Genomic DNA, 115,343 nt, shown 5'->3' with positions numbered 1-115,343 from the left:
ACCCGCTTTGCTCGAACATCTGCAAGGCCACTCGACGCTGCTACTCGGCCAGTCCGGCATGGGCAAATCGACGTTGGTGAACCTGCTGATTCCGGATGCCGAGGTCGCCACACGCGAGATCTCGACCGCGTTGAACAGCGGGCGGCATACTACGACCTTCACGCGGCTCTACCCTTTGCCGGGTGGCGACGGCGGTGCGTTGATCGATTCGCCGGGCTTCCAGGAATTCGGCCTGCATCATCTGACCGAAGGTCGGCTCGAACGCGCGTTTCCCGAGTTCCGGCCGCTGCTGCCGAACTGCCGCTTCTACAACTGCCATCACTTGCAGGAGCCGGGCTGCGCGATTCTCGAAGCGGTCGCCGACGGCCAAATCCGGTGCGAACGGCACGCCCTGTATGCGCAACTGGTGCACGAAGCCAGCCAGATCGTGCGCTAAGGCGCGTCGCGGCCAACTCATGGACTCACGATGAAATTGATGCGCGCGCCGAATCTGATCATCGGACAGCATTGGGTCAATGTGCTGCAGACGGCGGGCATCGCTTGCGAGTTGCATAACCGTTATCTGAACGGCGCGCTCGGCGATATTCCGGCGGATCAGTGCGCGCCGGAGCTATGGCTCGTCGATGAACGCGATGAGGTGATGGCGCGGCGGTTGATCGATGCGGCTTCGCATGGACCGGCGGCGGGCTCGCCGTCGTGGCAATGCCGCCAGTGCGGGGAGACGCTCGAGGCACAGTTCACGGTGTGCTGGCAGTGCGGGACGGCGCGGGATCCGCTGGATGGGTGAAGCGGGTGGGCGCGGTGCGCGTGACAGGCGGTGAAGCCGCTATGGCGTTGCGTTAGTTACGCGCTGATTCAAGCGAACCGCTTCAGGCGAGCCAGACCGCAATCGTCAGCATCAGCAGCAAGATCATCCACAGCACCACCGCGCGCCACACGAGACCGACCGCCGATTGCAGCGTGCGCGGCGTGCAGTCGTCGCCCACCTGCATCGGGCCACCGTCGCCCGTGGCGAGCGCGTCAAGGCTCGACGGTTCAGCGAGCGGCCCACTCAGACGTGCGCCGAGCGCCCCACTGCCCGCAGCCAGCAACACGCCGTCGTTCGCATCCGGCCACTGACGCGCGTGGTTGCGCCATGCATAAATCGCGTCTTCGAAATTACCGACAATCGCAAAACCTAGCGACGTGAGCCGCGCCGGCACCCAGTCGATCACGAAAAAAGCGCGCTGCGCGAAACTCGAAAACGCCACGGTGCGATCGTCGACCGGACGCGCCCATGCACGCGCCAGATACTCGGCGATCCGATACAGCACCGCGCCCGCCGGCCCGACCGGAATCAGGAACCAGAAGAACACACCAAACACATGCCGATGCGAGGCGACCACGGCGTGAATCAGCGTATGACGCACGATCTCGCTGACGGGCATGTCGACGGTGTCGAGCCCTGTCCATTCGTGCAGGATTTCACGCGCGCGCGGCACATCGTCGTTATTCAACGCGAGGTGGATATCGGTGAAGTAATGGCTGAACTGCCGGAAGCCGAGCGTGAAGTACAACACCGCGACGTTCCACAGGAACGCCAGCGCAAAGTGAATGTGATAAAGCACGTAGTAGACGAGCGCGACGGCCAGCGTCCACGGCACCACAACCACGAGCCACGCGAGCAGGCCATGCTTGGGCTTGCCGGCATCGAATCCGTGCGCCGCCGACTCCGCATGGTATTGAAGCAACGCGGACACCGGATTGTTCGGCGATAGCGCGCGTACCTGTTCAATGATCAGAGCCAGCAATACGGAGAAAAAAGTCATGCGATGCGCCGTGCTTTTCGAGTTTTTACGATTGTTTTATAACGATAGCACAGGGCCGGATGCGACTGAGCGCAGACGTTGACAAACACCCAACAACTGCACAAACCGGCGCAGCTCACGCCGCGAGAAAGCGATAGAAGTTGCGCAGCATCGCCGCTGTCGCGCCCCAGATGAAATAATGGCCGCCCAATTCGTCGCTATCTTCGGCTTCCGCCGAAACGGCGCGCGGATAGGGCATCGCGAAGAAGCGGCGCTCGCCGCCTTCGTAACGAAACACGCGCTCCTCATGATGCGCGGGGTTCATCAGGAAAGCGAGCGGCACTTCGAAGACTTCGGCTACTTCGAATGCATCCGCTTTCAACGTGAAGGGCGGATGCACGAGACCGATGACGGGCGTCACGCGAAACCCGGTGCCCGTCAGATAGTCGGGCAACGCACCAAGAATTTCAACGCGCGACGGATCGAGACCGACTTCTTCCTGCGCCTCGCGCAATGCCGTAGCGGTCGCATCCGCGTCGAACGGTTCGTGACGGCCGCCGGGAAAGCTCACCTGCCCGGCGTGGTCGTTCAGATGGTCGGCACGTTGGGTCAGCAGCACGGTGAGGCCGTTGTCGCGCACGACCAGCGGCACCAACACGGCGGCAACGCGCGGATCGACGTGCTTATCGCGCCAGGGCGCTTCGATAATCGGTTCTGGCGTCCAGTCAAGACGCTGCTTGAAACGCCCACGCAGACCATCGGGCGTCAGGCGCCCGGCAAGCACCGGTGGCAGATTGGCACCCGTCGCTTCGACAGGCAGAGTTTCAGGCTCAAAGGCGGGGCGGATCAACGGGTCTCTCGGAATGAGCGGATAGTGAACATGCCGCTATTTTGACCTGGCAAACAAAAAAGCACCCGCGAGGGGTGCTTTTTCTTACAGCTTTTACGCTTCCGGAGCAGCGCGGTCTTTCTTCGCGACCAGCTTTTCCTTGATTCGAGCCGACTTGCCCGAACGGTCGCGCAGGTAGTACAGCTTCGCGCGACGCACATCGCCACGACGCTTCACGACGATGCTTGCCAGCAGCGGCGAGTACGTCTGGAACGTACGCTCGACGCCTTCGCCCGACGAAATCTTGCGGACGATGAACGACGAATTCAGACCACGGTTACGCTTGGCGATCACGACGCCTTCGTAAGCCTGAACACGCTTACGCGTACCTTCAACCACGTTCACGCTGACGATCACCGTATCGCCGGGGGCGAATTCGGGGATGGTCTTCTCGCCGAGGGCGCGGCCGATTTCTTCCTGCTCGAGTATTGCAATCAGATTCATCACTGACTCCTAAGTCCATCTTGTCGGCGTTCGTACCTGCCGCGCGCTGGTTTTACCTGTTGCGCCTGGCTACGGCCCCGATAGAGGATGGGTTCACATCTGGCGCCGTACACGCATGTGCGGCACCGCCTATGTCCGCTCGAAAGACCAAGGCTTTACGCCTTCGACACTTCCTTCGCGAGACTTGTAAGCCATGCCTCGTCGGCACGGCTCAACATCTTGTTTTTTCTGGCCTTCACGATCAGATCGGGCCGCTTGTTCAACGTATTGCGCAAAGCCTCACGCCGGCGCCACGCTTCGATTTCCGCATGATGGCCGCCGAGCAGCACATCGGGTACACGCACGCCGTTGTATTCCTCCGGTCGCGTGTAATGCGGACAATCCAGCAGCACGTCAACGAAACTGTCCTGTACCGCCGATTGCGAATCGTTCAGCACGCCGGGCAACTGACGCACTACGGCATCCATCAACGCCATGGCCGGCAATTCGCCGCCGGACAGCACGAAGTCGCCGAGACTGACTTCTTCGTCGACGACACGGTCGAGCAAGCGCTGATCGATCGCTTCATAGCGCCCGCACAACAGGATCAGACCGGGTTCGGCCGCGAACTGCATGACACGATCGTGATTCAGTGTGGCGCCTTGCGGCGACATCATCACGACGCGCGACGCGCCGATGCCCTGCTCCGCCTGCGCCGCTTTCGCCGCGCCGATCGCGTCTTCCAGGGGCTTGGCCAGCATGACCATGCCGGGGCCGCCGCCGTAGGGGCGATCGTCGATTGTGCGGTAGTTGTCCGTGGTGAAATCGCGGGGATTCCACGTACGCAACCCGTAGCGCTCCTGCTTCGCCGCACGGCTGGTGATACCCCAGTCGGTCAGCGCAAGAAACATGTCAGGAAAGAGCGTCACGACATCGAACTGCATCGCTCTCTCCAGTCAGCGAATTATTTAGTAATCGGCTTCCCAGTCGACGATGATCTGCTTCGCCGCCTGATCCACCGTTTTGACAAAGACGCCGACGAACGGGATCAAGCGCTCGCCGGTGACCGGCTTACCGTTTTTGTCGGTATCCGGGTATTCGATGCGCAACACCGAGTGCGCACCGTTGTCGATCATGTCTGCAACCTTGCCGAGGTTGACCCCGGCAACATTCACCACATCCAGGCCGAGCAGGTCGACCCAGTAGAATTCGTCGGCTTCGAGAGCCGGAAATTCGCTGCGGCTGATATAAACGCGCGTGCCGCGCAGCGCCAATGCCACATCGCGATCAGTTACACCGCCCAGATGGGCAACGACACTGTCGCTATGCGTTTTTGCCTGCAATGACGGCGCCGACTTGCGCTCGTGGCCTTTCATCAGCCACCAGCGCTTCGCGCTTAGCAACGCGTCTCCGCCACGCCCGGCATCCGCATGAGCGGCTACCTTGACCCAGCCTTTGAGGCCGTAAGCGTCGACGATTGCACCGACCTCGACCGCGTCGGCCGGCCAGCTTTCCACCGTTTCCGCTCGCATTTCTGCTGCGCCGGAAGCGGCGTTTGCAACTTTGGCTTTCGCCTTGCCTTCGGCAGCCTCGACCGGTTTGCGGACGAATGCACCGAACGGCGCCTGACCAGACGTCTTCGCGCGCGGGGCTGTTACTTTTGCCTTTGCGCGACCTGAACCGCCGGAATCACGCTCAGACATAAGAACACCTCGAAGAGAACCTCGCTGCCACCTTCGACGCCTGCTTCAGCAAAACTCGCGCATCGGACTGCTCACGCAAGCTGCGCGAGCCGCCGGCCGAACCGACGACGATACACATGCAAGCTGCCATTAAGCAGCCGGCTGCGCCTTTTGCGCTTCTTTCACGAGACGCTCGACGGTCGGCGACAGTTGTGCGCCAACGCCTTGCCAGTACGTCAGGCGGTCTTGAGCGATACGCAGCGACTCACCCTTCGTAGCGACCGGGTTGTAGAAGCCAACGCGCTCGATGAAGCGGCCGTCACGACGGTTACGCGAATCGGTTGCGACGATGTTGTAGAACGGGCGCTTCTTGGAGCCGCCACGAGCCAAGCGGATGATGACCATATTAGAATCCTTGAAAACCGGGGTGCGGAACGACTGAAACACGCGATTATAGCGGGAAACCGACGCCATAACAAACACTTACCGGGACAAACTGAGCGGCCGGGTTGCGCCGGACACACAGGCGGGGGGCCCGGACCACGCCGAAACGCCCGAATTACCTGACGGAACGCCCGTGAAACTCCTGCCGCCGCCTGCGTTTTTTTCCGCTTCATTTGCCGCTTCATTCGCCGCTTTTTGGCGATGCGCCGGCTTTTCGGTACTTGCGGGCTTGTCGAGCGCCTTCCGTGTTCAGACCCTGCGAGCCGGTGCAACGTTGCTGCTCGCCGCCGCGGCCCTGCCGGCGCTGGCTGCACTGCCGGTCGAGCGCATCAAACTGCCGCCGGGCTTCCATATCGAGGTTCTGTCGGACGCGGTACCCAGCGCTCGGGCCATGGTGCTCTCGCCGAAAGGCATTCTTTATATAGGCAGCCTCGACGGCCACGTCTACGCGCTCGAATTGCAGAATGGGCGTGTGACGGCTCGCCACGTAATCGCCTCCGGATTGGAAACGCCAGCGGGCGTGGCGTGGCAGGGTGGCGCGCTATATGTATCCGCAGTGTCGAAAATTCTACGCTTCGACGCGATCGATGCCCATCTGAACGATCCGCCCAAACCGGTTGTCATCACCGACACACTGCCGACAGAAACCCACCACGGTTGGAAATTCATCGCTTTCGGGCCGGACGGCAAACTGTACGTGCCGCAAGGCGCGCCCTGCAATGTCTGTCTGAAAGACCGCGACCGCTTCGGGCTGATCGGCCGCATGGAGCCGGACGGCAGCCATTATGAGGTCGTGGCGCGCGGCATTCGCAACACGGTCGGCTTCGCGTGGCACCCGGTGACGCACGAACTCTGGTTCACCGACAACGGCCGCGACCTGATGGGCGACGACGTACCGGACGACAAACTCAATCGCGCGCCGCGCGCCGGCATGGATTTCGGCTTTCCGTACTGCCATGGCGGCGACACGCCCGACCCCGAGTTCGGCAAAGATCATCCGTGCAGCGCCTTCACGCCGCCGGTTGTCAAACTCGGCGCCCATGTCGCCTCGCTCGGCATGCGCTTTTACAACGGCCCGATGTTCCCGGCCGCCTATCGGGACACTATTTTCATCGCCGAACACGGTTCGTGGAATCGCAGCAAAAAGGTCGGTTACCGCGTCGTGCGGGTGATCACCAACCCTGACGGCAGCAACGCGCGCCAGGAAGTCTTTGCCGAAGGCTGGCTCCAACCGGGCGAAACGGTATGGGGCCGCCCAGCCGACGTCCAACCGCTGCCTGATGGCTCGCTCCTGATCAGCGACGACTACGCCGGCGCGGTCTACCGCGTGACCTACTCAGCGCCGTAGCTACTCATCGCCGCAGCCTTAGCCGTAAGCGCGCCGCGGGCGTAGAATGCGCGTCGATCCGCGCCCACCTGCGCCCTGCTCCTTTCGACCGCTCGTCACTTTGCCCTCGCCTACATGTCCACCGTTGCTTCGACTTCCTCGCATTTCAGATCCAAGACGCTTACCGCCGCGCTGGCATTCTTCTTCGGGAGCCTCGGCGCTCACCGCTTCTATCTGTATGGCATGCGCGACATTTACGGCTGGGCTCATCTGCTCGGCACGCTGATCGGCATTCCGGGCGCCATGCTGGTGGTGGCAAGCGAGCGTGCCTCGATGCTCGGTTGGGTACTCGCGTTTTTCGGCGCCGTTTCGCTGCTCTCCGCGTTTCTGGCTGCGATCGTCTACGGTCTGCGTCCGGATGAAAAATGGGATGCTCAGTTCAACCCGCAAAACCAGCGCAAAAGCCGCTCGGGATGGACCGTCATTTTCATCGTGATCTTTTCGCTGCTGATCGGTGCGTTCCTGCTGATGACGGGCCTTGCGATCTCGTTCCAGACTTACTTCGAAGGTCAGGTCCAGGCCGCCAAAGCCCTGTCGCAATGAGCTGCCGCGCGCCGCGCTAAAAAAGCCTCAACTGCGGATTGTCGCTTGGCGGCGGCTCAGCACGCGCCGGCTCGACCCGGCGAAAGTGCGACATATCGAGAATGCCGCGATCGCGCCGGTTTAATCCGAGCCGACGCGTGGCCTTCTGGAAGCGCTGCTTCAGCAGGTCTGCCCACAACCCTTCTCCCTTCATACGCGTGGAGAAGTTCGAGTCGTAGTCTTTCCCGCCCCGCATATCGCGCACGCGACTCATCACCCGGTCGGCGCGATCGGGAAAATGCGCCGCGAGCCAATCCTTGAATAGCGGCGCAACTTCCCATGGCAAACGCAGCACGATGTAGCTCGCATTGCATGCGCCGGCCTCTGCGCAGGCTTCCAGCACGCGCTCCATGTCCGGCTCGGTGACGAACGGAATCACCGGCGCGATGCTCACGCCAACCGGAATACCCGCCTCGCTCAAGGTACGGATCGTGCGCAATCGACGCGACGGCGTAGCCGCGCGCGGCTCAAGCGTGCGCGCGATTTCCGCGTCCAGCGTGGTGATCGTGACGGCCGCCATAAACTGCCCGCGCGCCGCCATGGGCGCAAGCAGATCGATATCGCGCTCGATCAGCGATGATTTGGTGATCGCCGCGAACGGATGGCCCCGCTCGCTGAGCACTTCGACCACCCGCCGAGTCAGCCGCAAATCGCGCTCGACGGGTTGCCACGCGTCGGTGTTGACGCCCAGCGCGATGGGCTCGGGCACATAGGACTTCTTCGACAACTCGCGCTCGAGCAATTCCGGCGCATTGATCTTCGCGTAGATACGGCTTTCGAAGTCGAGACCGGGCGACAGCCCCAGATAACTATGCGTAGGCCGCGCGAAGCAGTAGATACAGCCATGTTCGCAGCCCCGATACGGGTTCAGTGACACACCGAACGGAATATCTGGCGACGCATTACGCGTGAGAATGGTTTTGGCCCGCTCCTCGAAAACCTGCGTGCGCAAGACTTTCGGCTCACCGTCTTCCTCAGGCGACGAAAGCCAGCCGTCGTCCACCACTTCGCGCTGGTCGACTTCGTAACGGCCTTGCAAGTTCGTCACCGCGCCGCGCCCCTTGCGAGGCGTGGGCGGAGCAATCGGAAATTCGTTAGCGGAGTGAGTATCGGAATCGGTCACGGCTGGAGCACGTAAAAAAACAGCACAAAACACCTGTATAAATATACAGTATCTACGCCGTTTGTCGAGTCCAGCCGCGCGGCTCCCGCGCGAGCTAATCGCCAACCGCGATCGTCAGCGTTTCCTTGATCTCTTCCATCACCACGTAGCTTTTCGACTGCACCGCGCCGGGCAGTTGCAAGAGGATATCCCCCAGCAGCTTGCGGTAGTCGGCCATTTCGCCGATGCGCGCCTTGATCAAATAGTCGAAGTCGCCGGAAACGAGGTGGCACTCCAGCACCTCGGGGATCTTCTGCACCTCGCGGCGGAACTGGTCGAACATGTTGCCGCTTTTGTGATCGAGCGTGATCTCGACGAACACCAGCAGCGCCGCGCCCAGCTCAGCCGGGTTCACCCGCGCGTGATAGCCGGTGATCACGCCGTCGCGCTCCATCCGCTTGACGCGCTCGATGCAAGGCGTAACCGACAGCCCCACCTGTTCGGCAAGGTCTTTCATCGCCATCCGGCCGTCCTGCTGCAGGAGCCGCAGGATCTTGTGATCGAGTTTGTCGAGGGACCGGACCGGTTGACGCTGTGTACGCATAGTGTTTTTGCTGAAAATCTTGAAAATACAATAACAAAACCTGCCTGACTGTTAATAGTATAGCGGTTATCACTGGGCGAACTGCGTTACACCTCGTTAATCGAACGAATTCCAACGAATCGACGAGCGCGCCGCCCTCAGACCTTTCTCTGGAGCAGCTATGCGAGTCGTCGTTTTGGGCAGTGGCGTCGTCGGGGTGACGAGCGCTTATTACCTGGCGCGTGCCGGTCACGAAGTCACGGTGATCGACCGCGAGGCCGGCCCGGCACTCGAAACCAGCTTTGCCAACGCCGGCCAGATCTCGCCGGGCTACGCGTCGCCATGGGCGGCGCCGGGCGTGCCGCTGAAGGCCGTCAAGTGGATGTTCCAGAAACACGCGCCGCTGGCGATCCGCCTCGACGGCACGCAATTCCAGTTGCAATGGATGTGGCAGATGCTGCAGAACTGCACCTCGGCGCGTTATGCGGTGAACAAGGGCCGCATGGTCCGCCTCGCCGAATACAGCCGCGATTGTCTGCAAGCGCTGCGCGCTGAAACCGGCATCCAGTACGAAGGCCGCACCGGTGGCACGCTGCAGGTGTTCCGCACGCAACAGCAGTTCGACGGCGCCGCGAAAGACATCGCCGTGCTGCAGGAAGCCAACGTGCCGTATGAACTGCTGTCGCCGGCCGAACTCGCGCAAGCCGAACCGGCGCTCGCCGCGGTCTCGCACAGGCTGACGGGCGGTCTGCGCCTGCCGGGCGACGAAACCGGCGACTGCCAGATGTTCACCACGCGCCTCGCCGCGCTGGCCGAGCAACTGGGCGTCAAGTTCCGCTACAACACGCCGATCGACGCACTCGCTATGGCGGGCGACCGCATTGCCGGTGTGCAATTCGGCGATGAACTGGTGCGCGCGGATTCGTTTGTCGTCGCGCTCGGTTCGTACTCGACAAAATTCCTGTCCGGCCTCGTGAAGATTCCGGTTTACCCGCTCAAGGGCTATTCGATCACCGCGCCGATCGTCAACGAAGCGTCCGCGCCGATTTCGACCGTGCTCGACGAAACCTACAAGATCGCGATCACGCGCTTCGACGACCGGATTCGCGTCGGCGGCATGGCGGAGATCGTCGGCTTCGACAAATCGTTGCGTCAGGCGCGCCGCGAAACACTGGAACTGTGCGTGAACGATCTGTTCCCGGGCGGCGGCGATACGTCGAAGGCTACCTTCTGGACCGGCCTGCGTCCGATGACGCCGGACGGCACGCCGATCGTCGGCCGCACGCCCGTGCCGAACCTGTTCCTGAACACAGGCCACGGCACGCTGGGCTGGACGATGTCGTGCGGCTCGGGCCAACTGCTGGCCGACGTCATGTCGGGCAAGCAACCCGTGATCAAGGCGGACGATCTGTCGGTGCATCGCTATCTCGGCGAGACCGGCGGTGCGCATCGCCCGGCTTATGCGTAAGATGCTTGTGCGTAAGAATTAACGCTTTAACGCTTCGCAGGTCGTTACGCCGGTTCGTCGTCGCAGGCAAACCGGCCTGACAAAAACAAACGGCGCCACATAGGGCGCCGTTTGTTTTTTTACGCACGAGCCTTCGCTACATAGCTCGAGCGAAGAAGTGCAACATCAGAACTGATCGTCCGACAACGCCAGCACGCCCTCCCCACCCTTCGCGCTGACAATCGATGCTTCCAGCGCCGAAGCCGGCGGCAGCACATGCTCGGCGTAAAACTGCGCGGTCGCGATCTTCGCGCCGTAGAACGACGGGTCGTCGGCCTGCTTTTCAGCCGCCACGAGCAACGCACGCGCCATCTGCCAACCGCCCAGCACAACGCCCGCCAGCTTCAGATATGGCACGCTGCCGGCGAACACCGCGTTCGGATCGTTCTTCGTGTTGGCGACAACAAAATCGACCACCGCGCTCAGCGAGCGATGACCCTGCGCGAGATACGTCTTCATCGATTCGAACGCAGCGCCTTGTTGCGCGCCGAGCGCCTCGATCGTTTCCGCCACACCGGCCAGCAGCGACTTCGCGACCTTGCCGCCGTCGCGCACAGTCTTGCGGCCGATCAGGTCGTTGGCCTGAATCGCGGTCGTGCCTTCGTAGATCGGCAGAATGCGCGCGTCGCGGTAATACTGCGCAGCGCCGGTTTCTTCGATGAAACCCATGCCGCCGTGCACCTGCACGCCGAGGCTCGTTACGTCGATCGACAGTTCCGTGCTCCAGCCCTTCACGATCGGCACCAGGTATTCGTAGATCGCCTGATGCTCGGCGCGCAATGCTGCGTCGGGATGACGATGCGCGATGTCGCTGTGCCCCGCGGCGACATACGCCAACGCGCGCGACGCTTCCGTGAGGCCACGCATCGTTGCGAGCATGCGGCGCACGTCTGGGTGCTGAATGATTGCCACCGATTGCTTCGCCGAGCCATCCACCGGACGGCTTTGCACGCGATCCTTCGCATAGGCGACGGCCTTCTGATACGCGCGATCCGACATGGCAACACCCTGCATACCCACCGCGAAACGCGCCGCGTTCATCATGATGAACATGTATTCGAGGCCGCGATTTTCTTCGCCAATCAGATGACCAATCGCGCCGCCGTGGTCGCCGAATTGCAACACTGCGGTCGGGCTCGCCTTGATGCCGAGCTTGTGCTCGATCGAGACGCAATGCACGTCGTTGCGCTCGCCGAGCGAGCCGTCTTCATTGACGAGAAACTTCGGCACGATGAAGAGCGAAATGCCCTTCACGCCTTCCGGTGCATTCGGCGTGCGCGCCAGCACGAGATGGGCGATGTTCTTCGCCATGTCGTGCTCGCCCCACGTGATGAAAATCTTGGTGCCGAACACTTTGAACGAACCGTCACCTTGCGGCTCTGCACGCGTGCGCACCAGCGCGAGATCGGAGCCGGCTTGCGGCTCGGTCAGATTCATCGTGCCGGTCCACTCGCCGGAAATCAGCTTGGGCACGTAGGTTTGTTTCTGTGCTTCGGTGCCGGCGGTCAGCAGCGCTTCGATCGCGCCGTCAGTCAAGAGCGGGCACAGTGCGAACGACAGGTTCGACGCGTTGAGCATTTCGACGCACGGTGTGGCGATCAACTTGGGCAGGCCCTGGCCTTCGTAGTCGACCGGATGTTGCACGCCTTGCCAGCCACCTTCGGAGAACTGACGGAACGCGTCCTTGAAACCGGGCGTTGCGGTGACCACGCCATCTTTCCAGCTGCTCGGATTGCGATCGCCTTCGACATTCAGCGGCGCCAGCACTTCGCCGCACAGTTTCGCCGACTCTTCGAGCACGGCCTGTGCCGTGTCGAGGTTTGCGTCTTCGAAGTCCGGCAGCGTCGCGATGTCTTCGAGACCGGCCAGTTCTTTCATCACGAACAGCATGTCCTTGATGGGCGCCGTATAGCTCATGTCAGTTCTCCTCCTGCCTTTTTTGATAAAAAAAGGGCGCCGGACTTGATAGGTCCCGCGCCCTTTCGCGTGCTGCCAGACGCCTTTTTACGGCGCTTCGGCGCTTAGCCGAGCTCGCTGACGAGTTCCGGCACGAGCGTGAACAGATCGCCCACCAGACCATAATCGGCGACGCTGAAAATCGGCGCTTCCGGGTCTTTGTTGATTGCGACGATGACCTTCGAGTCCTTCATCCCGGCCAGATGCTGGATCGCACCCGAGATGCCGACCGCCACGTACAGTTGCGGCGCGACAATCTTGCCGGTCTGGCCGACCTGATAGTCGTTCGGCACGAAGCCCGCGTCGACTGCCGCGCGCGAGGCGCCCAGTGCGGCGTTCAGCTTGTCCGCCAGCGGTTCCAGAACCTTGGTGTAGTTCTCGCCGTTGCCCAGACCGCGGCCACCCGAGACGATGATCTTCGCCGAGGTCAGCTCCGGACGGTCCAGCTTCGTCACTTCACGGCTCACGAATTGCGACAGACCGCTGTCGGCTGCCGCTTCGATCTTCTCGACCGTTGCGCTGCCACCTTCTGCTGCGACCGGGTCGAAGCCCGTCGTGCGGACCGTGATGACCTTGATCGGGTCAGCCGATTGCACCGTTGCGATCGCGTTGCCTGCGTAGATCGGACGCTCGAACGTGTCGGCGCTGTCCACAGCGGTGATGTCGCTGATCTGAGCGACGTCGAGCTTCGCGGCGATACGCGGCGCAATGTTCTTGCCGTATGCGGTTGCCGGCGCCAGGATGTGCGTGTAGTCCTTCGCAATGTTCAGCACCGTCGCTTCGACGTTTTCTGCGAGGCCCGCTGCGAGTTGCGGCGCGTCGGCCAGCAGCACTTTGCTAACACCTGCAATCTTCGCTGCCGCATCCACTGCGGCTTGCGCGTTCTGACCCGCCACCAGCACGTGAATATCGCCACCGATCTTCTGTGCAGCCGCAATCGTGTTCAACGTCGCGGCCTTGATCGACGCGTTATCGTGTTCAGCTATTACCAGATTCGTCATTTCGTCCGTCTCCTGTGTCGGCCAGAGTTTGCGCTTTAGCGCTTACTCTGGTCCCATGTCCTTAGAGCACCTTGGCTTCGGTCTTCAGCTTCTCGACCAGCGTCTTCACGTCCGGCACCTTCACACCGGCGGAGCGCTTCGGCGGCTCGACAACCTTCAGCGTCTTCAGGCGCGGCGTGACGTCGACACCCAGGTCTTCCGGCTTGACGACTTCCAGCGGCTTCTTCTTCGCCTTCATGATGTTCGGCAGCGTCACATAGCGCGGCTCGTTCAGGCGCAGGTCGGTCGTGATCACAGCCGGCAGCGTCAGCGACAGTGTTTCGGCACCGCCGTCCACTTCGCGCGACACCGTTGCCTTGCCGTCAGCGACGACAACCTTCGAGGCGAACGTGGCTTGCGGCAGATTCGCCAGCGCAGCCAGCATCTGGCCGGTCTGGTTCGAATCGTCGTCGATCGCCTGCTTGCCGAGGATGACCAGTTGCGGCTGTTCCTTGTCGACCAGCGCCTTCAGCAGTTTGGCAACTGCCAGCGGCTGCAGGTCTTCGTTCGATTCGATCAGGATGGCGCGATCCGCGCCGATCGCCAGCGCCGTGCGCAGCGTTTCCTGCGATTGCGTGACGCCTGCCGACACGGCGATCACTTCAGTCGCCACGCCCGCTTCCCGCAGACGAACGGCTTCTTCAACCGCGATTTCGTCGAACGGATTCATCGACATCTTCACGTTCGCGATGTCGACGCCCGTGCCGTCCGACTTCACTCGAACTTTCACGTTGTAATCGACCACTCTCTTGACTGGCACCAGGATTTTCATGCACACGCTCCAAAGTTACGAATACGTCAACCCAACGAACATTATAACGACTGCCCTTTCGCAGCAGCCGTGTCGCGGGCGCTCTAGCAGGAGGATATCGCTCCTCAGTGGCGTGACGGCAATATCGAACGATCGTTCTATTTTAATCTCGAAAAAACCCGGGCGACAACCCCGGGTTAAGACTTACGACTCTAATTTTGCATTGCCGTCGTGACTTGTTATGCCTGCAGTCGGGAAAAACGGCCAAAAGTCCGGCCCTCAAATCACCAGGCGGTAATCACCGACCCGCCGAACTTGCTCTCGACGAACTGCTTCACCTCCGGCGAATGATACGCTGCGACCAACTTCGCAACCCACGGCTTGTTCTTGTCAGCTTCGCGGATTGCGATGATGTTCACGTACGGACCCTTCGGGTCTTCGATTGCAATGGCGTCCTGCTTGGGCTTCAAGCCCGCTTCCATCGCAAAGTTCGTATTGATCGCGGCGGCGTCCACATCGCCCAGCGAACGCGGGATTTGCGCGGCATCGAGTTCGACGATCTTCAGCTTCTTCGGGTTGTCGACGATGTCGAGCGGTGTTGCCTTGAGACCCGCGTCCGCGCGCAGCTTCAACAGACCCTGCTTTTGCAGCAACAGGAGCGCACGGCCGCCATTGGTCGGATCGTTCGGCACCGCGATCTTCGCGCCCGGCTGCAATTCAGCCAGCGTCTTCACTTTCTTCGAGTAGATGCCCATCGGGTACGTGACCGTATCGGCGATGCGGATCAGCTTGTAGCCGCGGTCCTTCACCTGAGCCTGCAAGTACGGGTCGTGCTGGTAGCTGTTTGCGTCGAGGTCGCCGCCGGCGAGCGCCGCGTTCGGCTGCACGTAGTCGGAGAATTCGACGATCTTGATGTTCAGACCGTTCTTTGCCGCAACCGTCTTCACGACTTCCATGATCTGTGCGTGCGGGCCGCCGGTAACACCGACCTTGATGGCGTCTTCAGCGTGAGCCGCCGTGGCGGCGGCGAACAGCGATGCGGCGCCAAGCGAGGCGGCCAGCTTGAGAATGAAACGACGTTGCATGATGGACCTTTTTTCGATTCTGCTTGGCGGGTTCCGATGACCCTTGTTTATTTATGGCTCAACCGACGCACGAGCCAATCCCCGAACGACTGCACCAGTTGCACGAAGACGATCAGAATCACGACGACCGTCACCATCACTTCCGGCAGGAAACGCTGATACCCGTAGCGAATGCCCAGATCCCCGAGCCCACCGCCGCCGATCGCACCGGCCATCGCCGAATAACCGACCAGCGACACGAAGGTAATCGTCAATCCGGCGACCACGCCCGGCAGCGATTCCGGTAACAGCACCTTGAAGACGATCTGACTCGTGGTTGCGCCCATTGCCTGCGCCGCTTCGATCAGACCGCGATCGACTTCGCGCAGCGCGGTTTCGACCAGACGCGCGATAAACGGCGCCGCGGCGATCGTCAGCGGCACCACGGCCGCAGCCGTGCCGATCGACGAACCCACCACGAGGCGCGTGAACGGAATCACCGCGACCAGCAAGATGATGAACGGCGTCGAGCGCACGGCATTGACGATCACGCCCATCACACGATTCACGGCGATGTTCTGCAGCACACCTTGACGATCCGTGAGATACAGCAGCACGCCGAGCGGCAGCCCAACCGCCGCGCCGACCAGTCCGGAGATGCCCACCATCACGAGCGTTTCCCAGAACGACTGGACGAACATATCGAACATTTCACTCAACATACGACAGCTCCTCGACCACCACACCCTGTTCGCGCAGATACGTCAGCGCCTCTGCCACCTTCGCCGGTTCGCCGCCCGCGAGCACCGCGAGCGAGCCGAATGCCTGCCCCTGAATCTCGTCGATCTGGCCGTGCAGGATATTGAAGTCGAGTTCGTAGCGGCGAATCGTTTCCGACAGGATCGGCTGATCGACACCCGAGCCGGTGAACGCGAGGCGCAGCAAATGGCCACGGCCGGTCTTCAGGCGTTCAGCCACGCGCGCCTTCATTGCGGGCGGCAGTTCCTGCGCGATCACGTCGCCGATCAGCGCGCGCGTGACCTCATGATGCGGTTGCAGGAACACGTCGATAACCTTGCCCTCTTCGACCACACGGCCCGCGTCCAGCACCGCGACGCGGTCGCAGACCTGCTTGATCACGTCCATCTGGTGCGTGATCAGCACGATGGTCAGGTTCAGTTCGCGATTGATGCGCTTGAGCAGTTCGAGAATCGCGCGTGTGGTTTCGGGATCGAGCGCGGAAGTTGCCTCATCGGAGAGCAGGACCTTCGGCTTGCTCGCCAACGCACGGGCGATGCCGACGCGCTGCTTCTGCCCGCCGCTGATCTGCGCCGGATAACGATCTTTCTGCGCCGACAGGCCGACCAGTTCGAGCAGCGGCAGCACGTTCGCCTCGATTTCATCGCGCTTCATGCCGGCGAGTTCGAGCGGCAACGCCACGTTTTCATACACCGTGCGCGACGACAGCAAATTGAAGTGCTGGAAGATCATGCCGATTTCGCGACGCGCCTCGCGCAATTGCGCGGCGGGCAGCGTCGTCAGATCGCGGCCGTCGACGACGATGTTGCCTTCGCTCGGGCGCGTCAGCAGGTTGAGGGTGCGCACGAGCGTACTCTTGCCCGCGCCGCTGCGGCCGATGATGCCGAACACTTCGCCCGCCGGAATCGACAGATTGACGTTGTGCAGCGCCTCGACCCAGCCCCGGGGCCCGGCGAACCGCTGAGAGATATTGCGTATTTCGATCATGGAAAAACGAAACGGCGGAGTTTGCCAACGAGCGCCGTGCACTCCCGACAAGCGGCCGCCGTTGCTTTTATTAGGATTTGAGCCCGCAATTCTACCGCAGCACTGTCATTCCCTTTAATAATCAATTTCGATCTTTTCATAACCACAGAGCATTAGAGGCGCGCCCGGCGCCAGATGCTCGCGCGTGCGCGCCCGCTGCGACTATGATCGGGCGATTCAGAATCAGGACACGTAGAGGACAAACGGCAGATATGGAAACCACTCGACCCGGCAATGTCCATCCCGCAGCGGCCGCGCCTGTGGCCGCACCGAAAGGCGGCGGCACCGCGCTACGCTCGACAGTCACGACGAGCGACGGCGTCGAACTGCCGTTGTATCGCTGGTCCGCCACGGCGCCATTGCGCGGCACGGTCGCGCTGGTGCACGGGCTAGCGGAGCACGCGGGGCGTTACGCGGCGCTGGCGGATCGGCTGAATCCGGTCGGCCTTGAACTCGTCGCCATCGATTTGCGCGGACACGGGCACGCGCCGGGCAAACGCGTGTGGGTGGAACGCTTCGACGACTATCTGCTCGACGCTCGGGCCTTGCTCGACGAAGCGGCTACAAGCTGCGCCCCGCTGTTTCTGATGGGCCACAGCATGGGCGGCGCGGTCGCGGCGCTGTACGCGATCGAACGGTTGGAGACGAGCGGGCGCCGGCTGAGCGGCCTGATCCTGTCGAGCCCCGCGCTCGCGCCAGGCCGTGACGTGCCGCGCTGGATGCTCAAGATGAGCCAGGTGATCAGCCGCATCTGGCCGACCTTCCCGGCGATGAAAATCGACGCGGCTTTGCTGTCGCGGCTTCAACCCGTGGTGAACGCCAATCGCAACGACCCGCTGGTTCATCACGGCGCAATCCCGGCGCGTACCGGCGCGGAGTTGTTACTGGCGATGGCGCGCATCGAACGCGACCGCGCGGGGCTGCGCGTACCGCTGCTGGTGTATCACGGCACCGCTGACAAGCTCACCGAACCCGAAGGCAGCCGCGATTTCGGCGCGCATGCGGGTTCGCCGGACAAGACGCTCACAATGCACGAAGACAGCTATCACGAGACGATGAACGATCTCGACCGGGATCGGGTGATCGGCGCTTTGATCGACTGGATCGAGAAGCGGCTGCCCAAGCCTGAGTATCGGACGTCGGACGGCATGCAGTCGAAGCCCAGGCTTTGACACTCCCGGGCGCCAAACCGGCCCACGCAGCAAACGGTCGGGTCAGGTTAGCGCTTCCAGTCGGGCGGGCGTTTGTCGATAAACGCCTGCACGCCTTCGAGCGCGGAGTCGTCCATCATGTTGCAGGCCATGGTCTGGCCGGCTAGCTGATATGCCGCTTCGATGCCCATTTCGAGCTGGCGATAGAACAGGCCTTTGCCGGCGCTCACTGCTTCGACGGGTTTCGCGCAGATGCTTTTCGCGAGACGCGCGACCTCCGCATCAAGTGCGTCCGCCGGAACCACGCGATTCACGACGCCTTGCTGTTTCGCCTGCGCGGCGTCGATGAAATCGCCGGTGAGCAGCATTTCGAGCGCCGCCTTACGCGACAGATTGCGCGACAGCGCCACCGAAGGCGTCGCGCAGAAGAGACCGAGGTTGACACCCGAGACAGCAAAGCGCGCGGTATCGGCGGCGACGGCCAGATCGCACATTGCGACCAACTGACAGCCGGCCGCCGTGGCGATGCCGTGCACGCGTGCGATCACCGGTTGCGGCAAGCGCTGGATCGTCAACATCAGTTTCGTGCAGCGCGCGAACAAGGCCTGGTAGTACGCCAGCGACGGCGCCGCGCGCATTTCCTTCAGATCGTGCCCCGCGCAGAAAGCGCGGCCGGCGCCGGCGATCACCACCACCCGCGCATTGGACCCGGCCAGCGCCGTGAGCGTGGACTGCAACGCGTCGAGCAGCGCTTCGGAGAGCGCGTTGAAGGCGTCGGGCCGGTTCATCGTCAAGCGGACGACGCCCGGCACGCCGTAAGCGTCGTGTTCGATTTCGACCAGCGAAGCACTGCGCACCTCGGCATTCATCGCTCGCTCCTCGTTGAATTCGTGCGGTTCGCGGCGTTCGCGCTACGCTCGCAACGCCTCGGCTCAGATCCCGGCCAGCGAGCGCACGTGCGCGACCACGCTGCGCCCGAGCGCCGACAGGTTGTACCCGCCTTCGAGACAGCTGACGATCCGCCCACGCGCATAGCGCTTCGCGATCTCGCGGACCTGGTCGGTGATCCAGGCATAGTCGTCTTCGACGAGACCCATATTGCCGAGATCGTCCTCTCGATGCGCGTCGAAGCCGGCCGAAATGAAGATCATCTCCGGCTTGAAATCATGCAGGCGCGGCAGCCACAGCATGTCCACCGCCTCACGCACCGCCATGCCTTTCGAGCGCGCCGGCATCGGCACGTTGCACATGTTGGGCGCCTGATTGTCGGCGCCGGTGAACGGATAGAACGGATGCTGGAAGATGCTGCACATCAGCACACGCGCATCGCCTGAAAAGGCCGCTTCGGTGCCGTTGCCGTGATGAACGTCGAAGTCGACGATCGCCACGCGCTGCATGCCGTGCACTTCGAGCGCATTTCGCGCGGCGATCGCCACATTGTTGAAAAAGCAGAAGCCCATTGCGCGTGCCGGCTCCGCATGGTGGCCCGGCGGGCGCACGCTGCAAAACGCATTGTCGTAGCGGCCTTCGATCACGGCGTCGGTCGCGGCCACCGCGGCGCCCGCCGCGCGCAACGCGGCCTGCAAGGTGTGCGGGTTCATCGACGTGTCGGGATCGATTTCCGCGAGACCCTCAGCGGGCGAACGGCTGCGGATGTAATCGACGTGGGCCTGCGTATGCACGCGCAACAGCGCGGCTTCGTCGGCGAGCGGCGGCGATTCGCGCTCGATTAGCGAGTCGATGCGGCTTGCGATCAATTGATCTTCGATTGCGTGCAGGCGCGCCGGGCATTCGGGATGCCATTGCCCCATATCGTGCAGCAAACAATCGGCGTGGGAATAAAAGCCTGTTGCCATGATTCTCGTCTGCGGCGCGGCGCTTTCACAGCGCGCGCGGCGTGTCTCCGTCCATGGGCGCGCGCACCAGGCGCGCCAACATTTGCCAAGTTACCACACGATGCGACTGTGACGCGCTGGGCACAGATTTGCGGAAGGCGTCGGGTATACTGCCTCGATCCGTTTTCCCCTGTCTCTTTCGCACTGCGCCCCCTAGCTCACTATGACCGTCAAGCTTGCTCTGTCTGCACGAAACCGGCTACGCACGAAGACCGTAGCCGCCGCACTGTCTGTCGCATCGTGCATGTTCATGGCAACCAGTCCGGCGACGGCGCAAAGCGCCACAAAGAAGCCGCCGCTGCTGCTCGCGCAAAGCCAACCGCAACCGTCGGTGCCGCAAGGGCAAACCTTCGAAGAAGAAATCATCCCGCAGCGCTATGCGAACAATCCGAACGTGGACGCGTTCATCAGCGACATGTCCGCACGCTACGATTTCGACGAAGCCGCACTGCACGCGCTCTTCGCGCGTGTGAGCTATTCGGCCACGGCGGTCAAGCTCGTCACGCCGTCACCCTCGCCGACGATCAAGAACTGGCGCGTGTATCAGTCGCGCTTTCTCGACCAGGTGCGTATCAACGCCGGCGTGCGTTTCTGGCGCGCCAACCAGGCCACCCTGCAGCGCGCCTATGAAGAGTTCGGCGTGCCGCCGGAGGTGATTGTCGGCATCATTGGCGTGGAGACGATCTACGGGCGCTTCATGGGCAACTTCCGTGTGCTCGACGCGCTGACCACGCTCACCTTCGATTATCCGAATACCGCCAATCGCGCGGATCGCCAGGCGACCTTCCGCAAGAATCTTGAAGACTACCTGGTGTGGACGCGCGATTCGCAAATCGATCCGACTACCGTGCTCGGCTCCTATACCGGCGCGATCGGGATTCCGCAGTTCCTGCCGAGCAGCATCGTGCAATACGCGGTGAGCTACGACGGCAACAAGCAGATCGATCTGCGCACGAGCCAGGCGGATGCGATCGGCAGCGTGGCGAATTATCTGCGCCAGAACGGCTGGGAAAACGGCCGGCCGGTGGTGTGGAAGATCGGCACGGACGCCGGCAGCCTGGGCGTAGCGCAAGCGGCCGCCGACGGCAAGCCGGAGCCGCATTGGCCGCTGGACCAATTGCTCCGTGCCGGACTGTTGCTGAACGAGCCGGGAGTCGATATCGCATCGGAAGCCGGCACGCCGGTGACGGTCGTGGATCTGCCATCGCCAGGGCGCGGGACCGAGTACATGCTGGGGTTGAAGAACTTCTATGTGCTGACGCGCTATAACCGCAGTTTCTTCTATGCACTCGCGGTTTATCAATTGGGCCAGCGGATCAAGGCGCAGATGGAAGCGAGCAACGCAACGAACGCCAGCGACAATGCCTCGGCACCGAACGCGGCTTCGAAATAAGCTGAGTGGCAGGTGCCAGACACTCGCTGCGTCACGAACGGGTAGTGAGCGACACAAAAAAAGCGCCGGTTATAAAACCGGCGCTTTTTATTGGCCAACTCAGTTTGAGGGCCACCCGATGTGCCGCAGCGCAACTATGCCGGGAACACGCCCGTCGACAGATACCGATCACCCCGATCGCAGACGATAAACACGATCGTCGCATTCTCGACCTGGCGCGCGACGCGCAGCGCCACCTCGCAGGCCCCACCCGACGAGATGCCGGCGAAGATCCCTTCCACCGAAGCCATGCGCCGCGCCATCGCTTCCGCTGCGGACTGGCCCACATTCTCGACGCGATCTACGCGGCTACGATCGAAAATCTTCGGCAGATAGGCTTCCGGCCACTTGCGAATGCCCGGAATACGCGAGCCCTCTTCCGGTTGCGCGCCGATGATTTCAATGGCCTGATTCTGTTCCTTCAGATAGGTGGACACGCCCATGATCGTGCCGGTCGTGCCCATCGACGAGACGAAGTGCGTGATGCGCCCTTCGGTGTCGCGCCAGATTTCCGGGCCGGTGCCTTCGACGTGCGATGCCGGATTGTCCGGGTTCGCGAACTGGTCGAGGATGATGCCCTTGCCTTCGCGCTGCATCTGTTCAGCGAGATCGCGCGCGTATTCCATGCCGCCCGTCACCGGCGTCAGCACAATTTGCGCGCCATAGGCGGCCATGCTCTGACGGCGCTCCACCGACAGGTCTTCCGGCATGATCAGCACCATCTTGTAGCCGCGGATCGCCGCCGCCATCGCCAACGCAATACCTGTGTTGCCGCTGGTCGATTCGATCAGCGTGTCGCCCGGCTTGATGCGCCCGCGTGCTTCCGCCTTCTTGATCATCGACAGCGCCGGACGGTCCTTCACCGAGCCCGCAGGATTGTTGCCCTCGAGCTTCGCAAGGATCACGTTATTGCGGCTGCGGATCTCGTCATCAGGAAGCCGGACGAGTTGCACGAGCGGCGTATTGCCGATCGTGTCTTCAATCGTTTTGTATGCCATATCGGTTCTGGGGCTGTCGATGCGCGGAGTCTTCAATCCATCGATTCTAAACCACCGTGCGCGCGGCTGCCGTGCGGCCCTTCTGCCCGCATGGATGCAGGCGCGCATTCCCGGGATCACAACACAAAAAGCCCGCGGCTGAGAACCGCGGGAGCCAGTCATCTGCATGACAGCTGAAGGAGTATTCTGAACCACTCCGACCATGAAGGGAAACGACGCTAACGGAGCATACGCGGGACCAGGCGCGCAGAGCTGACCCGCCCAGCGCGCACGGCCCGCATCAGGCTATTTCTTCACCGCCACAGTGGCGTTGCTCTTTTGGGTAGCGGCCGCATTGGCGCCATTGCCCGCAGCGGCCGCGCCTTTGGTCTGTGCAGACGCCGCAGCTTGCGTGTTAGCAGCCGCGCCAGCCGGACCGACAGCGAGACCCTCCGCCTGCAGGCGCTCGACGGTATGCCCGCCTATGCCTTTGACGCGCTTGCCGAGATCGGCCGGGTCCTTGTACGGACCATGCGCTGAACGCTCGTCGAGAATGGCTTTCGCTTTGGCATGACCGATGCCCTTGATGCCGCGCAGCGCGTCCTCGTTAGCCGTGTTGACGTCGACCGCCGCATACGCGTGGCCAAAAGCGGCCAGCACGGCCGCGGTAACCAGAATTTTTCGAAACATATGGAATCTCCCTCGTACAACCGGTTGGCGATCATGACCAACCGGGAGATTCCAGTTTAAACCGAAGTTCCCCCATCCACCCAAGCCACCAAGCGGGTGCAAGCCCCCGTGTTTCAAGGCATCCGCGCTTTCGAAGCCCTTCCTGTGGATTACAAAATGTAGTCACTAAAATTTCTTGAAATCTACGCAATATTACCTATATTTGTTCTATGGCAAGCAGGACTGGAACCGCTCACGTCGTCACCACAACGCGCACTTACAAGGGCACGGTGTACCGCACGCACCTGCTGCGACGTAGCTACCGCGAGGACGGCAAGGTCAAGAACGAGACGCTGGGCAACCTCTCGCATCTGCCCGAGCCGCTGATCGAGATCATTCGGCGCTCGCTGCAGGGCGAGACGTTCGTCCCGCTGGGCCAGGCGTTCGAAGTCACCGGCTCCCTCGCTCACGGCCATGTGCAGGCCGTTGAGTTGGCGATGCAGCGCCTGGACTTCGCGTCGCTGCTGGGCAGCAAGCCCTCACCTGAGCGCGAACGGGTGCTGGCGATGGTGGCCGCGCGCATCGTGGCGCCGCACACAAAGCTGGCCACCACGCGCTGGTGGCACACCACCACGCTGGCGACGGACTTCGGCGTGGCCGACGCGAACGAGGACGATCTGTACGCGGCGATGGACTGGCTGCTCGCGCGCCAGGACGCGATCCAGAAGAAGCTCGCCGCGCGGCATTTGAGCGCCGGCGGCCTGGTGCTGTACGACCTGAGTTCGAGCTACTTCGAGGGCACCACCTGCCCGCTGGCCCGGCTGGGCCACAACCGCGACGGCAAGAAGGGACTGCTGCAGGTCAATTACGGACTGCTCACCGATGCGCGGGGCTGCCCGGTAGCGGTGTCGGTGTATGAAGGCAACGTGGCCGACAGCAGCACCTTCCTGCCCGAGGTGCAGCGCCTGCGCGAGAGCTTCGGCGTCGGGCAACTGGTGATGGTCGGCGATCGCGGCATGATCTCCAGCAAGGCCATCGACGAGCTGCGCGAGACGCAGGGCATCGACTGGATCACGGCCTTGAAGAGTGCATCGATCCGCGCACTGGTCGAGCAGGGCCAACTGCAGCTGGGGCTGTTCGATGAGCACAACCTCATGGAGATCGCCTCGCCGGAGTATCCCGGCGAGCGGCTGGTGGCGTGTCGCAATCCGCAGCTCGCGACGCTGCGAGCGCACAAGCGGCAGGACCTGCTCGCTGCTACCGAAAAGAACCTGCAGCAGATCAAGGAACGCGTGGAAGCGGGCAGACTCAAGGGCGCCGATGCGATTGGGCTGCGCGTGGGCAAGGTGGTCAACCAGTACAAGGTGGCCAAACACTTTGAACTGCAGATCAGCGACGGGAGCTTCTCGTTTACGCGCAAGCACGAGGCGATCGCCGCGGAGGCCGCGCTGGACGGCATCTACATCATCCGTACTTCGGTCGAGGCCACGCGCATGGAGGCGGCCGAGTGCGTGCGCAACTACAAGGCGCTGGCCAACGTCGAGCGGGCCTTCCGCAGCCTCAAGACGGTGGACCTGAAGGTGCGCCCAATCCACCATCGCACGGCTGCTCGGGTGCGCGCGCACATTCTGCTGTGCATGCTCGCCTACTACGTGGAATGGCACATGCTCGAAGCCTGGCGCGAACTGATGTTCGCCGACACCGACCTGGCGGCCAAGGCCACGCGCGACCCGGTGGCGCCGGCGCAGCGCTCGCAGCAGGCGCAGGAGAAGGTGGTGAGTCGCACCGTGGCGGATGGCTCGCCCGTCCACAGCTTCTCCACGCTGATGGCCGAGCTGGGCAGCATTGTGCGCAACACCTGCCGCACACCAGGAGCTGGCCCCGAGGCGCCGACGTTCGACATCATCACCACGCCCAATGTGACGCAGCGTCACGCACTCGATCTGATCAGACAGATCCACCCGTAGACAGAAACCGGATCCCCGAATTTATGCCGGTGCCTGTGGCACGGGGGCAAACTCGCCCGGCCAATACTGGAACTTCGGGTTAAAGAGGTATCCGAAAGATTTACACCTGGCCGAATAGCCAACGTACGTATCGATCAACACCTTCCTGCACGCTCAGGAACGGCGCGTCATAGCCGACGGCACGCAGTTTCGACTGATCCGCTTGCGTGAAGCATTGATACTTGCCACGCAATGCATCGGGGAACGGAATGTATTCGATCAGCCCGCGTTGCACCTGATCCGCGAGCGACAACGGCGGCTCGTTGTTCAACGCACGCAGCGTGTTGACCACCGTGCTCGCGATGTCGTTGAACGGCTGCGCACGGCCGCTGCCCAGATTGAAGATGCCCGACTTGTCCGGATTGTCGAAGAAGAACAGGTTCACCTTGACCACGTCTTCGACAGAGACGAAATCGCGCGTCTGCTCGCCGGCGGCGTAGCCGTTGTATTCGCCGAACAGCTTGACCTTGCCCTCGGCGCGGAACTGGTTGAAGTTGTGAAACGCCACCGACGCCATGCGCGCCTTGTGCGTCTCGCGCGGCCCATACACGTTGAAATAGCGGAAGCCGGCAATCTGGCTCTTCGCCGTGGGCAGCACCCGACGGATCACCTGGTCGAACAGGAACTTCGAATAGCCGTACACGTTCAGCGGCTGCTCGACTTCGCGCTCTTCGACGAAGCGGCTCGAGCCGCCATACGTCGCCGCCGAGGACGCATACAGAAACTGGATGTGCTGCGCGAGACAAACATCGAGCACGTCACGGCTATAGCGGAAGTTGTTGTCCATCATGTAGCGGCCGTCGGTTTCCATCGTGTCCGAGCAGGCGCCTTCGTGGAAAATCGCGCGCACTTTACCGAACTCGCCCCGCTTGAAGCGCTCGACAAATTCGGTCTTGTCGAGATAGTCGTCGATCTCGCAGTCGACGAGATTCTTGAACTTGTCCGCGCGCGTGAGATTGTCGACCGCGATGATGCGTTGTTCGCCGCGCTCATTGAGCGCCTTCACGAGATTGCTGCCGATAAAACCGGCCGCGCCGGTGACGATGAGGGTCATGATGATCCTGCCGTAATGAGGTTCAGTTGACGCCCCGCGGGTTCCTGTTTTGCGCCGCTGAAACTGAAGCGCGCAAAGCAGGGAGCCCGGCAGGCCGCATCAATGAAAGAGTTCGTCGTAGTTGACGGTGGCGGTGCCGAGCTTACCGACCACGATGCCGGCCGCGCGATTCGCGAGCCCGACCGCCTCGACCAGCGTCAAACCCGCGCCGAGCATGGCGGCGAGCGTGGCGATCACGGTGTCGCCCGCGCCCGACACATCATACACTTCGCGTGCAACGGCCGAAGCGTGCAGGATGCCGTCGTCGGAGAAGAGCGTCATGCCCTCTTCCGAACGCGTCAGCAGCAACGCCTTGAACTCGAGATCGGCGCGCAGTTTGGTCACGCGCGCGATCAGATCTTCTTCGGATTTCCACTGTCCGACCACCTCGCGCAACTCGGCGCGATTCGGCGTGATCAGCGTGGCGCCGCGATAGCGCTCCCAGTCGTCGCCCTTCGGATCGACCAGCACCGGCTTGCCCGCCGCATGCGCCTTGGCGATCATCTGCGTGACGTGCGTGAGACCGCCCTTCGCGTAATCGGACATCAGGATCACATCGTGCGACGGCAGCAGGTCGTCGAAACGTGCGAGGCCCGCGAGCAGCACTTCATGCGCCGGCGAGTTTTCGAAGTCGACGCGCAGCAACTGCTGCTGACGCGACAGCACGCGCAGCTTGATGGTGGTGAGCAAATCCGGATCGCGTTCCAGATGCGGCGCCACACCGCTTTCGCCGAGCAGTTGCACGATGCGCTCGCCGGGCTCGTCATGGCCGACCACGCACAGCAAACCCGCTTGCGCACCGAGCGCAACCGCGTTGCGCGCCACGTTCGCCGCACCGCCGAGCCGGTCTTCCTGGCGCTGCACATGCACGACCGGCACGGGCGCTTCCGGTGAAATACGGTTCACGTCGCCGAACCAGTAGCGATCGAGCATCACGTCGCCGACCACGAGCACGCGCGCCGCGGCGAGGCGTTCGCGCGGCACCACGGTCAGCGCCGCTGCGGGTGCGGATTGAGGAGTTTCAGGCATTGCTGGAGACATCGGCCGGAGATTCAGAGGGCTGGGCATAAGGTCGTCCGATCGAGTGATAGTCGATACCGAGCTCGGTCATCGCGTCCGGCTCGTACAGATTGCGGCCGTCGAAAATCAGCGGCGACTTCAGCACTGATTTCAGATGCACGAAATCCGGGCTCTTGAATTCCTTCCATTCGGTGACGACCACCAGCGCATCGGCACCGGTGAGCGTCTCGTCCTGGGTGCTCGTGAACGTGAGACGCGCCTGCTGTTCCGGCGCATCGTGCAGATCGAGGGCGAATACGCGGCGCGCTTCGGCCACCGCCACCGGATCGTACGCGCGCACGTGGGCACCACGCGCCAGCAATTCGGCGATCACGCGGCGGCTCGGCGCTTCGCGCATATCGTCGGTATTCGGCTTGAACGCGAGACCCCACACGGCGAACGTGCGGCCGCTCAGGTCTTCACCGAGCTTGCCCGTGATTTTCTTCACCAGCACGTCTTTCTGCTTGTGGTTCACTTCCTCGACCGCTTCGAGGATGCGCAGATTGTGGCCGCTTTCGCTGGCAGCGCGGATCAGCGCCTGCACGTCTTTCGGGAAGCACGAGCCGCCGTAGCCGGCGCCGGCATACAGGAAGTGATAGCCGATGCGCGGGTCCGAGCCGATGCCACGACGCACCGCTTCGATATCCGCGCCGACCCGGTCCGCCAGATTCGACATCTCGTTCATGAACGAGATGCGCGTGGCGAGCATCGCATTGGCTGCGTATTTTGTGAATTCAGCCGAGCGCACATCCATGTACAGCGTGCGTTCGTGATTTCGGTTGAACGGCGCGTACAGACGCTTCATCAGTTCACGCGCGCGCAGGCCGGCCTCGTCTTCGTCGCTGCCGAGCACGATGCGATCGGGACGCATGAAGTCGTCGACGGCCGCGCCTTCCTTCAGAAACTCGGGGTTCGACACCACCGAGAAACGATGCTGTTCACTATTGGCGAGCCCGCGCTTTGCCAGTTCCTCTTCGACCACCGCGCGCACGCGTTGTGCCGTGCCGACCGGCACCGTCGATTTGTCGACGATCACCTTGAAGCCGTTCATCGTGCGGCCGATGTTGCGCGCCGCTTCGAGCACGTATTGCAGGTCGGCCGAGCCGTCTTCGTCCGGCGGCGTGCCGACGGCGATGAACTGCACTTCGCCGTGTGCCACGCTCGCTTCGATATCCGTCGAAAACGTGATGCGGCGCGCCGCGCGCGTGCGGGCGATGATCTCCAGCAAACCCGGCTCGTGGATCGGCACGCCGCCATTGTTGAGGATTTCGATCTTGCGCGGGTCGACGTCGAGACAGAAGACGTCATGGCCGATTTCGGCGAGGCACGCGCCGGTGACGAGTCCAACATAGCCCGTGCCGATAATGGTGATTTTCATACGCTTTCCGGTAGAGGGTTCCGGTGAGGGTTTCTCGTAGTGAGCAAGGCCGTCATGATCCCACCCGGCTTAATCCGCCTGACAGGCCGCCGTCGTTGCGGCGCGGCCGTACGATTGCATCCGCGATTACATCCGTGTCAATTCGACGCCGTGATCGGTTCGACGCGACGCGGCGCGTAGGTTTCCCAACCGCTGCAACCCGGGCACTGCCAGTAAAACAGCCGCGCCCTGAAACCACAATTCTGGCACGTATACCGTGGCAGATTTTTGGTGCGCTGACGAATCAGCGTGCGCATCAATTCGAGCTCGCTGCGCCGCGGCTCTTCCGCGACGGCCTCCTGGGCTTCCAGAAGACGCGTCATACCCGCGAGATTCGGCGACTTCTGCATCTGCGAGCGCGCTAGCGCATGCGCGGCGTCGGGTCCGCGTATCGCCGCAATGTGCTGGTAGGTCACGTCGAGCAGATCGTTCGACGGATAGCTGTCTACCCACGTGATCAGCAGATCGGCGCCGTCCTGCGGTCGGCCGAGCGCCTCATAGGCCTTCATCAGCTTTTCCGCGACGAGCGGGAGATAGGCAGGATTCTGTTCCTCGACGCGCCGCCATTGGACGATCGCGTCCTCTTGCGAGCCGCCCGCCGCATCGACGTCACCGAACAGAATCGTGGCGCGCACGTTGGTCGGGTTCGCCTTCAACGCAAAACCGAGCTGGCGCCGCGCCTCGTCCGCGTTTTTCTGCTGCAGCGCTTCCTGGGCGAGCTCGCAATGGAACTGCGCGATTTCCTTGTCGAGCGACTCGGCGCCCATTGTCTCCAGATGGCGCGCAGTGTCGATCGATTTCACCCAGTCTTTCTCGATCTGGTAGATGGTCAGCAGCGCACGCTGTGCACCCAGCGCGTAATTGCCGGTTTCGAGCGAGCGGAAAGTCTCTTCGGCGCGATCGAGCAAACCGGCTTTCAGAAAGTCCTGGCCCAGTTCGTACAGCGCATGATCGCGTTCGGTGACAGGCAGATCGGTGCGGCTCAACAGGTTCTGATGCACACGAATCGCGCGGTCCGTCTCACCGCGCCGGCGGAACAGATTGCCCAGCGCGAAGTGCAACTCGATCGTTTCCGGGTCGAGCTTGACGACTTCGATAAACGCGTCGATCGCCTGGTCAGGCTGCTCATTGAGCAGGAAATTGAGGCCACGAAAGTACGAACGCGGCAGGTTGGCGCTTTCGGACAGCAGCGTCTTGAGGTCGTAGCGCGCGGCCATCCAGCCGAACGCAAAAGCGACGGGTACGGCAAGCAGCCACCAGAAGTCTAGATCCATGCGATTAATGCAAATGTGCGGGACAGCGGAAACGGAAAGCCGCGCTTCAGAGGCGCGGCAGAATACAACTTAGATCAGCGGCGGCATGGGCGGTTGTTCGACCACGACCGGGGTTTCGCGCGCCACACGCAACTCGCGCTTGAGCCGGCCATTCTCCATGCGCAGGCGCACCATGGCCGGTATTGACGACACCAGCCCGGCCAGCAGCCCCACTACAAAAAACGCGAGGCCAATCAGAATCAAAGGCGCCGACCACGCGTAGCCAGCGAGGAAATTCAACGTAGCGGGTTGTGTATTGGAGAGCGCGAGCACCAGCAGGAGCACGAACACCAGCACACGGATCAGCCAGACGATAAATTTCATGAATAGGTCTCTTGACGGCAGTTGCGGGGTGACGCCGGCTTGATGACGCGTCGCGCCACGGTGTTGCCCGCGCCGAAGTGACCCGTATTGTAATTGAAGCCCTCGCGGCTGGGCAGGAACTGGCTAATAGAGCACTTATGCGCGGTTTATCTTGCTTCAGGCGTACGCGTCGGCAGGCGTGTTCGCTTCTTGGGCGAACCGCGCTTTGGAACGCGCCGCCCGCAGTCCACGAACAAATTCTCTCAATGAAGACAATGGACGAAAAAAAAAAGCGCCCGAAGGCGCTTTTTCTGGTCTTTTGCCGTCTGGCTTTGGCCGCTGACGCTACCAATGCCGTGCTGCGAACCGCACAGCGAAGCATTTACAGGTCGTCGTCATCCGGCTCATCGGCCTTCAGCGGCTCGCCCGAACGTCCGTCTACCCGCTCGCGCAATTCCTTGCCCGGCTTGAAATGCGGTACGTACTTCTCAGGAACCAGCACCTTCTCGCCCGACTTCGGATTACGCCCGACGCGGGAGGGACGACGATTAAGGCCGAAGCTGCCGAAGCCGCGAATTTCAATGCGATGACCGTTGGCAAGCGCCTCCGACATCGCATCGAGCATCGTCTTCACCGCGAAATCCGCATCTTTAAGTACAAGCTGCGGAAATCGCGTAGCCAGCTGGGCGACCAATTCCGATTTGGTCATACTGCAGCAGACCTCTCAAGAAAACGCAGGGCTTACTGGTTCTGGCCGTCGAGCTTGGCCTTCAGCAGCGCGCCGAGGTTCGTCGTGCCGGTAGCAGCCGAGCTCGAATCCGACGAAGCCAGGCCGCGGATCGCTTCCTGTTGCTCAGCCGAATCCTTGGCCTTGACCGACAGGTTGATGCCACGCGACTTGCGATCGATGTTGATGATCATCGCGTTGACCTTGTCGCCTTCCTTCAGCACGTTGCGAGCATCTTCCACGCGGTCTTGCGCGATTTCCGAAGCACGCAGGTAGCCTTCGACTTCAGCCGACAGCGTAACCACTGCACCCTTCGCGTCTACCGTCTTGACCACGCCGTCGACGATCGAACCCTTGTCGTTCATTGCAACGAAGTTGCTGAACGGGTCGCCTTCGAGCTGCTTGATACCCAGCGAAATGCGTTCCTTCTCGACGTCGATGCCGAGAACGATCGCTTCCACTTCGTCGCCCTTCTTGTACTTGCGAACTGCTTCTTCGCCCGTTTCGCTCCACGACAGGTCCGACAGGTGAACCAGACCGTCGATGCCGCCCGGCAGACCGATGAAGACGCCGAAGTCGGTGATCGACTTGATTGCGCCTTGCAGCTTGTCGCCCTTCTTGAAGTTGCGGCTGAAGTCGTCCCACGGGTTCGGCTTGCATTGCTTCATGCCGAGGCTGATACGGCGGCGGTCTTCGTCGATTTCGAGAACCATGACTTCGACTTCGTCGCCCAGCTGAACAACCTTCGACGGTGCAACGTTCTTGTTCGTCCAGTCCATTTCCGACACGTGAACCAGGCCTTCGATGCCCGATTCCACTTCGACGAATGCGCCGTAGTCGGTGATGTTGGTGACCTTACCGAACAGGCGCGTGCCCGACGGGTAACGGCGGGAAATGCCTTCCCACGGATCGTCGCCCAGTTGCTTGATGCCCAGCGAAACGCGGTTCTTCTCTTGATCGAACTTGAGGATCTTCGCGGTGACTTCCTGGCCAACCGACAGAACTTCGCTCGGGTGACGCACACGACGCCATGCGATGTCGGTGATGTGCAGCAGGCCGTCGATACCGCCGAGGTCCACGAACGCGCCGTAATCGGTGATGTTCTTCACCACGCCTTCCACGATCGCGCCTTCCTTCAGCGTTTCGAGCAGCTTTGCGCGCTCTTCGCCCTGGGTTGCTTCGATCACGGCACGGCGCGACAGCACGACGTTGTTACGCTTGCGGTCGAGCTTGATGACGCGGAATTCCAGCGTCTTGCCTTCGTACGGGGTCGTGTCCTTAACCGGACGCGTGTCAACCAGCGAACCCGGCAGGAACGCGCGGATGCCGTTGACCATGACGGTCATGCCGCCCTTGACCTTGCCCGTGATCGTGCCGGTCACGAGTTCGTTGTTGTCGAGAGCCTTTTCCAGCGACAGCCACGAAGCCAGACGCTTCGCCTTGTCGCGCGACAGGATCGTGTCGCCATAGCCGTTTTCCAGCGCGTCGATCGCGACGGAAACGAAGTCGCCCGCCTGCACTTCTACCTCGCCCGCGTCGTTCAGGAACTCTTCGAGCGGGATGTAGGCTTCGGACTTGAGACCAGCGTTGACGACCACGAAGTTGTGGTCAACACGCACGACTTCGGCGGAGATCACTTCGCCGGCGCGCATGTCTTGCTTGGTCAGCGACTCTTCGAACAGAGCCGCAAAAGATTCGGTATTCGGGTTGGAAGTTTGCAGGTCGGACATAAAAATCAAAATTTGCATGGTTCTCGCGGTGCCCGGCTGGCCAGGACGGTCAGCAACTACGGCAAGAATGCGAATGCCACGCGGGGTTAAGGGGTTAAAACACGCTCCACGACACATGCCGCGGAGCACCTACTGACAACGCTACTTCTACTGCGCCCACTGCTTAAAGCGCTGCTCAAAAACAACGCAAACAAAACTACGCAAACATCAAGCATGTGGGACCCATGCTTCATACCACTGCACCACCTGCTCGACCGCCTGGTCGATGGACAATGCCGAGGTATCAAGCAGCTTTGCATCCGCTGCAGGCTTGAGCGGCGCGGCCGCGCGCTGACTGTCACGCTCGTCGCGCTCACGCAAATCACGGAGCAAGTCATCTATATTAGCAGAAAATCCTTTTTGGATCAATTGCTTATGCCGGCGCGCCGCACGGGCCTCGACACTGGCGGTCATGAACACCTTCAGCACGGCGTCCTGGAAGATCACCGTGCCCATGTCGCGGCCGTCGGCGACCAGCCCCGGTTCCTTACGAAACGCCCGCTGACGGGCCACCAGCGCGGTTCGCACGGGCGCGTGCACGGCGATCGCCGAGGCCCGGCTGCCGACTTCCTCGGCCCGAATGTCGGCGGATACATCGGTGCCGTCGAGCTGCGCCAGCCCCTCGCGAAAGGTGATGTGCAGATCGTCGATCAGTTTTACAAGCGCGTCGACGTCGTCCGCCACGATGTTGTAGCGCATGCTGGCGAGCGCGGCGAGCCGGTACAGCGCGCCGCTATCCAGCAAATGGAAGCCGAGATTCGCGGCAACCAGCGCGGCCACGGTGCCTTTGCCCGAGGCGCTGGGGCCGTCGATCGTAATGACGGGCGTTTGGTGAAAGGGACGGATCGGTTTCATCGAAAAAGTCGCACGTCAGTCGATTCAGGAGCGAATCAGGGTTGAGCGAGCGCGGTAAAGCGCTCGAAATAATCGGGAAACGTCTTGCCGACGCACTTCGGGTCATTAATCCGGATCGGCACGCCACCCAGGCTGACGAGCGAAAAGCACATGGCCATGCGGTGATCATCATAGGTGTCGATCGCGGCGTTCGGAATCAGCTTTTCCGACGGCGTGACGACGAGGAAATCTTCGCCTTCCTGCACCTTCGCGCCGACCTTGCGCAGTTCGGTAGCCATGGCGGCGATCCGGTCGGTTTCCTTCACGCGCCAGCTGGCAATATTGCGCAGCGTGGTCGTTCCGTCCGCGAACAGCGCGGCGACGGCGATCGTCATCGCGGCATCGGGAATCAGGTTGAAGTCCATGTCGATCGGGTCGAGCTTGCCATTGTCGTTGCCGACACCGCGCACTTCGATCCAGTCGTCGCCCATCTGCAGGTTCGCGCCCATCTTGATCAGCGCATCGGCAAAGCCGACGTCGCCCTGAATGCTGGCACGGCCCACGCCTTCCACCCGCAATGGGCCGCCGCCGAGCGCGCCGGCCGCGAGGAAATACGACGCCGACGACGCATCGCCTTCCACCATGATCGTGCCCGGCGATTGATAGCGCTGCCCCGCCGGCACGACGAAACGATGCCATTCATGGCGCTCGACCTTGATGCCGAAGCGCTCCATCAGCTTGATCGTGATCTCGATGTACGGCTTCGAAATCAGTTCGCCGTCGACCTGCACGGTCGTCACGCCGCTTTCCGTGCGCAACAGCGGCAACGTCATCAGCAGCGAAGTCAGGAACTGGCTCGACACGTCGCCACACACGCGGATCGGCGCATCGGCCGTGATTTGCGCCGGGCGAATCCGCAACGGCGGATAGCCTTCGTTCTCTTCATAGTCGATCCTGGCGCCGATCTGCCGCAAGCCGTCGACCAGATCGCCGATCGGCCGCTCGTGCATGCGGGGCACGCCGTGAATCCGATAATCGCCGCCATTCACCGCCAGCGCCGCCGTTAGCGGACGCACCGCCGTGCCGGCATTGCCTAGGAACAGATCGGCTGTGCGCGCCGTGAACGCACCGCGCGTACCACTCACGACACAGGTATCGCCCTCGCGCTTCAGGCGCACGCCGAGCTTTTCGAGCGCGTCTAGCATCACGCGGGTGTCGTCGGAGTCGAGCAGGTTCGTGATCGTCGTTTCGCCTTCGGCAAGCGCCGCGAGCAGCAGCACGCGATTCGAAATGCTTTTCGAACCGGGCAAACGAACCGTGCCGGATGCACGAGAAAAGGGTCCGAGATCGAGGAATTCCATGATTGAGTCCAATTCCGGTTATTTCGAGGCGTCGCCGGGCGCAGCCCCGGCAGTGCGCTGTTCCTGCCATTCGCTACGTGCGACCCGCGAGCGCGCGAACACGGCTTCGAGCGCGGCGCCGTCGCCTGCTTCGATCGCCGCGCGCATGCGTGTAAGCACCGCCGTGTATGCATCGAGTTCGTCGAGCAACGCGGCGCGATTTGCCACGCACACGTCGCGCCACATTTCCGGGCTCGACGCGGCGATCCGCGTGAAGTCGCGGAAACCGCCGGCGGCAAATGAGAATTTCAGCGCGGCGTCGGGCGAACTGAGAATCTGCTCGACCAGCGCGAAAGACAAAACGTGCGGCAAATGGCTGACCGATGCGAGCACGCGGTCATGCTGCTCGGGCGTCATGTCACGCACGCAAGCGCCCGTGGCACGCCACATCGCGGCAACGTGTTCGACCGCTTCCGGCGTGTTCTCTGGCAGCGGGCACAGCACGACGTTGCGATTCACGTACAGATCTGGCAACGCCGCATCCGGGCCGCTCGCTTCACGGCCGGCAATCGGATGCCCCGGCACGAACTGGCCGATGCGCGCGCCGAGCGCCGCGCGGGCGGACGCAACCACGTCGGACTTGGTGCTGCCGGCATCAGTGACGATCGTGCCGGCGTCGAGAAACGGCGCAATGTGTTCGAGCAACGGTTGTGTCTGCGCGACTGGCGTAGCAAGCAGCACGATATCCGCGCCGGACAGCGCAGCACGCAACGCGGCTTCGTCGTTCAATGCGGCGGATCCGTCAATCAGGCCCAACTCCAACGCACGCGCTGTGGACGCGGACGAACGCCCGACACCGATCACCGTGCGCGCGCCTGTCACCTCACTGCGCTCGCCAAGCTCACGCAACGCGCGCGCGAGCGATCCGCCGATCAGGCCGACACCGAAAATCACCAATTTGTTAAAAGAGAACGCGGCCACGTCGGTCACAGAAAAAGCGCGCCTTCCATCAAGTTAGGTGCGTGGGTCAAGGTCAACCGCTTACGCGGTGGCAAGCGTCTTTTCGAGCGCCGCGAGGAACGCTTCATTTTCTTCCGGCAGGCCGATCGTGATGCGCAGCCATTGCGGCAAACCGTAGTTGCCGACCGGGCGAACGATCACGCCCTGCTTCAGCAACTCGAGGTTGACGCGGTTGCCGGCTGCGTCGTCGTTGCCGACGCGCACCAGCACGAAGTTGCCGTCCGACGGCACGTACTCGAGGCCGAGTTTGTCGAACGCTTCGGTCAGGCGGCGATAGCCTTGCGCGTTCAGCGCCGCGCTCTTTTCCAGAAACGCTGTGTCATTCAACGCAGCGATCGCCGCGGCTTGCGCGAGCGTGTTCACGTTGAACGGCTGACGCAGACGGTTCAACAAATCGGTCAATTCAGGCTGCGCAATTGCAAAGCCGACACGCAAGCCCGCGAGGCCGAACGCCTTCGAGAACGTGCGCGAAACCAGCAGATTCGGATAACGGCGCACCCACGCGATCGAGTCGTAGCGCTTTTCTTCCGGCAGATATTCCGTGTACGCCTCGTCGAGCACCACGGCCACATGACGCGGCACCTTGTCGAGAAACGCTTCGAGCCTGGCGCCTTCGATGAACGTGCCGGTCGGGTTGTTCGGGTTCGCGACGAAGATCAACCGGGTGTCGTCAGTGATCGCGGCGAGCATCGCATCGAGGTCGTGGCCGTACTTAACGGCCGGCACGACGACCGCACGCGCGCCCACGCCTTGCGTGGCGAGCGCGTAGACCGCGAACGAGTATTGGGCGTAGACGATCGACTGCCCCTTCTCGACGAGCGCGTGCGCGGCAATTTCGAGAATGTCGTTGCTGCCGTTGCCGAGCGTGACCCAGTCGGCCGGCACGCCGTAACGCTCGCTCAGCGCCGTCTTCAGTTCGAATGCATTCGCATCCGGATAGCGGCCGAGTTCGCTGGCGGCTTGCGCCATGGCGCGCTGCGCCGATTCCGGCATGCCGAGCGGATTTTCATTCGACGCGAGCTTCACGATGGTCGCTTCGTCGAGGCCAAACTCGCGGGCCACTTCCGAAATCGGCTTGCCGGCGATGTAAGGCGCAATCGCGCGCACATAGGAAGGACCGAAGGACGTTGTCATGAAAATCTCCGAACGACTAATTAGTAGTGGATGAATTCGCGGCAGGCACGCTCGAGCAGCAGGAGCGCGCCTCGACAGACATTAGCAGGCGCGCGGATACGAGCCGAGTATCTTCAGGAACGCGGCCTTCTGGCCGAGTTCGGCAAGCGCGGCGGCAACTGCCGGTTCGTCGCGATGGCCTTCGACGTCGATATAGAAGTAATACTCCCACGTGCCGACGCGCGCCGGGCGCGACTCGAAACGGGTCATGGATACGCTATGGCGGGCCAACGGCTCGAGCAACTTGAACAGGGCGCCCGGCTCGTTCGCCACCGAAGTGATCAACGACGTCTGATCGCGCCCGCTGACGCCGGTGCGCTCCTTGCCGATCATCACGAAACGCGTGCGGTTGTGCGGATCGTCCTGGATGAGGGCGTACGCGACCTGCAGACCGTAATGCGTTGCGGCGCGATCGCCGGCGATCGCGGCGACAGTTGGATCGTCCGCCGCCATGCGCGCGGCTTCGGCATTGCTCGACACAGCCTGACGCTCGAGATGCGGCGCGTTGGTCGCGAGCCAGCCCTGGCACTGGGCGAGCGCCTGCGCGTGCGCGCATACGCGAGTCACGCCGGTGAGACCGCCGTTCAGCGTCAGGAGATTGTGGTGAATCGGCAAGGCCAGTTCGCCGCCGATCGTGAGTTGGGTTTGCAGCAGCAGATCGAGCGTGCGCGACACCGCGCCTTCGGTCGAATTCTCGACCGGCACAACGCCGAATTCGGCTGCGCCTGCTTCGACCGAGCGGAATACTTCGTCGATCGACGGGCACGGCAACCCTTCGATCGACTGACCGAAGTACTCGTGCATGGCCTGTTCGCTATACGTGCCGACCGGCCCGAGATACGCGGCCTTGATGGTCTTTTCGAGCGCGCGGCTCGCGGCCATGATCTCGCGCCAGATCGCGCTGATATGTTCGCTGGCCAGCGGGCCGTCGCTCATATCCTGCAGGCGCGCGATCACCTGCTGTTCGCGCTCCGGGCGGAACACCGGTGCATTGAAATGCTTCTTCACCTCGCCCACTTCGAGCGCCACGGCGGCACGCTGATTGAGGAGTGCGATCAGCTGCGCGTCGAGCGCGTCGATGCGTTCGCGAAGGGGCTTGAGTCGGGTATTGAGTTCGTCGTCCATGCGTGAAAACGGCTCTGTCGGTAGCTGCTGCACAAATGCGTGCTGGAAAAGATGCGCGTGCCTGAATATCGAAGACGATCAGGCGCTGCGCTGTTCGAATTCCTTCATGTATTCGACAAGCGCTTTGACGCCTTCGAGCGGGACGGCGTTATAAATCGACGCCCGCATGCCGCCGACGGACTTGTGGCCCTTTAGCTGCACCATTCCCCGCGCTTTCGCGCCGGCCAGGAAGTCTTCGTTGCGCGACTCGTCGGCGAGGAAAAACGGTACGTTCATCCGCGAGCGCGAGCCACGCTCGACCTTGTTCAGATAGAAGCCGCTCGAATCGATCGCGTCGTACAACAGCTTCGATTTTTCGAGGTTACGCGCTTCCATCGCGGCAAGGCCGCCCTGCTTCTTCAACCACTTGAACACGAGCCCGGCGACGTAAATTGCGTAGGTGGGCGGCGTGTTGTACATCGAATTGTTCTCGGCGACGGTTTTCCATTCAAATGCCGACGGGCAAATCCATTGAGCGCGGCCCAGCATGTCTTCGCGCACGATCACGACCGTCACGCCCGCCATGCCGATGTTTTTCTGCGCGCCACCGAACAGCACGCCGTATTTGGCGATGTCCATCGGGCGCGACAAGATGTGCGACGAGGCGTCCGCCACCAGCGGAATATCGCCGAGGTCGGGAATCTCGAACGTCTCGACGCCGTGAATGGTCTCGTTGGTGCACAGATGCACGTACGCGGGATCGTCCGACAGTTGCCATTCCGAGCGTGCCGGCGCGCGCGTGAAGCCATCGGCCGTTTGCCCGCTCGCCGCCAGATGCACCGTACCGTACTTTTGCGCTTCCTTGAACGACTTCTGCGACCAGGAACCCGTCACGACGAAATCCGCGCGCGCTTTCGCGCCCATCAGGTTCATCGGCACGATTGCATTTTCGCCGAGGCCGCCGCCTTGCAGAAACAGGATGCGATGGCTGGCGGGCACCTCGAGCAACTCGCGCAGATCGACTAGCGCTTCCTCATGGATCGACATGAATTCTTTGCCGCGATGGCTCATTTCCATCACGCTCATGCCGCTTCCCTGCCAATTGAGCATCTCGTCGGCTGCCTGACGCAGCACTTCTTCGGGCATGGCTGCTGGGCCGGCGGAGAAATTAAAGACGCGCATCGTGAGATCCTGGAAGCTGGCGCGAAAAACGAATAGATCGCGCAAAAATCGGCGAAGTTGGCGGCCGCGAAGGCAGCCGCTGCAACGGCAGCCACTGCAAAGTTAGCGCAGCGAACTCGACAACGCGAGTTTGACGACGCGTGTTTGGCGACAATTTCGCGCTCAAAAAAAGAAAATGGCCGTCTGCGCGTGTGCGCAAACAGCCATTATCGCATTGTCGCCGCCAACCCGCCAAACCCGGCACGCCGCTCAGCACGCCGAATAGCTTGCCAAGCGGCGGCTAGCGCGACGTCAGCGCAGCCTTTCGACCTTCGGGCTCAACTAGCTGGCTTAGCTTACTTACTTAGCTTGCTTACTTAGCCGGCTTGACCGAAGCGACTTCCTTGTCAGCCTGGTCGCGCGTTGCCTTGATCGATTGCGGCATGTACTTTTGCATCAAACCATTCACGACGTCGCGGCCAACCTGGTCTTGCACCTGGATGAACTTGCGGCCGGTCGGGCTCTTGTAGAACGCCGTCAGATCCTTGATTTCCGACGTGCTGTAGTACTTCGCGTAAGCGTCGTACTGAGCTTGCATTGCGTCCTGACGGAAGGAATCCGTTGCGAACACCTGGCCTGCGCCGTCAACCAGCTTCGGCACAGCGTTCTTTTGCAGCGTCGGGACGGAAGCCTGCTTCTGCTTGTCCGTCATCGTCTTGTTTTCGCTCAGGGCGTCCGACAGGATAGCCGGAACCAGTTGCTTAGCTTGCATTTGCGCGCTGTTGCCGATTGCGCCAACGAGCTTCTGTGCGTCGATTGCGTCCAGCAGGTCCTTGATTGCAGCCTGCTTGGCCGGATCAACCGGTGCCGCGGCAGCAGCCGGAGCCGCCGGAGCCGAGCTCTGCAGAGCTTGAGCCATAGCGAAAGTCGGCACGAGAGCAGCCAGCAACATCAGTTGTTTGAATCGTTTTTGCATCATTACTCCCTAAGAGAAATTAACTTGAACTGCAAGCTGCACGGGATGCGTATCTGGCCGACACCGGCTTGACACGCCATTGTTCCCTGCGCAGCTTTCAACCAATAACTGAGACTGAAAACCGCCGACGCGGATCAGGCCGCACCACCCTCATCACCGCCGTTGTCGCCTTCGGCAGGACCTTCGGTGTCGCCTTCCACATCACCCTCCGCTTCCGCCTCAGCAACCTGTTGCAGACCTGAAAGCTTGGTCCCTTCGTCAAGGCTGATGAGTGTAACACCTTGGGTTGCGCGCCCCATTTCCCGAATTTCCGAGACACGCGTACGAATCAGCACGCCCGTATCGGTGATCAGCATGATCTGCGCTTCCTGATCCACCAGCGTGGCGGCGACGACTTTGCCGTTGCGCTCCGACGTCTGGATCGCAATCATTCCCTTCGTACCGCGCCCGTGACGCGTGTACTCAGTGATCGGCGTGCGCTTGCCATAGCCGTTTTCGGTTGCGGTAAGCACCGACTGCTGCTCGTCGCCGGCCACCAGCAACGCGATCACGCTCTGACCGTCTTCGAGCTGCATGCCGCGCACACCACGTGCCTCACGGCCCATCGGACGGACGTCGTTCTCGTCGAAACGCACTGCCTTGCCGGAATCCGAGAACAGCATCACGTCATGCTGGCCGTCCGTGATGGCGGCGCCGATCAGGTAGTCGCCGTCATCCAGACCGACCGCAATAATACCCTTGCGCAACGGCCGGCTGAAGGCTTCCAGCGGCGTCTTCTTTACCGTTCCTAACGCGGTGGCCATGAACACGAATTTATCTGCCGTGAACTCCTTGACCGGCAGTACGACCGTGATCTTTTCGCCGTCCTGCAACGGGAACATATTGACGATCGGACGGCCGCGCGAGTTCCGCGACCCCTGCGGCACTTCATAAACCTTGACCCAGTAGACGCGGCCGCGATTCGAGAAGCACAGGATGTGATCGTGCGTGTTGGCGATGAAGAGCGTGTCGATCCAGTCGTCTTCCTTCATGGAAGTCGCCTGTTTGCCGCGACCTCCGCGCTTCTGGGCGCGATATTCGGACAACGGCTGCGATTTCACATAGCCGGCATGAGACATGGTCACGACCATCTCTTGCGGCGTAATCAGGTCTTCGGTGTTCAGCTCGGTGGCGTTCAGCTCGATCTTCGAGCGGCGCGCGTCGCCGAATTCGGCCTTGATCGACGTCAGTTCGTCGACGATGATCGCCGTAATGCGTTCCGGGCGAGCCAGAATGTCCAGCAGGTCGGCGATTTGCGCCATCACTTCGCGGTACTCGCCGATGATCTTGTCCTGCTCCAGACCCGTCAGGCGTTGCAGACGCATCTGCAAGATTTCCTGAGCCTGGGTGTCGGACAAGCGGTAGAGGCCGTCGGACTGCATGCCGAAGGACGGATTCAAACCTTCCGGACGATAAGCCTCGCGACCGCCAGCCGACGCGTTTTCCGTCTCGGCGCGGGACAACATTTCGCGCACCAGCGACGAATCCCACGGACGCGCCATCAATTCCTGCTTCGCGATCGGCGGAGTCGGCGCGGCCTTGATGAGCGCGATGAACTCGTCGATGTTGGCGAGTGCGACTGCCAGACCTTCGAGCACATGACCACGTTCTCGGGCTTTGCGCAGTTCGTATACAGTGCGCCGCGTCAGCACTTCCCGGCGATGCGACAAGAAGCACGACAGCATTTCCTTCAGGTTCAGCAGCTTCGGCTGGCCGTCGACCAGCGCGACCATGTTCATGCCGAAGGTGTCCTGAAGCTGGGTCGCCTTATACAGATTGTTGAGAACGACTTCCGGCACCTCGCCACGCTTCAGCTCGATCACGACGCGCATGCCGCTCTTGTCGGATTCGTCGCGGATGTCGGAGATGCCTTCGAGCTTCTTCTCGTTGACCAGTTCGGCGATGCGCTCCAGCAGCGAGCGCTTGTTCACCTGATACGGCAATTCGTCGACGATGATCGACATGCGCTGACCGCGGTCGATTTCCTCGAAATGCGTGAGCGCGCGCATCACCACGCGGCCGCGACCCGTGCGGTAACCATCGCGCACACCGGCCACGCCGTAGATGATGCCGGCGGTCGGGAAGTCAGGCGCCGGGATGATCTCGATCAGTTCGTCGATCGTGGCTTCCGGGTTTTTCAGCAGGTGCTGACATGCGTCGACAACCTCGTTGAGGTTGTGCGGCGGGATGTTGGTTGCCATGCCGACCGCAATACCGGACGAGCCATTGATCAGCAGATTGGGAATACGCGCCGGCAGGATGGCCGGTTCGTTTTCGCTGCCGTCGTAGTTCGGCGTGAAGTCGACCGTTTCCTTGTCGATGTCGGCCAGCAGTTCGTGGCCGATCTTTGCCATGCGGATTTCGGTGTACCGCATCGCCGCGGCGTTGTCGCCGTCGACCGAACCGAAGTTGCCCTGACCGTCCACCAGCATATAGCGCAGCGAGAAATTCTGCGCCATACGGACAATCGTGTCGTAGACAGCCGTGTCGCCGTGCGGGTGATATTTACCGATGACGTCGCCGACAATACGCGCCGACTTCTTGTAAGCCCGGTTCCAGTCGTTGTTCAGTTCGTGCATCGCGTACAGCACGCGCCGGTGTACCGGCTTCAGGCCATCGCGAACATCGGGAAGCGCACGCCCCACGATCACGCTCATCGCGTAATCGAGATACGAACGGCGCATTTCCTCCTCTAGGGAGATTGGCAGAGTCTCTTTGGCGAATTGATCCATTATCCGTATCTTTTACGTGCCAAGGCGACGGCGTGAAGCTCGCTTGAAGCCCAACTCGCCGCGCCTTCGCGAAAGCATTGCAGGCGCAACGCATCACGCGATTCTAACATGTCGCGCATCCGCCCCCGACTGGGGTACGTATACCTATTAGCAGGTGAACGGAAACGGCGCCTGGACGCCCCCTTATCGAATCGGGGGCAGGCTCGATTCGTGCGTGGGCCAATCCGCCGCTCAGCCATGACTGGCGGTGGGTACAGCGGATTGCTTCTGTTGCGCATGCACCACAATTGGAGGGTGATTTGATCGGGGGCAGATTTTTTTATCGTTGGAAGGGAACGATATGGCAAAATGCCAACGCACAAAGAGTTAGACACTGCTCGAAGTCTACACAGCACGTTTTTTGTTCTACACCGATGTTATACTTCGAGCAATGTATGACTTGTCTTCGTCAACAGGCTCGCAGTAAACCTGCGGTAATCTCAATTTCGAGAGGAGAAATATGAATAAACTTTCAAAGCTCGCGTTCATTGCAGCTACCGCAGTTATGGCTGCATCCGCCATGGCGCAATCGGTGCCGGCGTCGCGACAAGCTACGAACGACAACTGGGTGAATGGTACCGGCGAATACGTGTGGATGAACGGCACGAACGAGCTTTGCTGGCGCGATGCATTCTGGACGCCGGCAACGGCCAACGCTAAGTGCGATGGCGCCCTGGTTGCCCAGGCTCCGACCCCGCCGGCTCCGGTCGCACCTGCACCGGCTATTACGAGCCAAAAGATTACGTATCAAGCTGACGCTCTGTTCGACTTCGACAAGGCTATCCTGAAGCCGGCTGGCAAGGAGAAGCTGGACGATCTGGCATCGAAGGTCGGTTCGCTGAACCTGGAAGTCATCGTCGCAACGGGTTACACGGACCGTATCGGTTCGGACAAGTACAACGACCGTCTGTCGCTGCGCCGTGCTCAAGCTGTGAAGTCGTACCTCGTCAGCAAGGGCATCGAATCCAACCGTATCTATACGGAAGGCAAGGGCAAGCGCAACCCGGTCACGACCGGTTGCAACCAGAAGAACCACAAGCAACTCGTCGCCTGCCTCGCACCGGATCGTCGCGTGGAAGTCGAAGTTGTCGGTACTTCGAAGCAGTAAGCTACAAATTACCGCAGTATCAAAGCCCCGCTTCCGCGGGGCTTTTTTTATGCCGCTGCCGTGGGCGCCGCTCGCTCTCTCCTCCGAGTACGCGCCCGACTGCCGGAACAGGACGCGCCAGCCGCTGCGCGGCATTTTGCCGCCCTGTCGCTCGGCCTATATACTCAGGGTTTATCCTCGAGCGCCCGCTCAACGCTCTTATCGAGGCAGTTTCCGCTATGACCAACGCCGATCCCCACGAACTGCAGAAATTTAGCGACCTCGCACACCGTTGGTGGGACCCTAACGCCGAATTCAAACCGCTGCATGAACTCAATCCGGTTCGCCTGAGCTGGATCGACACGCACGCGCATCTCGCGGGCAAAACCGTGTTGGATATCGGCTGCGGTGGCGGCATTCTGTCGGAGTCGATGGCTGGATTGGGAGCGCACGTGAAGGGAATCGACCTGTCGAGCCAGGCGCTCGGCGTGGCGGATCTTCACAGCCTCGAAAGCGGTGTCACCGTCAATTACGAAGAAATCGCCGCTGAAGCACTCGCGGCCCGCGAACCGGGCACGTTCGACGTCGTTACCTGCATGGAAATGCTCGAGCACGTGCCCGAACCGGCCGCCATCGTCGAGGCATGCAAGACACTGGTGAAACCGGGCGGCTGGGTGTTCTTCTCCACCCTGAATCGCAATGTGAAGTCGTATCTGTTCGCGGTAATCGGCGCCGAATATATCGCGCGAATGCTGCCTAAGGGCACGCACGATTACGCGCGCTTCATCCGTCCGTCGGAGCTGGCGGGCTTCGTGCGTGCCGCAGGCCTGCGCACGGTAGACATCAAAGGTATCGTTTATAACCCGCTCAGCAAGCATTTCACGTTGTCCGCCGACTCGAGCGTGAACTACATGCTCGCCTGCCGCCGCGACGTCTGATCCGCCCCGACCTGCCGGACTCAATCCAATCAATGAGCGATCCCACGCCCCTGCCCCAACGCGAAGACAACGACAACGCGCTCGGTCTTTGCCAGGCTGTCCTGTTCGACCTCGACGGCACGCTGGCCGACACCGCGCCCGACCTCGCGGCTGCCGTCAACAAGATGCGACATGATCGCGGCCTCGAGATGGTGCCGCTCGAAGACCTGCGGCCGCTCGCGTCCGCGGGTGCGCGCGGACTGATCGGCGGGGCCTTCGGCATCGGCCCTGAGGATCACGAGTTCATGTCGATGCGCGAGGAGTTTCTCGCCAACTACGAGGCGGACTTGTGCATCGAGACCACGCTGTTTCCCGGCATCCCCGAATTGCTCGACGATCTCGACGCACGGGGCGTGCGCTGGGGCATCGTGACGAACAAGGTGGCAAGGCTCACCGAGCCGCTGGTTGCGCAACTCGGCCTCGAAGAACGCGCGGGCTGCGTGGTGAGCGGCGACACGACATCGCACTCGAAGCCACACCCCGCGCCACTGTTGCACGCTGCGCGCGAACTGGATGTGGTGCCGGAGCGTATCGTCTATGTCGGCGACGACCTGCGCGATGTGCAGGCGGGTTTCGCGGCCGGCATGAAGACCATCGCGGCCGCCTACGGGTACTGCGGCAACGATATTCCGCCGACGCAATGGCACGCGCAGCATGTCGTGCAATCACCTGCTGAATTGCAGAAGCTGCTGCGCGACATCGAGTAAGCGGTTGAGCGCGTGCAGCGAACGCGGCAGATGCGGCGCACACAACGCAATGCGGCGTCTTGCCTCCTCGCCGCGACAGTGCAGCAATGCGTCGAGACAGCGAGATAGCAAGACGGCCAGACAATCACCTGGGACGTGGCCGTCAAACTATTGTAAAATCTACGTTGGCCCATAAGTATTGGGCAACGAACCGCGGGGGCGACCTGGTTTCGACAGGGGTTGCGAAGCGGCTAGGGCATACCGAGGACCCGTCACCTCGTTAATCAATGGGAAAAACGTAACTGAAAACGCTCCGCCCCCCTAAGCCTCCATACTTGAGAGAGCAACGCCGCCCACTGTGGGTTTCGGGCCGATTCTGAAGTATGGATGTTTCCATAGACATCCATAGATGCATCAAAGGCAGCGGACGCGTAACAGCGCCTCTGCCGAGTGACCAGCGGGTCTGCGAACGCTGGTAAAATAGAGTTTCCGGGGCTGACCTGGTTTCGACGTGGGTATGGCGTCAGGAAGGGCATGCCGAGCACTCCAGTTCGCTCGTTAATCTGTCTGGAAAACACTTAAGCGCAAACGATAACTCGTACGCTCTCGCTGCTTAATCGCGGCGAGCCGCTCACCGGCAGGCCGATGGTCCGGGTTGAAGGCTGAAAGGCTAGAGACAGAGCGGTCATTTACATTGGCTGGTTCAGGACTGGGTCACTCGGTTCTGGACGAGACTTAGTGACTGGCGGTTACCGTAGCCTGCTGCTGGGCGACGGTAATGGCGAGACTCAAATCAGTCAGCTACGCATGTAGAACTTGTTGGCAAAGTCTTGCGGACGGGGGTTCGATTCCCCCCAGCTCCACCAATCTAAGGCCCTGGCTGCTAACGCAGCAGGGCCTTTTCACTTTCGACCGCAGGCGCCCTCATATTCATTTTTTGGCGTCGAGTATCCGGCGAATCGCTGTCACGAAGCCTGGCTTGAAGATAGTACGTGACAACCCGTTCGGTCCCGCCGAGCGCACTATTCGGCCGTGCTTTTCTTCTACCCACCCTTCGTCATCCCAGAACGTCTTCGACACGGCGTGTTCAAGCGCTTCACGCTCCAGTACGCTCAATGACGGGCCGGTATGGACTTCTACCGTGACCCCGCTGTCCGTCGTTTCCTGTGCCGTTTTCGTGGCTGCAATGGGCCGCCGGTCGATGGTCAAGGTCGTTTGAGACTTCAGAATATTCACCTCAGCACGCAGAGCTTTATTGTCTCGGACGAGCTTCTCCACAATGATGCGCGTGGCAGGGTCAGAAATCGTTCGTAGCAGCGCGTCTGCCGGATTAGGCTTCTCCACCCGTCGAGAGCTTGGCGGGTCGCCCGCGAACGCCTCCCAAGCCTCAATGAGCTTTCGATAGTCCTCAGAGGTCTCGTTCCAAAGCGCCTTGACCTTCAAGCCGCCACGAGCTTCGACGAACTCGCCTATGGACCGAAGCGTGAAGTCTCGGCTCCCTAGTTTGTGCCGTTCCTCGCAAACCTGATGAATCAGGTTCAGATTGCGACGCTTTGTCGGGTGCGCCCCTAAAGCCAACATCGCTTCGAGAACTGTGTTGGGATGCATGTCGGTAGTTTCTTTCATGGGGCGGCCACCGGCTCGAGCCGACCTTCGAAAGAAATGACGTGCCGCGGAGGCTCAGCTCCCGTTACGAACCTCAACGCTTCATCTACTGCCGGGCCCAGTCGGTCCTTCAAAGAGGCTCCTGCATCGATGAGCGAGATGACCTCGTAGCGTCCCAGGCCGGGATTGTCGGGATTCATCCGCTGGGCCAAGTGGCGCATCGCGGCACTGCCCGCGAGCTTCTGCTCCTCTTCCGTGAGCAGGAGGAAGGCCGGTCTCATGTCATCACGCATGAGTGCTGCATCCAGAATTTGGCTCTGCCGGAGCACAGCCTTTCCCGGGTCGAGGTCCGGATACAGAATGGACCCTTCGCAGACGCCGGAGAGTTGCAACAGCTCGGAGTCAACTTCCTCGATTGCAAAATCAAATTCTGCGATGCCTCCATTTGCGACAAGCGCGGTATCGTCTCCGTTTTTCAGCGCTCGGCGGCACTGTGTAATCAACTTCGTGACAGCTGCAACTGTCATCGTGAGGTTGTCGAACTTGGTGATGGCTTGCTCCCGCTGTCGTTCGGCCTCTACATATTGCTTCTGCTGCTCGAAGGGTTTGTCTTCGAACAACACTTCGGCACGCCAATCATCGAGTTCCCGGAACCGCTTTTCAGCAATGACCACCTGCAGCTTAGCTTCAGTGCAGTGATACATCACGTTGTTCCAACGAGCTGCAAGCTGCGGCAAAAAAGCCGGCAGTGTGATGAACCATCGGCAACGAGGACAATTCCGGGGACCTCCCGGCGTGGGAGCGTATCGAGGATTAGTGTCATTGCCGATGTTTGGACCGCCGTTGTGGCAACCTGACGTTTCCACTTCTGAAGTGTTTCCTCCCACGAGGCACAGCCCGTCAACCATCACCATCCAGCCGGCGGGTGTACGCGTTTGAACGTGCTCCGGAACCGCTGCGGCGAGGCTTGCAGGGCTGTTTGCGATGATATTTCTGACGAGTTGTGTGTACTCCGCGTTAGCAAGCCAATCGATGATAGTGTCCCCTGCCGCCTCATTCAGGCGCTCCACTCCCGCCTGTATGGCTTGCATCGCGTGCTGCACACCGGGCTTTGTGTAATACAGCGTCATGACCAAGCGGCTGTGGCCAGCAATCTTCTGCAAGATTGCAAGCGGTACCTCACCGTCAATCGCTAGGGCTGTGATAAGCGACACACGTAGACTGTGCAACGGGAACAAGGTCGTAGTGACATTCCGCTTGTGCAGTGCCGCGTCAGGCAGCAGACGAATAGGTCTCCCGCCTGGTAACTTTTCTCCGCGAGCTTCAAGCCGTTGCTCGAGCCTCTGCAAACACAAAAACCACGGACGGTCCATAACCGTGATGGTCAAAGGAAAATCAGGACGGTCCGTCGTCTCCGGCGTCCGAAATAGAAAGGCCGTGTCCGGATAGGCCGCAAGCTGCACGTCGGATTTGACCGGAAGGTGTCTGGTGTCCAAATCCTTCCATTGCGTCAGCTTTTTCAGCGGGTTGTACTTTTCTTGCCACCGGCGCAGCTTCTCGAACCAATAGAAAGGGTTCTGGTGAGGTGGCCCGTCCACCATCCAGGGAACATCGTATCCCTTCTGATTGCCTTCCTTACCAATGTCCGCCGTCTTGTTTGTGTTGACGTGCAGCAGCAACTTCGCAACCCCATCTGCGATTGCGGTCGGTCTCAAAAAGACACCGTTTGCGTAAGGCTTTGACTCGGACCCGAGCGCGAGGCCACCTTGGTTCAACTTCCAATCACCGCCTTGCCATCGCCAGGTATCCGCCTCACCCGAGTCAAGCATCCGTACTTGAAATGTACGCAATGGAAGTTGCAGCTTTACCAAGAGAGCGACCCACCGCACTGGACTCCACATCTCATAGATGGTCTCTGTCCTATGGCTTCCGTACGCAATGCCAGGTTCCGCCCTAATAACCCGCTCCCTGATACGCCACACACAATCCGGGTCGGACTCGTCTATCAGATTCTTGTCAACCTCAAACCATATGGGCGCTATCTTATCGACGTCTTCCGCATCCTTCCAAGTCGAAGCCAGTTGGGGATGCAAGCCTCTGACTACTTCCGCGGGGGTCTTTCCCAAGGCACCTTGGGCCCACACCCAGTCACGAAAATCCGGCCCCTCAGCAATCATCTCTCGGAGCTCTTCGATATACCCATAGGGCAATGTTGCCCGGACGCTTTCAACATGAGTCATCAGTCCACTTGCGGACAGACGGGGAACCGGATTTCGAAACGCAGGCGACGTTTCAAGCCGACCAAAGTCATCCTCCTCGCAAAAGTCAGGCTGCGTCAGCACCCATTCGAGAAATGAATAAACCAGGTTGTTAAGAACCACTAGGTTTCGCGTGCGAATTTTTCCCCAAGTTGTTTCGTAAAGGTCAGGCACCTTTGTTCGTGAAAGAAAAAGTTCAGCCGGCTCCACCGGCAGCTTGCACTTAACCAAGAATCCGATGAAATTGTTCACGCCTTGCAGGGCGGCTCCGAGCCCTTGGTCCTTACCTTTAAGCCACTGGACGGCAAGTACACGCCACTTCTCAAGTTCAGGATGTTCCGCAGCAACCCATCCTAACCGCTTATCAGTGCGTCGCAGCATTCCCTTCTTGGCACGCTTTTCACGTGCAACAGCCGCTTTGGACTTCGGCTTTTCAACAGGAGGCTTAGGGTTCTTAAGCAAATGAAAAACGTTACCTTGACACCATAGTCGACCAGTCTTTGTGCGGAGCCCTTGACGGTTAAGCTTGTCTGCGATTTGTGCAAACGATATTCCAGAATCTTTGTCTCTCTGACACTCAGCCGCAAGGGCTTCTCGGATGCTATCAAACGATGCAGCTACCTTCTTCGCTTTGACGTACGACCTAGAAAGCTTCTTTTTCTTTCTCATGGTGGCTTAGCTATACTGATGTATTGAAGGAGATAACAGATTCGAAGCGTGGTCCCGGTTCACCTTGACGATTTGGGCGCGAAGCTCCGCACTCATCGTGTTAAGCCTGTCGACTGCTTTGGCCAGATGCTCTATGCACTCCGCGCGGTCCGCTGCGGTGTACACGTCTTGACTCTGGAGGTCGACGTGGTGCATGAACCGTCGAATCATCTCTTTGCTGACTCCAGCCTTACGAAGCCGTGTTCCGTAAGCATGGCGATGCCCATGAACGTGAGTACCGAAGTGCATAGCCGGGATTAGCCCGATACGACGCACTGCATCCGCGTGAGACTCTTCGAACTTCCCGATTTTGTAGGGAGCTCCCTTGGGGTCACGGGCCGTATTTAGAAACGCAAACGGATGATGACGCAAAGCCGGGTCTATCCGTTGGACCTGTTCCATGTACAGGTGCCAGATGTCCCAGAAGAGTTCTCCAAACTCCGGCACAAACCAGTACGCTTGTTTGTAATAACCACCAAATTGCGTCTCGTGCATACCTCCTTTCCAGCCGGCCGCAGAGGTGGACAAGTCCCAGTCACGCGGTGCAAGTCCGAATCGCTCAGCTAGGTACTCAGCGCGATTACCTGTCCGCTGATTACCGGCTGCATCGACCCACTTCGGGTCGAGAGGCCCTGCCCCCCAAGTGGGATGGTGGATGAGCACCAATGCTCGTCCCTTGTGACTTGGGTCCTCCATCACGTCCCAAAGATAGAGATGGAACGGTTCTGACATACGGAAGCCCGCTCCGTTGAGCAGGAGTGTGATGAGCATGTCGCGGTAGTTGTATCTCCGACCGACTTTGAACCCTTTCAGGATGAGGTCCAGAATCCGGCTTTCAGGAAATGAGCGAGGCACCTCCTGCTCGACCCGCGGAGTCTTGTGCCGGTATCGTGTCCCGCTATGCTGACCAGGAGTACGACTCGTTTCCTGAACTGTGGACCAGGTGTGCCCAAGGAAAGCAGAGTTCCGCCGATATATGTAAGCCGCTTCGGCCAATCGCCGGTCGTATCGACTTCCCACCCAAGTCTTGGCTGGATTGTGCTTACCGGGATACTTCTCTGCCCACCAGTTGAAGAAGTCTGTGAGGTTGATGATGATGCGACTCGATTCGCCGAATCGTCGGGCGGTCCACCATAGGCCGCTAGGGTCGTCTCCCGTGACGCTGATGGACCCTGTGAGCAGACGCTGCCGGAAATTCACAAATACGGCTTGCTCATCGTCGTAGCCGGGGTGCGCGTCTACGTAATCCAAGAACAACCGCACTGCTCGGACTACCTTCAGCATCCAGGCTGGACTGCGAGAATCCCAATGTTCAAGCAGGTAGTCGACCAGGACCTCGACCGGGCCGTTTATGGTCAGGAGGACGGGAATCACGTACGAGATACCAGTCTCGTCGGTGAATACGCGCCCTCGGGTGACCGTTGACTCAAACACGGACGTCCCCGCACGGGTCAGCTTGCAAGGGGGTCACGCGGCTGGCCAGCGGGACAACTGGCCGGCCAAAAGCGGTGACACAGCTGAGCTTCTCACGGCGGCCTGTCGTCTCGCGCAGCGACGGGGAACGCCTCAGGATGCGCCCAAAAGCCCGCGGTACAGCGTGGCCACAGGCCGTGAACCTCTGTCCGCCGTCACAAATCTTGCCAAATCTCATTTCGCGAGCCTCTCAATGGTATCCACTCATAGATAGAGAGACTCGCGAGCGGTTGGCGCGAAGAGAATACGGTCAGGTCACGAATAGTTTCAATTCGGCATTGCGCCTGAAAAATAGACTAACCGATAAACAAAAAATTATCAAAGTTTTTTTAAGGTCGAATCAGAATCTCATTTAACGATATACCATTAAAATTGGCCTCCCGTAGTTAACAAAAATACAAGCTAGTAATTATGCAAAACCTAGACAGTAGTGACTGAAAACCCCTTCTAGTATGGCGACTGCCGGATGCAGACGACATTTCAACGAGCAAATAAAAGAGCAATCATTTGCTCAATTTGTTTTAGGTGATATATGTGCAAGTTGCATAGGCGCTTTTTACAGATATACGCACCGCCGAGCTCTAAAATTTGCTGGGCAACCGCGCCAATTTCCGACCATTGAAAGAGAAAGCCGTCGCGGCATCGCTGAGTGCCAGCGTTGGGATACTGTTCGCGTGCCCTGCATGCGACAAGGCAAATGAAAATGACCGGAGGAAATCTGGTTAAACGTGGGGCCACCGCGCTGAAATTATGACGGCATCGACCATCGTGTTGAGGCGGTTCGTTGGCCATGACCGACTTCTTCATCGCGAGAGGGGCGCAGAGGCGCGGTTCGTTTTGAGCGACGGGTGGAGGGGCGATGCGTGGTTATGTAGCGAGAAAACGTCCCGCGGCCTGGGCAACCAAAAAGAAGCTGGCACTGATTTCCGAGACCTGGCAATGAAAACGGCGCCGGGCTTACAATGACGACCGACCCGTCAGGTACACCCGCTGACCACAACCCGGACCAAATGACTGCTTTGCAATTCGTCGCTCCGCCCGAGAAATTATGCGCATCGCGCCGAACCTTGAGTTCGGCCGAGCGGTTGCGGCTGCTCGCGCGGATGTTCACGCGACCGGTATTTACGGATATTGCGCGGTCTGGAAACTGGCAGGTAGCGCTCGGGTTCCTGGCGGAGCACGGACTGTTGACAGCGGCCAAGGGCCAGCCGTTAGCATCATTATTTGAGTCTGCGTGGCTCGAGATTCGACGAGCTTACCGCAACGAGTTCGTCTACAAGACTGAAATTGCCGGCCGGATAGTGTTTGGAAGGCACAGTCCGAATACTGCGTCGCTGCACGTAGAGCTTCCCGTCGGACGCTCAATTGTCGACGTTGCGGTCTTCAACGGCACGTCGACGGCCTACGAAATAAAAACCGAGTTCGACACACCGCGACGTCTCACTACACAAACCTCGAACTACTTGGCTGCGTTTGACCGCGTTTGTTTTGGTGACCCATCCGCGCTGCGCGGAAAACTACGCTGACATCGTTGACCCGCGCGTGGGTGTCCTTGTGCTGACCGAGCGAGGCTCCTTGCAGCAGATTCGCGAGCCTTTGACCAACCGGAACAACGTCGCACCCAGCACCATATTCAGTTGTCTCCAAAAAGCCGAATATGTCGATGCAGTTTCGAAGAAAGTTGGCGAGCCTGTAGTGAAACCGTCCGGGATTATTCAAGCCTATTGCGGCCAAGTCTTCCAAGAGTTTACGCCCCTAGAAGCGCATGCTATCTTCGTCAGCGCATTAAGAAAAAGAAAAACCGACGGGGAAACCGTGCGCTTTGTTACCGCGCTGCCAGAAAGCTTGCGCGTGCTTGGCTACGCCACTCCGTTGTCGGGGCGCCAGAGAGAAACCGCACTCTCTGCACTGAGAGAGAACGTCGGCTTCCAGCTCGTCTGAGGCTCTCTCTACGCCTGCATGGCGGAATGAGAGAGAGGGCCAAAACTTTGTACTTTCCATATCTATACGCTCGACAGTCTGAGATGTTGGCAATGCGTTCGTTGCGCGGTAACTACCCGCTGCGAGATGTCGTGATTCCGATACTTGAACCTGTCAATCGAGCCCATGCGCCGCTGCAACGATTGTTGAACGATTTCGGGGCGGCTAACGACAATCTGATTGTTGTTACAAACCCCTACCAGCACGAGTTCCATGGCCGTGGCCTCGACGGTTGGATTGAGCCTATCGAGGAAGCTATTGACGCGCATGGTTCTCTGATTCCTGGCCTGCTATGCTCGCAAGCGACGACTGCAGAGCAAATCAGAGATTTCCTCGCGCAATATCGTGGCCGCGACGTTGCCCTGATGTACATGAATGCGCGGCTGTCGGACGCTCAGGTACAACGGCTGGCAGATAGGGCGAACATTCGATTCCATATCAACCTGCACGAGCGGATGAGCGCGGCGCATCGAGCAATGCTTCCTCGTGGAAAGGTTGTGGATATTCGCGATGACTTCCAACGCAAGGCGCGCAATGCCGACTACGACGGCATCGAGTTCTTCACCGACCGACATTTGAACTATCAACAAGTAGCTGTCGGCTTCGGTGATTACCCAATTCTTGGGGCGACATTTGAAGCGGGTGGCGGTCCTGCCGCCGCGGTGGCGATACACGGCACGTTCAAGGAGCGCGGCGGAGACGTTTGGGTTGAGCACTTCGTTTCCGACGACGTCGAACTCGACGTTGGCACCGTCGGCGAGAAATTTCTCCAGGCCGCAGGGAAACTTGTCACGCGCGCTCGTCAGTTTCCGCGAAAATTCGGCAACGACCAAGCATTGCAGGATTACGCTGCCGATGTCGCGGCACAACACTATCCTGGGTTGGGGAAGAGCAAAGAGCGGCAGATTTATCACCATGTCGCTCTGATGCATCAACTGCTCACGGGCCAGCTCTGAGCGAGGGGGCACCCATGCGATTGATGGTCGCTCAGCGAAACCGTGCGCAGGGCGACCATTGTGGTGACGCCGCGTCCGAGCGTGACATTCCAGCCGTACGTGCGCGGCTGCTGAAGCGCTCGTCCTTGTCGAGCAGCCGGAAGCGGAAGACATCTGTCGCGCACTACGACTCAATGAGCCTCACGTTGTGTCTGCATCGGCTTGACCACTGCGGTCACAGCTTCTCGAACAATGTCTTGTGACAGGCCAAAACGCTTGTGACACATCGGAACGGAAGGCTCTCGCGCAAGCCCGGCAAGACGGATTGCTTCAGACTAAGCGGCTTGGGAAAAAATATCTACGCGAAGAGAAAGAACGTGTACTTACATCGAATAAGTGGTGAAAACTTCCGCGTGTTTGGCTCTAAAGAAAGTTGCGCAGACTTGCAACTCGAGTTCACCTCGGGTCTCAATGTGCTCGTCGGGGAGAACGACGCAGGCAAAACATCGGTCATCGATGCTATTCGGCATGTGCTGCTGACCACGAGCTATGAATTCTTGAGAATTCAAGAGCACGACTTCCACATCGAAGGGGACACGCGTGCGAAAACCCTTTGGCTCGAAGCCGAGTTCCGCGGCTTGTCAAAGGAACAACGAGCAACAGTCGTTGAATGGCTGACATACCCGAATTCGGGCGACCCCTATCTAGTAGTCCACGTAACCGCAAAATTCGGCAAGCCGATTGGTCGGAACCGCGGGAATGTCGTCACCGTCGTGATGTCAGGGCACGGAGGTTCGGGAGTCGAAATTGGCAGCGCAGTGCGTGACCTCATTCGCGCTACTTATCTGAGGCCGCTACGTGACGCGGAAGCTGAATTGCGCGCGGGTCGCCAGTCGCGACTTTCGCAAATCCTGCTGGCTCACAAGAACATCGTAGGCCAAGACCTTGACGATTTCGACCGTGACGATGCGTCCAAGCAACCGGCGACACTTGTGGGATTCATGCAGCAGGCCCAGCATCGCATCTCTTCAAGCGAGGTAATTCAGGCTGTACAGCAGGAAGTTAACGATAAGCACCTTGCTCGGGTGTCATTTTCCGGCGACCAGCTATCATCGCGTATTGGCATCTCATCAAGGATGTCACTTCTCCAAATCTTGGAGAAACTGGAACTTTCCCTGTTACCTCCAATCGGGGTCTCAGAATTCGAACAATGCGCGCGAGGTCTTGGCTACAACAATGTCCTCTTCATGTCGGCAGAACTTGTTCTCCTAAGTGAAGGTGAGGAACTGGCCCTTCTGCTGATTGAAGAGCCCGAAGCGCACATTCATCCCCAGCTACAAGGCCGCGTACTTGAGCTATTCCGTGAACACGCGGAGCGCACGGAGCAGCCTGTACAAGTGCTGATAAGCACCCATAGTCCCACGCTCGCTTGTGCTGCGCCGGTTGAGAGCACGATTCTGATGGTTAAGGGTAAGCCATACCCTTTGAGGAAAGGTTTCACCAAACTCGAAGACGGAGACTACGCGTTCCTTCAGCGTTTCCTCGATAGCACAAAGGCGAACCTTTTCTTTGCTCGCTCAGTCGTCATTGTTGAAGGCCCAGCTGAGGCGATTCTGCTCCCGACGCTAGCTGCTCAGTGCGGATTGTCATTTTCGGAAAATGGCGTCTCTATCGTCAACGTCGGCACAGTCGGCCTGTTCAGATACGCGCGCATCCTTCAACGTCAAAACGATGACCACCTTCCTATCCCGGTCGCATGCATTACTGACCGTGACATAGTTCCGACACACATCGATTATGTTGAACGTCCGGCAAAAGGAAAGCGCTTCTTTGACCAGTACACGGCTCCCGAGATTGTCGACCACGTGAAACGGAAAGAGAAACGTGCAGAAGGCGGCTCCACCAAAGTTTTCGTCTCGGACGCCTGGACGTTGGAATACGACATGGCCGCGTCGGGTTGCGCAAAGCTGCTTCACGACGCGGTCGCATTGGCAAAGAAGGCCGGCGACGATGGCTTTCTGACGCAAACCGAAATTGAAACAGAGCTTACGTCGGCCAAGTTGGTCTGGGACGGCTATGTCAAAGACGGGAAGGCCGCGCACGAAATCGCTGCAAACGTCTACAAGCCACTGCAAACGAAACAAGCGTCGAAAGCCATCACCGCCCAATTCTGCGCTCACCTGCTCAAGACTGGAAACTACGGCTCGGGCCCGAGTCTATTGGCGGCGCTTCCAACCTATCTTCAGAATGCGCTTCGCTACGTGACTACAGACAGCCTGACGCCGCCCGCCAAAACGTCGGCAAACGGAGCGGCATCCGCGGTGGGTGCGAGCGTTGTAGTTTCGCCGGGGGCCACGCCGTGAGCATTCCCGCTATTACTCAGGCAGACATCGACGAACTGCAAGTTGAGTACCCTTCGCTGGACTTTTCCCACCCTGAGCGCCAAGCTGTTCTATTGGCTGATGGCACCGTGGACGTCCAGGCGGCACCTGGAAGTGGCAAGACGACACTCTTGGCCGCGAAGTTATCCATTCTGGCGAAGAAATGGCAGCAGGCGAACCGAGGAATTTGTGTTGTCTCCCATACGAATGTTGCTCGCGAGGAGATTGAGGCGAGGCTCCGCGAAAGCAGCAATGGGACGCTCCTTTTTTCGCATCCGCACTTTATCGGGACAATCCAGACGTTCATTCACAAATTCGTATCGTTGCCGCTGCTCCGAAGCTTTGGCATTGAAGTGCGAGTGATTGACGACGACGAGTGTCGACGGCTTGCAGAGCTACGAATCGACGCGAGCTATAAGCTGGCGGCTCTGGCCAGAAATTCGCCGAACAAGTACGCCCCTGCGATGCAATCGCTGCGCTACATCGGTCCGAAGTTGGAGCTATCGTGCGCCGATGGAAGTCTACCGGGAAAAACTGCACCCACCTATCCTCTTATCGCAGACTTGAAGAAGTCATTGACCAAAGACGGAATCTTTCGCTACGACGACATGTTCGCCTTTGCTCAATACGCCCTGGCGAAATATCCCGCGCTCTCGGTCGCTTTGGGACACAGATTTCCGCTCGTGTTCGTCGACGAAATGCAGGACACTAGCGACGCACAAGATGAGCTTCTCAAGAGCGCTATGGGCGCGGGAAGTATCTTCCAACGCTTCGGCGACGTGAACCAGCGCATATTGCGGAATGGCGACAAAACCGCCGCAGCGTTCCCACTGCCTGATTCGCTGCCGGTATCGACAAGTAAGCGCTTCGGCGCCAGCATAGCGGCCGTTGCAAACAGCCTGCGCGCGTTTGGCGAGGACATTGTCGGGGACAATATCGAGAGCTCTCTCCCCGTCACGCTTTTCACTTTTGGTGACGAAAGCGTGAAGGCCGTCATACCTGCTTTCGCAGAGAGAGCCGGCCAGTTAGTGCCGGCCGCCGAAATCGCGCGGTATGGCATCAAGGCCGTGGGTCAACGAAAGGATGAAACGACTACAGCTGGCTGTGGACGGTTCCTCGGGGACTACGCGGATACCGATGCTCCCCCGTCCGGAAAAGCCTCATACATGGTGAATTTGCATATGGCGCTGCAGATGGCTGCAGCCGCGCGCGCAGAAGCCCGCAACCTCGCCGACGCGGCGTCGCGGACACGAGTTGCGCTTCTTCACCTTTTGCGCGACTTGGGCTGGTTGCCGGCGAAGGAAGCAAAGACTTGGCGACAGTTGGAAGCCTACGCTGAATTGTCGGCTTTTCGCGAGTTTAACGCGATGGTTGAGAACCTGCTGCATATGCCTACGCCATCCGTCGTTGAGAGCGACTGGGACGTCGTTCTGAGCGGCGTGGCCGTGCGTTTGTCAGCGATTGTTGGCCAAATCATCACGCTTGATGACCTGCGCGAGCGCGAAATCAGTCGATTCAGCATGTCGCAGCCAGCCCCCCTAAGCTTCGCTCAAATTCGGACTACGTCACGCGGTCCAGTTGTCGAGACTATTGCAGCGGTAAAAGGCGAAACCCACGCAGCAACATTGGTCCTCGAATGCGTCTACAACCGTAAGTACGATGTCACCGCGTCACTGCCGTTTCTATGCGGAGAAAAATCGAGCCTTACCGAAGCGGATGGCAACACATTAAGTCGCCTCCACAGTCTTTTTGTAGCGGCGACGCGCCCGCGACATTTCTTGGCGTTCGCTATCCATCAGCAAAGGCTAACTACCTCGCATCGAAGTCGCCTGGAAGCGCTGGGTTGGGTTGTAGAAGATGTGACATGAATCGTCAATCGCCCACTTCAACCGTCGTGCCGGCTACGGCAAGCTCGGGCGCCGGCGTTTGATGGGCTACCAAGTGCCAAATGCACGGTATCTTATCGACGCCGTGGCGCAATTTGCCGTGCATGGTGCGCGGTATTGATAGCGGGCGGCGACACTCGCGATATGCAAAGCAGATACCTGATGTCACAGTCGTTTAGCCTACAGAGGGGTTTCAGATGCCCCCCGTCGACTGACGAGGTATTGCGTTTTGGACAATATCGCAAGCCCACAAGCGGGTCTGAAAGTGCAACCGCATCGAATCCGTGGGCTCTCGGTAGGCAACCGTATGGAGCAAGGGCTAAAATAGCGTTTTGATGACCAACCCGACGGAGCCGAACGACATGCTCCCAGCGGCCATGTCCGTCCTTCCGCACTTTTTCAGTTGACTATGCTCGTGCCATCGAACCGGCAGTGAATGCCACGTTCGACTACCTGCAAATAGAAATCGTAGGCGGTTGTCGGCGCCCTGAACCCTAAGCGTTCTACCTTCTCTCTATGATTTCATTCCAGCAGGCCGTCAGCCTTCGCGAGATTGAGGCCGAATACGATACGGTTAGCCGCGACCCGATTTTGCGGATTCCGCTCGCTCTTCGATACGGCGGTGCAGTTGGCGTTCCCTCAGCGCTGATGCAGTACGTCGCGACGTGGTCGCGTCTTCACGCTAATTCTGCGCTTCGACTATACGGAAATGTTGACAGCAATCCAATGGAGGCGTTAGCGCAAGAGCCGCACGGGTTGGTCTCCACCTATTTCGCTGGCTCGGTCTTAGTGCCGGGACGTGAAGACCCGTTATCGACACGGGAGGCACTTTCATTTGGCGTCGGCAGAATCCAAGCCATGCAGGAGAGCCAGTTCCGCGACACGATGCGCGGCAGAGGAGTCTTCCTCTGTTGCTTCGCGCGGGCGAAGAACGAATATCTCCTTCCGTTTTACAGCCGGCCGCATCCCAGTGGGCTGCGCTCACGCGCGGACTTTGTCCAACTCACCTCGAAGATAATCAGTGCATGCGCTCCCGCGGCGGAATGGAAGGTTACCGAGCAAGACAATACCGCGATTGGGACGTTGATTTACGAGCTCTTCAAGAACACAGACGAGCACGCCACCGTCGACGCGGAAGGGAAGCCGTACGTCAGAAACGTACGGGCTCTTATGGCGAAGTTCATTTCCTATGACCGCGATGCTCAATACGAGCAGGTGGTTTCCGACGACGCAGCATTCAGCGAATACTTGGCAGAGCATTCTGCAGCCCATGCGGCAGCGGCTCCTGGCAGGGACTCCCCGCTTCAGCGTACGTCATTCTTAGAGTTGACAGTGCTCGACACCGGGCCAGGTCTCGTCCGTCGCTGGATGTCACGATACGGTGCGCCGTCGGCAGGAACTCTTTCCATTGACGAAGAGGTAGACATCGTCAAACGTTGTTTCGCTCTGCACGAAACAACGAAGGAGACGAATGCAAGCGGTGGTGGGCTTACCTATGTGCTCAAGACACTGAGCGAGCTGAACGCATATCTCCGTCTCCGCACGGGACGGATTTGCCTCGTCCAAGATTTTTCGAACACACCCGCCGGCGCGTTTGAGCCAACGCATTGGCTTGAAAACCAGAGAGAATTGAGCCACACCGCAGGCGCGTCGTACTCCATTGTGATTCCCATGACGACGGCGGTGTCGCGATGAAGGGCTTTTTTGCGTTTGATTGGATGCTCGAAAGCAGTTCGCCGGTCCGAAACTTCCATTTCCTCTTCAAGCCACCAGGCACGTTCAACGTAGAAAATCTGGCCGATGCCATTGAGGCCGGCTTGCAGGGCATCAATCCGCCGGACGTGGTTGCAATCATCTGTGAGTCGGAGGAAGCCACTGGGGTGAAGAAGGCGTTCGAGCAACCGCTGCTCGTCCAGGCTTCGAACCGTACGTCGACCAAAGTTTGTCTTTGTATCTGCTCATTTGGCCACGACGGCACCATCAACAGGGTTGATGCGCTAACCAACCCCGTAGCTGACCTCGAACGCCTGTTTCGTGGCCAGAGCGCTGCCATCCGGAACGCGGGTCTCAAAGAACTGTTTTCTGCCAAGCACGTCTCCGTCGTTGCGCCGCCCGGCTTTACCTTCGTCAAACCGTCTCAAAAGCGCTCGACGCACTTCTTGCGCGCCGAAGAAGCGTTGACCGAAGTTGAAGGAGTCCAGTTCCTCGCATTTGCCCTTCTCGAAAAGCTCTGCAATCGCGCCCGGAAAGTTGGGGCGAAGCTGGATGTGATTTTCGTCGACACGATGGGAATTGCTGCAGTGGCCTATGCGCTGCGCGACATGTACTGCACGCTGTTCGACGTTCCAAAGCCTCGCGTGGTCACGTTTCATTCTCATGATGGGATAGACAAAATCGATGCGCCACTTCATGGCACGTCGTTCACGCTTATCTCGGCATCATCGTCGATGAATCTGGAGCGAGATTGGAAACAGAAGGTGAAATGCGACGCCACTGAAGTGGTCACCCTTCTAACGCTTCTCGACGCGAAGGACGCCCAAGATGCTCTATTTGCACTTCCGGCTCCTGCAGGCCTCGATGACAAACCGCATCATAGACACCTGAAGGACCTGCCAATCGTCGGCGAGCGCTTCGCACCAGAAGACTTGTTGCCAAAGTCAGTTCTGCTCCGAAAGAAGGAACATCGACTGCCGGAGGTCTCTGATTTCTGTAAGGCCTTCGGTCTGAACGGCGCGCTTGCTGTTCAAGCTCGTGGCCCGATTCCAACCGCGAAGGTCCGCCCGATTTATCTTGATGGACGGAAGCTGTTGGATGACCTCGGCTTCAAGCATTTTGCCGACAAGCTGGTGAGTCAGCAGACCCCCGCCTCGGTAAGCGCCATCGTTTATCAAAATGATGAAGCGTCGAGTGAGATTGCGAAACACTGTGCTAAGCGGCTGCAGGAGGTCATGAATCGAGCGACTCCGCTCACTCTGATAAGCGATACCGAAATCGAGTCTGGCGATGCCAGGCTGGATAGCACGGCCGGGATTCTGGTGGTCGCAGCCGTGGTCGGGCGTGGCACGCGCCTTCTTTCGATAAGCCGTGACTTACGCGACGTCCACTCGGGAGCGCGCACCTACTTCATTGGGGCCCAGATTGCGGAAACCGCAGCTCAGCTCTCCGCACTTCCGTTGAATCTCAAACACTCGGCTTCAGGGGCGGAAATCAGAATCGAACGATTCATGGGCGTCGCTGTTGGGCAAGGTATCGACGAGTCGTTCGAGGAAGAGTTGCATGCTTTCCGAAATATTCTACGGCAGTTAGGTGGCCCATTCTTCGCGCGCCTCGAGCGCCTTGCGGGGTCCGCGAATGGCTTGGGGAACGCGGTCTTCATGCCGAGAGACGACAGCCTCGTTGAGGATATGCGACTTCGTCCAGATTTCGCATATTGGGACGGTTTTTACGAGGAAGCGAACAACACAAACGCTGCTGTTATGGCGACGGCCGGCGCGCTTCTCCAGAATGCTAGAGAGGGGAAAAAATTTGCTAGTGAAATCGACCGGCTCGCCACCGACGCATTCCAGCAGGTCATCCTCAATCCAGAGAACTTTACCCGGTACAACGACGGCGCAATCCAGGCGGCACTGTTGCGCTGCGCGCGACCCAGCGAGCTGGACTACTCGCGGGAAGCGGGTGCTAGCCAATTCATGTTGGACCTGCTGGCAAATATCTTCGAGCAGCACAATCGGCGACAAGGCGAGGCAGCGTGCGAGTTTGCGTTCGCGCTTTACACACGTAAGTTGCGTCTTCAGCAACAGCACCTTGATGAGCTAAAGATTCGCATCAGGTCGAAGCTGGAAGGCACTACTCACAAGCTTCACCTGCTCCGGATGCTGTTTGAATTTGACGCAATGCCGACAAGCGAGACGCTGCCCGACGAGTTCTGATGACACAACGGCGTCTTCTTCAGCGCAACGGACAACAGGCGGTTGACCGCGCCTCACGCCGCAAGTTTGTGTTCGTAGTAAGGCCGGTCCTTCTCATCGAGGATGGCGTACATCGCTTCCAAGCTCGATGCGCTAGGATTGAGCCACGCTTCGATGTTCTCAGGTTTGATGGGGATGATGCAGCGGTCATGACCGGCCGCTTCAATCTCCGGCGGAGGGTCGTCGGTGATGGCCGCGAATGACAGCAAATCCGGCTCACCCGGTTTGGTCCATCGCGACCACAGGCAGGCCACGTGCATCAGCTGCCGGTTGCTTGGGCGAAACTCAAGGACGACGTTCTCGTCCTTCTCATGCGTTTCCAGCACCGTGCCTTCCATCTTTGCGTTCTTCACGTTCTCGTAGAAGACCTCGACGAGCAACACACCGTGCGTGTGGCCGAAGCACGATTTCCAGAAACTTTCCAGCGAATTTTTGCGGGCATTGTATGTCCCCGGATATTTCACATCGAAACTGGCTGGCGTGCCAGCAACCCGACACTGGTATCGCATCGGCTTGACCACGTATTCACCGTTCTCCATCACCAACACCGGCGCGTACCACCCTGGGAAGATGCGCGAGTCGCGCGGCTTTAATTCGGTCCGGTTGATGTCTTCGATGCGACCAAGCGCCGCGTCGATTTTGTCGGTGGCGATGCGCCGGCTTTCGGTCGCAGCCTTCGTTACCTTAGATTCCAGCTTGCGCTCAGCATCCGTCAGGCGGGTTCGCTGCTTGAAGAGCTCCTGCTCGAGTTTCGTCTTCTGCTGGGCGCGCGTCCTGTCGATGAATTGCCAAATCTCACGCTCGCCATCGTTCTGTGGGTCGCAGAACGCATCGTCGAGCGCTTTCGGCGTCTTCGCGCTGCTCCCTTCCGCCTGAAGGAAGTAGAGACGCGCGAACTCGGCGATGTCCATGTGCGCGCCGAACATCCGTACATATCGACGGTAGTCCGCCTGGATTTGAGCCGAGTAGCACATGCGTCATCTCCGTTGGTCGATGCGGTTGCCCGCTCAATCATCTGCGTTGACTGCACCGTATTTCGGTCACGATGCACGACCCGTCGCATCCGGGACAGAAGTGCCGGTCCCGCACGCTGTCGTCAACTCGCCAGCAGTTCACTGCGTCGGCAGCCCTCGTGCCCACCGTCCGGCCATTCTCGCTCGCGAAGAACGTCGACTCACCCGCTCTGCCGCGCGCAACCGCCTCGTCAATAGTCGCATCCCCGAACGCGTCGCGCAATCCGGCCACGAACGCCGCAATCTCCGGCATAGGGTGCTTGCGCACAGGCATGTCCATCGACGTCTCCCGTAGTGACCAAAAAGGGGCACTTCACAAACGTAATTTTTAAGATACGATACTGTACATCCATACAGTATTTATTGCCATGGCAACCCTGCTCCAACACGTCGAGTCGATTCACCCAGCGCTGTGGCGCGGGGCGCAACTCGCGCGTGCTCATGGCAGGACGGTCGATACGGGCTACGCAGCCCTGTCGGCCGAACTGCCTGGCGGTGGCTGGCCGTTGGGTGCACTGGTGGAACTGCTGGTCCAGCAGCCAGGGATTGGCGAGATGCGGCTCCTGAAGCCGGCGCTCGCGGAATTGAGTGCGCGACCGGTTGTGCTGCTGCAGCCGCCGCATGTCCCCAATTCGCTGGCGTTCTCCTATCTCGGCCTGCCGGTGGACCGGCTCATGAGATTGCGGGCACCGAAGACGGCGGACGCGCTCTGGTGCGCGGAGCGCGTGCTTCAGGCAAAGAGCTGCGGCGCGCTCATCCTGTGGCAGCAGCACATCCGGACCGAGGCGCTGCGGCGATTACATCTGGCAGCGCAGGCATCGGAAACGCTCCTTGTGCTCATGCGGCCGCTGGCCAGCGCGCAGGATGCCTCACCCGCCACGCTGCGGCTCGCCGTCAGACCGGCTAACGGCGGCCTCGTCGTCGATGTCGTCAAGCGACGAGGCCCGACGCGAACCGAAACACTGTCCATCACCCTGCAACCCTCACCGATTACCCTCAGCCCCTATGGCCGTGTTCGTCGCCATCTACCTGCCCCGGCTTTCGCTGGAGGTGTTCCGTCCGAGGTGGTCACCTCCGACTGAACACGGGTGCGTCGTGCTCGAGCGCGACAAGGTCGTGGTGATGGATTCGATGGCGCGGGAAGCCGGCGTACTACCTGGAATGAAACGGGGCGGCGTCACCACGTTATCGCCCGACGCCCTGATGTACGACCGCAGCGTTGAGCGTGAACGGGAAATGCAACGCGAGGTCGCCTTCGGTCTGCTGCGCTTCTCGCCGCAGGTCGCGGTCTGCGACGAGGAAACCATCGTCATGGACGTGACGGCCAGCCTGCGGCTCTTCGGCGGCATACGTCGTGTCTGCGTACTGATGCGTGAAGTCGTCAAATCCGTCGGCGTGACCGCGCGCATGAGCGTGGCGCCGACCGGTCAGGGCGCATGGCTGCTCGCGAAGCGGGGCCGGTGTCGCGTGCTCAAGATGCCGTCGCTCGAACGAAACCTCAATGCGTTGCCGTTCACGGTCGTCCAGGAGCTCCGCGCGTTCGCTGACTGGTTTCAAGGTCTGGGCTGCCGGGTGCTCAGTGACATCCGCCGCCTGCCGCGCGCCGGGCTGAAGAAGCGTTGCGGACTGGATTTGCTCGATGCGCTCGACCGCGCCTATGGCCTGTCACCTGAGCTGTTTCAATGGCTGGAAGTGCCGCCCACCTTCAGTGCCCGAACTGAACTTCCCGACCGCGTCGAGCACGCCGACGCCATCCTGTTTTCCGCGCGAAGGCTCATCGTTCAGATGTGCGGCTGGCTGAGCGCGCAACAGCTGGCGCTGACCCACGCCACTGTGTCGCTCGAACATGAGCGTGGACGCGAAGCCGTCGAACCCACCTTCCTCGACATCGCTCTCGCCGAGCCGACGTGGCACGAGGAGCATCTTGTTCGCCTCCTGAAGGAACGTCTGGGGCGCACCGAACTGTCGGCTGCCGTGCTCGCGGTTCGCCTGATGGCTTCCAGCGTGCAGCCCGCCGAGCCGCCAAGCGATTTGCTGTTTCCTGACCCGGGTGGGTCGGCTGAAGACCACAACCGCCTCATCGAGCTGCTGGTTGCTCGACTCGGCGCTGAGAACGTGGAGCGCGCGGCACCCACATCCGACCACAGACCCGAGATGGCGAACCGCTGGGTGCCCATCCAGAACGACGCGAAGTCGCAGACGCCTCCGCAGGAACTGCCACGACCGACCTGGCTGCTCGATGAACCCATCAAGCTCATGATGAAGAACCATCGACCGTTTTACGGCTCGCCGCTCAGGCTTGTCTCGATGGGTGAGCGCATTGAAGCGGGATGGCATGACAGTGAAGCCGTCACACGCGACTACTACGTCGCGGAAGCCGCCGACAAGAGCTGCTTCTGGATTTATCGCGAACGTCCGGGCGTGAAGACGGAAGAAGTCCGCTGGTTCCTCCATGGTCTGTTCGGCTAAGACGGTACTGCCATGGACTTTCCTTCGTCGATGCTGCCGGACTATGCGGAGCTTTTTGCATTCACCAACTTCTCGTTTCTTCGTGGTGCGTCACACGGAGAAGAACTGGTACAACGCGCCTCGCTTCTCGGATATTCTGGCCTCGCAATAACGGATGAGTGTTCACTCGCCGGCGTCGTGCGCGCACATGTCGAGGCTAAGAAACAGAAGCTTCCGCTCGTCATCGGCTCGTACTTCCAGCTCGTGCATGCGGACCGAACGCCGGCGTTCGGCCTCATCCTGCTGGCACAGAATCGGGAAGGCTATGGCAACCTGTCCGAGCTCATCACGCTGGGGCGCATGCGTGCGTCGAAGGGCGAATATCTGCTGACACCGCACGACATCTCGAAGCCAGAGAAAGGCTGCGCGCACCTCAGAGGCATGCCGGACTGCCTCGCCATCCTGGTGCCGGATTTCCCTGCTAAAGAAGATGTGCTTGCGTCTCAGCTCGAATGGATGAACGATGTCTTTACGGGCCGCGCATGGGCCGGGCTCGTCATGCACCAGCGCGCGATGGACGACATTCATCGCGGCATCGTCCAGCATGTGGCCGACCAGTATCGCGTGCCCGTAGTGGCGACAGGCAATGTCCTTATGCACGTCCGGTCACGCAAGCCGCTCCAGGACACAATGACGGCAATCCGGCTGCGGAAGACGGTGGCTGAATGCGGATACGACCTCGCGCCGAATGCCGAAGGGCATCTGCGCTCGCGATTGCGTCTGGGCAACCTCTATCCGACGCACGTGCTGTCGGAGACGCTCAACATTCTGGAGCGATGTCATTTCTCGCTCGACGAGCTTCGCTACGAATATCCTGACGAGCTTGTGCCAGAGGGCTTCGCGCACGAGGCGTATCTGCGGCAGGAAACCTACATCGGTGCGCACCGGCGCTATCCCAATGGCATTCCGCACAGCGTGCAGGAGCAGATTGAGTACGAACTGCAACTCATCCGTGAGATGGAATATGAAGCCTACTTCCTCACGGTCTACGACATCGTGCGCTTTGCGCGCAGCCAGCACATTCTGTGTCAGGGACGCGGGTCCGCGGCAAACAGCGCGGTTTGCTACTGTCTGGGTGTGACCGAGGTCGACCCATCCCGCGGTAACATGCTGTTCGAGCGCTTCATCAGCAAGGAACGCGGCGAGCCACCTGACATCGACGTGGACTTCGAGCACCAGCGTCGCGAAGAGGTCATACAGTACATCTACCGCAAGTACGGGCGCGACCGCGCGGCCATCGCAGCCGCGGTGTCCACCTACCGGCCGCGCGGCGCGCTGCGCGAAAGCGGCAAGGCGCTCGGCGTCGACCCTCAGATTGTGGACAAGGTCGCGAAGTCGCATCAGTGGTTCGACCATTCGACGGACCTTCTCAAGCGCTTCGCGGAATCCGGGCTTGACCCGGAGAATCCGCTCATCGGTCTGTGGGCGAAACTGGCCGCCCAGATTCTCAATTTCCCGCGTCACCTGTCACAGCATTCCGGGGGCTTCGTCATAAGCCGCTGCAAGCTCACGCGCCTCGTGCCCGTCGAGAATGCCGCCATGGCCGACCGGTCTGCGATTCAGTGGGACAAGGACGACCTCGAAGCGCTTGGCCTGCTGAAAATTGATGTGCTTGCTCTCGGGATGCTGTCGGCGATTCGTCGCACGCTCGACATCGTGTCGGAGCAGCGTGGCGAGCGGTTCGAGATGCAGGATATTCCTGCCGAAGACGAAGCGACGTACGAGATGATTTCGCGCGCCGACACGGTGGGCGTGTTCCAGATTGAGTCGCGCGCACAAATGAGCATGCTGCCGCGGATGAAGCCGCGCGAATTCTACGACCTCGTCATTGAGGTTGCCATCGTGCGGCCGGGCCCGATTCAGGGTGGCGCTGTGCATCCGTACCTGCGCCGCCGCCAGGGGCTGGAACCTGTAACGTATCCCAGCGATGCACTGAAGGTTGCGCTCGGGCGAACGCTGGGCGTGCCCATCTTCCAGGAGCAGGTAATGCAGGTCGCAATCCTGGCTGCCGGCTTTACACCAGGCGAGGCGGACCAGCTGCGCCGCGCGATGGCGGCTTGGAAGCGCAAGGGTGGCCTCGACAAATACTACGACCGCATCGTCAACGGGATGATGCAGCGCGGCTACGAGAAGGACTTCGCCGAATCAATCTGCCAGCAGATTCATGGGTTCGGCGAATACGGTTTCCCGGAAAGTCACGCGGCGTCGTTCGCGTTGCTCGTCTATGCGAGCAGCTGGCTCAAGTGCCACGAACCCGAGGCATTTCTCGCTGCGATGCTGAACAGCATGCCGCTCGGGTTTTACTCCGCGTCGCAGCTCATCCAGGACGCGCAGCGTCACGGTGTGAAGGTGCTGCCGGCCGACGTCACCATCAGCAACTGGGACTCGGTACTTGAGCCTCACAGCTCTGCATCAAGGCCAGCAGTACGCCTTGGCCTGTCGCTACTCAGGGGCATGAAGGATGGCGCGGCGGAGCGCATTGAAGCCGCCAGAGCCGTGAGACAGTTCGGAACGGTCAGCGACCTCGCGAAACGCGCCCAACTCGACCGGAAAGACCTCCAGGTTCTTGCTGCAGCGAACTCGTTGTCGTCGCTCGCCGGCAACCGGCGTGAAGCCCTCTGGGCGTCGGTGGCCGCGGTATCCGACCGCGACATTCTCGCCGATGCGCGAGTGGATGATGACACGCCGGTGCTCGGCACGCCGTCGGAAGGGGAAGACATCGTTGCCGACTACAACTCGATGAGCCTCACGCTAGGCCGGCACCCGTTATCGCTGCTGCGGCCGGTGCTACTCGAACACTGTCTTGTGCCGGCCGCGACGCTCATGACGTACCGCAACGGCAGGCTCGCTCGTGGTTGTGGGCTGGTCACGGTACGTCAGCGCCCCGGGACCGCAAAAGGCGTGATGTTTGTGACCATCGAAGACGAGACGGGCAATGTGAACGTCATCATCTGGCCGTCGCTGCAGGAGAAGTTCCGACAGGAAGCGCTGAGTGCTGCCCTGCTGGCGGTCTACGGAACGTGGCAATGCGAGGGCGAGGTGCGCCACCTGGTCGCGCAACGGCTTGTCGACATGTCGCACCTGCTCGGCGGACTTACCGCAGTCAGTCGAAACTTCTGCTAAAGCAGCTTCCGGCCTTACTGAGCGAAGGGATTGATGGGGGGCACATTCTCGGGGTCACTGACGCGTTCGAGCATCTGGACCTTGGACCAGTTCGCAGCCATTGCCTTCAGGCTCCGCATCACATCGGCTTCCAGCGGGCGTGTAATACCGCAACATCGTCAAAGCCGTATTGTGACGCTTGACAAGCGAAACCGGCGTGAAGCTTTGTTCCGGAGTAGGGGCCGATTCTGCCGCGTTCGTTTTCGAATTCACTGCTTTTCCTGAGACGCCGACGTCTGCTAGCACCTGAAGGGCTTCAGCCTCCGTCAGTCCCAACTCGGACATCAATGTCGTTGACTGAAGGTAACGCCTCTCGTCGAGCGTCTTTTCAAGAAGTTCAGTATCCCACCCTGTTTCGAACGCCATGTCGCTGGTTTTGAAATGAACGTAATCCGACCAGTTCCTAAACCCGTACGTTCTGGATAGCAGGTCGAGAGCGGCAGTATGAGTAATCGAATCTGGACCAATACGCTTTCGCAAGAGTTTGGCTTTCCTCTTGGCCCAGTCAATTGACGGAGCGAAGACTATCTCATCCGATTTGTCCATGGACCCTCCAAGTGAGTTATTCCCTCACAGAGAGTAACATGCTGCAATGATTTCACAACGGCCACATTTATTAAAAATAGAATACGCCGGTTTATTTTACTCTTGGCACGATTACCGCTTAGCTTGCAATATTGGCAATTAAAGATATAGTGTACAGCGCGTGCAGTAGATTCGCTTATGAGGTTGGTACAGGCACCGGCGGGTGCTCATATAACCTCCAGGTTGCGATATTGGCTTTGTACGGTAAAGTAAACAGTCGCACTTAGTTGCGGCGACATTTCAGCGGATTGGCAAAACGGCGCGAACCGGAATGAACCAGGACAGTTCCTTTGGCCCAACAGAGACAAAGTAACGCATAGCTGGCGGGAACATAAGGCTTCCGGTGAAGCGGGACTCAACACAGGCGGTGCACAAGTATTCCCCCTTGGCGCTGTATTTCGCCGGCATGGTGCTCCTCCAGACGACCAGCCCTCGCATATTGACCATTTGCGTAATCGACGCCGCGCTTGTTTGACGAAATCAAATCGTTGCGTGCCGTCCCACTCTTGTGGTCGAGTCCGATTGCAGTCGCTGTTCTAGCGACGCTGCCCGGTTGTCTTGGTATCCATCATGCGCTGTGACTTTTACCGTGGCTGATGGTCCGCGCCTAACGCTTTGAAACGTGAGACTCATGAGCCGCATATCTGTGGCTAATATGCGCAGTTCGAACGCAATCGAATCAGCGTCGGCCACCTCCCCGGCGTATGGTCTCGAAACTCTTGTGCGAGCGCATTGTCTATGGCTTGGCGGCATGTGCCGTCAGCACTGCGACTAAGCGTTCCAAGATTGGATGAAATCCCTTGAAATTTATGCCGGCCTGGCCTTTTTTCACAATATACTCCGCAAAATAATGTTTGCCATATTGTGTCGCGGGGTCGAAGCCATCTTTTCCACTAAAAACTTTAGTGCCAAGTTTCGTCTGCAAAACTGCAGGCTCAAAAAAGTCTTCGATAGTCGTCGATTTTCCACCCAAGCGGGGAATCGCTACAACGTAGAAATTGTCGGAGATGTGATAAAACATCTCACTGCCATCGATGGGATTTTTGCTTTTAGTCGCTTCCTTAACGGAGGAAAATATCGCCTTCGTCCCGTCATCGTTATCAATCAACAGAATTACCGGATTCCGCTTCGATGCACTGAGGAACCCTTTGAATTCGCTGCCATATGTTGCGATAAAACTCCGAAAATCTCCAGTACCGCCCCCCAGATGCAGAATCCTGTCTGCCACCTTCGTGTAGTTGAAGAAATTGAGCAAGAGCTTTTTTCCTGACGCTGTCTTTGAAACGAGCTGCGGATACGAATCTGCGAGTTGTCGGAGCGCGCATTTGATATAGACATTATCCGTCTTGCCTTCGCAGATAACGAAAGGGAACTCTGGATTAAAGAATTGCGTGTACTGCAAATACCGGCGATATGTGCGAGAAGCTCCGTCCATATCCTTCAGCTCTACCCGAGGAATGCGTTGTTCTCGCTTATCCTTCTTTTCCATCGCGAGCTTCTTTTGCGGAAAGACACGCACGCTATCGATGAAACTCAGCATCCCGCGGAGTTGTTCCTTTGTTCCAGCTACCTCTTTGTATTCCCAAGCACCGGTGTCATTTCGGTACAACTTCTTCACCTGAAACTTTTCCGTCTTGACGAACGTATTCACCATTGCCCGAACACTTCTTACATACTCGCTTGGGACGTTCAGCTTCCTGTTAACGATTACGCCGGTCACATCCTGCCGAAACCTGTGAAATTGCATTCTCGTCTTACTATGATTCAACTCGAAACGAGAGTCCCTCACGATTCTCAACAGTGATTTCCCTGGGGCCCATTCGTTAGAGTCGCCGATTCGCGAAGCAATCGACGTCGGAAACTCTTTTCGGTTTGTCGAAAATGTTAGGTCATCCGCATATCGCGAGTAGAAACAATCGTGGCGCGCGGCCAATTCCGCCATCCGCACATCAAGAATATGAGCGACAAGATTCGAAATTGCGGGTGAACAAGGGCTGCCTTGCGGCAAAACTTTGTTGTGACAAGCTATCTGCGCCAATATCCTCGCGATGACCGGGTCAAGCGTGAAGTATCGATTTTTCGCAAAAAAACCTGTGATTCGACCGAAGTGAATCGTACCAAAAAAATTACTCAGGTCGACGTTGAATACGTATCTCTTCCCACGGTGCACTGTGGCGTTTGTCAAGATTGAATGATTTTTCCGAAAACCATGGGAAAATTTATTCCTTTTCCCCCGCTCGGTCTCAATTTCCTCGGCACAGTTGGCCAGCAACTCAGAAACGCGGGCCTGGAGAAGTTTCAACTCCTTGACCGGCGCGCTAATAGTCCGAGTTCCACCGCTTCGTTTAGCAATCGGAAAATCTATGTACTTAGACCCGTCGGCTATTCCGTACACAACATATGCAAGGCCTTTTGGCTCATACCCCAACAACCTTGCAAGTCCGTGAAGCGACTTCTGTGAGCGCAGCTGCGCGATATGAGTAGGCTTTGTCATTCGGCATAAGAGATGAGTGTCTGCGGACACTCTTTGGCAACGTATCATCCGCGAAACGGTCGCTACGAAATGCGAGGGCAGCGCCTCTGCGCATTACTTCCATTTATCGCGAAGCGCGATAATAAATCTGTCCGCAGACGCCGAGAAACATATCATGTTCCAGGCCCAAGCGAAAGTCAGCGTCGAATAAAAATGAGCAAGGCGGACGGGAATCAAAGCTTGTGGACGCCCTGTTCAACGCGCGTCATCTGATTTCGATGCATAACGGCATGACCGTACGATGCGACGGTGAGGAATGGCCGCTTGATTTCGGCCAAGAGCTGAAGGTGATTGACGCTACGTTGAAGATGGCAGGAATCGACACTGCACGGCTCAAGCAGTAGATACTTGTCGAGCCGCTCGAGTTTAGGCAATCATTGACGAGAAGCGGACGGAGGACCGACAAGGGTCGACAGATGCAGACTGACAAATACCGTGGATACACCCTGTGGGGCCATGCCATCCTTCAGCAGGACGACATCTTGCGACCGGAGCGCTTCGCCAGCAGCGGCACAATTATGCGCGACTCGAAGGTCGTGGCGGCGTCTGGGGTGCTCGACGCATTCGATACTGATGAAGAGGCAGAATCAGCAGGCCTTGCGTGGTGTCGCGCGTGGGTCGATAGCCACGGTTAATGCGGGAAAGGCGCTGCGCCGTCGATTGCGTGGGCTATCGTCGGGCGAAACATAGAGCGGGCCTGACGCCGCATTGACATGTCGCATCTGTCACCGGGTTTGCTGAGCGAATGGGTTGATGGGGTACACCTTCTCGGGTTCCTTGACCCGTTCGAGCATCTGGACCTTAGACCAGTTGGCCACCTTTGCCTCCAGGCCCCGCACCACATTGGTTTCCAGCGGCTGTATTCCAGCGTCGCCGTTGAAGTTGGCACTGAACGCTGAGTGAAACCGGTACTGAAAGTATCCTGAGACTTCGGCTATTCGCTCAGGCGTATTTGAGTCCGTGTAGATGACCGACTCGGGCGAGAACGGGTCGTAGTAAATCACGTTCGGGTAGTCAGTGCTGACTGCAACGCGCGGCTCATCGCAGACCATCAGCGACCCTACTAGCTGAATTGAACCTTTCATGCCCTTCGGCGTCTTGAATACCCAGACTCGCTGGGGTAATCGTCCCGCGAGTTCCGAGAGCTTTGGGTTGTTGGAACCAAAGTACCCGACCTCACGGTTCTTGAGGTTGGTTTCGAGCTTTTGCCAGTAGTAGAAGATGTCCATTCAACGACGCTTGATTGTTCGGTTGGTTGATAGAGACATGGTGATTTTACCAACTCGGTGCATAAGGCCCGTCTGGCGCATGCCGCTCGTCAAGAGTAGGAGTATCTTTGGGTGACAGTCTTGATTGCCATGCGCAATCCGACTCATCGAAAACGGCTAGTAGAACTCAATATATGCAACGGAGATGGCGATGACCAAAGGAACAGGTGGCGGCCAAGGTGGCGCGCGCGGCAACTCGGGCGGCGCATCGAAAGGCCCGTCCAGTGGGGCCAAATCGGGCGGGAGTGGCGGCCGGCCGGGAAGTGGCTCTTCCGGCGGCAATTGGCCCAGTACGACTGGAAATCCCTCAGGCGGCGGGCGCGGCAACGCCACACCTCGAGGGAGTCGATGACGAGTCGTTTGCCGCGGTCGCATACCCGCGCTAACGAGGTTGGGAAGCGTTTTTGTGCGGGCCCCGGGCCATCGTGCAATGCTTAGCGCTAGTCTTCTGCGGAATGGGCAACTGACGAACAGCCGTTCGTATCACCGCCTCTAGCGAAGCCTAATCACTCTGGAACTCACCTGCTGCACTATAGGGAGGCAAGAAGAGAAGTTTCGCTTCCCTATAGTGCAGCAAATCTACCGTTCAAATGACGGGAACCCAATATCGAATGTTAGTGGCTGGACTTCCGCCCCGGTACTTCCGGGGGCGCTCCGTCGAGCAGGCCATGAATCGCCTCTATCAACCGGCCAATGGGGGCCGGCTTGAGCAATAGCACATCCCACAGCGGCTCCTCTGGTTCAGGCGGTAGCGCGGCCGACAGCATGACCACCGGAATGTCAGCCGTAGCGGTGTCGCCCTTCAAGCGCCGGCACAGGTCGACGCCGTCCAGGTGCGGCATCATCCAGTCGGTCACAATCAGCCCCGGACTCTCGATGGCGGCGACCGCGAGTGCGGCCTGTCCATCCTCCGCCGTAAGCACGCGGTATCCTTCCCGCTCCACCAGCACTCGAAGCGGGCGCAGAATATTCGGGTCATCATCCACGAGCAGTACTGTCGCCATTCCAGGAGCCGCGTTTAAACCACAAAGGGTAATGGTGTAGTGCAGCAATAGTTGTACCCAGGCTCGTCGGCGGCCTGGCGGGCATTGTTACACCGGGCCTTTGTGATGCAGCGCCTACAATTCATTCTGCATGGTAATTTCTTCCGTGCGGCCACACACCGATTACAACCTGGAGGCTATATGGCCGCACTGTCTGCGTCATCCGCAGCGGACCGCGCGCGGCGCGAGGACGGTCTTGTCACGCCGACGCTCGACACGCGCGCGCATCGTCCGCCCGACTATGCGGCAGAAAGCAGCGCGATGCACTGTCTGGCGCAGGCACTTACTTCGTCCGACGGCGCCATGCTGCAGACGCTCTCTGACATGGCACTCAGTTTGTGTGAAGCGGGTAGCGCGGGCATCGGCCTGCTGGAAACCGACACTGACGGCACCCCTGTGTTCCGCTGGGTCGCGGTTTCGGGCGCATGTGTTGACACGTTGGGCACCACCACCCCGATTGCAGATAGCCCGAGCGGCTTGACGCTCGAACTAGCTGCAGGACAACTGTTTTCGTTTCCCCAGCGCCACTTCGCCTGCCTGAATGATGTTTCCCCCGAGATTATCGAAGAACTGGTCGCGCCGATTCCAGGCCAACCTGAACCGTGGGGCACCCTGTGGGTCATGTCTCACGACGGGGAGCATCTTTTCGACGCGGAGGACCGCCGAATCCTGACCAGCCTCGCGAACTTCACCTGCGCCGCGCTCACGATGACCCGGGCAAAGGCTGATGCGGAAGCACGGGCGGCGGAAGCTGAGGCGGCCACGAATGCACTGGCCCTGGAAGAATCACGCAAGGATGACTTCATTGCGACCCTGAGTCATGAACTACGCAATCCCCTTGCGCCCATCGACAGCGCCCTGACGGTCGCACGAAAACTCGCTACAGACAATTCCGCTGTGCTGGCTGCGTTGGGCATTGCCGACAGGCAGATGCGGATACTGAAACGGCTTGTCGGAGACCTGCTCGACGCGTCCCGGATAAGGCACGGCAAATTGTCCGTGCGCCCATCGTACGGGTTGCTCCAGGATATCGTGGCCGATGCGGTGACCGCGATGAAGGCCGATGCCAGAAACGGTGAGCACCGCCTGCATGTCACCGTTCCGCCGTATCCGGTAACCGTTCACGCCGACGCGGCTCGACTCACCCAGGTCATATCGAATTTGTTGACGAACGCGGTGAAATATACCCCTCCCGGCGGCGACATTTCTTTATCCGTAGACGCGCCGGACCTTAGCACCGGGTCACACGACCCGTCGGTTCGCCATGCGGTCATCACGGTGAAGGACAACGGCGCGGGCATTTCATCGTCACTGCTGCCGCACGTCTTCGACATGTTTACCCAGGCGGCGTCAGCGCGAGGGCATGCAGAAGGTGGACTCGGAATCGGACTGGCGGTTGTGAAGCATCTGGTCGCCGCACACAACGGCACGGTTACCATTGCAAGCGAGGGCGAAGGTCAAGGGACAGAAGTCACCGTACAGCTCCCCGTTGTCTGCGAAAGCATCGATGAACCCGTTGTCACCACGAGCCGCCCGATGGCGCCGATTCGCATCCTCCTCGTCGACGACAACGCGGACACCATGGAGGCACTGGGCACTTTGCTGGAGCTCGATGGACATCAGGTGAAACGGGCTCAGAGCGGACCCGACGCGCTCTCGATTGTGGAATCGTTCATCCCGGATGTTGCCCTGGTTGATATCACCATGCCCGGCATGGATGGCCTCGAGCTTGCGCAACTGCTCCGCCTTCGGGCCCAGTGCTGCCAGACGAAGCTGGTCGCGTTGACGGGCCATACCGATGCCGCCAGCGGACCGCAGACCGACGAACGGGTATTTGACTTCCATCTCACCAAGCCACTGTCGCTTGATGACCTGGCGGATGTCATGCGGCGCTCATAGAACCCGGCCATTTCATTGAACGGCGAGGCTGCGTGAATACTTTGCAAGGACCACACACGTGGAAACCAACAACAATGATGGAATGCTTGAGACTCGGCTGGTGCAGGTGCGTGGCCAGGTGCAGGGCATCGGCTATCGGGAAGCCTGCGTACGCCAGGCCCAGGCAGCAGGCGTCACCGGATGGGTACGGAACCGCATGGACGGCTCGGTGGAGGTAATGCTGCAGGGTTCACCGGAGCAGCTTGCCGACATGTGCGTCTGGCTAAGCGAGGGCATGTCCGCGGCGCTGGTCGAAACGCTCGAGGTGACCGAGATGCAGCCGCCGTTTGCTCGCTTTGACTCCTTTGAGCCATTGCCCACGCTGTAAAGGCGCGGAATCCACGACGGCGAATCAGGTGGAGTTTTCCACCTGCAGGTATGCCGGGCAGCTCACCACGATTCCCGACGCGAGGGGCGGTCAAACATCCCAGCAGCATCGATAAGCCGCGTCGCGGCTCATATAAAGCTGGCCGGCACCCTTTGTTGAACAGTGCAGACAGTGTATGGCTGTCTTAGACTGGATACGCGACATGTGCATCGTCGGACAAGGTGGCAACTCCTTGGCTAGCAAGAGAAACAGATGGGTGGCGACGGCGGCAGCCTGGCGGAGCAAGTTGCTCCACCCGCTATGACGTGCCGTTAGCCTGCGGTCCGGTGCGAGACCATCACTTTCCCTGGAACCTCGACGCGTGCTCGATAAATTTGAGCGCTGCGAGATTCAGTGATAAAGATGTCCCGGTTCTCAGGTCCGCCGAAAGCTAGATTCGTGGAGAGATTGCCGGCCGGCGTATTTACACGGTAGGTCGGCTCGCCTCGTGCGTTGAAGACCCAGACGGCGCCCATACCAGCATGGGCAACCAGCAGACCGCCCGAGGAATCGAGCGCCAGCCCATCAGGGCCAACGCCGCCCGAAAGCTGGATGAACGTACCGACCTTTGCGACACCACCGTTGAGGATTGGCACTCGCCACACCGCGTTCACACGCGTTACCGCGAGCAGCAGCGCGTGTTCATCGAGGTCCATCACCAGACCGTTCGGGCTGGGCACATTCGATAGCAGGCAATCGACCCTTCCATCTCGCCTCACGCGGAAGACACGTCCGGTCGGGTCGTGCAGGCCCGTGAGTCCCTGGTCGGTAAAAATGAGGTCACCGTCGGTCGCGAAAAACAAGTCATTGACGGCCTTGAATCGCTCCACGCCGGCTCGCACCAGGAACGGCTTCACAACCTTCGAGCCGGGCTCATGCATCATGATGCCGTGCTTGTAGTCAGCGATGAACACGAGACCATCTTCGCGAATCTTGAGCCCGTTAGGCCAACCGTCGTATTCGACAGCAACCGAGAATTCGCCATTCTGGTCGATATTCAGGATTCGGCCGTTGACTACATCGACGCACCAGAGAATCCCATTGCGGTCAAAAGACGGTCCTTCAAGGAAGCTCGAGGCATGCAGTCCAGCCGGTTGGCCCGCGTTCCATTCGCTTGTCTCGGTGCCGGTGCGCAGTTCGTCCGGTAAGCGTGCGAACGGCTTGGCTTCAAGCGTTTCGGGTAGTGCATACATCGCTGGTTGCCTCCGTTACGGTGATGGGACCACGCGTGAGCATCAGGGTTGCCGCAGCAGCTGCCAGCACCAGAAAACCCGTGATGACGAAGCCGGCGTGATAGCTATGTGTCGTCGACACGACGTAACCGGTAGCGATAGGAGCCATGAGGCCGAACAGGTTGCCACCGGTGCTAATCATGGCAATCGCGGTGCCCGAGTCCTTCTTCGACGGCAGCAAGTCGTTGACCAGCGAAAGATTCGATGCGACCGCCGCCGTGCAGCCGGTGAGTGAGAGGGTCAGCAACGTCATAACCAACCAAAGTTCGTTCACCGTCGGAATCAGCAGGATGAGCGCGGACAACACCAGGCAGGCAGCGACCACTACGCGACGATTGCCATCGGAAATCTTTTTGTTGCGCAGATAGCGGTCACTGCAGATACCAATCAGCACGCCAAGCACTGCCGCACCGGCATAGGGGAACGCGGTAAAAAAGCCGCTTCGCGTAATACTCATGCCCTTCTCCGCCTGGAGGTAGCTCGGCATCCAGGTCAGGAAGAGGTACGTCGCGTACACGGCGCAACCGTGAGCGAACGCGATAGCCCAGATGGTCTTTGAGCGAACCAGCGCTTCAAAGCCGAGGCGCTCAGGTTCCGGCGCTTTGGACGTGCCGAAAGCGTCACGGGATTCGAGGATGTATTTGCGTTCCTCAGCACTTAGCCACTTTGCGTCTTCAGGCTGACGGAACCAGATGAGCCATGCTGCCAGCCAGACTAAACCCATCGAAGCGGCGACGAGAAATGCAGCGCGCCAACCATAGGTCGTGACGACCCAACCGAGCCCAATTGCGCCAATTGCGGGGCCGAGAAGACTGCCGGCGTGAAAGACAGACGTCGCGATACCGCGCTCGGACGCCGGAGCCCACTCACGCAACACTCGCCCGCCTGCCGGATAAGACGTCGATTCGCCGAGTCCCATCAGCAAGCGAGTCGCCAGAAGAGAGACGAATCCGCCCGTTGCTGCCGTGAGCGCCGTTGCGAGCGACCAGAAGCCGATGCCCCAGGCGTTCAAACGCTTCGTGCCGTACATGTCGACCAACAGTCCCATCGGAATGAGGGCAATGAAGTAAAGCCACAAGAACGATGAGAACAGGTAGCCGAGCATCACCGGCGACAACGAGAATTCCTTGCTTATCTGGGACGATGCGATGGACAACGCCACACGGTCGACATAGTTCACGACCGTCAGCAAAAATAAGAACAGGTATATCCAGTATCGGCGCTTCATTGCATCGTCTCCAAATATGTAGTTTTCGAACCTCGAAGCTGATTACTCGAGCGTTTCGTCTTTGCCCATCACGCCCGCGGCGCGCAGCGCGTCATCGAGCCACGGCGAAACGAGGATGCCGTCACGGATTTCGGCGAGGCGTTGAGCCTCTGCTTCGAGCTTCTTCTCAGCTGCTTTCAGAACTCTGTCCACGTCCGCACGCGGGATAACGACGACGCCGTCGCAGTCACCGATAACCAAATCGCCCGGTGCGACCGCGACGCCGCCCAACGAGATGGGAACGCCGATGCGACCGTCGAGGCCCTTGGTCGGACCAGCGGGGTTACGGCCATTCGCAAAAATCGGCATGCTGCTATCACGAAGCGTCGCCACATCGCGCGCAGCGCCGTCGACAACCAGACCGCCCAGCCTGGCGGCGATGGCCTGGGTCACCATCAATTCGCCGAGGAGCGCGCTCGACTGAAAGCCCTTTCCGTCGACAACTATGACGTCACCCGGCTTTGCAAGTGCCAACGCCACGTGGAACATCAGGTTGTCGCCAGGGCGCACTTCGACTGGGAACGCCGGACCTGCAACGACCATGCTCGGAACGAGCGGCTGGATGTCGCCGTGCAGAGCGCCGCGACGGCCAGCGACGTCGCACAGAACTGCGGATTGATATTCACGGGCACGTTCGATTTGTTCCGGCGTGACGCGTTCGAAGTTTGCGGTTTCATTGAAACGGTTCGTCTTCATGGGATGACCTTAAACAGTTGCGTTGATGGCGTTCGGCTTCGGGAGAACCTGGTGCGGCGGAGTGCGGCCAGCCAGAGCTTCGATGACCGCGTGCGCGGCCGCGTGGCCCATCCGGACCAGCGATTCCTTGCTGCTGGCTGCAATATGAGGAGAGGCTACGAAGTTCTCGAGCGTCAGCAGCGGATGCGACGCCGGGACCGGTTCGGTTTCGAACACGTCGCTCGCCGCGCCTGCAATCTGTCCATCGACCAGCGCCTGATAAAGAGCGCATTCGTCGACGATGCCGCCGCGCGCCACGTTGATGAAGAGCGCTGAGTTGCGCATGAGCTCGAATTCGGCCTTGCCGATGAGGTTCTTCGTGGCAGCCAGGAGTGGCAAGTGCAGGCTGACAACGTCGCAGAGCGGAAGCAGTTCCTGGATGGAATTCAAACGAACGGCGCCAAGCTCTTCAAATGCAGCGTCGGGAGCGTATGGGTCGTACACCATTAACCCGGTACCAAACGCGGCCTTGAACAGACGCGCCGTTCTTCGGCCGATGTCACCGAAGCCGAGAAGACCGACGGTCTTTCCGGTCAGTTCGACGCCGCCCTGGAGTTGCGTTTGCCGCGGTTGACGCAGTTCCCGGTCCGCCACACTGACCTTCCTGGCGAGCGCCAGCGCGATAGCGAGTGCGTACTCGGCGACAGCGTTTGCATTGGCTCCCGGCGTGTTCGTCACCAGGACGCCAGCTTCGCTCGCTGCCTCGATATCGACGTTATCCACGCCAGTGCCGTGCTTCGCGATAATCTTGAGATTTTTGGCCTTCGGAAAATCAGACGCTCTAACTTCAAACGTTCTGACGACGATGGCATCTGCGTTGGCGTGCCAGTCGGCGTTTCGCGATTGGGGGTAATTGACGACCGTGTGAGCCTTCGAGAGCAGTTCAACTGCGCTCGGGTCAATCGGGTCCATGACGAAGACTTTCATGTGCTTGCCCCGCTGTTGGAGAGGTAGTGGGGCCAAGCATAAGAGCGCCGCGGGGTCGATACGTAGCGACATTTTTCGACACAGGACCATTCAATTCTCGACTGTCGGGTACAACCCTTAATGGCAAACGTTGAATCAGACAGGTAGCAATGAGGTTGGAGATGTAGCACGCCTTTCTCGGCGGGCTTTCAGGCCGCTTGCCGGCCGACTAGGGGTTAATACGCAAGTCAGAAAAGGAATGCTGGAACATCGACAAAAGTCGTTATGCCTTGACCTTTCAGGCGGCTTAGGATGGGCCACGGTCAGAGAACCGGAACAGCAACCGGCGCCGCCGGGCTAGAAGGAGACGTGCATGAAAGGCAGCCGCAACGCCCGAACGGGCTATCGCTGGATTGTTCTCGCGATGATATTTTTGACTTACTCCATCGCAGGAGCAGACCGCGCCAATCTTGGTGTGGTCATCCCAACGATTCGAAACGAATACCACCTTAGCAATACCGACATTGGGGCCATGGCGAGCCTGTTCTACTTCGGCTACGCCATCGTGCAGATTCCGACCGGATACCTCTTCGGCAAACTCGGCGTGCGAGGACTCATGGTCGGCTCCATGGTCTTGACTTCCCTCGCGACCCTGTTCATGGGCTTGACAGGAAGCGTCTTCCAGCTCAAGGCAGCTCGCGCAATCCTCGGACTCGCCGAAGGTCCAATCAACATCGGTATTGTGTCAACCATCAATCGGTGGTTTCCGCCTCAAGAGAAGGGGCTTGCAGCAGGTGTATTCATCTCGGCCATCAAATTCTCTCCTGCATTCGTTCCGCCGCTGTGCGCTCTGCTGCTTCTAAAGTTCGGCTGGCGAGATGTGTTCTTCTTCTTTGCCGTACCCGGACTTATCGGTTCGCTGCTCTGGTTCTGGCTGGTCCGCGACGAGCCCAAAGAATCACGCTTCGTTTCGCAGAGCGAAGTCGACTACATCAAGGCGGTGTCGTCGGTAGAGCAAGTGAAGAGCCGGATGAAAGATGGCACGACCGTTGAGCACTCGTGGGTAGACCGCCTTATTCGGACTCGCCGGGTGGAACTGCTGTCTACAGGTCGCTCCATCTTTACGTCATGGAACGTCTGGGGATGCGCGCTCGGCTATTTCTTCCTGGTGGGCATTACCTACGCCATCATGACCTGGGTTCCCACATACCTGGTAAGCGTGAAGCACTTCTCGGTGATGAAGATGGGAGCAGTCGCTTCCGCACCTTGGGTCGGCGCCATTGTCGGCAACTTGCTCGGGGGATGGCTTTCAGACACGGTATTTGCGCGGCGTCGTAAGCCCGTCATGATGATTACCTCAGTGGCAACGGTCGGCATGATGTACGCACTACTGTTTGCCCCCCAATGACCCGATGCTGCTCGCACTCCTGTTCTTCACCGCAGGCGTGCTGCTGAATCTCGGATACTCGACGTTCCTAGTGTATCCGATGGGCATTGCGACCCGCGATAAGGTACCGCTCGCCGCTTCTATCGTGAACACCGGTGGCTCTCTCGGTGGTGCATTCGCGCCACTCATCGTCGGTCTCATTCTCGACAACTCCGGCTGGCCGTGGGTGTTCGCTTTCCTGGCTGCATGCTCGGCCGCAACGTTCCTGCTTCTGCTCAGCATCATCGAACCGCGAAGCGCAGCATCTGGCGACGAGCAACCAGCAGTTGCAAACCCCGGTCGCGGAACCGACAGGCAACTCGTCGAGAGAAGCGCTTAGTTAAACTTTGCGATGTACTTCTGCTCACCTGCAGCGACCGCCGCCATGCGCTCCTATAATGGGACGCCGCGATTTCGCGGTGTCCCAGCAGGTTATCCAACGCGATATGACTCTCAAACAGCTTGAGGCCTTTTATTGGGCGGCGAGCCTTGGCAGCTTCTCGATAGCCGCAACCCGGTTGCACGTAACGCAGTCTACGCTCTCGAAACGCATTGCCGAACTGGAAGCCGCTCTGAACGTACCGCTCTTTGACCGCTCGGCCCAGCGGTCGGTCTTAACAGAGCATGGGACTCGGATTCTCGGTCATGCTCACAAGATTCTTCAGTTCGAGGGGGAGATTCACGAACTCCTGGGTACTCCACCGCGTCTATCAGGCCTCTGCCGCTTCGGCGTCAGTGAACTCACGGCTCTCACCTGGTTCCCGAAGTTCGTGGCACGAATTACAACCGAACACCCCGACTTAGCGTTGGAGCCGTATGTAGACCTGGCAGCGGGACTGGAGCGCCGCCTCGTTCGCGGTGAGATTGATTTCGCCATCCTTCCGCAAAGCAGCGAAGAGAACCCAACGCTTACGTCGGTTCCGCTAGCGACACTCGAATTTGCGTGGATGTCCTCGCCCAGGCGAATTCCAACTGGCGCCGTCCTGAAATCCGAGGACATTGCGCATCACCCAATCCTGACCATGACAGCGGAGTCTCGCCTCACTGCGACTTACGAGTCTTGGGCCGCCTCGAACAAGATTCACGGTCGACGTATCCTGGCCTGCAACAGCCTCAGCGCTATCGTCGGTCTGACGGTGGCTGACGTCGGTATTAGCTTCCTGCCACGGCTGTTCATGCGCAACCTGGTCGAAGCAGGTCAACTGAACGCCTTCAAGACTGTTCCGGAACTCCCAAGCATCGAGTATTGCTTCAAGTGGCGCACGGACGACACGAGGGCCTTCATTTCTGCGCTCGCCCAATTTGCCAAGGAGGAAGCGGACTACACGCTTTCGCTCGGCTCCCAGACGGCATACAGTTCGACCACAACAGGACAATGACATCGCAAGCCGGCGCTACATCTCGCTTCAGCAAGATTCTCAGCCTTGACAACCTCGAGGCGGCAGCCAACGGCATCTCCCAGGCCCAATCTTTGGCTATGTGGAAGGTTGCATCTCATCGACGTGCGGTTCCGCATTCGGTGAAAGTACATGCGCGACCGACCCTCACCAAACCGCCAAGTCGAGTAGCTCGAGTATCGCCACGGCCCCCCTTCAATCCCAACTCCGTGCAACGGGTTGGTGCTCGCCTCACGAGGATTAATCCGGACGAGCCGATTCCGCGCGCATTTTTCGCTGAACCGTCGTACCTTAGGCAGGGCTATTCCGGCACCGAGTTCAACGACGACCAGCTTCGATACCGACGAATTCCAAGCGTCCAGGCGCTCCCGTTGCTTTTCATAAGGTGCATCCACCCACGACCAGTCTTCGAACATGAGGATATTCGGACGCGCGAGCGAGCCGCAGCGCAGGCACCGGGGCATTGGGCTTTCCAGAAGGGAGGTCTCATCATTTACGAGCGGATTAAATCCCGTGGCCGACCACGTATCGTTTATTCGGCCATCCATACATTTAAGTGGGTGAATCGACCCGTGGCATTCGTGGACCCCGCTTTCGCAGAACCCGGCCTTCTGGAACTGTCCGTCAACGTTGCTCGTGAACACGAACGCGCCACGGCTCATGCGGTCTGTCCACCTGCGCAGAATCGCGAAGCCTTCGTGCGGGACAGTCTCACAGTAAAACTTCAGCCGGTGTCCATAGAAGCCCCAAGCGAGCTCCTGATGTCCCGCGAAAGCTGCGGGGTTTGCCATGTCTTCGAACGATAAGCCTCGGTGCTGAAGCGCGGGATAGGCGCGCCAGAAGCCGTCTCGGCCGCGAAAGTCAGGAAGGCCCGAATCGACCCCCATGCCCGCGCCGGCGGTGAAGAGCAACCGTCTGCTTCTCGCAGCTCGCCTGCACACTTCAATATTTTTTTGCAGGCAAAACTCCCACGCATGCGGCCAGATTTCTCCGCGCGGCGTGGCCGATGCGAAATCATCACCCCTGTGGCGCGGTATACATAGTGCTGCCCGTTCCGCGGTGCAGCCGCGCGACTGGTCGGAAATCAACGGCAGCGGTCACGGGACAGCCGGTACTGTGGGATAGCCTTGAGACACCGGTCAGGGTGGCGAAGTTAGCGCCCTGAGGCGAACGGCTGACGGGCGACGCTGGCTCCGAGGGGCATCTAACGATGCTTTGGAACGTGTCTGAAGGCCTCGCTCAGGATAAGGCGGGGCTCAACTTCACCAAGGGGCATTCACAAAAACAAGAATGTACGCTAGAGAGAATGCTCAAACGTAGGAAGGTGAAACAAAGGGCCTACGGGCTGAAGCGCTTCCGCCGCGAGACGATGCTCGCAGTTCGGCCGGCGCGGGTCGTGCCCGGATGGCGTAGAGCGACGCGAGGTCCACGACGCTTGTAGAAGGCAGCGGTAACCCATCTCGTTAAACAACGGCATGACCGTTCGGTGCGACGGCGAGAGATGGGCGCTCAACTTCGGCCAGGAACTGAGGTTGATTGACACTGCATTGAAGATGGCTGAAATCGACACTCAGAGGTCGAAGCAGTGAACATTAGTCGAGCCGCCCAAACTGTCGATGACCGGAAAAGACCGGGCGCCCGTGTTGCCGCGGGCAACGCTAGTCAACATGTCTCTCCAATGTCGAGTTGGCGCCCGGCGTCGATGCGTCAGTTAGGATTTGCGGGGCACTGCATCTGCTCTCCGTCCCAAAGTCGAGGCAATGTAGCGCTTGTTGAACAGTTCAGCTTGTCGATGAGACATTTTCACGCATCGCTTCGCTCTCGCCATTTCCTAACAGCGTCTCGCATTGTCCCTAGGCAATCCTGTCGAAGATAAATCCGGAATTGACTCGGCCATTGCTGGATAACCGCTATAGGTTGTTCGTATAACAAGCGTGAATTGCCCTGTTGTAACTTGGCTCTTCGTCGGCATGACCTGCGGAAATGTCGAATATATAACTGACCCCGTTTGGGCGATGGCCTTCGCTTTTCGAGCACTCCACTACTGAGTCGGCCGACGAGGTTCGGACCGTGCGCTCTGTTCCCGTTGGGACCGCGGCGTGCATACTTGCAGCACAAAAATAACGACGAAAAATGGATTTTCAAAATCCACGTTGATGGCTCACAGGAGACAAACATGAAGACAATGCGTAGAACGCGTTTGCGCTCGAACAAACTCAGTTATCTGGTTCCGACCATTGCGTCAGCCGCCATTCTGGTTGCATGTACTGGCAATCTCGCCACCAAATCTGCGTCACAACGTATCGGGTTTGTAGCCGGAGCGGGCGGATTCCAGAAGATGGCTGTAACGAACCAGGCGTTTTTCGACGCGCTAGCCGAGAACGGCTACTCCAACGGCAAGACGCTTGACGTTGTCTTTCGTACAGCAGACGGGGATATGACACGGATGCCCTCGCTTGTGAAAGAGGTCCTCAACGACCGAGTTGATATTCTCGTCGTCTCTTCGTCGCCGGGATGCGCAGCAGCCAAGGCGGCAACGACGACGGTGCCGGTGCTCTGCATTTCAGTTCAGGACGACCCAGTCAAGGCAGGCCTGACCGCGAGTTTAACTAATCCAACCGGCAATATTGTTGGAGTCCATAGCTATCTGGCTGACGGAATCTCGCAGCAACTTGACTGGCTGAGTCGATTCGTCCCGCACCTTACGACGCTGGCAGTTCTGTACAACCCGCAGAATGCCACGCACGTAAGGTTGCTTTCGGAGTGGACCGAACTCGCGGGCAAGAGGTCAATACGGATTGTTCAGGCGCCTGTAGTCAAAGCGCAAGATATTGATGCTGCCGTCAAGAACGCCATTCACCAAAACGCGCAGATAGGAATTGGTCTGCTGGGCGCAGATACTTACGCGCTCCGAAAGGATATTGCAGACAGCGCGAGTTCCAACCACTTTCCTATCGCGATGGATACCCCCGGCGGATACACGCAGATGGGAGGCGTTGCAACGATTGGTGTCGACATCGTACCGCTCTACCGAAAGGGTGCGCTGGACCTGATGGTGCCGATGCTTCAAGGAAAGCGGCCATCAGACCTAGCATGGATAGGACCGGACAAGGTATCCGCAAAGATAAATCGAACAGTAGCACAGTCATTTGGACTGACCGTGCCAGCGAACACTGTCGCCGAATGACGGCGGAGCCACCACACCGGTCCACTTCCGAGCCGCATTCCCGCTACTGGCTGCATCGGTCGTCCCTCCGACATGCTTACCCTTCGACCTCAAGGACGACATGAGGCGCCGGTGTGCCGCCCGACCTTCAGGTGCATCGCTTCCGCAGATGTTTGAGCGCGGTAAGTCTGTTCATCGAGGCGAAACCGTCCTCGTGCCAATCGTTGGCTATGCGCATCTCACGCACGGCCGCCGCAAGCAATGTGAATAACAGCTATAGGTCGATTGCATAACTAGAGACCAAACCTCTGCGGTAACTTAGTCTCACGCAGACCGTCGCAGCAAAGGCGCAAACGAAACCCCCGCAGCAGAACGACGCTGCAAGTATCCGTTGAACGGGACCAAACCGATTACGTCCTGGCGACGGTATTAACCCGAGATGCGCCGGCGCAGTAAAGGCGCATGCAAGCCGGACGCCTGCTAGTTCAAAGTTCTGAGGTGCCGTCGGACAGTCCGGGCCTCGAAAGACGATTTACGACAACGTAAACGCTAATTTAAAAGGAGACAGGTATGACGACGATGCGTGCTGCACGATTGCATAAAGTTGGTGAGCAATTCGAGGTTGATGAGATACCCGTTCCCGAACCGCGCCCCACTGACGTACTCGTTAGGGTGAAGGCCTGCGGCGTTGTCCCGAATCTCCACAACGTGGTAGCTCATTATCCCGAGTGGTTTCCGTTTCTTCCCCTGCCCAAGCTGCCAGCAATCTATGGCCTCGACGCGGCCGGCGTAGTTGAGAAGGTGGGAAGCCACGTTCATGGCGTGAAGCCTGGCGACCGTGTGTATGTGAATCCCGGCCTCTCGTGCGGGAGTTGTCCCGCTTGCCGCCGCCGTGACAACATCAACTGCCCGGCGTATACATTTCAAGGATATTTCGGCTTCGGTCCGGGCTCGCAACAGATTTACGAAGATTATCCGTATGGCGGTTTCGGCGAGTTCATGACGGCGCCGGCCACTAACCTAGTAAAGCTGCCGGAATCAGTATCCTTCCAGCAAGGCGCACGGTTCGGCTACATCGGCACCGCATACGCAGGTCTGCGGAAAGCGAACCTGGAGGCTTCGCAAACGCTGATTATTGACGGCGCGACTGGCACGTTGGGGCTGGGCGGGACCTTGTGTGCGCTGGCCATGGGTGCTCGAAAAATCTTCGCTACAGGCAGAAATAAGGAACTGCTCGCGCAGCTTAAAGAGTTGGACCCGGTCCGTATAAGGCCGGTCGTACTCGGCGACCGAAGTGTCCACGACATCGTCATGGAAGAAACAGAAGGTTATGGCGTAGATGTTGTGCTGCAAGCGCTTGGACCTCAGGCGCCGGTCGCGGCCGTCCTTGATTCGTTTTCGGCGTTGCGTCGTGGCGGGAAGGCTGTGTCTGTCGGCGGCGTATCCGACCCGATTCCGCTTGAACCCTTCCCGCTGATGTGTCAGCAAAAATCGCTCATCGGCTCACTGTGGTTCACACCGGCCGAAGGTGAAAACATGGCTGCCATGGCAGACTCTGGCGCATTAGACCTCTCGGTCTTCGAGCACGAGGTGTTCTCGCTTGAACAGATTAACGAAGCGCTTGAAGCAGTGAATCACCGCCATGGCGGCTTCACGAACGTGGTTATCGACCCGACCATCGCCTGAACGGGAGCATGCCATGATTCGACGCATCGTTACCGTCAACGACAAAGACGGGGCCTCGACATTCTCTAGCGACGGACTTTCACCTTGGTGTGCATCGTTCAAGTCCATCCCCGGGTTTGAAGTCAGCATGCTATGGGCCACGGACGCCAGCGACTCCCCTGCGGAAGCCGACTTCCCTGACAGCGGTGAAGGTCCTCGCTCATGGGTACCGGGCCCGGGGGGCAGCCTGGTGGTCGTTGTGACCTTTCCCCCTGTTAGCGTCATGATGAGCGACCAGTTTGATGGCATGGCCGCGCATCGGGAGCAGATGGAAAAGCTGCCTGGCTTGGCCGAGCGGTTCGAGGCGGAAAATCCGGGTATGCATTGCACACCGACTTTGGACTATGGCGTGCTGTTGTCCGGCAAGATTTGCCTTGAACTCGACAACGGTCAAACGAGGGACCTGCAGGCGCATGACGTCGTTGTGCAACGAGGCACAAGACACGCCTGGCGAAATCCAGGTCCTCACCCCGCGACCGTCCTTTTCGTAATGCTCGGGTCCGCATCGAGCCGCTAGCGCCGTAAAGCTAGAGATAGTCTTCTACCGTCCGTCGGCGGTAAGAGCGCGCTCGCCTCAACTCCCCCTCGGCAACTTAGGCCAGAAACACTCGATATTGAATTCGGACCTTGACGTGGTGCCTCGGCACCGCGGTCAAGTAACACCAACGCCTTCAGTATTAGATAGTAATCCTATGAAAAATAAACTTGTTGTGCTCGTCCTGTCAGTTTTCCCGCTGGTGTCGCAGGCGCAAAGCTCGGTCACGCTTTTCGGGATTCTCGATAACGGAGTAAGTTACGTTAGCAACTCAGGCGGCCACTCGGTTGTTCAGATGGCATCGGGTATCCAGGCGCCGAACCTGCTAGGGCTTCGCGGTATTGAAGACCTCGGCGGGGGACTGCAGGCCATCTTCGTTATGGATTCCCAGCCGAACCTTAACAATGGGACCCAGCAGGGCGGAGCATTCACTGGCCGTGAGTCTTACGTAGGCATTGCTTCCACTTACGGAACAATCACGTTGGGCAGACAGTTCGACTACATGTTCGATAACCTGTCCATCGAACGATGGGGGCATGAGATTCCATACGTGAGCCTGTATCAGCTACCGGGTGGACCGTTTGCGAAGCTGGGTACACCACTCGGCACTTTCGACTACACGAGAATTGCCGGTGGTGAGGCAACCCCCAATGCGGTCAAGTTCACATCGAGGTATTACGGCGGCCTTGACTTCGGCGCAATGTACGGTTTTAGTAACCTCGCTGGCCACACCGGAAGCAACAATCTCATGAGCTTTGGGGCCAACTATCTTCATGGCCCTCTTCGACTGAACGCGGCCTACACCTACTCGAAGGAAGATGGGATTGACAGTGGGGGTTCCGGCATCCGCAACTTCGGAGCTGGCGGGCGCTATGACTTCGGAAAATTTGCGGTTGACGTCCTTTACACGAATACCCATAACACGTTTACAAATGGGCACGTTGATACGTACGAAATCGGTGGCCTGTACACGTTCGCGCCGGACCTGTTTCTTTACGCACAGTACATTTACGCCAAGGGTAACCCTGAGCTAACAAATAACCACGCCAACCAGGGCGGCGTGACGGTGGACTATCTGCTTTCCAAGCGAACCGACGTGTACGTCAACGCCATCTATCAGCGCGCAAGCGGTGGCGCTGATGCATTCGCTTCTATAAACGGGACGTTTGCCACGTCTTCAAGCGCGAATCAGACTGTCCTGCGCGTCGGAGTGCGAACTTTGTTCTGAGATTCCGGCAGGACGACTAGGGAGCCGACTTGAGCCCGCGTGGCGCCTCCAAGAGGTAAGCCACGCGGGTCTGACCGCGTCGCTGACCTTGGACCCGTTGAATCGGCCCGCCCTCGAATCATGACTCTTCGACCATTTCGATGGTGGTGGCTGGAGAGGATTTGCTCGCTCGCTCTGCACCAAGCCATACGCCGCGGCTCAGAATCTCGTCCACAAGTTGGAAAATTAGCTGTTGACCTTCGCGAACTGCCTGCGAGTGAGAACGGGCAGAGTTCTCGCACAACGCCCAAGTCATGTACATGCCGCGAATTGGGCTCCACGAGACGGCTTTCTCCAAACGTTCATTTCCGCTTATCGCGCAGCACGGAGTGACCGTGTCAGCGATGCCTTGGCGCGCCAGGTCTATGGTCAGCATCATCGCGTCGATTTCGAATTTGGTCTTGAACGCTAACCCTCGCCGCGAAAGCGTGTTCTCAATCTGCGTCCGGATGACGTTCGGCTTGCCAGGTAAGGCAAGTTGAAGATTATCGAGGCGCGATAGCGGCACGGGCCGGTCAGGCCTCAGTTCCGCGTCCTTCGCTGATACAAGGACGAGAGGCTCGCGGATGAGGGGGGTATGAATGTAACCCGCTGGCGGCGACCCCTCGAAGGGCACGATGGCCAAGTCCAGCATGCCGGCATGCATTACCTCTCGCAGCTCGTGACTGGCACCTTCATGCACTCGCAGAGACACGCCCGGATATTGTTCAACAAGTCGACCGATGTATTGGGATGTGAACAGGTGCTGCCATGAAGGCGGCAGGCCGACGGACAACTGCCCAGCCGCCCGGTCGCCTACCTGCTCAACCAGTGTGGTCAGCTGCCGGAGAATGGGACGGGCTCGCTCCAGCAGAAGAGTGCCCGCGTCCGTCAGCAGCACGCCACCTTGGGTTCGCGTGAACAGCTTCGCGCGAATCTGATGTTCCAGAAGCGCGATATGGCGTGAGAGCGCCGGCTGGGACAAGCGCAAGTCGGTGGCCGCCTTGTTGATGCTGCCGAGTTCGGCGACACGAAGGAAATACTCAATAAGTCGCGAGTCCATGAGGTTGTCTCCTGCTACACCTCAGGCGACTAACCTGGGCGCTTGTTATCCATAAAACGATTATGGCGTAAAAGTGCGGGTGACCCACGTAGGGTTTGCCATACGCGGGATTTTTAGTCGCGTCGTCACGTCTCCCCCTGCAGGGTAACCCCGTATAAATGACTGTTTTGCCGAGGATTTTCGGAGTGCAATTCCACAAACGACGTCTCAGTATTGGCTTTTATAAGGGTTGCTACCGATAAACCAAAATCGGATGCCGCCTATAGAAAAGCCGCATTATTCGAATAACGAGCGCGTCGCTACTATCACTTCAACGCATCTCTATGCAATCGCTGCGGCAAGCGAGCAAGGTGCCGGTCGACGACATCCATGTCGACGCACAGGAGTGTCCATACGCCTCGGCGAATGGAAAAAGACCAAAGGTCTGCTCGAGCAAGTGACAACGACGAGCACGGCCATAGATAGGAGACAGACCGTGCCGCTGGCCGTGTTAAGCGCATCGCATACCCCCTTGATGAAAGATGGGATTACGACAGACGAAGTCCGTCGCGCAGTGAAGGCCGGCTTCCGACAGCTCGCCGAGCGCGCCGAGCGCTTCAATCCGGACCTTGTTATTCAATTTGCGCCGGACCACTTCAACGGTTTCTTCTACGACGTCATGCCGAGCTTCTGTGTCGGCGCAAATGCGACTTCGATTGGCGACTGGGACACAGGGGTCGGAAGCCTGCCTGTCGCTTCGGCAGAAGCACTAAAGCTTAGCGAGGCTTTACTCAACGATGGCATCGACGTAGCGGTGTCATACCAGATGGCCGTGGACCACGGGTTCGTACAAATCTGGGAAGAGATGTTTGGCTCGTTTGCCACGTACCCGTGCATCCCGGTCTTCATCAATTGCGCTGCACCACCGCTGCCGACCTTCAAACGAGCAAGACTTCTCGGCGAGGCCGTCGGTCGGTTTGCCGCCGCTACAGGTAAGCGCGTTCTCTTCTCTGCCTCCGGTGGCCTGTCACACGACCCGCCGACGCCCAGCATAGTTACCGCACCTGACGATGTTAAGGCTCGCCTCATCGACGGACGTCATCCGACCGCCGAAATGCGGCAGGCCAGAGAAGAACGCGTGCTTGCTGCGGGAGTTCGTGCGCTCGAGGGGCACCCTAGCATCCTGCAGGTCGACGCGGACTGGGACAAGCGCTTCATCGAGCAGTTGCAAAGCGGGAACTTGAGAGATTTTGATGCTTTGACTACCGCTGAAGTCCGCGAAAAAGCCGGTCGTGGTGGTCCCGAAGTACTTGCCTGGGTCGCGGCCTTCGCGGCTTTGGCCGTGGAAGGCGACTACAAGGCGGACCTTCTCTATTACGAGGCTATCCAGGGTTGGATAGCCGGAATGGCAATGATGTTTGCTGAATCGAAAACGCCGCGAGCATGACGCGCTAAAGATAATTTAGGAGATGAGCCATGGGAATCAGAACCGGTAAGCAGTTCATCGAGGGCCTCAAGAATCGTCCGCGTGACGTGTGGGTGCGCGGCGAACGGGTCGAAGATGTAACTACCCATCCTGCGTTCAAGGGCGCAGTCGAACAACTCGCCGCGTTGTACGACACGCAGCATGACCCCGAACTGCAGGACAAGGTCACCTACGTCGTCCCGGAAACTGGTGAGCGCGCGGGCCTCGCATTCATGCCCGCGAAGTCTGCGGCCGACCTGCGTAAGCGTCGTGAAGCCTATCGCATCTGGGCCGAGACCAACTTTGGACTGATGGGTCGTTCGCCAGACTTCATGAATGTCACGCTCCTGGCTTTTTGGGAAGCGCGTCACGACTTCGCCAAGGGTGGCCAGCAGTTTGCCGACAATATCGTCAAGTATTACGAGTACATCCGCGACAACGACCTGTTCCTGAGCCATGCACTCATTACGCCGCAGAATGACCGCTCGAAGCAGTCGTCTGAGCAGGCCAGCATGCACCTCCGTGTCGTGAAAGAAACCGATGATGGCATCTACGTCAGCGGCGCACGGATGATTGCGACGCTCGGTCCGGTGTCGGACGAGATGATTATGTACAACCTGCCGCAGTTCAAGGCGGGCGACGAAGACCACGCACTCATCTTCGCGGTGCCGACTGACGTCAAGGGTATGCGGCAGATTTCCCGCGACCCGTATTTCGTTGATGCGCACGAAAATTACGACCACCCGCTGTCGACGCGCTTCGAAGAGAACGACTCGCTGCTCATTTTCGACAACGTGTTCGTCCCTTGGGACCGTGTGTTTTGCTACAAGCAGGTCGAGCTCTCGAATCAACTCTATTCGCACACCGGTCTGCGCAATCACACGGCTCACCAAACCAACACGCGTGCGCTCATCAAGATGCAGTTCTCCGTCGGCCTGGCTGTTGCCGTCGCGAAGTCCATCAAGGCCGACCAGTTTCTTCATGTGCAGCAGATGCTCGGCGAATTGCTCGGCTATATCGAGCACATCAAGAGCGCACTCGTGCGCTCCGAGTACGAGTCTGAGCCGACGGAAGTGGGTACCGTGCGTCCTTCGCTCGCCCCGCTCCAGGCTATTCGCACGATGCTCCCGTACGCGTATCCGCGTGTCATTGAAGTGCTGCAAACCATCGGTGCCGGCGGCTTCATGCTGATGCCAAGCGGCGCTGACTTCCGCGCGCCCGAACTCTCTGACGACCTTGCACTTTACTACCAGGGCGCGGGTGGCATGCCATCCGTCGAGCGCGTGAAGCTCTTCAAGCTTGCTTGGGACCTCGCCGGTGAAGCTTTCGGCCAGCGCCTCGTGCAGTACGAGCGTTATTACGCCGGCGACCCGGTTCGCAACCTGGCGATGAACTATCTCAGCAACCGCAATCCCGACATGCAACGCCTTGTCGACAAGGCGTTGACCTTGGCAGGGGACCCCAACGGCCCCGTGCATGTCGCGGAAAAAGCAACCAACGAGTTGGCTACGGAAGTGAACTCATGAGCGATACCCGACCATCCAATTTTTCAAGCGTATGGGCTGACCTGCGCGGCGTTACGTTCAGTCAGGGCTACCTCGATGCGGACGGAATCAAGACGCGCTTCATCTCGTCCGGTACCCGAGACAAGCCGCTGCTTCTATGCCTGCACGGAGTTGGCGGTCATGCCGAAGCGTATTCGAGAAACTTTGGTCCGCATGGTGAGCACTTCTGGGTGGTAGCCATCGACATGCTCGGGCACGGCTGGACCGACAAGCCGGAAATCAATTACCAGGTCAAAGACTACGCTGACCACGTTCTTGCTGTGCTGAAGGCGCTCGGCCGCGAGCGTGCGCACATCACCGGCGAATCACTCGGTGGTTGGGTCGCGACGTATCTCGCGGTGCATCACCCGGAGGTGGTCGACCATCTGGTGCTGAACACCGCTGGTGGCTGGACCGCGCACCCCGAAGTCATGGCTCGTCTAAAGAGCCTGTCGAACCAGGCCGCCGAAGACCCCAGCTGGGAACGTATCAAGACCCGTCTTGAGTTCCTGATGTGCGACAAGAGCACGGTCAGCGATGACCTCATCGAAACGCGCCGGACCATCTACTCGCAGCCCGGCTTCGCCGACACCATGAGGCGAATTATGTGTCTGCAGGAGATGGAAGTTCGCCGCCCGAACATGATTACCGAAGAGCAGTACCGGTCAATCAAGGCTCCATCGCTAGTAGTCTGGACCTCGCATGACCCTACGGCGACGCCAGCGGAAGGTAAGGAAATCTCGGAAATGATTCCGAACTGCAAGTATGTCGTGATGAATGAATGCGGCCACTGGCCGCAGTTCGAAGACGCAGAGCTGTTCAATCGTCTCCACATCGACTTTCTGCTCGACAGGTAATGGTTTAGCGGTCTCAGCAGCACCGGGGCCATCAACGAGAGAGTAACGACCGCGAACGAGGATTGAATCATGTCAGATACCAACCGAGCCGTCGAAGCGTCGTCAGCCGCGGCTAGCGCGACAGGGAACGCATTCCGGCACGCTCTAGGGCACTTTGCAACTGGCATCACGGTAATCTCAGCGCTGGATGCTCAGGGCAAGCCGTACGGCGCGACTGTCAGTTCGTTCTCTTCACTGTCGCTCGAGCCGCCGCTCATCCAGTGGAGTCTGACGACGACCTCGTACTCGTACCCCGTCTTCAGCCAGGCAAAGCATTTCGCGGTCAACATCCTGGCATCCGACCAGGAAGAGGTTTCTCGCATCTTCTGCAAGCCGATTGACCGGTTTGCGCAGGTCGACGCGTTAAAGGGCCTCGAAGACCTGCCGCTCGTCGCTGGCTGCCTTGGATGGATTGAGTGCAGCCTCGAGCGCGAAATCGAAGCCGGTGACCACACCATTTTTGTGGGACGCGTGTTGCGCACGCGAGTAGTCGACAAATCGCCGCTGGTCCATTGGCGCGGCTGCTACCACCCGCTCGAAGTCGACTCCGTTTCTTGAGTGCGCGTCGACGCTAGCAAATACAAGAGGTTCTCATGTCAGATACAACTGCTGAACACCGCGCAACCAACGCTTTGAGCATTGAAGCTCTGGCGGCTGAACTGCGTAGTTGCTACGAATCCGGGCGGACCATCGCTCCGTTGCGTTCGCGCAGCTCGTCCGACGACGTGGACACGGCATATGCCGTTCAAGATGCGAATACGAAGTTTTTCGAGGCACAAGGCCGCCGTCTCATCGGTCGAAAAATCGGACTTACATCGAAGGTAGTTCAGGCGCAACTGGGCGTCGACCAGCCCGACTTCGGGATGCTCTTCGCTGATATGGCCGCGGGGGAAGGCGAACCCATTGCAGTTAGCCGCCTGCATCAGCCAAAAGTGGAAGCGGAAGTGGCCCTCATCCTAGCCGAGGACCTCGATATTGAGAGGCCGACAGTCGCCGACCTGATTCGAGCGACGGCGTATGTCGTGCCGGCCCTTGAGATTGTCGGCAGCCGGATTGCCAATTGGGACATCCGTTTTTTTGACACCGTGGCGGACAACGCTTCGTCCGGAATGTTTGTGCTCGGCGGACCTGCACGTCGTATTCAAGACCTGGATTTACGCGGCCTGCAGATGACGATGCGTCGCGAACACGATGGCGTAACGACCGGCCCGAACGTCGTATCGACCGGCAGCGGTGCAGCGTGTCTCGGCCATCCGCTCAATGCAGCTGTCTGGCTCGCAGGCGAAATCGCCCGCCGCGGCCGTCCCCTCAAAGCCGGTGATGTCGTGCTGACCGGCGCACTGGGTCCCATGGTCCCGGTTACCGCTGGTGACACGTTTGTCGCCCAACTGTCCGGACTCGGCGAAGTCACGGCGAAATTCGTTTAAGAGGTTTCTATGTCCAAAACCAAAGTAGCCATCATCGGTTCCGGCAACATCGGTACTGACTTGATGATAAAAGTGCTTCGGCTTTCTGACGTTCTTGAAATGGGCGCCTTCGTCGGTATCGACCCCGAGTCTGACGGGCTGAAGCGTGCAGAACGTATGGGCGTACCCATCACGGCGGAAGGTATTGATGGACTGACGCGTATGCCGAACTTTGACGAAATCAAAATCGTATTCGATGCGACGTCGGCTGGTGCTCACAAGAAGCACGACGCGGTACTGCAGTCATTCAGGAAGCGCGTCATCGACCTCACGCCGGCGGCGATTGGTCCTTTCACGGTGCCGTGCGTGAATGGCGAACAAAATCTCGATGCCCCGAACGTCAACATGGTGACATGCGGCGGGCAGGCGACCATTCCCATTGTCGCGGCCGTAAGCGCCGTCTCGAACGTCCCTTATGCGGAAATCGTTGCATCGATTTCGTCACGTTCGGCAGGCCCGGGCACCCGTGCCAACATCGACGAGTTCACCGAGACGACGTCGCAGGCAATCGAAAAGGTCGGCGGGGCAAAGCGTGGCAAGGCAATCATTGTCCTTAACCCGGCGGAGCCGCCGCTCATCATGCGCGACACGGTGTATTGTCTCTGCGAAAGCACGGACGAAGAAGCGGTCACCGCATCAATTGAGGCCACCGTCGCCAAGGTCAAGTCGTACGTGCCCGGCTACCGGATGAAGCAGAAGGTCCAATTCCAGCACTACACCGATGAAAATCCCCTCTTCATTGCGGAATTGAACCGCTCTTTCACCGGGATGAAGGTTACGGTATTCCTCGAAGTCGAAGGTGCCGCCCACTACCTGCCCGCATATGCCGGCAACCTGGACATCATGACTTCGGCGGCATTGGCCACAGCCGAAAGCATTGTTCGTCGCCAGAAACACGAAAGCGCCCCAGCGGAGGCCGTATGAGCAACGAAATCAAATCCAAACTGTACATCCAGGATGTAACGCTGCGCGACGGCATGCACGCCGTTCGCCATCAGTACAGCCTCGACCACGTCCGCACAATCGCCCGCGCACTCGACGCAGCGAAGGTTGATGCCATTGAAGTAGCTCACGGTGACGGTCTTTCGGGTTCAAGCTTCAACTACGGCTTCGGCGCATGCACGGATTGGGCATGGATTGAAGCAACGGCTGAAGTTATCTCGCATGCCAAGCTGACAACGCTGCTCATTCCGGGCATCGGGACGACCCACGACCTCAAGCGTGCATTCGAATCAGGCGTTCGCTCCGTTCGCATCGCGACGCACTGCACCGAAGCGGACGTCTCGAAACAACATGTCGAGTACGCCCGCGGGCTCGGCATGGACGTCTCCGGCTTCCTGATGATGTCGCACATGCTGGCGCCAGCCAGGCTCGCCCAGCAGGCGAAGCTCATGGAATCCTACGGCGCGCATTGCGTGTACGTGACGGACTCCGGTGGCGCCATGACGATGGATGACACTGCCGCTCGTTTCCGCGCATATGACGAAGTGCTCAAGCCCGAAACGCAGCGTGGCATCCACGCACACCACAACCTGTCGCTCGGCGTGGCGAACTCGATTGTCGCTGTTCAGAACGGCGCAGTCCGCGTCGACGCGAGCCTGGCCGGAATGGGCGCGGGCGCGGGCAACGCGCCTCTCGAAGTTTTCATTGCAGCGGCCGATGTATACGGATGGGAACACGGCACCGACCTGTTCGCGCTGATGGACGCTGCGGAAGAACTCGTTCGGCCGTTGCAGGACCGCCCGGTCCGCGTCGACCGCGAGACTCTCAGCCTCGGGTACGCCGGCGTTTATTCGAGCTTCCTTCGCCACGCTGAGACTGCAGCCAAGCAGTACGGGCTGGACACCCGAACCATTCTCATCGAATTGGGCAAGCGGAAAATGGTCGGCGGTCAGGAAGACATGATTGTCGACGTTGCGCTCGACCTCGTGCAGCGAAAACAACAGGCAGCCTGACCGCAAGAAGACGTGACAGGCCGGGTCATCGGTGGCCCGGAAAAAAATATAAGGCGAAGCCCATCCAATTTTGGAGGCAGACATGTACCGATTTCTCGCTTCGAATTCCGTAGCGAGCCTGCTTAACACAGGGCTCGTCGCGAAATCTGGCGCATCAGTCCGTTGCTATTCGTGGGTTACGGCTTCGTATTCGTCGACCGCATCAACCTTGGATTCACGAAACTGCAGGTGTGTGCATGTCAACGAGAGCGGCCCGCACTCCTGAGTCCCTGGATGCTGTTTGACTGATTATTAGAAGCTTGAGAATCTATCATGGAAAACACCACTGAATTTGACACCGACGTCATTATCGTCGGCTCCGGCCCGATGGGTGCTACGACAGCGCTCGCGTTGGCGACGTACGGGGCACGCTCACATATGGTTTCGCGATTCAATTGGGTCGCGGATACGCCACGTGCTCATATCACCAACCAGCGGACGATGGAAGTGTATCGGGACCTTGAAATCGAGGAGGACGTGCTTCGCTATGCCACTCCGTGGGACGAGATGGGCGACAGCCTCATCGCCACCAGCCTGGCGGGTGAAGAGCTGGTTCGTCTGCGTTCTTGGGGCACGGGCGATGCGCGCCGAGGCGACTACCTCAAGGGCAGCCCGTGCGGCATGGTAGACATCACGCAGCCGAACGTGGAGCCGATTCTCTTCAAGAATGCGGCGCATCGCGGCGCGACATATTCCGCGAACACAGAATACCTCTCGCATACCCAGGACGAGAACGGCGTCACGGTGAACCTGCAGGACCGCCTGTCCGGTCGCGAATACTCGATGCGCGCCAAGTATCTGGTCGGCGCTGACGGTGCGCGCTCGAAGATTGTCGACGAACTCGGTTTGCAAATCGAAGGTCAGATGGCGCGGGCGGGCACCGCTTATGTCATCTTCAATGCGGACCTGACGCGCTATGCGAAGCATCGTCCAAGTATTCTGCACTGGATTGTCAGCCCGGATGCCAGCTTCGGCGAAATTGGACTGGGGTTGCTTCGGGCCGTCAAGCCGTGGACTCAATGGATTGCGGGCTGGGGTTTTGACATCTCGAAGGGTGAGCCGGACCTGAGTGACGAAACTGTTCTCGGGAAGATTCGCGTCCTGGTTGGGGACCCGAATCTGGAGGTTGAGGTTGTCCGGAAATCCGTTTGGTATGTGAACCAGGCCTATGCGACCACGTACTCGAAGGGGCGTGTGTTCGCTGGTGGCGACGCAACCCATCGACACCCGCCATCGAGTGGCCTCGGTTTAAACACTTGTGTACAGGATGCGTTCAATCTTGCCTGGAAGCTCGCCTATGTTCTGAAGGGTTACGCGGGCGAGAGACTTCTCGACAGCTATTCGGACGAGCGTGCACCTGTGGGCAAGCAGATTGTCCTGCGTGCGAATCAGTCGCGTCTCGATTTCGCACCACTCAAGGCGGTCTTCAGCGTCGAAGGCGCAGAAAATCCGGTCGCCGCGGGCATCGCCCGATTCAAGGACCCTGGACCCGAGGGCGCCCGAGCGCGCCAGGCAGTCCTGGAAGGATTGGACCTGAAGAACCATGAATTCAACGCGCAAGGCGTTGAAATGAATCAACGCTACGCCTCTGCAGCTGTAATTCCTGACCCTCAGCTTGGTCCGGAAGAGTGGAAGCAGGACAAGGGACTTTATCTTCAGCCCACTACGCGACCCGGCGCGAAGATTCCACATGCCTGGCTCATCGACAAGCACGGCATTCGTATTTCGACGCTCGATGTGACTGGGAAGGGGAAGTTCTCGCTTGTCACAGGCCTTTCCGGAGGTGCATGGGTCAAGGCGGCCGAAGCACTCGACCTGTCATTTCTGCGGACCGTCGTCACGGGTGCAAAGGGTTCGGAAGACCCTTATTGCGACTGGCAACGTCAGCGCGAAGTCGCCGAGGCAGGGGCGCTTCTAGTCCGCCCCGATGGATACATCGCCTGGCGGCAAGCCGAGAACGTATTTGACGCGGAGTTGGCGCGTGAGCTCCTCGGTGCTGCGCTTGCCGACGTACTCGCGAAAAAATGACACCAAACGCCAAGCGCTAAACGCGCGGGCATTCAAGTTAACCGTTACGCGGAAGCAAGGAAGCGAAATGAGCGCAGAAAATCAATTGACTGAAGCAGGAACAAGTAAGTTTGCTCGCATCAAGGAGGGAGACCTCGACTTGCAGATTCACTACAACGACATGGGAATGGGCAGGGAGACCGTTGTAATGCTGCATGGTTCGGGTCCGGGGGCGAGTGGCTGGGCCAACTTCAATCGTAACCTCGAACCGCTGGTCGAAAAAGGCTATCGCGTCATCCTCATGGACTGTCCGGGTTGGAGCAAGAGTGACCCAATTGTTTGTACCGGTTCCCGCTCGGAACTGAATGCCCGGGCACTTAAAGGGCTGCTCGATGCAATCGATTTGCAAGGGCCGGTCCACATCATCGGTAACTCGATGGGCGGACACGCCGCGGTTGCATTCGCGTTGGCAAATCCGAGTCGCGTTGGAAAGCTCATCCTGATGGGCGGTGGCACGGGTGGCCCGAGCCAGTTCGTGCCGATGCCGACGGAGGGTATCAAATTGCTACAGGGGCTTTATCGTGAGCCGACGATTGAAAATCTCAAGAAGATGATGAACGTGTTTGTCTACGACACGAGCAATCTGACCGAGGACCTCTATCAGGGGCGTCTCCACAACATGCTGGCGCGTAAGGACCATCTCGAGAATTTCGTGAAAAGCCTCGCTGCGAACCCCAAGCAATTCCCCGACGTTGGTCACCGGCTTTCGGAAGTCAAATCGCCGACCCTCATCATCTGGGGCCGGGATGACCGTTTCGTCCCTATGGACGTTGGTCTGAGGCTTTTGTGGGGCATGCCGAATGCGGAATTTCACATCTTCAATCGCTGCGGTCACTGGGCGCAATGGGAACATGCCGACAAATTCAATCGCATGGTGCTCGACTTTCTGACGCACTAGCCTGAAACGCAGGCTGGGGAGGTGGCTTTGGCCCAGTGAACTAACCAACCAATTCGCGCGCGAGAAGCGAGACAGCGCGTGGTGGAGTGTAAGGGTTCGGGTTTCCCCCGAACCTTCGCACTGGGGGATTAGGGTCTATGCGGATAACGCACATACGGATAACGCATATAGCTCCTCGGCATTATCCCGGCACGCGCGGCGTAAGTAGTATCACTATAAAACCGATAGCAGTTGGCGAAGCAGGCTGAATTATTGTTGGCATAAATGCTTCCTCAGGTGGCGTGCCAGCTGGTCGATAAGAAAAGCGGTTCCGGAGACAATCGAAGTAAGGAGGCAGGTATGCAGCAATACGCAGGAAATCTCTCTGAAGCAGACTCGATTAAGAGGAGTGCTTATCGGAAGATTTGGCTTCGAATTATCCCGCTGCTGTTTCTTTGCTATGGGTTTGCGTTCATCGACCGAATCAACATCGGGTTCACGAAGCTCCAGATGAGCGATGAGTTGGGTATCAACGCGACCTGGTACGGTATTGCGGCTGGCGCATTTTTCATTACCTATGCTTTCGCCGAGATACCGAGCAATCTCGTTCTTGCAAAGTGGGGCGCACGACGTACCTTCGTTCGGATTATGGTGCTGTGGGGATTGGCAACTGCTGCGACGGCTTTTATTACGAACGTCGGGCACCTCATCACATTGCGACTTCTGCTCGGCGCGTTTGAGGCAGGCTTCCTTCCCGGCATCGTTCTCTACTTCACCTACTGGTTCCCGTTCCGTATGCGGGCCCGTGCAACGGCGGTCATCTTCGTTGCCAACGCCGTTGCAGGCTCAATTGCAGCGCCCCTCAGCGGATGGATTCTTACTTCGCTGAATGGTGCCTTCGGCCTTGCCGGCTGGAGATGGGTCTTCCTGGTGGAGGGGCTGCCTGCTTGCGCTCTCGGATTCGTCTGCTTTTTCTTACTGAGAAACCGTCCAGCGGATGCTGAATGGCTGACGTCCGACGAAAAGGCTGCGGTTGCAGCGGACCTTGCCAGCGAAGTCGCGCCGATGCGTGAGCATCTCTCGAAGGGTGTCGCGAAGCAGATTCTCACGAACCCCACCAACTACCTAGTGGCGTTCCTGTTCTTTACCGCTGCATGCAGCAACTACCTGCTGTTCTTCTGGCTACCGACGATTGTGAAGGAAAGTGGCATTGCCTCGCTCGTGAGCGTCGGCTTCCTGACAGCGGTTCCCCTGGCCATGGGATTTGTCGGCGCAATCCTGGTCAGTTGGAGTTCTGATGCCCTAAGAGAACGCCGCTGGCACCTCGTGTTCTGCTTTTGCCTGATTGCTGGTGGTCTCATCGCCAGCACCTTTGCGACAGAGTCGAGGGTACTGATGCTCACTGCGTTTGCCGTAGCGAGCTTCGGAACCGGAGCAAGCGGGCCGCTGATTTTCTCGATTCCACCAAGCTATCTGAGCAAACAGGCTGCGCCTGCCGGTATCGCATTCATAAGTATGTTGGGGAACATTGCAGGCTTTGCTAGCCCGCCTCTCCTCGGATACATCAAGACAGTCACCGGCAGTCTGGCGAGCGGCGTCGTAGCTATTGCGCTCCTCGCCGCGGTCGGAGCACTACTCTCTGCGGTTGCGTTCCAGAAGCGCCGGGAAGCTGTTGTACAGACGCGCTTGACGTAACTCCGACGGAAGTTATCAAAAGGCGATGCGGGCAAGGACTGTTTTTTGGTAGCGCCCGCTATCGCCCAGGGTGGTGGGCCTGTAGCGCGTCCAGCCGACGGCCAGCGATGCGCGTAATTTGGTGTGTCTGGATGCGGCTGTTGCATACAGCGAAGAAATCCGGTTCGACCTTCGGGTTATTTTTTTAGCGCTTATCTGCTGACATGCTAGTACGACAGCGGGTAGTAGCGAAGCACATGGTCGCATCAAGAAGGCGCGACAGACTGACATCAAACGGAGGATTCAGTGAGCCATACGGAAGCGATTGAGAGAAAAGCTAGTGAGGCGGCAGCAGTCAAGGTGGCGCCGCCCGTCGAGACGGTAGCGGATGTCCTTGCCGCCGCACTAAGTAGGCATGAGGTCACGCATGTGTTTGGACAAAGTATTCCGGCCGCATTTTTTGTCGTGGCTCACAAATTCGGAATCCGGCAGGTCAGCTACCGTACCGAAAATGCCGGTGGTGCGATGGCCGACGGGTATGCGCGGATTTCCGGCAAGGTCGGTGTCGTTGCTGCGCAGAACGGCCCGGCTGCCACCTTATTGGTCGCCCCGCTCGCAGAAGCGCTCAAAGCCTCAGTGCCGCTCGTCGCTATCGTCCAGGACGTGCCGACCGGAACGGTCGACCGCAACGCCTTCCAGGAGCTTGACCATGTTGCGCTGTTCGGGCCGTGCGCGAAATGGGTTCGCCGGGTTACCGACGCGACTCGAATCGACGACTATGTCGACGCTGCATTCACAGCAGCGACGAGCGGACGGCCTGGGCCGGCGGTGCTGATTCTGCCCATGGACCTGCTGAGGAAGCCGGCTGCCTCGAGTGGTCGAAAAGCGAATTTGGGCCGTTATCCGCTTGACCGGTATCGTCCCTCGGCGGATTCCATTTCTGCCGTAGCGCAAATGATTGCTGCGTCCAGGCGACCTTACGTACTGGCAGGTGGCGGAGTCCACCTGTCGGGCGCAAGCGAGGCGCTTGCCCGACTGAGCGAAGTAGCAGCAATCCCAGTCGCTACGACAAACATGGGCAAAGGCGTAATCGACGAAACGTCGCCGCTGTCGTTGGGCGTGTTTGGAAATTGCACAGGCCCCGGAACCATGCCTCGCCATCTGGAAGGCCTGCTCGTGGAGGCGGACCTCATAATTCTCGCCGGCACGCGCACCAACCAGAATGGCACCGACTCCTGGAAATCAATCCCCACCTCGGCAAAACTGGTCCATATCGACATTGACCCACAGGAAATCGGCCGGACGTATGAAACTACCCGGTTGATGGGCGACGTAAAGCTGACTCTCGAAGCGTTGTCGGAAGAACTCGAAGGTCTTGACTTGCCATTCGCTAGTAAGCGCAGCCTTACCGTTGCCAGCGAGATTTCGCACGCCCGTGGCGAGGTAGCGAAGGAGCGCGCGCTAATAAGCGCTGGGAGTCCCGGCGCCATTAGGCCTGAAGCAGTCATGTTCGAACTCGACAAGCTGCTTCGCCCCGACGACATCGTCGTCGCCGATGCGAGCTATTCGACCAACTGGGCCAACACGTTCCTGACTGCACGAAAGAACGGGGCACGGTTCCTGACACCTCGTGGACTTGCGGGTCTGGGTTGGGGCTTCCCCATGGCTATTGGCGCCAAGGCTGCGGTGCCTGGCGCCCGGGTGTTTGCTCTTGAAGGGGACGGAGGCTTTGGGCACTGCTGGTCCGAGCTTGAGAGCGCGCGGCGGATGGGCCTGCCCGTCATCCTAATTGTGCTCAACAACAGCATTCTAGGATACGAGTACCACGCGGAAAACGTTCACTACGGGGTCCACACGGATGCATGCAGCTTTGGCAGCGTGGACCACGCGGCAATCGCAAGAGCAACTGGTTGCTTCGGCGAACGCGTTGAAAACCCCAGCGACATCGCCGCGGCGCTTGAGCGGGCTATCGCGTTCACCGGTCCCGCCGTGCTCGACGTCATTACTGACGCAAACGCATTTCCGCCACTGTCGCTTTTCTCTGGCGATAACAACCCGGCTGCAAGGGACTTCGACGAGGTGGGCTTGTCATGAACATGGAACAACGGAAGGTTTCCTGGGTCACGGGCGCATCAAGCGGAATTGGGCTTTCTGTCGCGCAGGCGCTGGTTGCCGATGGCCACTTCGTAGTCATCTCAGCGCGCGGGGAGCAAGGCCTCTCCGAAGCACTCGCAGAACTGCACAAAATCGGACCGAACGCGGCAGCTGTTGCCGTTGATGTGACGGTCGCAGCAGACGTTAAAGCGGCTGCCGCGCGTATCGAATCCGAGCACGGCAGAATTGGAGTGCTCGTAGCGAATGCGGGTATGAACATTGGGACTCGTGCCTGGGGCGAGGTATCGGTCGAGGATTTCGACCGAGTCACCAGTATCAATCTCAATGGTGTGTTCTACACCATCGACGCGGTGCTGCCAGGAATGCGTGAGCATTCCGACGGCCTTGTCGTGAATATCAGCTCGTGGGCCGGTCGGTTCATTTCAGCGAAACCTGGGCCCGCGTATTCCGCAGCGAAGGCCGCGGTGGTCGCGATGACGACGAGTCTGAACGCGTCGGAGTTCCGAAACGGCATCCGCGCATGCGCTCTGTGCCCAGCGGAAGTCGCGACGCCCGCGATGCTGAGGCGGAAAATTCCTCCGACAGATGTCGAGTTGAAACGGATGTTGCAACCAGCGGATGTCGCATCTGCCGTCCGCTATGTCGTCAGCATGCCGGCACACGTTTGTATCAATGAACTCGTCATTTCCCCTGTGTGGAATGGCGCGTTCGGGGCTCCATGAGCCCGCCAGTCTACAGACACACGACCGTCGGCCAAACGCCGGCTTAGGGCTATGCGTCGGCGTCGACGCGGATTGCCTGGACGCGGAGCGAACTGCATAGTCCATCGTAAAGCGACACCACATATGAAAGATTTCGCCGGAAGTATCGTTGCAATTGTTACGCCGATGCGCGAGGACGGTTCTCTTGACTTTGAATCTCTGGGAAACCTAATCGACTGGCATATCGAAAGTGGTACCGCCGCGATATGCGTGGCGGGAACAACGGGCGAGGCATCCACGCTTTCCTTCGACGAGCATCGCGAGATTTCGGAGTTCACGGTCAATCGCGTGGCCAAGCGGTGCCCGGTCATGGTAGGAGCCGGGTCGAACTCTACACACGAAGCCGTCGAGCTAACTCTCATGGCTAAGCAAATCGGCGCGGACGCCACGTTGCAAGTCACTCCCTACTACGTCAGGCCGTCGCAAGATGGTCTGTATAAGCACTTTGTGACTGTTTCTGAGGCCGTCGACCTCCCGATGATGCTCTATAACGTTCCCACAAGAACGGGTATTGACCTGAGCGTCGAAACGACGTTGCGCCTCGCGCAAGTCCCGGGAATCTTCGGTCTGAAAGACGCGACGGGAAATCTGGAGCGCGCCGGCGCCCTGTTGGGGCTGCGACCGGAGGGATTCAAGGTCTTCTCGGGCGACGATGCCACATCTGTCCCGCTGATGCTCCTGGGAGGCGACGGCACCGTTAGCGTTAGCGCCAATGTTGTCCCTGTGGCAGCCGCACGGGTCAGCGTGCTGGCAAAGGGCGGAAATGCTAAAGCTGCCGCCGCGCTTCATTTAAAGCTCCTGCCGTTACACGCAGCCTTGTTCGTTGAAAGCAGCCCAGCGCCAACGAAATGGGCATTGACCACGCTTGGGAGGGCTTCGCCCTTTTGCAGGTCACCAATCGTTGAATTGTCTGAAACCGCTCGCGGCACGGTGCTCCGGGGGATGGAGCGAGCGGAAGCGTTTGAAACCGCAGTGTCCGTTGATTTGGAAAGCAACGAGACCCCCATCGGTCTGGCTCTCGGCTGACGTTAAAGCCATCAGTACGCGACGAATTCGAATTCGAGAACGGAGATAAAGATGATTGTTGAAATGAGGACGTATACCTTTCAACCCGGGAAGCTTCGGGAATGGTTGCCGTACTTCGAGAAGGAGAGATTTCCCATTCAGCAGCGGCACTTGGGAAAGCTACTCGGTTACTACACAGCAGACACAGGGGAACTCAATCAGGTCGTTCAGCTATGGGCCTACGAAGACTTCGAAGACCGAGCTGCCCGTCGTGCCGCGTTGTGGTCCGACCCTGAGTGGCTAAATCCAGCGAAATCGACGATGCACATGATTATTAAGCAGGAAAGCAAACTGCTTTTGCCGACAGCATTCTCGCCAAAGGTCTGACTGTTCGAGAAGCCATCGCGAGGTAATTTCGGCGAGCGCGCCACTCCGCATGCGGCAGCGCCGAGTCGAATATCGGAATATCAGGAGTGAAACGATGCTTAAATCATTAGGATACCTAGGCGTTAATACAACCGATGTCGAAGGTTGGAGAAAATACGGAACTTCGTTTCTCGGCATGCAGGCTGCCAAGAGCGATGGTCAGGCCCTGAGCTTCAGGATGGATGGCGCACAGCAGCGATTGACGGTCGCCGAAGCCAGCCATAACGGACTTTCGCATATGGGTTGGGAGGTGGATGGCGCGGTTGCGCTTGATGGCCTCGCGGCGCGGCTTGAGCGCGCGGGAGTGAGTGTTCGGCATGGCTCGAATGAATTGTGTGAACAGCGTCGGGTGACGGACCTAATTGTGTTCTCTGACCCGGTGGGGAATCGGCTGGAAGCTTTTTACGGTCTTGGTGTCGCTTCCGAACCATTCATCCCGGGTCGCACGATGTCAGGGTTCCGGACCGGCGACATGGGTATTGGACATGCGGTGTTGATGGTGCCCGACGCAACTGCGGTGCTTGCCTTCTACCGTGAACTCCTCGGTTTCCGGCTGAGTGATTACTTCGAGCGGCCATTCAAGGCTTTTTTCTTGCACCTGAATCAACGCCATCACAGCCTCGCGATTCTCCAGATGGGGACGCCTGGCATTCACCACCTCATGTTCGAGACGTTGAGCCTTGACGACGTTGGACAGGCTTACGACCTGGCTCTGATAGACGAAGGGCGAATTGCTACGACCATCGGTCGGCACACCAACGACCAGGTTGTCTCTTTTTATGCGAGAAGCCCGTCCGGTTTTCTGGTGGAGTGTGGCTGGGGCGGCCTCAGCGTCGATGTCGACACCTGGAAGCCCTACGAAGTGGTGCATGGCCCTAGCTTGTGGGGACACGACCGCGACTGGTTGCCGCCCGAGAAGCAGGAAGAGGCAAGGCAAATCCGCTTCGCCGCGGCGAGAAACGGTGCACGCGCTCCCGTCCACGTTATCGACGGCTTGTACGACGCATCGCCTACCTGACTTCTCATTCGGGTCATCTAGCCGCTCAATGTTCGAAACCGTCACGTGTACGCGCCACTCTTATGAGGGTTGACATGGCCATAGCCTCCGACGACAGCCGTCTGCGGCGCATATACAGGGAAACAGACCTCTCGGCCCAGCCAGAGCGCCGGGCCGAATGGGTCTACCAGGAACTGCTCAGGAGATTCGTCTCGGGTCAATACAGCTTTGGCGAACGAATCTCTGTCAAGGATTTGAGCGCTGAGACGGGCGTGAGCCGACAGCCCGTGATGACGGCAATGCTGAAGCTGAGTCTCGCAGGCTTTGTGAAAATCCGACCTCAGGTCGGTTGCGAAGTCATTACGCCCACCAGCAGCGAGATAACCGACTTCTTCCTGATGTTCGGAAGGATGGAGTCATTGATGGCGGAGCTGGCTGCGACTCGGAAAACACCGGAACACATCAACCGCCTGCACCTGACCAACCGGCAAATCGCGATGCTGCAAGAATCCCCAGCGGCCAGCGGAGAAGCATTCCGAGTGCTGAACCGGGATTTTCATTCCACGATTCATTCGGCCGCTGCTGCGCCAGGGGTTCATCGCTTCATTGTTCAGCAATGGGAGATGGCTGACTTTTTCCTGGCTCAAGCCGACGCCTTCGCCGACCACCTGGAAGGCGCCGTCGCCGAACATAAACAGATGATTGACGCGATTGATTCCGGCTCAGGACAGCGCGCGTCGCAACTGACTCAAGAACACATTGCGAACTTCTGCACGCTTGTGCTCGACAGGCTGTCGGCCTGACGCGCCCCCCATTCCTCGCTCGAAAATATTGTTTTGTTGTTCCCGAGGTACGCAGATGCCATTCGGCAGGTAATGACGCCGGAATGGTCCCACTTTTAGGAAAGGAGACGAAGGACATGGAAACGATGCGCGCAGCACGACTTCATCAGATTGGTAACCCCATGGAGATTGACGAGATTCCTGTACCTACTCCCGAAGTAGACCAGGTTCTGGTCCGCGTCGAAGCATGCGGTGTTGTTCCCAATCTTGGCAACGTAATCAAGAACTACCCGATTTGGTTCCCAGACCTCCCGCTGCCAGCGCTTCCGGCCATCTTCGGGCTAGACCCGGCTGGCGTCGTTGTTGCCGTTGGTAAGCGTGTCTTTGATTTCAAGGAAGGCGACCGGGTCTACGTCAATCCGGGTCGCGCATGCGGAGCATGTCGTAGCTGCCGTGCCAACGACGCGTTGAGTTGCGAGCGCTTTGCTTTTTCGGGCTACTTTGGGTTCTCGGCGAAGGCTAACGAATTGCTACGCCATTATCCATACGGCGGCTTCGCCGAATATATGACGGCTCCGCAACAGAGTCTAGTCCGTCTACCTGACTCAGTGACCTTCGACCAGGCCGCTCGCTTCGGTTACCTCGGAACTGCCTACGCCGCACTTGCCCGGGTAAATGCAGGCCCGGGACAGACGGTCATCATCAATGGCGCGACCGGCACCCTCGGATTAGGAGCCATTCTGCTTGCACTGGCTCGAGGGACGACCAAAATCCTCGCAGTGGCTCGTGACATGAGGCTGCTGGAGCGCGTCAAGGAACTCTCGCCCAGACGAATTGAGATTTTCTCGACGACATCCGGGAAGTCGTTATCGGACTGGGCCGCGTCGTGTACTGGCGGAAAGGGCGTCGACGCAGTTGTAGACACGCTTGGTCCAGGGACGCCAGCTAAGGCTGTTACCGACGCGCTGGATTGCCTGCGTCGCGGTGCGAAGGCCGTGAACGTAGGTGGTGTTTCTGAGCTCGTCCCAATGAACCTCTTCAAGCTCATGGCTGCCCAAGTGCAGTGGAATGGTTCGAACTGGTTCAGCGCCGCACAGGGTCAGGATATGGCAGACCTAGCTGCGTGCGGTCTGCTCGACCTGTCTATTTTCGAAACAACAGCTTTCCCGCTCGACCGTGTAAATGATGCGCTGTCCACAATCGGTGGCCGCAACGGCGGATTCACCAACTTTGTCGTAAAGCCTCAGCACTAACGGCCGAGCTCTCGATGAACGCCCGCCGTCGGCACGCTGGCATCGTGCTTGGCTACGGGCCGGTGTCTTCCCGGCCCGCCCAAGAGCGAGCGTCGAGGCTAGCCTTGAGATACCGGACAGGGTGGTGAAGTTAGCGCCCTGAGGCGAACGGCTGACGGGCGACGCTGGCTCCGAGGGGCATCTCATGATGCTTTGAAACCTGTCTGAAGGCCCCGCTCTGGGTAAGGCGGGGCTCAACTTCACCAAGGGGCATTCACAAAAACAAGAGATGTACACGAGAGAGAATGCTGCAACTCGGCCGAGAGGCATCCGCCCGTACTCGCGAGCCATCGCAAAGGACGGTTTTCTCCTGCCGAGAAGCACCAATCTGCAGGGGCCGGTTACAGCGTCAGGAGTTCTTCCGTGATAACGAGGAAACGCTCGATGTCGGCGCGTGAATGACAGTGAAGCGGTGAGAGCCGTACGGCACTTTTCAAGCCAAACGACTTAAGCATCCGTCCTGAGTACACGCTGGTCTCAACCCGTTCGTAGACGATAACGCCTCGCCTCTCATATTCGCGCACCGCCTCAGTTGCTTCGAGGTTTGAGAAGCCAATGCCTACTATAAGGTCGCGACGAGTGAAGTCGTCATGGTCCCAATACACCTCGACACCAGGCATATGCCTTAAGCCTCGCTGCGCGCCTTGCCCTTCAAGTAATGCCAAGAGGAGAGCTCGTTCTTGCAGTTCGATGCGATGCATGCCTTCGAGAAACAGTGCACGACGGTCCTCCGAGTCGTTAAAGCGCGCGCCTAGCCAAGCGATATAGTCGACGATTTTGGTCACCATCGCGAACTGGCCGGGAGTTGGGGTGCCTAATTGCCACGCATCTTGTGGCTTTGCGAGAAGTCGATGATGAGGAAACTTAGCAACTCGAGGAGAAAGCCATGCAATACCCGAGCCGCGACAGCCAAAAAACTTGTACGGTGCGAAGTTGATACCGTCGACAGGTGTCTTCTGGAGGTCTATCACGCCATGGGGCGCATGCTGGACCGCGTCCACGACGATGTAAAGGTCCGGATTCTTCGCTCTCGCTTTCTCGACGATGTCCGCGAGGTCAAACTTAGCTCCCGAGATGTTGGACGCGTACATGACGCTGAGTAGAACGGTATCGCCATCTACCAGCTTTACAATATCGTTGACGTCAACACCCCCCGTTTCAGGGTTACTTGGTGCGACCCGCAACTCCCTCTCTGTACGCTCGCAATACATCTTCATCGAGTCAAACGATGACGGATGCTCGAGGATGGTCGTAACGGCATTGCCTCCCGGGACGTTCTCCATGATGGCTCGCACCATGTCAAACATCGTCTCAGACGCCGTCAGCGCTGTGAAGATGCTTCCATCCCGTGCGTTGAGAATGGTCTGGATGTCGCTTTCTCCGCGCGCCATCACCTCCTGCAACCGAAGAGCGCGGCCGTGTATTCGTTCGGGATTGTCAGGCACCGTATCCAAAGCGCTTAACGAATCAACAGCTGCCTTTAGGCGGAACGAGCCACCCGCATTGTCGAAGAACAGCCGTCTTTGTCCGTCGGCGTCGGCGTCGACATGGTGAAATCGGCCCTTGATTTCTTCCATCAAAGGTTCCGAGAAGAACTCTCCGCGGCTGCTCATGCGACATACTCCCGTAATGCATATGTTATCGAATTCGACTTGTCCCGCTGCGCTGCGCGACGCCAGTCAATCAGGGTCCCGCCACTTCGCTTGAGCACATCGCGATGTTGCCTAGGCACTCCGAGAAAGCGATTGACCTGCTTTACGCCGGCCCCTTGGACTCGCTTACGCGACTATCTTGTCATGCAGCAGTTTTTCAATCCATTGCTGTTCACGTCGGCCAGTGGCAATCTCGTCCTGAATCCCTCGCTCTTTCTCAGCATGTTTGCTCGCAAGAGCCAACAACTCCTCCGCGCTATCCTGCGGGAAGAACACGACACCGTCTTCGTCGCCAACAACCAAGTCACCCGGGTTCACAACCTGTCCGCCGACGGAAACCGGGACATTGAGTTCGCCCGGTCCGTCCTTGTATGGCCCGCGGTGGCTAATGCTACGGGCATAGCATGGAAAAGCCTCAAATGCTGCAACGTCACGGATAGAGCCATCAATGACAAATCCGACGCAACCGTGTTGTTCAGCATGTAGCTTTACCAGTTCGCCGACTAATGCGTTGTGTTGCTCCCCACCCCCGTCAACGACCAGAACATGGCCGGATTGCATCATCATCAGCGCTTTGTAGATGATGAGATTGTCGCCCGGGCGCGTCTTCACCGTGAATGCCGTCCCGACCAACTTGCCAGTCTTGTTAAAACGTGTGAGTCCGACTGCTCCGACCAAGCGACCCATGTTGTCGCTGAGGTGTGGCGTCACTACGTTCTTCAGACGGTCGATAACACCTTCGGGCGCAACATTCGGCGCCGGGTTAATCCGAAAACCGGGAAGACTCATGCAAAACTCCGTTCGAGGATGCCAAACACTAGAGCATCATGGGTTGAACAACAGGGGCCAGGAGAGGATAGAAAACCAATCCTCACGTCGGGTTCGACGTCACGTCGAGGAGGAACCATTTGCAACCTGGCCTAATGAGCAGGCGCGAACGCGGTCACCTCGATTTCCACATCGACCCCTTGTGAGAGTTGTGCTTCGACAGTGCTCCGCACTGGTAACGCGTTCTTGAAGAACTCCGCGTACACGGCGTTGAAACGAGACATCAGCTTGATGTCGGAGAGCCATACCGTAGCGCGCACCACTTGGGTCATGTTGGAATCGAGTTCAGCGAGGGACGCCGCGATGGTTTCCAGGACATTTCGGGTTTGCGCTTCGATGTCTCCGCGTAGCGGCTGCAGTTTCTCGTCCTTTGGCGTCTGGCCTGAGAGAAACAGGAAGTCGCCTGCTCTGACCGCTTTCGACAGCGGCGCGGTGAGAGGGCTCGGGTAGCGGGTAAGTTGGTTTTTGCTCATGATTTTCCAAAGACTTCATTTGAGCCATCGAGGGTCGGCGCCCAGCAACGGCGTTGGGTTACTAAACGGTCGCGTGCTCGTGGTGAAGGAACCGCTCAAGACGATACGGCTCCAGGTCGACGGGTGCTTCTTTGCCTTGCATGAGCGCAGACACACAGCGAGCTGTGATTGCAGATAGAGTTAGTCCGTTGTGAGCGTGGCCGAATGCATAGGCGATTCGCGGTGCGTTTCGCATCAAACCTATTGCGGGAAGCCCATCGGGCAACGAAGGGCGCACGCCCATCCACGGCGTCGCATCCGCCTCATTTACGTTAGGCAGGTAGCGCTTCGCAAGTTTGAGAAGCATCCATGCACGGTCCATGTTGGGCTGCGAATCGGCTCGCGCGAATTCAGCAGTGCCCGCGAGACGCAAGCCTTCGTCCATCGGCGTTGCGGCAAAGTGCGGCTCGCCGAAGACAATTGGACGCTTGAGGCGTACATCTGAAGACGGCAGCATGAGGTGATAACCACGCTCCGATACAAGCGGCACCTTAATGTCAAGACGCTGCAGAAGCGCTCCCGTCTGAAATCCCATAGTCAGGACCACGCGGTCAGTGACGAAGGACCCACTTGCGGTATGTATCCGAACGCCGCTATCCACGTTTTCAATGCCGCGGACTTCATCGGTAAAAAATTCGACGCCCGCCTCCCTGAGCCGCTTGACGTAGAGTTCACCCAGCCCCCTGGGACTGCTGCAACGGCCAGAGTTCTTGAAGAAGATGCCGCCAACCATGTCCTTAC

Annotated in this window: 102 protein-coding genes and 1 other RNA gene (2 of these 103 running past the window's edge); 50 read left to right on the top strand and 53 right to left on the bottom strand. The window is 59.2% G+C overall.

Annotation, left to right across the window (positions count from 1 at the left end; genetic code table 11):
* Positions 1-436, top strand: the 3' end of a protein-coding gene (rsgA, locus tag B0G76_RS04140; RefSeq protein ID WP_120290328.1) for a ribosome small subunit-dependent GTPase A. 506 nt of this gene lie to the left of the window's left edge; only the last 436 of its 942 coding nucleotides appear in the window; the start codon falls outside the window, past its left edge; it ends in the stop codon at positions 434-436.
* Between the two features lie 30 nt (positions 437-466).
* Positions 467-787, top strand: coding sequence for a putative signal transducing protein (locus B0G76_RS04135; RefSeq protein ID WP_120290326.1), 321 nt, complete (start codon positions 467-469; stop codon positions 785-787).
* 82 nt (positions 788-869) lie between these two features.
* Here the strand turns inward: B0G76_RS04135 and B0G76_RS04130 are convergent, their stop codons facing one another.
* The 6 genes from B0G76_RS04130 to rpsP all read right to left on the bottom strand — a co-directional run bounded on the left by B0G76_RS04130 (position 870) and on the right by rpsP (position 5,186).
* On the bottom strand, positions 870-1,808 hold the full coding sequence (locus tag B0G76_RS04130; protein ID WP_120290324.1) for a CobD/CbiB family protein: 939 nt from the start codon (positions 1,806-1,808) through the stop codon (positions 870-872).
* 115 nt (positions 1,809-1,923) lie between these two features.
* A complete protein-coding gene (locus B0G76_RS04125; RefSeq protein WP_120290322.1) occupies positions 1,924-2,637 on the bottom strand; it encodes a CoA pyrophosphatase in 714 nt (237 codons plus the stop codon).
* Positions 2,638-2,730: 93 nt separating this feature from the next.
* Positions 2,731-3,120: a 50S ribosomal protein L19 gene (gene rplS / locus B0G76_RS04120; protein WP_012433948.1), complete on the bottom strand. Its 390-nt coding sequence runs from the start codon at positions 3,118-3,120 to the stop codon at positions 2,731-2,733.
* A gap of 155 nt (positions 3,121-3,275) precedes the next feature.
* A complete protein-coding gene (gene trmD / locus B0G76_RS04115; RefSeq protein ID WP_120290320.1) occupies positions 3,276-4,043 on the bottom strand; it encodes a tRNA (guanosine(37)-N1)-methyltransferase TrmD in 768 nt (255 codons plus the stop codon).
* 24 nt (positions 4,044-4,067) lie between these two features.
* Positions 4,068-4,802 carry a ribosome maturation factor RimM gene (rimM, locus tag B0G76_RS04110; RefSeq protein WP_120290318.1) on the bottom strand — a complete coding sequence of 245 codons (735 nt, stop codon included), beginning with the start codon at positions 4,800-4,802 and terminating at the stop codon, positions 4,068-4,070.
* Between the two features lie 129 nt (positions 4,803-4,931).
* The gene (gene rpsP, locus B0G76_RS04105) at positions 4,932-5,186 is read right to left on the bottom strand and encodes a 30S ribosomal protein S16 (protein WP_006050280.1); all 255 of its coding nucleotides are present in this window, start codon (positions 5,184-5,186) and stop codon (positions 4,932-4,934) included.
* 295 nt (positions 5,187-5,481) lie between these two features.
* Here rpsP and B0G76_RS04100 point away from each other — a divergent pair, with 295 nt between their 5' ends.
* Positions 5,482-6,573 (top strand): sorbosone dehydrogenase family protein, encoded by a 1,092-nt coding sequence (locus B0G76_RS04100; RefSeq protein WP_259460801.1) that lies wholly within the window; start codon positions 5,482-5,484, stop codon positions 6,571-6,573.
* Positions 6,574-6,687: 114 nt separating this feature from the next.
* Positions 6,688-7,155 carry an NINE protein gene (locus B0G76_RS04095; protein WP_120290316.1) on the top strand — a complete coding sequence of 156 codons (468 nt, stop codon included), beginning with the start codon at positions 6,688-6,690 and terminating at the stop codon, positions 7,153-7,155.
* A gap of 16 nt (positions 7,156-7,171) precedes the next feature.
* Here B0G76_RS04095 and B0G76_RS04090 read toward each other — a convergent pair whose 3' ends face one another.
* Together B0G76_RS04090 and B0G76_RS04085 are read right to left on the bottom strand one after the other, a co-directional pair.
* Positions 7,172-8,317, bottom strand: coding sequence for a PA0069 family radical SAM protein (locus tag B0G76_RS04090; RefSeq protein WP_120290314.1), 1,146 nt, complete (start codon positions 8,315-8,317; stop codon positions 7,172-7,174).
* A 94-nt stretch (positions 8,318-8,411) separates the two neighbouring features.
* On the bottom strand, positions 8,412-8,900 hold the full coding sequence (locus B0G76_RS04085) for an Lrp/AsnC ligand binding domain-containing protein (RefSeq protein ID WP_035547518.1): 489 nt from the start codon (positions 8,898-8,900) through the stop codon (positions 8,412-8,414).
* A gap of 160 nt (positions 8,901-9,060) precedes the next feature.
* Here B0G76_RS04085 and B0G76_RS04080 point away from each other — a divergent pair, with 160 nt between their 5' ends.
* Positions 9,061-10,347 carry a D-amino acid dehydrogenase gene (locus B0G76_RS04080; protein WP_120290312.1) on the top strand — a complete coding sequence of 429 codons (1,287 nt, stop codon included), beginning with the start codon at positions 9,061-9,063 and terminating at the stop codon, positions 10,345-10,347.
* A 165-nt stretch (positions 10,348-10,512) separates the two neighbouring features.
* On the opposite strand, the gene B0G76_RS04075 is transcribed toward B0G76_RS04080, so the two are convergent.
* From B0G76_RS04075 to B0G76_RS04050, 6 genes are all read right to left on the bottom strand, one after another.
* The gene (locus B0G76_RS04075) at positions 10,513-12,303 is read right to left on the bottom strand and encodes an acyl-CoA dehydrogenase (RefSeq protein ID WP_120290310.1); all 1,791 of its coding nucleotides are present in this window, start codon (positions 12,301-12,303) and stop codon (positions 10,513-10,515) included.
* Between the two features lie 104 nt (positions 12,304-12,407).
* Entirely contained in the window at positions 12,408-13,343 is a 936-nt protein-coding gene (locus tag B0G76_RS04070; protein ID WP_120290308.1) for an electron transfer flavoprotein subunit alpha/FixB family protein, read from the bottom strand.
* A 61-nt stretch (positions 13,344-13,404) separates the two neighbouring features.
* Positions 13,405-14,154, bottom strand: a complete 750-nt coding sequence (locus B0G76_RS04065) for an electron transfer flavoprotein subunit beta/FixA family protein (RefSeq protein ID WP_120290307.1) — start codon at positions 14,152-14,154, stop codon at positions 13,405-13,407.
* Between the two features lie 263 nt (positions 14,155-14,417).
* A complete protein-coding gene (locus B0G76_RS04060; RefSeq protein ID WP_120290305.1) occupies positions 14,418-15,218 on the bottom strand; it encodes a MetQ/NlpA family ABC transporter substrate-binding protein in 801 nt (266 codons plus the stop codon).
* Between the two features lie 47 nt (positions 15,219-15,265).
* Positions 15,266-15,919: a methionine ABC transporter permease gene (locus tag B0G76_RS04055; RefSeq protein ID WP_054037200.1), complete on the bottom strand. Its 654-nt coding sequence runs from the start codon at positions 15,917-15,919 to the stop codon at positions 15,266-15,268.
* A complete protein-coding gene (locus B0G76_RS04050) occupies positions 15,909-16,943 on the bottom strand; it encodes a methionine ABC transporter ATP-binding protein (RefSeq protein WP_120290303.1) in 1,035 nt (344 codons plus the stop codon). Before B0G76_RS04050 ends, B0G76_RS04055 begins: the two co-directional genes overlap by 11 nt.
* Before the next feature lie 251 nt (positions 16,944-17,194).
* On the opposite strand from B0G76_RS04050, the gene B0G76_RS04045 reads away from it, so the two are divergent.
* Complete coding sequence (locus B0G76_RS04045; RefSeq protein ID WP_120290301.1) at positions 17,195-18,154, top strand: alpha/beta hydrolase; 960 nt, start codon at positions 17,195-17,197, stop codon at positions 18,152-18,154.
* A 47-nt stretch (positions 18,155-18,201) separates the two neighbouring features.
* Here the strand turns inward: B0G76_RS04045 and B0G76_RS04040 are convergent, their stop codons facing one another.
* Positions 18,202-19,002 (bottom strand): enoyl-CoA hydratase, encoded by an 801-nt coding sequence (locus B0G76_RS04040; RefSeq protein ID WP_120290299.1) that lies wholly within the window; start codon positions 19,000-19,002, stop codon positions 18,202-18,204.
* Positions 19,003-19,065: 63 nt separating this feature from the next.
* The gene (locus B0G76_RS04035) at positions 19,066-19,989 is read right to left on the bottom strand and encodes a histone deacetylase family protein (RefSeq protein WP_120290297.1); all 924 of its coding nucleotides are present in this window, start codon (positions 19,987-19,989) and stop codon (positions 19,066-19,068) included.
* 283 nt (positions 19,990-20,272) lie between these two features.
* On the opposite strand from B0G76_RS04035, the gene mltB reads away from it, so the two are divergent.
* A complete protein-coding gene (gene mltB / locus B0G76_RS04030; RefSeq protein WP_259460496.1) occupies positions 20,273-21,421 on the top strand; it encodes a lytic murein transglycosylase B in 1,149 nt (382 codons plus the stop codon).
* Between the two features lie 134 nt (positions 21,422-21,555).
* Here the strand turns inward: mltB and cysM are convergent, their stop codons facing one another.
* Both cysM and B0G76_RS04020 read right to left on the bottom strand, forming a co-directional pair.
* Positions 21,556-22,458 (bottom strand): cysteine synthase CysM, encoded by a 903-nt coding sequence (gene cysM, locus B0G76_RS04025; RefSeq protein WP_120290293.1) that lies wholly within the window; start codon positions 22,456-22,458, stop codon positions 21,556-21,558.
* Positions 22,459-22,743: 285 nt separating this feature from the next.
* Positions 22,744-23,127 carry a helix-hairpin-helix domain-containing protein gene (locus B0G76_RS04020; protein WP_120290291.1) on the bottom strand — a complete coding sequence of 128 codons (384 nt, stop codon included), beginning with the start codon at positions 23,125-23,127 and terminating at the stop codon, positions 22,744-22,746.
* 209 nt (positions 23,128-23,336) lie between these two features.
* On the opposite strand from B0G76_RS04020, the gene B0G76_RS04015 reads away from it, so the two are divergent.
* Positions 23,337-25,073: an IS1634 family transposase gene (locus B0G76_RS04015; protein WP_120290289.1), complete on the top strand. Its 1,737-nt coding sequence runs from the start codon at positions 23,337-23,339 to the stop codon at positions 25,071-25,073.
* A 100-nt stretch (positions 25,074-25,173) separates the two neighbouring features.
* On the opposite strand, the gene rfaD is transcribed toward B0G76_RS04015, so the two are convergent.
* The 15 genes from rfaD to gyrA all read right to left on the bottom strand — a co-directional run bounded on the left by rfaD (position 25,174) and on the right by gyrA (position 43,172).
* Positions 25,174-26,166, bottom strand: coding sequence for an ADP-glyceromanno-heptose 6-epimerase (rfaD, locus tag B0G76_RS04010; RefSeq protein WP_120290287.1), 993 nt, complete (start codon positions 26,164-26,166; stop codon positions 25,174-25,176).
* Positions 26,167-26,265: 99 nt separating this feature from the next.
* Positions 26,266-27,273, bottom strand: coding sequence for a D-glycero-beta-D-manno-heptose-7-phosphate kinase (rfaE1, locus tag B0G76_RS04005; protein ID WP_120296191.1), 1,008 nt, complete (start codon positions 27,271-27,273; stop codon positions 26,266-26,268).
* Complete coding sequence (locus B0G76_RS04000) at positions 27,227-28,642, bottom strand: UDP-glucose/GDP-mannose dehydrogenase family protein (RefSeq protein WP_120290285.1); 1,416 nt, start codon at positions 28,640-28,642, stop codon at positions 27,227-27,229. Before B0G76_RS04000 ends, rfaE1 begins: the two co-directional genes overlap by 47 nt.
* A gap of 137 nt (positions 28,643-28,779) precedes the next feature.
* The gene (gene lapB, locus B0G76_RS03995) at positions 28,780-29,955 is read right to left on the bottom strand and encodes a lipopolysaccharide assembly protein LapB (RefSeq protein WP_120290283.1); all 1,176 of its coding nucleotides are present in this window, start codon (positions 29,953-29,955) and stop codon (positions 28,780-28,782) included.
* A gap of 69 nt (positions 29,956-30,024) precedes the next feature.
* A complete protein-coding gene (locus B0G76_RS03990) occupies positions 30,025-30,318 on the bottom strand; it encodes a lipopolysaccharide assembly LapA domain-containing protein (RefSeq protein ID WP_120290281.1) in 294 nt (97 codons plus the stop codon).
* A gap of 361 nt (positions 30,319-30,679) precedes the next feature.
* Entirely contained in the window at positions 30,680-31,006 is a 327-nt protein-coding gene (locus B0G76_RS03985) for an integration host factor subunit beta (protein WP_120290279.1), read from the bottom strand.
* A gap of 32 nt (positions 31,007-31,038) precedes the next feature.
* The gene (gene rpsA / locus B0G76_RS03980) at positions 31,039-32,772 is read right to left on the bottom strand and encodes a 30S ribosomal protein S1 (protein WP_063496917.1); all 1,734 of its coding nucleotides are present in this window, start codon (positions 32,770-32,772) and stop codon (positions 31,039-31,041) included.
* A gap of 189 nt (positions 32,773-32,961) precedes the next feature.
* Entirely contained in the window at positions 32,962-33,648 is a 687-nt protein-coding gene (gene cmk, locus B0G76_RS03975; RefSeq protein WP_120290277.1) for a (d)CMP kinase, read from the bottom strand.
* A 35-nt stretch (positions 33,649-33,683) separates the two neighbouring features.
* Positions 33,684-34,988, bottom strand: a complete 1,305-nt coding sequence (gene aroA / locus B0G76_RS03970) for a 3-phosphoshikimate 1-carboxyvinyltransferase (protein ID WP_120290275.1) — start codon at positions 34,986-34,988, stop codon at positions 33,684-33,686.
* 18 nt (positions 34,989-35,006) lie between these two features.
* Positions 35,007-35,957 (bottom strand): prephenate dehydrogenase/arogenate dehydrogenase family protein, encoded by a 951-nt coding sequence (locus B0G76_RS03965; RefSeq protein ID WP_120290273.1) that lies wholly within the window; start codon positions 35,955-35,957, stop codon positions 35,007-35,009.
* A gap of 51 nt (positions 35,958-36,008) precedes the next feature.
* Positions 36,009-37,121, bottom strand: coding sequence for a histidinol-phosphate transaminase (gene hisC, locus B0G76_RS03960; RefSeq protein WP_120290271.1), 1,113 nt, complete (start codon positions 37,119-37,121; stop codon positions 36,009-36,011).
* 81 nt (positions 37,122-37,202) lie between these two features.
* Positions 37,203-38,285, bottom strand: coding sequence for a prephenate dehydratase (gene pheA, locus B0G76_RS03955; RefSeq protein WP_120290269.1), 1,083 nt, complete (start codon positions 38,283-38,285; stop codon positions 37,203-37,205).
* 78 nt (positions 38,286-38,363) lie between these two features.
* Complete coding sequence (gene serC, locus B0G76_RS03950; RefSeq protein ID WP_120296190.1) at positions 38,364-39,446, bottom strand: 3-phosphoserine/phosphohydroxythreonine transaminase; 1,083 nt, start codon at positions 39,444-39,446, stop codon at positions 38,364-38,366.
* A gap of 352 nt (positions 39,447-39,798) precedes the next feature.
* Complete coding sequence (locus B0G76_RS03945) at positions 39,799-40,401, bottom strand: DUF2059 domain-containing protein (RefSeq protein ID WP_063496923.1); 603 nt, start codon at positions 40,399-40,401, stop codon at positions 39,799-39,801.
* A 134-nt stretch (positions 40,402-40,535) separates the two neighbouring features.
* The gene (gene gyrA, locus B0G76_RS03940; RefSeq protein WP_120290267.1) at positions 40,536-43,172 is read right to left on the bottom strand and encodes a DNA gyrase subunit A; all 2,637 of its coding nucleotides are present in this window, start codon (positions 43,170-43,172) and stop codon (positions 40,536-40,538) included.
* A gap of 499 nt (positions 43,173-43,671) precedes the next feature.
* Between gyrA and ompA the strand changes: the two genes are divergently transcribed.
* The 4 genes from ompA to ssrA all read left to right on the top strand — a co-directional run bounded on the left by ompA (position 43,672) and on the right by ssrA (position 46,827).
* Positions 43,672-44,319 (top strand): outer membrane protein OmpA, encoded by a 648-nt coding sequence (ompA, locus tag B0G76_RS03935; RefSeq protein ID WP_054037229.1) that lies wholly within the window; start codon positions 43,672-43,674, stop codon positions 44,317-44,319.
* Positions 44,320-44,537: 218 nt separating this feature from the next.
* Positions 44,538-45,236, top strand: a complete 699-nt coding sequence (gene ubiG, locus B0G76_RS03930) for a bifunctional 2-polyprenyl-6-hydroxyphenol methylase/3-demethylubiquinol 3-O-methyltransferase UbiG (protein WP_120290265.1) — start codon at positions 44,538-44,540, stop codon at positions 45,234-45,236.
* 32 nt (positions 45,237-45,268) lie between these two features.
* Entirely contained in the window at positions 45,269-45,982 is a 714-nt protein-coding gene (locus B0G76_RS03925; protein ID WP_120290263.1) for an HAD family hydrolase, read from the top strand.
* A gap of 470 nt (positions 45,983-46,452) precedes the next feature.
* Positions 46,453-46,827: a transfer-messenger RNA gene (ssrA, locus tag B0G76_RS03920) on the top strand.
* A 64-nt stretch (positions 46,828-46,891) separates the two neighbouring features.
* On the opposite strand, the gene gmtX is transcribed toward ssrA, so the two are convergent.
* From gmtX to B0G76_RS42410, 4 genes are all read right to left on the bottom strand, one after another.
* Positions 46,892-47,587, bottom strand: coding sequence for a gamma-mobile-trio protein GmtX (gmtX, locus tag B0G76_RS03915; protein ID WP_120290261.1), 696 nt, complete (start codon positions 47,585-47,587; stop codon positions 46,892-46,894).
* On the bottom strand, positions 47,584-50,493 hold the full coding sequence (locus tag B0G76_RS03910) for a VPA1269 family protein (RefSeq protein ID WP_120290259.1): 2,910 nt from the start codon (positions 50,491-50,493) through the stop codon (positions 47,584-47,586). Before B0G76_RS03910 ends, gmtX begins: the two co-directional genes overlap by 4 nt.
* A gap of 6 nt (positions 50,494-50,499) precedes the next feature.
* The gene (gene gmtY / locus B0G76_RS03905; protein ID WP_183081987.1) at positions 50,500-51,966 is read right to left on the bottom strand and encodes a gamma-mobile-trio recombinase GmtY; all 1,467 of its coding nucleotides are present in this window, start codon (positions 51,964-51,966) and stop codon (positions 50,500-50,502) included.
* A gap of 519 nt (positions 51,967-52,485) precedes the next feature.
* Positions 52,486-52,797 carry a hypothetical protein gene (locus B0G76_RS42410; protein ID WP_147394001.1) on the bottom strand — a complete coding sequence of 104 codons (312 nt, stop codon included), beginning with the start codon at positions 52,795-52,797 and terminating at the stop codon, positions 52,486-52,488.
* Positions 52,798-52,967: 170 nt separating this feature from the next.
* Here B0G76_RS42410 and B0G76_RS43455 point away from each other — a divergent pair, with 170 nt between their 5' ends.
* The 7 genes from B0G76_RS43455 to B0G76_RS03875 all read left to right on the top strand — a co-directional run bounded on the left by B0G76_RS43455 (position 52,968) and on the right by B0G76_RS03875 (position 63,116).
* Positions 52,968-53,531: a sce7726 family protein gene (locus B0G76_RS43455; RefSeq protein ID WP_259460495.1), complete on the top strand. Its 564-nt coding sequence runs from the start codon at positions 52,968-52,970 to the stop codon at positions 53,529-53,531.
* Positions 53,479-53,946: a hypothetical protein gene (locus B0G76_RS43450; protein WP_259460887.1), complete on the top strand. Its 468-nt coding sequence runs from the start codon at positions 53,479-53,481 to the stop codon at positions 53,944-53,946. The genes B0G76_RS43455 and B0G76_RS43450 overlap by 53 nt, the downstream gene beginning before the upstream one ends.
* A gap of 26 nt (positions 53,947-53,972) precedes the next feature.
* Positions 53,973-54,941, top strand: a complete 969-nt coding sequence (locus B0G76_RS03895; RefSeq protein WP_147394000.1) for a sce7725 family protein — start codon at positions 53,973-53,975, stop codon at positions 54,939-54,941.
* A 323-nt stretch (positions 54,942-55,264) separates the two neighbouring features.
* Entirely contained in the window at positions 55,265-57,283 is a 2,019-nt protein-coding gene (locus B0G76_RS03890; RefSeq protein WP_220700736.1) for an ATP-dependent endonuclease, read from the top strand.
* Positions 57,280-59,169, top strand: coding sequence for a UvrD-helicase domain-containing protein (locus B0G76_RS03885; RefSeq protein WP_183081986.1), 1,890 nt, complete (start codon positions 57,280-57,282; stop codon positions 59,167-59,169). The genes B0G76_RS03890 and B0G76_RS03885 overlap by 4 nt, the downstream gene beginning before the upstream one ends.
* A gap of 534 nt (positions 59,170-59,703) precedes the next feature.
* Entirely contained in the window at positions 59,704-60,882 is a 1,179-nt protein-coding gene (locus tag B0G76_RS03880; RefSeq protein WP_120290253.1) for a hypothetical protein, read from the top strand.
* A complete protein-coding gene (locus B0G76_RS03875) occupies positions 60,879-63,116 on the top strand; it encodes a hypothetical protein (protein ID WP_120290251.1) in 2,238 nt (745 codons plus the stop codon). The genes B0G76_RS03880 and B0G76_RS03875 overlap by 4 nt, the downstream gene beginning before the upstream one ends.
* A 53-nt stretch (positions 63,117-63,169) precedes the next feature.
* On the opposite strand, the gene B0G76_RS03870 is transcribed toward B0G76_RS03875, so the two are convergent.
* Together B0G76_RS03870 and B0G76_RS43445 are read right to left on the bottom strand one after the other, a co-directional pair.
* Positions 63,170-64,129 (bottom strand): SOS response-associated peptidase family protein, encoded by a 960-nt coding sequence (locus B0G76_RS03870; RefSeq protein WP_120290249.1) that lies wholly within the window; start codon positions 64,127-64,129, stop codon positions 63,170-63,172.
* Between the two features lie 37 nt (positions 64,130-64,166).
* Positions 64,167-64,448 carry a hypothetical protein gene (locus tag B0G76_RS43445; RefSeq protein WP_120290247.1) on the bottom strand — a complete coding sequence of 94 codons (282 nt, stop codon included), beginning with the start codon at positions 64,446-64,448 and terminating at the stop codon, positions 64,167-64,169.
* An 88-nt stretch (positions 64,449-64,536) separates the two neighbouring features.
* On the opposite strand from B0G76_RS43445, the gene imuA reads away from it, so the two are divergent.
* The 3 genes from imuA to B0G76_RS03850 are packed head-to-tail and all read left to right on the top strand — an operon-like array spanning position 64,537 to position 69,799.
* The gene (gene imuA, locus B0G76_RS03860; RefSeq protein ID WP_120290245.1) at positions 64,537-65,250 is read left to right on the top strand and encodes a translesion DNA synthesis-associated protein ImuA; all 714 of its coding nucleotides are present in this window, start codon (positions 64,537-64,539) and stop codon (positions 65,248-65,250) included.
* Entirely contained in the window at positions 65,174-66,637 is a 1,464-nt protein-coding gene (locus B0G76_RS03855) for a DNA polymerase Y family protein (protein WP_120290243.1), read from the top strand. The genes imuA and B0G76_RS03855 overlap by 77 nt, the downstream gene beginning before the upstream one ends.
* A 12-nt stretch (positions 66,638-66,649) precedes the next feature.
* Positions 66,650-69,799: an error-prone DNA polymerase gene (locus B0G76_RS03850; RefSeq protein WP_120290241.1), complete on the top strand. Its 3,150-nt coding sequence runs from the start codon at positions 66,650-66,652 to the stop codon at positions 69,797-69,799.
* Between the two features lie 54 nt (positions 69,800-69,853).
* Here B0G76_RS03850 and B0G76_RS03845 read toward each other — a convergent pair whose 3' ends face one another.
* A complete protein-coding gene (locus tag B0G76_RS03845) occupies positions 69,854-70,384 on the bottom strand; it encodes a glyoxalase superfamily protein (RefSeq protein WP_120290239.1) in 531 nt (176 codons plus the stop codon).
* 775 nt (positions 70,385-71,159) lie between these two features.
* Positions 71,160-72,917 (bottom strand): retron Ec67 family RNA-directed DNA polymerase/endonuclease, encoded by a 1,758-nt coding sequence (locus B0G76_RS03835; protein ID WP_183081985.1) that lies wholly within the window; start codon positions 72,915-72,917, stop codon positions 71,160-71,162.
* A gap of 221 nt (positions 72,918-73,138) precedes the next feature.
* Here B0G76_RS03835 and B0G76_RS03830 point away from each other — a divergent pair, with 221 nt between their 5' ends.
* Complete coding sequence (locus B0G76_RS03830; protein WP_259460494.1) at positions 73,139-73,300, top strand: hypothetical protein; 162 nt, start codon at positions 73,139-73,141, stop codon at positions 73,298-73,300.
* A 72-nt stretch (positions 73,301-73,372) separates the two neighbouring features.
* Complete coding sequence (locus B0G76_RS03825; RefSeq protein ID WP_120290231.1) at positions 73,373-73,591, top strand: hypothetical protein; 219 nt, start codon at positions 73,373-73,375, stop codon at positions 73,589-73,591.
* A gap of 90 nt (positions 73,592-73,681) precedes the next feature.
* Here B0G76_RS03825 and B0G76_RS03820 read toward each other — a convergent pair whose 3' ends face one another.
* Positions 73,682-74,185 (bottom strand): hypothetical protein, encoded by a 504-nt coding sequence (locus B0G76_RS03820; protein ID WP_120290229.1) that lies wholly within the window; start codon positions 74,183-74,185, stop codon positions 73,682-73,684.
* A 653-nt stretch (positions 74,186-74,838) separates the two neighbouring features.
* Complete coding sequence (locus B0G76_RS03815) at positions 74,839-75,228, bottom strand: response regulator (RefSeq protein ID WP_120290227.1); 390 nt, start codon at positions 75,226-75,228, stop codon at positions 74,839-74,841.
* 180 nt (positions 75,229-75,408) lie between these two features.
* Here B0G76_RS03815 and B0G76_RS03810 point away from each other — a divergent pair, with 180 nt between their 5' ends.
* Positions 75,409-77,166: an ATP-binding protein gene (locus B0G76_RS03810; RefSeq protein ID WP_120290225.1), complete on the top strand. Its 1,758-nt coding sequence runs from the start codon at positions 75,409-75,411 to the stop codon at positions 77,164-77,166.
* 82 nt (positions 77,167-77,248) lie between these two features.
* Positions 77,249-77,533, top strand: a complete 285-nt coding sequence (locus B0G76_RS03805; RefSeq protein WP_120296188.1) for an acylphosphatase — start codon at positions 77,249-77,251, stop codon at positions 77,531-77,533.
* 311 nt (positions 77,534-77,844) lie between these two features.
* Here B0G76_RS03805 and B0G76_RS03800 read toward each other — a convergent pair whose 3' ends face one another.
* Genes B0G76_RS03800 through B0G76_RS03785 form a run of 4 tightly spaced genes read right to left on the bottom strand, consistent with a single transcriptional unit; the run spans position 77,845 to position 81,805 of the window.
* The gene (locus B0G76_RS03800) at positions 77,845-78,765 is read right to left on the bottom strand and encodes an SMP-30/gluconolactonase/LRE family protein (protein ID WP_120290223.1); all 921 of its coding nucleotides are present in this window, start codon (positions 78,763-78,765) and stop codon (positions 77,845-77,847) included.
* Positions 78,740-80,032 carry an MFS transporter gene (locus tag B0G76_RS03795; protein WP_120290221.1) on the bottom strand — a complete coding sequence of 431 codons (1,293 nt, stop codon included), beginning with the start codon at positions 80,030-80,032 and terminating at the stop codon, positions 78,740-78,742. Before B0G76_RS03795 ends, B0G76_RS03800 begins: the two co-directional genes overlap by 26 nt.
* Before the next feature lie 42 nt (positions 80,033-80,074).
* Positions 80,075-80,767 carry an RraA family protein gene (locus tag B0G76_RS03790; RefSeq protein ID WP_120290219.1) on the bottom strand — a complete coding sequence of 231 codons (693 nt, stop codon included), beginning with the start codon at positions 80,765-80,767 and terminating at the stop codon, positions 80,075-80,077.
* 9 nt (positions 80,768-80,776) lie between these two features.
* Positions 80,777-81,805: a hydroxyacid dehydrogenase gene (locus tag B0G76_RS03785; RefSeq protein WP_183081984.1), complete on the bottom strand. Its 1,029-nt coding sequence runs from the start codon at positions 81,803-81,805 to the stop codon at positions 80,777-80,779.
* A 280-nt stretch (positions 81,806-82,085) separates the two neighbouring features.
* Between B0G76_RS03785 and B0G76_RS03780 the strand changes: the two genes are divergently transcribed.
* From B0G76_RS03780 to B0G76_RS03775, 3 genes are all read left to right on the top strand, one after another.
* Complete coding sequence (locus B0G76_RS03780; RefSeq protein ID WP_220700735.1) at positions 82,086-83,120, top strand: MFS transporter; 1,035 nt, start codon at positions 82,086-82,088, stop codon at positions 83,118-83,120.
* Positions 83,121-83,124: 4 nt separating this feature from the next.
* Positions 83,125-83,478, top strand: a complete 354-nt coding sequence (locus tag B0G76_RS43260) for an MFS transporter (RefSeq protein ID WP_220700734.1) — start codon at positions 83,125-83,127, stop codon at positions 83,476-83,478.
* Between the two features lie 106 nt (positions 83,479-83,584).
* On the top strand, positions 83,585-84,517 hold the full coding sequence (locus B0G76_RS03775) for a LysR family transcriptional regulator (protein WP_120290215.1): 933 nt from the start codon (positions 83,585-83,587) through the stop codon (positions 84,515-84,517).
* Here the strand turns inward: B0G76_RS03775 and B0G76_RS03770 are convergent.
* Complete coding sequence (locus B0G76_RS03770; protein WP_120296187.1) at positions 84,460-85,422, bottom strand: Sir2 family NAD-dependent protein deacetylase; 963 nt, start codon at positions 85,420-85,422, stop codon at positions 84,460-84,462. The two genes, B0G76_RS03775 and B0G76_RS03770, sit on opposite strands and share 58 nt — an antisense overlap.
* A gap of 1,289 nt (positions 85,423-86,711) precedes the next feature.
* On the opposite strand from B0G76_RS03770, the gene B0G76_RS03765 reads away from it, so the two are divergent.
* The 4 genes from B0G76_RS03765 (at position 86,712) to B0G76_RS03750 (ending at position 91,189) form a co-directional block, all read left to right on the top strand.
* Positions 86,712-87,722, top strand: a complete 1,011-nt coding sequence (locus tag B0G76_RS03765) for an ABC transporter substrate-binding protein (RefSeq protein WP_147393999.1) — start codon at positions 86,712-86,714, stop codon at positions 87,720-87,722.
* Positions 87,723-88,271: 549 nt separating this feature from the next.
* Positions 88,272-89,387, top strand: a complete 1,116-nt coding sequence (locus B0G76_RS03760; protein ID WP_183081983.1) for an alcohol dehydrogenase catalytic domain-containing protein — start codon at positions 88,272-88,274, stop codon at positions 89,385-89,387.
* Positions 89,388-89,400: 13 nt separating this feature from the next.
* A complete protein-coding gene (locus B0G76_RS03755; RefSeq protein ID WP_120290211.1) occupies positions 89,401-89,943 on the top strand; it encodes a cupin domain-containing protein in 543 nt (180 codons plus the stop codon).
* A gap of 175 nt (positions 89,944-90,118) precedes the next feature.
* Entirely contained in the window at positions 90,119-91,189 is a 1,071-nt protein-coding gene (locus B0G76_RS03750; protein ID WP_120290209.1) for a porin, read from the top strand.
* Positions 91,190-91,307: 118 nt separating this feature from the next.
* Here B0G76_RS03750 and B0G76_RS03745 read toward each other — a convergent pair whose 3' ends face one another.
* The gene (locus B0G76_RS03745; protein ID WP_120290207.1) at positions 91,308-92,270 is read right to left on the bottom strand and encodes a LysR substrate-binding domain-containing protein; all 963 of its coding nucleotides are present in this window, start codon (positions 92,268-92,270) and stop codon (positions 91,308-91,310) included.
* 385 nt (positions 92,271-92,655) lie between these two features.
* Between B0G76_RS03745 and B0G76_RS03740 the strand changes: the two genes are divergently transcribed.
* The 17 genes from B0G76_RS03740 to B0G76_RS03660 all read left to right on the top strand — a co-directional run bounded on the left by B0G76_RS03740 (position 92,656) and on the right by B0G76_RS03660 (position 111,571).
* Positions 92,656-93,696, top strand: a complete 1,041-nt coding sequence (locus B0G76_RS03740) for a 3-carboxyethylcatechol 2,3-dioxygenase (RefSeq protein WP_259460493.1) — start codon at positions 92,656-92,658, stop codon at positions 93,694-93,696.
* 29 nt (positions 93,697-93,725) lie between these two features.
* A complete protein-coding gene (locus B0G76_RS03735) occupies positions 93,726-95,240 on the top strand; it encodes a 4-hydroxyphenylacetate 3-hydroxylase family protein (RefSeq protein ID WP_120290205.1) in 1,515 nt (504 codons plus the stop codon).
* Entirely contained in the window at positions 95,237-96,115 is an 879-nt protein-coding gene (locus B0G76_RS03730) for an alpha/beta fold hydrolase (protein WP_120290203.1), read from the top strand. The genes B0G76_RS03735 and B0G76_RS03730 overlap by 4 nt, the downstream gene beginning before the upstream one ends.
* 69 nt (positions 96,116-96,184) lie before the next feature.
* The gene (locus tag B0G76_RS03725; protein WP_120290201.1) at positions 96,185-96,712 is read left to right on the top strand and encodes a flavin reductase family protein; all 528 of its coding nucleotides are present in this window, start codon (positions 96,185-96,187) and stop codon (positions 96,710-96,712) included.
* A gap of 35 nt (positions 96,713-96,747) precedes the next feature.
* A complete protein-coding gene (gene mhpD / locus B0G76_RS03720) occupies positions 96,748-97,581 on the top strand; it encodes a 2-keto-4-pentenoate hydratase (protein WP_120290199.1) in 834 nt (277 codons plus the stop codon).
* A gap of 9 nt (positions 97,582-97,590) precedes the next feature.
* Positions 97,591-98,544 (top strand): acetaldehyde dehydrogenase (acetylating), encoded by a 954-nt coding sequence (locus tag B0G76_RS03715; RefSeq protein ID WP_120290198.1) that lies wholly within the window; start codon positions 97,591-97,593, stop codon positions 98,542-98,544.
* Positions 98,541-99,575 carry a 4-hydroxy-2-oxovalerate aldolase gene (gene dmpG, locus B0G76_RS03710; protein ID WP_120290196.1) on the top strand — a complete coding sequence of 345 codons (1,035 nt, stop codon included), beginning with the start codon at positions 98,541-98,543 and terminating at the stop codon, positions 99,573-99,575. Before B0G76_RS03715 ends, dmpG begins: the two co-directional genes overlap by 4 nt.
* 312 nt (positions 99,576-99,887) lie before the next feature.
* Complete coding sequence (locus B0G76_RS03705) at positions 99,888-101,642, top strand: FAD-dependent monooxygenase (RefSeq protein ID WP_120290194.1); 1,755 nt, start codon at positions 99,888-99,890, stop codon at positions 101,640-101,642.
* Between the two features lie 67 nt (positions 101,643-101,709).
* On the top strand, positions 101,710-102,579 hold the full coding sequence (locus B0G76_RS03700) for an alpha/beta fold hydrolase (protein WP_120290192.1): 870 nt from the start codon (positions 101,710-101,712) through the stop codon (positions 102,577-102,579).
* Positions 102,580-102,918: 339 nt separating this feature from the next.
* The gene (locus B0G76_RS03695; RefSeq protein WP_120296184.1) at positions 102,919-104,253 is read left to right on the top strand and encodes an MFS transporter; all 1,335 of its coding nucleotides are present in this window, start codon (positions 102,919-102,921) and stop codon (positions 104,251-104,253) included.
* A 339-nt stretch (positions 104,254-104,592) separates the two neighbouring features.
* The gene (locus B0G76_RS03690) at positions 104,593-106,326 is read left to right on the top strand and encodes an acetolactate synthase catalytic subunit (RefSeq protein ID WP_120296183.1); all 1,734 of its coding nucleotides are present in this window, start codon (positions 104,593-104,595) and stop codon (positions 106,324-106,326) included.
* Positions 106,323-107,069 (top strand): SDR family oxidoreductase, encoded by a 747-nt coding sequence (locus B0G76_RS03685; protein WP_120290191.1) that lies wholly within the window; start codon positions 106,323-106,325, stop codon positions 107,067-107,069. The genes B0G76_RS03690 and B0G76_RS03685 overlap by 4 nt, the downstream gene beginning before the upstream one ends.
* 123 nt (positions 107,070-107,192) lie before the next feature.
* Positions 107,193-108,134 carry a 4-hydroxy-tetrahydrodipicolinate synthase gene (gene dapA / locus B0G76_RS03680; RefSeq protein ID WP_120290189.1) on the top strand — a complete coding sequence of 314 codons (942 nt, stop codon included), beginning with the start codon at positions 107,193-107,195 and terminating at the stop codon, positions 108,132-108,134.
* Between the two features lie 51 nt (positions 108,135-108,185).
* Positions 108,186-108,500 (top strand): NIPSNAP family protein, encoded by a 315-nt coding sequence (locus B0G76_RS03675; RefSeq protein ID WP_120290187.1) that lies wholly within the window; start codon positions 108,186-108,188, stop codon positions 108,498-108,500.
* A 94-nt stretch (positions 108,501-108,594) separates the two neighbouring features.
* Complete coding sequence (locus tag B0G76_RS03670) at positions 108,595-109,557, top strand: VOC family protein (protein ID WP_120296182.1); 963 nt, start codon at positions 108,595-108,597, stop codon at positions 109,555-109,557.
* Between the two features lie 74 nt (positions 109,558-109,631).
* Entirely contained in the window at positions 109,632-110,339 is a 708-nt protein-coding gene (locus B0G76_RS03665) for a GntR family transcriptional regulator (RefSeq protein ID WP_183081982.1), read from the top strand.
* Positions 110,340-110,455: 116 nt separating this feature from the next.
* Positions 110,456-111,571 carry an alcohol dehydrogenase catalytic domain-containing protein gene (locus B0G76_RS03660; RefSeq protein ID WP_120296181.1) on the top strand — a complete coding sequence of 372 codons (1,116 nt, stop codon included), beginning with the start codon at positions 110,456-110,458 and terminating at the stop codon, positions 111,569-111,571.
* A gap of 380 nt (positions 111,572-111,951) precedes the next feature.
* Here B0G76_RS03660 and B0G76_RS03655 read toward each other — a convergent pair whose 3' ends face one another.
* The 4 genes from B0G76_RS03655 to B0G76_RS03640 all read right to left on the bottom strand — a co-directional run.
* Positions 111,952-113,223 carry an aminotransferase class V-fold PLP-dependent enzyme gene (locus B0G76_RS03655; RefSeq protein WP_120290183.1) on the bottom strand — a complete coding sequence of 424 codons (1,272 nt, stop codon included), beginning with the start codon at positions 113,221-113,223 and terminating at the stop codon, positions 111,952-111,954.
* Positions 113,224-113,388: 165 nt separating this feature from the next.
* Entirely contained in the window at positions 113,389-114,051 is a 663-nt protein-coding gene (locus B0G76_RS03650; protein ID WP_120290181.1) for an RraA family protein, read from the bottom strand.
* A 131-nt stretch (positions 114,052-114,182) separates the two neighbouring features.
* Entirely contained in the window at positions 114,183-114,563 is a 381-nt protein-coding gene (locus B0G76_RS03645; protein ID WP_120290179.1) for a RidA family protein, read from the bottom strand.
* Between the two features lie 61 nt (positions 114,564-114,624).
* Positions 114,625-115,343: the 3' portion of an FAD-binding oxidoreductase gene (locus B0G76_RS03640; RefSeq protein WP_120290177.1), read on the bottom strand. It continues 568 nt past the right edge of the window; only the last 719 of its 1,287 coding nucleotides appear in the window; the start codon falls outside the window, past its right edge; the stop codon is at positions 114,625-114,627.

This window comes from Paraburkholderia sp. BL23I1N1 (assembly GCF_003610295.1).
Lineage (GTDB): Bacteria > Pseudomonadota > Gammaproteobacteria > Burkholderiales > Burkholderiaceae > Paraburkholderia.
This window is presented reverse-complemented; position numbering and strand designations above follow the sequence as displayed.

Coding starts and splice junctions, on each gene's coding strand:
- B0G76_RS04135 (WP_120290326.1), top strand. CDS start 467: ATGAAATTGATGCGCGCGCCGAATCTGATCATCGGACAGCATTGGGTC.
- B0G76_RS04130 (WP_120290324.1), bottom strand. CDS start 1,808: ATGACTTTTTTCTCCGTATTGCTGGCTCTGATCATTGAACAGGTACGC.
- rplS (WP_012433948.1), bottom strand. CDS start 3,120: ATGAATCTGATTGCAATACTCGAGCAGGAAGAAATCGGCCGCGCCCTC.
- trmD (WP_120290320.1), bottom strand. CDS start 4,043: ATGCAGTTCGATGTCGTGACGCTCTTTCCTGACATGTTTCTTGCGCTG.
- rimM (WP_120290318.1), bottom strand. CDS start 4,802: ATGTCTGAGCGTGATTCCGGCGGTTCAGGTCGCGCAAAGGCAAAAGTA.
- rpsP (WP_006050280.1), bottom strand. CDS start 5,186: ATGGTCATCATCCGCTTGGCTCGTGGCGGCTCCAAGAAGCGCCCGTTC.
- B0G76_RS04095 (WP_120290316.1), top strand. CDS start 6,688: ATGTCCACCGTTGCTTCGACTTCCTCGCATTTCAGATCCAAGACGCTT.
- B0G76_RS04085 (WP_035547518.1), bottom strand. CDS start 8,900: ATGCGTACACAGCGTCAACCGGTCCGGTCCCTCGACAAACTCGATCAC.
- B0G76_RS04080 (WP_120290312.1), top strand. CDS start 9,061: ATGCGAGTCGTCGTTTTGGGCAGTGGCGTCGTCGGGGTGACGAGCGCT.
- B0G76_RS04075 (WP_120290310.1), bottom strand. CDS start 12,303: ATGAGCTATACGGCGCCCATCAAGGACATGCTGTTCGTGATGAAAGAA.
- B0G76_RS04070 (WP_120290308.1), bottom strand. CDS start 13,343: ATGACGAATCTGGTAATAGCTGAACACGATAACGCGTCGATCAAGGCC.
- B0G76_RS04065 (WP_120290307.1), bottom strand. CDS start 14,154: ATGAAAATCCTGGTGCCAGTCAAGAGAGTGGTCGATTACAACGTGAAA.
- B0G76_RS04060 (WP_120290305.1), bottom strand. CDS start 15,218: ATGCAACGTCGTTTCATTCTCAAGCTGGCCGCCTCGCTTGGCGCCGCA.
- B0G76_RS04055 (WP_054037200.1), bottom strand. CDS start 15,919: ATGTTGAGTGAAATGTTCGATATGTTCGTCCAGTCGTTCTGGGAAACG.
- B0G76_RS04050 (WP_120290303.1), bottom strand. CDS start 16,943: ATGATCGAAATACGCAATATCTCTCAGCGGTTCGCCGGGCCCCGGGGC.
- B0G76_RS04045 (WP_120290301.1), top strand. CDS start 17,195: ATGGAAACCACTCGACCCGGCAATGTCCATCCCGCAGCGGCCGCGCCT.
- B0G76_RS04040 (WP_120290299.1), bottom strand. CDS start 19,002: ATGAATGCCGAGGTGCGCAGTGCTTCGCTGGTCGAAATCGAACACGAC.
- B0G76_RS04035 (WP_120290297.1), bottom strand. CDS start 19,989: ATGGCAACAGGCTTTTATTCCCACGCCGATTGTTTGCTGCACGATATG.
- mltB (WP_259460496.1), top strand. CDS start 20,273: ATGTTCATGGCAACCAGTCCGGCGACGGCGCAAAGCGCCACAAAGAAG.
- cysM (WP_120290293.1), bottom strand. CDS start 22,458: ATGGCATACAAAACGATTGAAGACACGATCGGCAATACGCCGCTCGTG.
- B0G76_RS04020 (WP_120290291.1), bottom strand. CDS start 23,127: ATGTTTCGAAAAATTCTGGTTACCGCGGCCGTGCTGGCCGCTTTTGGC.
- B0G76_RS04015 (WP_120290289.1), top strand. CDS start 23,337: ATGGCAAGCAGGACTGGAACCGCTCACGTCGTCACCACAACGCGCACT.
- rfaD (WP_120290287.1), bottom strand. CDS start 26,166: ATGACCCTCATCGTCACCGGCGCGGCCGGTTTTATCGGCAGCAATCTC.
- rfaE1 (WP_120296191.1), bottom strand. CDS start 27,273: ATGCCCAGCCCTCTGAATCTCCGGCCGATGTCTCCAGCAATGCCTGAA.
- B0G76_RS04000 (WP_120290285.1), bottom strand. CDS start 28,642: ATGAAAATCACCATTATCGGCACGGGCTATGTTGGACTCGTCACCGGC.
- lapB (WP_120290283.1), bottom strand. CDS start 29,955: ATGGATCTAGACTTCTGGTGGCTGCTTGCCGTACCCGTCGCTTTTGCG.
- B0G76_RS03990 (WP_120290281.1), bottom strand. CDS start 30,318: ATGAAATTTATCGTCTGGCTGATCCGTGTGCTGGTGTTCGTGCTCCTG.
- B0G76_RS03985 (WP_120290279.1), bottom strand. CDS start 31,006: ATGACCAAATCGGAATTGGTCGCCCAGCTGGCTACGCGATTTCCGCAG.
- rpsA (WP_063496917.1), bottom strand. CDS start 32,772: ATGCAAATTTTGATTTTTATGTCCGACCTGCAAACTTCCAACCCGAAT.
- cmk (WP_120290277.1), bottom strand. CDS start 33,648: ATGAAACCGATCCGTCCCTTTCACCAAACGCCCGTCATTACGATCGAC.
- aroA (WP_120290275.1), bottom strand. CDS start 34,988: ATGGAATTCCTCGATCTCGGACCCTTTTCTCGTGCATCCGGCACGGTT.
- hisC (WP_120290271.1), bottom strand. CDS start 37,121: ATGACAACGTCCTTCGGTCCTTCCTATGTGCGCGCGATTGCGCCTTAC.
- pheA (WP_120290269.1), bottom strand. CDS start 38,285: ATGGACGACGAACTCAATACCCGACTCAAGCCCCTTCGCGAACGCATC.
- serC (WP_120296190.1), bottom strand. CDS start 39,446: ATGCGCGTCTTTAATTTCTCCGCCGGCCCAGCAGCCATGCCCGAAGAA.
- B0G76_RS03945 (WP_063496923.1), bottom strand. CDS start 40,401: ATGCAAAAACGATTCAAACAACTGATGTTGCTGGCTGCTCTCGTGCCG.
- gyrA (WP_120290267.1), bottom strand. CDS start 43,172: ATGGATCAATTCGCCAAAGAGACTCTGCCAATCTCCCTAGAGGAGGAA.
- ompA (WP_054037229.1), top strand. CDS start 43,672: ATGAATAAACTTTCAAAGCTCGCGTTCATTGCAGCTACCGCAGTTATG.
- ubiG (WP_120290265.1), top strand. CDS start 44,538: ATGACCAACGCCGATCCCCACGAACTGCAGAAATTTAGCGACCTCGCA.
- B0G76_RS03925 (WP_120290263.1), top strand. CDS start 45,269: ATGAGCGATCCCACGCCCCTGCCCCAACGCGAAGACAACGACAACGCG.
- gmtX (WP_120290261.1), bottom strand. CDS start 47,587: ATGAAAGAAACTACCGACATGCATCCCAACACAGTTCTCGAAGCGATG.
- B0G76_RS03910 (WP_120290259.1), bottom strand. CDS start 50,493: ATGAGAAAGAAAAAGAAGCTTTCTAGGTCGTACGTCAAAGCGAAGAAG.
- B0G76_RS42410 (WP_147394001.1), bottom strand. CDS start 52,797: ATGGCCAACGAACCGCCTCAACACGATGGTCGATGCCGTCATAATTTC.
- B0G76_RS43455 (WP_259460495.1), top strand. CDS start 52,968: ATGACGACCGACCCGTCAGGTACACCCGCTGACCACAACCCGGACCAA.
- B0G76_RS03895 (WP_147394000.1), top strand. CDS start 53,973: ATGAGAGAGAGGGCCAAAACTTTGTACTTTCCATATCTATACGCTCGA.
- B0G76_RS03880 (WP_120290253.1), top strand. CDS start 59,704: ATGATTTCATTCCAGCAGGCCGTCAGCCTTCGCGAGATTGAGGCCGAA.
- B0G76_RS03875 (WP_120290251.1), top strand. CDS start 60,879: ATGAAGGGCTTTTTTGCGTTTGATTGGATGCTCGAAAGCAGTTCGCCG.
- B0G76_RS03870 (WP_120290249.1), bottom strand. CDS start 64,129: ATGTGCTACTCGGCTCAAATCCAGGCGGACTACCGTCGATATGTACGG.
- B0G76_RS43445 (WP_120290247.1), bottom strand. CDS start 64,448: ATGGACATGCCTGTGCGCAAGCACCCTATGCCGGAGATTGCGGCGTTC.
- imuA (WP_120290245.1), top strand. CDS start 64,537: ATGGCAACCCTGCTCCAACACGTCGAGTCGATTCACCCAGCGCTGTGG.
- B0G76_RS03855 (WP_120290243.1), top strand. CDS start 65,174: ATGGCCGTGTTCGTCGCCATCTACCTGCCCCGGCTTTCGCTGGAGGTG.
- B0G76_RS03850 (WP_120290241.1), top strand. CDS start 66,650: ATGGACTTTCCTTCGTCGATGCTGCCGGACTATGCGGAGCTTTTTGCA.
- B0G76_RS03845 (WP_120290239.1), bottom strand. CDS start 70,384: ATGGACAAATCGGATGAGATAGTCTTCGCTCCGTCAATTGACTGGGCC.
- B0G76_RS03835 (WP_183081985.1), bottom strand. CDS start 72,917: ATGACAAAGCCTACTCATATCGCGCAGCTGCGCTCACAGAAGTCGCTT.
- B0G76_RS03825 (WP_120290231.1), top strand. CDS start 73,373: ATGCAGACTGACAAATACCGTGGATACACCCTGTGGGGCCATGCCATC.
- B0G76_RS03820 (WP_120290229.1), bottom strand. CDS start 74,185: ATGGACATCTTCTACTACTGGCAAAAGCTCGAAACCAACCTCAAGAAC.
- B0G76_RS03815 (WP_120290227.1), bottom strand. CDS start 75,228: ATGGCGACAGTACTGCTCGTGGATGATGACCCGAATATTCTGCGCCCG.
- B0G76_RS03810 (WP_120290225.1), top strand. CDS start 75,409: ATGGCCGCACTGTCTGCGTCATCCGCAGCGGACCGCGCGCGGCGCGAG.
- B0G76_RS03805 (WP_120296188.1), top strand. CDS start 77,249: ATGCTTGAGACTCGGCTGGTGCAGGTGCGTGGCCAGGTGCAGGGCATC.
- B0G76_RS03800 (WP_120290223.1), bottom strand. CDS start 78,765: ATGTATGCACTACCCGAAACGCTTGAAGCCAAGCCGTTCGCACGCTTA.
- B0G76_RS03795 (WP_120290221.1), bottom strand. CDS start 80,032: ATGAAGCGCCGATACTGGATATACCTGTTCTTATTTTTGCTGACGGTC.
- B0G76_RS03790 (WP_120290219.1), bottom strand. CDS start 80,767: ATGAAGACGAACCGTTTCAATGAAACCGCAAACTTCGAACGCGTCACG.
- B0G76_RS03785 (WP_183081984.1), bottom strand. CDS start 81,805: ATGTCGCTACGTATCGACCCCGCGGCGCTCTTATGCTTGGCCCCACTA.
- B0G76_RS03780 (WP_220700735.1), top strand. CDS start 82,086: ATGAAAGGCAGCCGCAACGCCCGAACGGGCTATCGCTGGATTGTTCTC.
- B0G76_RS43260 (WP_220700734.1), top strand. CDS start 83,125: ATGCTGCTCGCACTCCTGTTCTTCACCGCAGGCGTGCTGCTGAATCTC.
- B0G76_RS03775 (WP_120290215.1), top strand. CDS start 83,585: ATGACTCTCAAACAGCTTGAGGCCTTTTATTGGGCGGCGAGCCTTGGC.
- B0G76_RS03770 (WP_120296187.1), bottom strand. CDS start 85,422: ATGGGGGTCGATTCGGGCCTTCCTGACTTTCGCGGCCGAGACGGCTTC.
- B0G76_RS03765 (WP_147393999.1), top strand. CDS start 86,712: ATGAAGACAATGCGTAGAACGCGTTTGCGCTCGAACAAACTCAGTTAT.
- B0G76_RS03760 (WP_183081983.1), top strand. CDS start 88,272: ATGACGACGATGCGTGCTGCACGATTGCATAAAGTTGGTGAGCAATTC.
- B0G76_RS03755 (WP_120290211.1), top strand. CDS start 89,401: ATGATTCGACGCATCGTTACCGTCAACGACAAAGACGGGGCCTCGACA.
- B0G76_RS03750 (WP_120290209.1), top strand. CDS start 90,119: ATGAAAAATAAACTTGTTGTGCTCGTCCTGTCAGTTTTCCCGCTGGTG.
- B0G76_RS03745 (WP_120290207.1), bottom strand. CDS start 92,270: ATGGACTCGCGACTTATTGAGTATTTCCTTCGTGTCGCCGAACTCGGC.
- B0G76_RS03735 (WP_120290205.1), top strand. CDS start 93,726: ATGGGAATCAGAACCGGTAAGCAGTTCATCGAGGGCCTCAAGAATCGT.
- B0G76_RS03730 (WP_120290203.1), top strand. CDS start 95,237: ATGAGCGATACCCGACCATCCAATTTTTCAAGCGTATGGGCTGACCTG.
- B0G76_RS03725 (WP_120290201.1), top strand. CDS start 96,185: ATGTCAGATACCAACCGAGCCGTCGAAGCGTCGTCAGCCGCGGCTAGC.
- mhpD (WP_120290199.1), top strand. CDS start 96,748: ATGTCAGATACAACTGCTGAACACCGCGCAACCAACGCTTTGAGCATT.
- B0G76_RS03715 (WP_120290198.1), top strand. CDS start 97,591: ATGTCCAAAACCAAAGTAGCCATCATCGGTTCCGGCAACATCGGTACT.
- dmpG (WP_120290196.1), top strand. CDS start 98,541: ATGAGCAACGAAATCAAATCCAAACTGTACATCCAGGATGTAACGCTG.
- B0G76_RS03705 (WP_120290194.1), top strand. CDS start 99,888: ATGGAAAACACCACTGAATTTGACACCGACGTCATTATCGTCGGCTCC.
- B0G76_RS03700 (WP_120290192.1), top strand. CDS start 101,710: ATGAGCGCAGAAAATCAATTGACTGAAGCAGGAACAAGTAAGTTTGCT.
- B0G76_RS03695 (WP_120296184.1), top strand. CDS start 102,919: ATGCAGCAATACGCAGGAAATCTCTCTGAAGCAGACTCGATTAAGAGG.
- B0G76_RS03685 (WP_120290191.1), top strand. CDS start 106,323: ATGAACATGGAACAACGGAAGGTTTCCTGGGTCACGGGCGCATCAAGC.
- dapA (WP_120290189.1), top strand. CDS start 107,193: ATGAAAGATTTCGCCGGAAGTATCGTTGCAATTGTTACGCCGATGCGC.
- B0G76_RS03675 (WP_120290187.1), top strand. CDS start 108,186: ATGATTGTTGAAATGAGGACGTATACCTTTCAACCCGGGAAGCTTCGG.
- B0G76_RS03670 (WP_120296182.1), top strand. CDS start 108,595: ATGCTTAAATCATTAGGATACCTAGGCGTTAATACAACCGATGTCGAA.
- B0G76_RS03665 (WP_183081982.1), top strand. CDS start 109,632: ATGGCCATAGCCTCCGACGACAGCCGTCTGCGGCGCATATACAGGGAA.
- B0G76_RS03660 (WP_120296181.1), top strand. CDS start 110,456: ATGGAAACGATGCGCGCAGCACGACTTCATCAGATTGGTAACCCCATG.
- B0G76_RS03655 (WP_120290183.1), bottom strand. CDS start 113,223: ATGAGCAGCCGCGGAGAGTTCTTCTCGGAACCTTTGATGGAAGAAATC.
- B0G76_RS03650 (WP_120290181.1), bottom strand. CDS start 114,051: ATGAGTCTTCCCGGTTTTCGGATTAACCCGGCGCCGAATGTTGCGCCC.
- B0G76_RS03645 (WP_120290179.1), bottom strand. CDS start 114,563: ATGAGCAAAAACCAACTTACCCGCTACCCGAGCCCTCTCACCGCGCCG.